104 protein-coding genes and 2 pseudogenes (1 of these 106 only partly in view) are annotated in these 112159 nt (G+C 70.8%); 47 read left to right on the top strand and 59 right to left on the bottom strand.

All coding sequences use genetic code 11. The annotated features are described in order from the left end of the window. Nucleotides 1-131: the 3' end of an enoyl-CoA hydratase/isomerase family protein gene (locus ACWCRD_RS08660; RefSeq protein WP_450965191.1), read on the top strand. 718 nt of this gene lie to the left of the window's left edge; the window shows 131 of its 849 coding nt (coding positions 719-849); its start codon lies beyond the left edge, outside the window; its stop codon occupies nt 129-131. A gap of 40 nt (nt 132-171) precedes the next feature. Next, nucleotides 172-783: a flavin reductase family protein gene (locus tag ACWCRD_RS08655; RefSeq protein WP_450965190.1), complete on the top strand. Its 612-nt coding sequence runs from the start codon at nt 172-174 to the stop codon at nt 781-783. A gap of 193 nt (nt 784-976) precedes the next feature. Here ACWCRD_RS08655 and ACWCRD_RS08650 read toward each other — a convergent pair whose 3' ends face one another. Further along, nucleotides 977-2290, bottom strand: a complete 1314-nt coding sequence (locus tag ACWCRD_RS08650) for an MFS transporter (protein ID WP_450965189.1) — start codon at nt 2288-2290, stop codon at nt 977-979. A gap of 71 nt (nt 2291-2361) precedes the next feature. Between ACWCRD_RS08650 and ACWCRD_RS08645 the strand changes: the two genes are divergently transcribed. Then, a complete protein-coding gene (locus tag ACWCRD_RS08645; RefSeq protein WP_450965188.1) occupies nt 2362-3438 on the top strand; it encodes a GlxA family transcriptional regulator in 1077 nt (358 codons plus the stop codon). Here ACWCRD_RS08645 and ACWCRD_RS08640 read toward each other — a convergent pair. From ACWCRD_RS08640 to ACWCRD_RS08630, 3 genes are all read right to left on the bottom strand, one after another. Further along, nucleotides 3435-4484: a Zn-dependent alcohol dehydrogenase gene (locus ACWCRD_RS08640; protein ID WP_450965187.1), complete on the bottom strand. Its 1050-nt coding sequence runs from the start codon at nt 4482-4484 to the stop codon at nt 3435-3437. The two genes, ACWCRD_RS08645 and ACWCRD_RS08640, sit on opposite strands and share 4 nt — an antisense overlap. Next, complete coding sequence (locus ACWCRD_RS08635; RefSeq protein WP_450965186.1) at nt 4484-5632, bottom strand: acyl-CoA dehydrogenase family protein; 1149 nt, start codon at nt 5630-5632, stop codon at nt 4484-4486. Before ACWCRD_RS08635 ends, ACWCRD_RS08640 begins: the two co-directional genes overlap by 1 nt. Before the next feature lie 107 nt (nt 5633-5739). Then, nucleotides 5740-6651 carry an SDR family NAD(P)-dependent oxidoreductase gene (locus tag ACWCRD_RS08630; RefSeq protein ID WP_450965185.1) on the bottom strand — a complete coding sequence of 304 codons (912 nt, stop codon included), beginning with the start codon at nt 6649-6651 and terminating at the stop codon, nt 5740-5742. Between the two features lie 84 nt (nt 6652-6735). Here ACWCRD_RS08630 and ACWCRD_RS08625 point away from each other — a divergent pair, with 84 nt between their 5' ends. After that, nucleotides 6736-7662, top strand: coding sequence for a cyclase family protein (locus ACWCRD_RS08625; protein ID WP_450965184.1), 927 nt, complete (start codon nt 6736-6738; stop codon nt 7660-7662). A 401-nt stretch (nt 7663-8063) separates the two neighbouring features. On the opposite strand, the gene ACWCRD_RS08620 is transcribed toward ACWCRD_RS08625, so the two are convergent. The 4 genes from ACWCRD_RS08620 to ACWCRD_RS08605 form a co-directional block, all read right to left on the bottom strand. Continuing rightward, a complete protein-coding gene (locus tag ACWCRD_RS08620) occupies nt 8064-8525 on the bottom strand; it encodes an ATP-binding protein (RefSeq protein WP_450965417.1) in 462 nt (153 codons plus the stop codon). Between the two features lie 487 nt (nt 8526-9012). Further along, nucleotides 9013-9918, bottom strand: coding sequence for an acyl-CoA dehydrogenase family protein (locus ACWCRD_RS08615; RefSeq protein WP_450965183.1), 906 nt, complete (start codon nt 9916-9918; stop codon nt 9013-9015). A gap of 3 nt (nt 9919-9921) precedes the next feature. Next, nucleotides 9922-11055: an acyl-CoA dehydrogenase family protein gene (locus ACWCRD_RS08610; protein WP_450965182.1), complete on the bottom strand. Its 1134-nt coding sequence runs from the start codon at nt 11053-11055 to the stop codon at nt 9922-9924. Beyond that, complete coding sequence (locus tag ACWCRD_RS08605) at nt 11055-12248, bottom strand: amidohydrolase family protein (protein WP_450965181.1); 1194 nt, start codon at nt 12246-12248, stop codon at nt 11055-11057. Before ACWCRD_RS08605 ends, ACWCRD_RS08610 begins: the two co-directional genes overlap by 1 nt. A 1047-nt stretch (nt 12249-13295) precedes the next feature. Here ACWCRD_RS08605 and ACWCRD_RS08600 point away from each other — a divergent pair. Further along, nucleotides 13296-14831 carry a class I adenylate-forming enzyme family protein gene (locus ACWCRD_RS08600; RefSeq protein WP_450965180.1) on the top strand — a complete coding sequence of 512 codons (1536 nt, stop codon included), beginning with the start codon at nt 13296-13298 and terminating at the stop codon, nt 14829-14831. Here ACWCRD_RS08600 and ACWCRD_RS08595 read toward each other — a convergent pair. Together ACWCRD_RS08595 and ACWCRD_RS08590 are read right to left on the bottom strand one after the other, a co-directional pair. Further along, nucleotides 14815-15327: an EF-hand domain-containing protein gene (locus tag ACWCRD_RS08595; protein ID WP_450965179.1), complete on the bottom strand. Its 513-nt coding sequence runs from the start codon at nt 15325-15327 to the stop codon at nt 14815-14817. The two genes, ACWCRD_RS08600 and ACWCRD_RS08595, sit on opposite strands and share 17 nt — an antisense overlap. A 169-nt stretch (nt 15328-15496) precedes the next feature. Continuing rightward, the gene (locus tag ACWCRD_RS08590; RefSeq protein ID WP_450830754.1) at nt 15497-15877 is read right to left on the bottom strand and encodes an STAS domain-containing protein; all 381 of its coding nucleotides are present in this window, start codon (nt 15875-15877) and stop codon (nt 15497-15499) included. Between the two features lie 305 nt (nt 15878-16182). Between ACWCRD_RS08590 and ACWCRD_RS08585 the strand changes: the two genes are divergently transcribed. Further along, nucleotides 16183-16764 carry a sigma-70 family RNA polymerase sigma factor gene (locus ACWCRD_RS08585; protein WP_450965178.1) on the top strand — a complete coding sequence of 194 codons (582 nt, stop codon included), beginning with the start codon at nt 16183-16185 and terminating at the stop codon, nt 16762-16764. Nucleotides 16765-16919: 155 nt separating this feature from the next. After that, complete coding sequence (locus ACWCRD_RS08580; protein ID WP_450965416.1) at nt 16920-18191, top strand: maleylpyruvate isomerase N-terminal domain-containing protein; 1272 nt, start codon at nt 16920-16922, stop codon at nt 18189-18191. A gap of 165 nt (nt 18192-18356) precedes the next feature. Here the strand turns inward: ACWCRD_RS08580 and purU are convergent, their stop codons facing one another. Then, complete coding sequence (gene purU, locus ACWCRD_RS08575) at nt 18357-19250, bottom strand: formyltetrahydrofolate deformylase (protein WP_450965177.1); 894 nt, start codon at nt 19248-19250, stop codon at nt 18357-18359. A gap of 46 nt (nt 19251-19296) precedes the next feature. Then, nucleotides 19297-19797: an SCO4402 family protein gene (locus ACWCRD_RS08570; RefSeq protein ID WP_390697149.1), complete on the bottom strand. Its 501-nt coding sequence runs from the start codon at nt 19795-19797 to the stop codon at nt 19297-19299. Nucleotides 19798-19914: 117 nt separating this feature from the next. On the opposite strand from ACWCRD_RS08570, the gene ACWCRD_RS08565 reads away from it, so the two are divergent. Beyond that, complete coding sequence (locus tag ACWCRD_RS08565; protein ID WP_450965176.1) at nt 19915-21222, top strand: ABC transporter substrate-binding protein; 1308 nt, start codon at nt 19915-19917, stop codon at nt 21220-21222. A gap of 27 nt (nt 21223-21249) precedes the next feature. Here the strand turns inward: ACWCRD_RS08565 and ACWCRD_RS08560 are convergent, their stop codons facing one another. Then, entirely contained in the window at nt 21250-22908 is a 1659-nt protein-coding gene (locus ACWCRD_RS08560; RefSeq protein WP_450965175.1) for a hypothetical protein, read from the bottom strand. A 190-nt stretch (nt 22909-23098) separates the two neighbouring features. Next, entirely contained in the window at nt 23099-24484 is a 1386-nt protein-coding gene (locus ACWCRD_RS08555; RefSeq protein ID WP_450965174.1) for a transcriptional regulator, read from the bottom strand. Nucleotides 24485-24749: 265 nt separating this feature from the next. On the opposite strand from ACWCRD_RS08555, the gene ACWCRD_RS08550 reads away from it, so the two are divergent. The 3 genes from ACWCRD_RS08550 to ACWCRD_RS08540 all read left to right on the top strand — a co-directional run bounded on the left by ACWCRD_RS08550 (nt 24750) and on the right by ACWCRD_RS08540 (nt 27852). Beyond that, the gene (locus ACWCRD_RS08550; protein ID WP_344399693.1) at nt 24750-25403 is read left to right on the top strand and encodes a bifunctional DNA primase/polymerase; all 654 of its coding nucleotides are present in this window, start codon (nt 24750-24752) and stop codon (nt 25401-25403) included. A gap of 83 nt (nt 25404-25486) precedes the next feature. Next, on the top strand, nt 25487-26260 hold the full coding sequence (locus ACWCRD_RS08545) for an ABC transporter ATP-binding protein (protein ID WP_450965173.1): 774 nt from the start codon (nt 25487-25489) through the stop codon (nt 26258-26260). Continuing rightward, nucleotides 26257-27852 carry a transporter gene (locus ACWCRD_RS08540; protein ID WP_450965172.1) on the top strand — a complete coding sequence of 532 codons (1596 nt, stop codon included), beginning with the start codon at nt 26257-26259 and terminating at the stop codon, nt 27850-27852. Before ACWCRD_RS08545 ends, ACWCRD_RS08540 begins: the two co-directional genes overlap by 4 nt. A 143-nt stretch (nt 27853-27995) precedes the next feature. On the opposite strand, the gene ACWCRD_RS08535 is transcribed toward ACWCRD_RS08540, so the two are convergent. Then, nucleotides 27996-28868 (bottom strand): alpha/beta fold hydrolase, encoded by an 873-nt coding sequence (locus ACWCRD_RS08535; RefSeq protein WP_450965171.1) that lies wholly within the window; start codon nt 28866-28868, stop codon nt 27996-27998. 587 nt (nt 28869-29455) lie between these two features. Further along, nucleotides 29456-30148, bottom strand: coding sequence for a metal-dependent transcriptional regulator (locus ACWCRD_RS08530; protein ID WP_030941023.1), 693 nt, complete (start codon nt 30146-30148; stop codon nt 29456-29458). A gap of 226 nt (nt 30149-30374) precedes the next feature. Between ACWCRD_RS08530 and ACWCRD_RS08525 the strand changes: the two genes are divergently transcribed. Then, nucleotides 30375-31130 carry an SIS domain-containing protein gene (locus tag ACWCRD_RS08525; protein ID WP_450965170.1) on the top strand — a complete coding sequence of 252 codons (756 nt, stop codon included), beginning with the start codon at nt 30375-30377 and terminating at the stop codon, nt 31128-31130. A gap of 18 nt (nt 31131-31148) precedes the next feature. Here the strand turns inward: ACWCRD_RS08525 and ACWCRD_RS08520 are convergent, their stop codons facing one another. From ACWCRD_RS08520 to pdxH, 4 genes and pseudogenes are all read right to left on the bottom strand, one after another. Further along, the gene (locus tag ACWCRD_RS08520) at nt 31149-32552 is read right to left on the bottom strand and encodes a PAS domain-containing protein (protein WP_450965169.1); all 1404 of its coding nucleotides are present in this window, start codon (nt 32550-32552) and stop codon (nt 31149-31151) included. Between the two features lie 134 nt (nt 32553-32686). After that, nucleotides 32687-33517, bottom strand: coding sequence for a GNAT family N-acetyltransferase (locus tag ACWCRD_RS08515; protein WP_450965168.1), 831 nt, complete (start codon nt 33515-33517; stop codon nt 32687-32689). A gap of 51 nt (nt 33518-33568) precedes the next feature. Next, a pseudogene (locus tag ACWCRD_RS08510) lies at nt 33569-33655 on the bottom strand (RNA-guided endonuclease TnpB family protein); the annotation flags it as partial. A 450-nt stretch (nt 33656-34105) separates the two neighbouring features. Next, a complete protein-coding gene (pdxH, locus tag ACWCRD_RS08505) occupies nt 34106-34774 on the bottom strand; it encodes a pyridoxamine 5'-phosphate oxidase (protein WP_450965167.1) in 669 nt (222 codons plus the stop codon). A 294-nt stretch (nt 34775-35068) separates the two neighbouring features. Here pdxH and ACWCRD_RS08500 point away from each other — a divergent pair, with 294 nt between their 5' ends. Beyond that, nucleotides 35069-36169 carry a citrate synthase 2 gene (locus ACWCRD_RS08500; RefSeq protein ID WP_450965166.1) on the top strand — a complete coding sequence of 367 codons (1101 nt, stop codon included), beginning with the start codon at nt 35069-35071 and terminating at the stop codon, nt 36167-36169. A 53-nt stretch (nt 36170-36222) separates the two neighbouring features. Here ACWCRD_RS08500 and ACWCRD_RS08495 read toward each other — a convergent pair whose 3' ends face one another. Genes ACWCRD_RS08495 through ACWCRD_RS08460 form a run of 8 tightly spaced genes read right to left on the bottom strand, consistent with a single transcriptional unit; the run spans nt 36223 to nt 46320 of the window. Further along, complete coding sequence (locus tag ACWCRD_RS08495) at nt 36223-36843, bottom strand: TetR/AcrR family transcriptional regulator (RefSeq protein ID WP_450965165.1); 621 nt, start codon at nt 36841-36843, stop codon at nt 36223-36225. Then, nucleotides 36831-37565, bottom strand: a complete 735-nt coding sequence (locus ACWCRD_RS08490) for an enoyl-CoA hydratase family protein (protein ID WP_450965164.1) — start codon at nt 37563-37565, stop codon at nt 36831-36833. Before ACWCRD_RS08490 ends, ACWCRD_RS08495 begins: the two co-directional genes overlap by 13 nt. After that, nucleotides 37562-39139, bottom strand: a complete 1578-nt coding sequence (locus ACWCRD_RS08485; RefSeq protein ID WP_450965163.1) for a 4-coumarate--CoA ligase family protein — start codon at nt 39137-39139, stop codon at nt 37562-37564. The genes ACWCRD_RS08490 and ACWCRD_RS08485 overlap by 4 nt, the downstream gene beginning before the upstream one ends. A gap of 40 nt (nt 39140-39179) precedes the next feature. Beyond that, the gene (locus ACWCRD_RS08480) at nt 39180-40316 is read right to left on the bottom strand and encodes an acyl-CoA dehydrogenase family protein (RefSeq protein ID WP_450965162.1); all 1137 of its coding nucleotides are present in this window, start codon (nt 40314-40316) and stop codon (nt 39180-39182) included. Nucleotides 40317-40374: 58 nt separating this feature from the next. Continuing rightward, on the bottom strand, nt 40375-42225 hold the full coding sequence (locus ACWCRD_RS08475) for an ATP-binding protein (protein ID WP_450965161.1): 1851 nt from the start codon (nt 42223-42225) through the stop codon (nt 40375-40377). A 5-nt stretch (nt 42226-42230) separates the two neighbouring features. Further along, nucleotides 42231-43829, bottom strand: coding sequence for an acyl-CoA carboxylase subunit beta (locus ACWCRD_RS08470; RefSeq protein ID WP_450965160.1), 1599 nt, complete (start codon nt 43827-43829; stop codon nt 42231-42233). Beyond that, nucleotides 43826-45529, bottom strand: a complete 1704-nt coding sequence (locus tag ACWCRD_RS08465; protein WP_450965159.1) for an acyclic terpene utilization AtuA family protein — start codon at nt 45527-45529, stop codon at nt 43826-43828. Before ACWCRD_RS08465 ends, ACWCRD_RS08470 begins: the two co-directional genes overlap by 4 nt. Continuing rightward, on the bottom strand, nt 45526-46320 hold the full coding sequence (locus tag ACWCRD_RS08460) for a TIGR03084 family metal-binding protein (RefSeq protein ID WP_450965158.1): 795 nt from the start codon (nt 46318-46320) through the stop codon (nt 45526-45528). The genes ACWCRD_RS08465 and ACWCRD_RS08460 overlap by 4 nt, the downstream gene beginning before the upstream one ends. Before the next feature lie 124 nt (nt 46321-46444). Between ACWCRD_RS08460 and ACWCRD_RS08455 the strand changes: the two genes are divergently transcribed. Together ACWCRD_RS08455 and ACWCRD_RS08450 are read left to right on the top strand one after the other, a co-directional pair. Next, nucleotides 46445-46843: a DUF6234 family protein gene (locus ACWCRD_RS08455; RefSeq protein WP_450965157.1), complete on the top strand. Its 399-nt coding sequence runs from the start codon at nt 46445-46447 to the stop codon at nt 46841-46843. A gap of 44 nt (nt 46844-46887) precedes the next feature. Then, nucleotides 46888-47637, top strand: a complete 750-nt coding sequence (locus tag ACWCRD_RS08450) for a class I SAM-dependent DNA methyltransferase (protein ID WP_450965156.1) — start codon at nt 46888-46890, stop codon at nt 47635-47637. A gap of 19 nt (nt 47638-47656) precedes the next feature. On the opposite strand, the gene ACWCRD_RS08445 is transcribed toward ACWCRD_RS08450, so the two are convergent. From ACWCRD_RS08445 to ACWCRD_RS08430, 4 genes and pseudogenes are all read right to left on the bottom strand, one after another. Next, nucleotides 47657-48580 carry an EamA family transporter gene (locus ACWCRD_RS08445; RefSeq protein ID WP_450965155.1) on the bottom strand — a complete coding sequence of 308 codons (924 nt, stop codon included), beginning with the start codon at nt 48578-48580 and terminating at the stop codon, nt 47657-47659. A gap of 131 nt (nt 48581-48711) precedes the next feature. Continuing rightward, a pseudogene (locus ACWCRD_RS08440) lies at nt 48712-50701 on the bottom strand (ABC transporter ATP-binding protein). Between the two features lie 94 nt (nt 50702-50795). Continuing rightward, nucleotides 50796-50930, bottom strand: a complete 135-nt coding sequence (locus tag ACWCRD_RS08435) for a hypothetical protein (RefSeq protein WP_450965154.1) — start codon at nt 50928-50930, stop codon at nt 50796-50798. A gap of 199 nt (nt 50931-51129) precedes the next feature. Beyond that, complete coding sequence (locus ACWCRD_RS08430; RefSeq protein ID WP_450965153.1) at nt 51130-54009, bottom strand: FAD-binding and (Fe-S)-binding domain-containing protein; 2880 nt, start codon at nt 54007-54009, stop codon at nt 51130-51132. 198 nt (nt 54010-54207) lie between these two features. On the opposite strand from ACWCRD_RS08430, the gene serC reads away from it, so the two are divergent. Then, nucleotides 54208-55326 (top strand): phosphoserine transaminase, encoded by a 1119-nt coding sequence (gene serC, locus ACWCRD_RS08425; RefSeq protein WP_450965152.1) that lies wholly within the window; start codon nt 54208-54210, stop codon nt 55324-55326. Between the two features lie 75 nt (nt 55327-55401). Here the strand turns inward: serC and ACWCRD_RS08420 are convergent, their stop codons facing one another. The 3 genes from ACWCRD_RS08420 to ACWCRD_RS08410 all read right to left on the bottom strand — a co-directional run bounded on the left by ACWCRD_RS08420 (nt 55402) and on the right by ACWCRD_RS08410 (nt 59775). Further along, a complete protein-coding gene (locus ACWCRD_RS08420) occupies nt 55402-57000 on the bottom strand; it encodes an alpha/beta hydrolase (protein ID WP_450965151.1) in 1599 nt (532 codons plus the stop codon). Between the two features lie 166 nt (nt 57001-57166). Continuing rightward, nucleotides 57167-58684: a cellulase family glycosylhydrolase gene (locus tag ACWCRD_RS08415; RefSeq protein ID WP_450965150.1), complete on the bottom strand. Its 1518-nt coding sequence runs from the start codon at nt 58682-58684 to the stop codon at nt 57167-57169. Nucleotides 58685-58797: 113 nt separating this feature from the next. Next, nucleotides 58798-59775, bottom strand: coding sequence for a WD40 repeat domain-containing protein (locus tag ACWCRD_RS08410; RefSeq protein WP_450965149.1), 978 nt, complete (start codon nt 59773-59775; stop codon nt 58798-58800). Between the two features lie 141 nt (nt 59776-59916). Here ACWCRD_RS08410 and ACWCRD_RS08405 point away from each other — a divergent pair, with 141 nt between their 5' ends. The 3 genes from ACWCRD_RS08405 to ACWCRD_RS08395 all read left to right on the top strand — a co-directional run bounded on the left by ACWCRD_RS08405 (nt 59917) and on the right by ACWCRD_RS08395 (nt 61987). Next, on the top strand, nt 59917-60591 hold the full coding sequence (locus ACWCRD_RS08405) for an SGNH/GDSL hydrolase family protein (protein ID WP_450965148.1): 675 nt from the start codon (nt 59917-59919) through the stop codon (nt 60589-60591). Nucleotides 60592-60707: 116 nt separating this feature from the next. After that, nucleotides 60708-61295, top strand: a complete 588-nt coding sequence (locus ACWCRD_RS08400) for a Uma2 family endonuclease (protein ID WP_450965147.1) — start codon at nt 60708-60710, stop codon at nt 61293-61295. A gap of 80 nt (nt 61296-61375) precedes the next feature. Next, nucleotides 61376-61987, top strand: coding sequence for a DinB family protein (locus ACWCRD_RS08395; RefSeq protein WP_450965146.1), 612 nt, complete (start codon nt 61376-61378; stop codon nt 61985-61987). Between the two features lie 7 nt (nt 61988-61994). Here ACWCRD_RS08395 and ACWCRD_RS08390 read toward each other — a convergent pair whose 3' ends face one another. Both ACWCRD_RS08390 and ACWCRD_RS08385 read right to left on the bottom strand, forming a co-directional pair. Beyond that, nucleotides 61995-62867 (bottom strand): DUF2637 domain-containing protein, encoded by an 873-nt coding sequence (locus ACWCRD_RS08390; RefSeq protein WP_450965145.1) that lies wholly within the window; start codon nt 62865-62867, stop codon nt 61995-61997. A 15-nt stretch (nt 62868-62882) separates the two neighbouring features. Then, complete coding sequence (locus tag ACWCRD_RS08385; protein WP_450965144.1) at nt 62883-63164, bottom strand: hypothetical protein; 282 nt, start codon at nt 63162-63164, stop codon at nt 62883-62885. Nucleotides 63165-63382: 218 nt separating this feature from the next. On the opposite strand from ACWCRD_RS08385, the gene ACWCRD_RS08380 reads away from it, so the two are divergent. Both ACWCRD_RS08380 and ACWCRD_RS08375 read left to right on the top strand, forming a co-directional pair. Further along, the gene (locus ACWCRD_RS08380) at nt 63383-64063 is read left to right on the top strand and encodes a maltokinase N-terminal cap-like domain-containing protein (RefSeq protein WP_450965143.1); all 681 of its coding nucleotides are present in this window, start codon (nt 63383-63385) and stop codon (nt 64061-64063) included. Beyond that, entirely contained in the window at nt 64060-64161 is a 102-nt protein-coding gene (locus ACWCRD_RS08375; protein ID WP_450965142.1) for a DUF397 domain-containing protein, read from the top strand. Before ACWCRD_RS08380 ends, ACWCRD_RS08375 begins: the two co-directional genes overlap by 4 nt. Here the strand turns inward: ACWCRD_RS08375 and ACWCRD_RS08370 are convergent. After that, on the bottom strand, nt 64158-65096 hold the full coding sequence (locus ACWCRD_RS08370) for a nuclear transport factor 2 family protein (protein WP_450965141.1): 939 nt from the start codon (nt 65094-65096) through the stop codon (nt 64158-64160). The two genes, ACWCRD_RS08375 and ACWCRD_RS08370, sit on opposite strands and share 4 nt — an antisense overlap. Before the next feature lie 141 nt (nt 65097-65237). On the opposite strand from ACWCRD_RS08370, the gene ACWCRD_RS08365 reads away from it, so the two are divergent. Next, on the top strand, nt 65238-66230 hold the full coding sequence (locus ACWCRD_RS08365; RefSeq protein ID WP_450965140.1) for an aldo/keto reductase: 993 nt from the start codon (nt 65238-65240) through the stop codon (nt 66228-66230). Between the two features lie 215 nt (nt 66231-66445). Here ACWCRD_RS08365 and thpR read toward each other — a convergent pair whose 3' ends face one another. Then, nucleotides 66446-67018: an RNA 2',3'-cyclic phosphodiesterase gene (thpR, locus tag ACWCRD_RS08360; protein WP_450965139.1), complete on the bottom strand. Its 573-nt coding sequence runs from the start codon at nt 67016-67018 to the stop codon at nt 66446-66448. Nucleotides 67019-67128: 110 nt separating this feature from the next. Here thpR and ACWCRD_RS08355 point away from each other — a divergent pair, with 110 nt between their 5' ends. Then, the gene (locus ACWCRD_RS08355; RefSeq protein WP_450965138.1) at nt 67129-67716 is read left to right on the top strand and encodes a Uma2 family endonuclease; all 588 of its coding nucleotides are present in this window, start codon (nt 67129-67131) and stop codon (nt 67714-67716) included. 14 nt (nt 67717-67730) lie between these two features. Here ACWCRD_RS08355 and ACWCRD_RS08350 read toward each other — a convergent pair whose 3' ends face one another. Together ACWCRD_RS08350 and ACWCRD_RS08345 are read right to left on the bottom strand one after the other, a co-directional pair. Then, nucleotides 67731-69089 carry an MFS transporter gene (locus ACWCRD_RS08350; protein WP_450965137.1) on the bottom strand — a complete coding sequence of 453 codons (1359 nt, stop codon included), beginning with the start codon at nt 69087-69089 and terminating at the stop codon, nt 67731-67733. Nucleotides 69090-69113: 24 nt separating this feature from the next. Further along, nucleotides 69114-69551, bottom strand: a complete 438-nt coding sequence (locus ACWCRD_RS08345) for a MarR family winged helix-turn-helix transcriptional regulator (RefSeq protein ID WP_351478131.1) — start codon at nt 69549-69551, stop codon at nt 69114-69116. 154 nt (nt 69552-69705) lie between these two features. Between ACWCRD_RS08345 and ACWCRD_RS08340 the strand changes: the two genes are divergently transcribed. After that, nucleotides 69706-69888, top strand: a complete 183-nt coding sequence (locus tag ACWCRD_RS08340; RefSeq protein WP_115907461.1) for a ribbon-helix-helix protein, CopG family — start codon at nt 69706-69708, stop codon at nt 69886-69888. A 10-nt stretch (nt 69889-69898) separates the two neighbouring features. Here ACWCRD_RS08340 and ACWCRD_RS08335 read toward each other — a convergent pair whose 3' ends face one another. Continuing rightward, nucleotides 69899-71350: an NCS2 family permease gene (locus ACWCRD_RS08335; RefSeq protein WP_450965136.1), complete on the bottom strand. Its 1452-nt coding sequence runs from the start codon at nt 71348-71350 to the stop codon at nt 69899-69901. Between the two features lie 117 nt (nt 71351-71467). Here ACWCRD_RS08335 and ACWCRD_RS08330 point away from each other — a divergent pair, with 117 nt between their 5' ends. Together ACWCRD_RS08330 and ACWCRD_RS08325 are read left to right on the top strand one after the other, a co-directional pair. After that, nucleotides 71468-71752 carry a DUF2530 domain-containing protein gene (locus tag ACWCRD_RS08330; RefSeq protein ID WP_450965135.1) on the top strand — a complete coding sequence of 95 codons (285 nt, stop codon included), beginning with the start codon at nt 71468-71470 and terminating at the stop codon, nt 71750-71752. A 243-nt stretch (nt 71753-71995) separates the two neighbouring features. Then, nucleotides 71996-74389 (top strand): HAD-IC family P-type ATPase, encoded by a 2394-nt coding sequence (locus tag ACWCRD_RS08325; RefSeq protein WP_450965134.1) that lies wholly within the window; start codon nt 71996-71998, stop codon nt 74387-74389. A 6-nt stretch (nt 74390-74395) separates the two neighbouring features. Here ACWCRD_RS08325 and ACWCRD_RS08320 read toward each other — a convergent pair whose 3' ends face one another. The 3 genes from ACWCRD_RS08320 to ACWCRD_RS08310 all read right to left on the bottom strand — a co-directional run bounded on the left by ACWCRD_RS08320 (nt 74396) and on the right by ACWCRD_RS08310 (nt 79835). Next, complete coding sequence (locus tag ACWCRD_RS08320; RefSeq protein WP_450965133.1) at nt 74396-75277, bottom strand: hypothetical protein; 882 nt, start codon at nt 75275-75277, stop codon at nt 74396-74398. Nucleotides 75278-75435: 158 nt separating this feature from the next. Continuing rightward, complete coding sequence (locus ACWCRD_RS08315; protein ID WP_450965132.1) at nt 75436-78585, bottom strand: sacsin N-terminal ATP-binding-like domain-containing protein; 3150 nt, start codon at nt 78583-78585, stop codon at nt 75436-75438. 323 nt (nt 78586-78908) lie between these two features. Further along, a complete protein-coding gene (locus ACWCRD_RS08310) occupies nt 78909-79835 on the bottom strand; it encodes a DUF3027 domain-containing protein (RefSeq protein WP_450965131.1) in 927 nt (308 codons plus the stop codon). Between the two features lie 344 nt (nt 79836-80179). On the opposite strand from ACWCRD_RS08310, the gene ACWCRD_RS08305 reads away from it, so the two are divergent. From ACWCRD_RS08305 to ACWCRD_RS08290, 4 genes are all read left to right on the top strand, one after another. After that, a complete protein-coding gene (locus ACWCRD_RS08305) occupies nt 80180-81604 on the top strand; it encodes an MFS transporter (RefSeq protein ID WP_450965130.1) in 1425 nt (474 codons plus the stop codon). A gap of 61 nt (nt 81605-81665) precedes the next feature. After that, nucleotides 81666-82157, top strand: a complete 492-nt coding sequence (locus tag ACWCRD_RS08300) for a DUF2771 domain-containing protein (protein ID WP_450965129.1) — start codon at nt 81666-81668, stop codon at nt 82155-82157. A gap of 29 nt (nt 82158-82186) precedes the next feature. Further along, nucleotides 82187-82855 (top strand): futalosine hydrolase, encoded by a 669-nt coding sequence (locus tag ACWCRD_RS08295; RefSeq protein ID WP_450965128.1) that lies wholly within the window; start codon nt 82187-82189, stop codon nt 82853-82855. Next, entirely contained in the window at nt 82845-83708 is an 864-nt protein-coding gene (locus tag ACWCRD_RS08290) for a 1,4-dihydroxy-6-naphthoate synthase (RefSeq protein WP_450965127.1), read from the top strand. The genes ACWCRD_RS08295 and ACWCRD_RS08290 overlap by 11 nt, the downstream gene beginning before the upstream one ends. A 22-nt stretch (nt 83709-83730) precedes the next feature. Here the strand turns inward: ACWCRD_RS08290 and ACWCRD_RS08285 are convergent, their stop codons facing one another. Beyond that, nucleotides 83731-84114, bottom strand: a complete 384-nt coding sequence (locus ACWCRD_RS08285; RefSeq protein WP_450965126.1) for a cold-shock protein — start codon at nt 84112-84114, stop codon at nt 83731-83733. 164 nt (nt 84115-84278) lie between these two features. Here ACWCRD_RS08285 and ACWCRD_RS08280 point away from each other — a divergent pair, with 164 nt between their 5' ends. Then, the gene (locus ACWCRD_RS08280; RefSeq protein WP_266956643.1) at nt 84279-84527 is read left to right on the top strand and encodes a hypothetical protein; all 249 of its coding nucleotides are present in this window, start codon (nt 84279-84281) and stop codon (nt 84525-84527) included. 123 nt (nt 84528-84650) lie between these two features. On the opposite strand, the gene ACWCRD_RS08275 is transcribed toward ACWCRD_RS08280, so the two are convergent. From ACWCRD_RS08275 to ACWCRD_RS08260, 4 genes are all read right to left on the bottom strand, one after another. Beyond that, on the bottom strand, nt 84651-85706 hold the full coding sequence (locus tag ACWCRD_RS08275) for an SGNH/GDSL hydrolase family protein (protein ID WP_450965415.1): 1056 nt from the start codon (nt 85704-85706) through the stop codon (nt 84651-84653). A 363-nt stretch (nt 85707-86069) separates the two neighbouring features. Beyond that, a complete protein-coding gene (locus ACWCRD_RS08270) occupies nt 86070-86702 on the bottom strand; it encodes an HAD family hydrolase (protein ID WP_450965125.1) in 633 nt (210 codons plus the stop codon). A gap of 129 nt (nt 86703-86831) precedes the next feature. After that, nucleotides 86832-87806 (bottom strand): hypothetical protein, encoded by a 975-nt coding sequence (locus ACWCRD_RS08265; protein WP_450965124.1) that lies wholly within the window; start codon nt 87804-87806, stop codon nt 86832-86834. 96 nt (nt 87807-87902) lie between these two features. After that, nucleotides 87903-89507: a PstS family phosphate ABC transporter substrate-binding protein gene (locus ACWCRD_RS08260; protein WP_450965123.1), complete on the bottom strand. Its 1605-nt coding sequence runs from the start codon at nt 89505-89507 to the stop codon at nt 87903-87905. A 336-nt stretch (nt 89508-89843) separates the two neighbouring features. Between ACWCRD_RS08260 and ACWCRD_RS08255 the strand changes: the two genes are divergently transcribed. Then, complete coding sequence (locus ACWCRD_RS08255) at nt 89844-92375, top strand: helicase-associated domain-containing protein (RefSeq protein WP_450965122.1); 2532 nt, start codon at nt 89844-89846, stop codon at nt 92373-92375. 136 nt (nt 92376-92511) lie between these two features. Continuing rightward, a complete protein-coding gene (locus ACWCRD_RS08250) occupies nt 92512-94155 on the top strand; it encodes a DNA repair helicase XPB (RefSeq protein WP_450965121.1) in 1644 nt (547 codons plus the stop codon). Nucleotides 94156-94200: 45 nt separating this feature from the next. On the opposite strand, the gene ACWCRD_RS08245 is transcribed toward ACWCRD_RS08250, so the two are convergent. After that, entirely contained in the window at nt 94201-94386 is a 186-nt protein-coding gene (locus ACWCRD_RS08245; protein WP_181922421.1) for a hypothetical protein, read from the bottom strand. 313 nt (nt 94387-94699) lie between these two features. On the opposite strand from ACWCRD_RS08245, the gene ACWCRD_RS08240 reads away from it, so the two are divergent. Then, nucleotides 94700-96781, top strand: a complete 2082-nt coding sequence (locus ACWCRD_RS08240) for a HelD family protein (protein WP_450965120.1) — start codon at nt 94700-94702, stop codon at nt 96779-96781. Nucleotides 96782-96879: 98 nt separating this feature from the next. On the opposite strand, the gene ACWCRD_RS08235 is transcribed toward ACWCRD_RS08240, so the two are convergent. Beyond that, complete coding sequence (locus tag ACWCRD_RS08235) at nt 96880-97101, bottom strand: hypothetical protein (protein WP_450965119.1); 222 nt, start codon at nt 97099-97101, stop codon at nt 96880-96882. Between ACWCRD_RS08235 and ACWCRD_RS08230 the strand changes: the two genes are divergently transcribed. After that, nucleotides 97100-97612, top strand: a complete 513-nt coding sequence (locus ACWCRD_RS08230; RefSeq protein WP_450965118.1) for an LppU/SCO3897 family protein — start codon at nt 97100-97102, stop codon at nt 97610-97612. The two genes, ACWCRD_RS08235 and ACWCRD_RS08230, sit on opposite strands and share 2 nt — an antisense overlap. On the opposite strand, the gene ACWCRD_RS08225 is transcribed toward ACWCRD_RS08230, so the two are convergent. Further along, nucleotides 97609-98301 carry a copper homeostasis protein CutC gene (locus ACWCRD_RS08225; RefSeq protein ID WP_450965117.1) on the bottom strand — a complete coding sequence of 231 codons (693 nt, stop codon included), beginning with the start codon at nt 98299-98301 and terminating at the stop codon, nt 97609-97611. The two genes, ACWCRD_RS08230 and ACWCRD_RS08225, sit on opposite strands and share 4 nt — an antisense overlap. Before the next feature lie 240 nt (nt 98302-98541). Then, nucleotides 98542-99213: a maleylpyruvate isomerase family mycothiol-dependent enzyme gene (locus ACWCRD_RS08220; protein WP_450965116.1), complete on the bottom strand. Its 672-nt coding sequence runs from the start codon at nt 99211-99213 to the stop codon at nt 98542-98544. A 281-nt stretch (nt 99214-99494) separates the two neighbouring features. Here ACWCRD_RS08220 and ACWCRD_RS08215 point away from each other — a divergent pair, with 281 nt between their 5' ends. Together ACWCRD_RS08215 and ACWCRD_RS08210 are read left to right on the top strand one after the other, a co-directional pair. Continuing rightward, nucleotides 99495-100172 (top strand): HD domain-containing protein, encoded by a 678-nt coding sequence (locus tag ACWCRD_RS08215; RefSeq protein ID WP_450965115.1) that lies wholly within the window; start codon nt 99495-99497, stop codon nt 100170-100172. A gap of 10 nt (nt 100173-100182) precedes the next feature. Beyond that, on the top strand, nt 100183-101250 hold the full coding sequence (locus ACWCRD_RS08210) for a GNAT family N-acetyltransferase (RefSeq protein ID WP_450965114.1): 1068 nt from the start codon (nt 100183-100185) through the stop codon (nt 101248-101250). Here ACWCRD_RS08210 and ACWCRD_RS08205 read toward each other — a convergent pair. Beyond that, nucleotides 101232-101510: a DUF4031 domain-containing protein gene (locus tag ACWCRD_RS08205; RefSeq protein WP_450965113.1), complete on the bottom strand. Its 279-nt coding sequence runs from the start codon at nt 101508-101510 to the stop codon at nt 101232-101234. The genes ACWCRD_RS08210 and ACWCRD_RS08205 overlap by 19 nt on opposite strands. After that, on the bottom strand, nt 101507-101890 hold the full coding sequence (locus ACWCRD_RS08200) for a hypothetical protein (RefSeq protein ID WP_344399627.1): 384 nt from the start codon (nt 101888-101890) through the stop codon (nt 101507-101509). The genes ACWCRD_RS08205 and ACWCRD_RS08200 overlap by 4 nt, the downstream gene beginning before the upstream one ends. A gap of 55 nt (nt 101891-101945) precedes the next feature. On the opposite strand from ACWCRD_RS08200, the gene ACWCRD_RS08195 reads away from it, so the two are divergent. The 4 genes from ACWCRD_RS08195 (at nt 101946) to ACWCRD_RS08180 (ending at nt 104705) form a co-directional block, all read left to right on the top strand. Further along, the gene (locus ACWCRD_RS08195) at nt 101946-102869 is read left to right on the top strand and encodes a MurR/RpiR family transcriptional regulator (protein WP_450965112.1); all 924 of its coding nucleotides are present in this window, start codon (nt 101946-101948) and stop codon (nt 102867-102869) included. 84 nt (nt 102870-102953) lie between these two features. After that, nucleotides 102954-103889, top strand: a complete 936-nt coding sequence (gene murQ, locus ACWCRD_RS08190; protein WP_450965111.1) for an N-acetylmuramic acid 6-phosphate etherase — start codon at nt 102954-102956, stop codon at nt 103887-103889. Nucleotides 103890-103995: 106 nt separating this feature from the next. Next, nucleotides 103996-104373 carry a type II toxin-antitoxin system RelE/ParE family toxin gene (locus ACWCRD_RS08185; protein ID WP_450965110.1) on the top strand — a complete coding sequence of 126 codons (378 nt, stop codon included), beginning with the start codon at nt 103996-103998 and terminating at the stop codon, nt 104371-104373. Next, nucleotides 104370-104705 carry a helix-turn-helix domain-containing protein gene (locus ACWCRD_RS08180; RefSeq protein ID WP_450965109.1) on the top strand — a complete coding sequence of 112 codons (336 nt, stop codon included), beginning with the start codon at nt 104370-104372 and terminating at the stop codon, nt 104703-104705. Before ACWCRD_RS08185 ends, ACWCRD_RS08180 begins: the two co-directional genes overlap by 4 nt. A gap of 27 nt (nt 104706-104732) precedes the next feature. Here the strand turns inward: ACWCRD_RS08180 and ACWCRD_RS08175 are convergent, their stop codons facing one another. Continuing rightward, the gene (locus ACWCRD_RS08175) at nt 104733-105125 is read right to left on the bottom strand and encodes a hypothetical protein (RefSeq protein ID WP_450965108.1); all 393 of its coding nucleotides are present in this window, start codon (nt 105123-105125) and stop codon (nt 104733-104735) included. Between the two features lie 115 nt (nt 105126-105240). On the opposite strand from ACWCRD_RS08175, the gene ACWCRD_RS08170 reads away from it, so the two are divergent. Both ACWCRD_RS08170 and ACWCRD_RS08165 read left to right on the top strand, forming a co-directional pair. Then, nucleotides 105241-106080 (top strand): helix-turn-helix domain-containing protein, encoded by an 840-nt coding sequence (locus tag ACWCRD_RS08170; RefSeq protein WP_450965107.1) that lies wholly within the window; start codon nt 105241-105243, stop codon nt 106078-106080. Beyond that, nucleotides 106064-106327 (top strand): DUF397 domain-containing protein, encoded by a 264-nt coding sequence (locus ACWCRD_RS08165; RefSeq protein WP_450965106.1) that lies wholly within the window; start codon nt 106064-106066, stop codon nt 106325-106327. Before ACWCRD_RS08170 ends, ACWCRD_RS08165 begins: the two co-directional genes overlap by 17 nt. Here the strand turns inward: ACWCRD_RS08165 and ACWCRD_RS08160 are convergent. Then, nucleotides 106324-106830, bottom strand: a complete 507-nt coding sequence (locus ACWCRD_RS08160) for a DUF1269 domain-containing protein (RefSeq protein ID WP_450965105.1) — start codon at nt 106828-106830, stop codon at nt 106324-106326. The genes ACWCRD_RS08165 and ACWCRD_RS08160 overlap by 4 nt on opposite strands. A gap of 227 nt (nt 106831-107057) precedes the next feature. On the opposite strand from ACWCRD_RS08160, the gene ACWCRD_RS08155 reads away from it, so the two are divergent. The 4 genes from ACWCRD_RS08155 (at nt 107058) to ACWCRD_RS08140 (ending at nt 110447) form a co-directional block, all read left to right on the top strand. Then, entirely contained in the window at nt 107058-108032 is a 975-nt protein-coding gene (locus tag ACWCRD_RS08155; RefSeq protein ID WP_450965104.1) for an ankyrin repeat domain-containing protein, read from the top strand. 222 nt (nt 108033-108254) lie between these two features. Then, entirely contained in the window at nt 108255-109133 is an 879-nt protein-coding gene (locus ACWCRD_RS08150) for a hypothetical protein (RefSeq protein ID WP_450965103.1), read from the top strand. 59 nt (nt 109134-109192) lie between these two features. Further along, nucleotides 109193-109873, top strand: a complete 681-nt coding sequence (locus tag ACWCRD_RS08145) for a Uma2 family endonuclease (RefSeq protein ID WP_450965102.1) — start codon at nt 109193-109195, stop codon at nt 109871-109873. A 4-nt stretch (nt 109874-109877) separates the two neighbouring features. Next, nucleotides 109878-110447: a hypothetical protein gene (locus ACWCRD_RS08140; RefSeq protein WP_450965101.1), complete on the top strand. Its 570-nt coding sequence runs from the start codon at nt 109878-109880 to the stop codon at nt 110445-110447. 6 nt (nt 110448-110453) lie between these two features. On the opposite strand, the gene ACWCRD_RS08135 is transcribed toward ACWCRD_RS08140, so the two are convergent. Next, the gene (locus tag ACWCRD_RS08135) at nt 110454-111974 is read right to left on the bottom strand and encodes a carboxylesterase/lipase family protein (protein ID WP_450965100.1); all 1521 of its coding nucleotides are present in this window, start codon (nt 111972-111974) and stop codon (nt 110454-110456) included. Nucleotides 111975-112159: the final 185 nt, after the last annotated feature.

The raw sequence follows: 112159 nt of genomic DNA, 5'->3' as shown, positions 1-112159 counted from the left end.
TGGACGCCGGCCGAGCGACCGCCTTCGCCGCCGAGGCGGCCGCCCAGGAGATCAACATGACGACCGAGGACGCCCAGGAAGGCGTACGGAGCTTCGTGGAGCGCAGAAGCCCCGAGTTCAAGGGCCGCTGACCTTCCCATCTGACGAACCGTCAGCTTCAATGGAGGGGTGATGGGACACGCAGGGGCGGCCGCCGCCGCCGTCCGCTACCTCAGGTCGGCCGGCACCCCGGCCCCCGTAGAAGCGCTGCCGCGCCCGGAGCTGCGGTGCGTCGGCGAGGACGAGCGCGCACCGGTCGACCAGGCCGAGTTCCGGCGGGTGCTGGGCAGCTTCGCGACGGGTGTCACCGTCGTCACCGCACCCGCCGCCGACGGCGAGTCCACTCCGGCCGGCTTCGCCTGCCAGTCCTTCTCGTCCCTCTCCCTCGACCCGCCGCTGGTCGCCTTCATGGTCGGCCGCACGTCGACCACCTGGCCGCGTATCGCCCGCGCGGGCGTCTTCTGCGTCAACGTCCTCGGCGCCCACCAGGGCGAGCTGTGCCGGGGCTTCGCGGTGAGCGGCGCGGACAAGTTCGCGGGGATCGTGTACGACGCGGCACCGGTCTCCGGTTCACCGCGCCTGACCGGCACGCTCGCGTGGATCGACTGCACGATCCACGCGGTGCACACGGGGGGCGACCATCTGATCGTGGTGGGGCGGGTGGACGCCCTCGGCGCGGGTGAGACCCCCGACGGACCGCTGGTCTTTCATCGGGGGCGGTTCGGCCGATTGGGCGGCGGCTGACGCTCGACGGAGCTAGGCGGGGGGTGCGGGGTTTCGGAGGAGGGCGGCAGGGGGTCGACCACGAAGGTCCCCAGGCCGTACGACGCTGCCGTGGGTACCCAGGGCTCGTCCTGGGCACCCGGTATGGGGACGACGTCCTCACAGCAGCGGCAGCCCTGGAGGCGTTGGACGGCGCACAGGCTCAGCTCGCCACTCAGACCGCCGCCACCGCGGGAGCGGCCGGCCTGCGCCGGATCACCAGCGCCATCAGCGCCGCCACCGCGCACAGTGCGCCGGAGGCGTACCAGACCATGTCGTACGAGCCGAAGACGTCACGCGCGACGCCCCCGAGGAAGGCCACGAGTGCGGCGCCGACCTGGTGGGAGGCGAGGACCCAGCCGAAGACGATCGCGCTGTCCTCGCCGTACTGCTCGCGGCACAGGGCGACGGTCGGCGGGACGGTGGCGACCCAGTCGAGGCCGTAGAAGACGATGAAGAACAGCATCGGAGGGTGGACCGACGGGGCCAGGAGCATCGGCAGGAAGAGCAGGCTGATGCCGCGCAGGGCGTAGTAGACCGCCAGCAGCCGGCGCGGTTCGAAGCGGTCGGTGAACCAGCCGGAGGCGATCGTGCCGGCCACGTCGAAGACGCCGATGACCGCGAGCAGGGAGGCCGCCGCCGTGACGGGCATGCCGTGGTCGTGGGCGGCGGGCACGAAGTGGGTCTGGATCAGGCCGTTGGTGGAGGCGCCGCAGATCGCGAAGGTGCCGGCCAGCAGCCAGAAGGTGCCGGTGCGGGACGCCGAGAACAGGACGTTCACTGCCCGGCGGGCGGCCCCCACCGCGGGCTCCGGCTTCGGCACGAACTCCTTGCCGCCGTACGGCTTGAGGCCCACGTCCGCCGGGTGGTCGCGCAGCAGCAGCCAGACGAAGGGGACGACCGCCAGGGCGGCGAGGGCCACCGTGACGGCCGCCGGACGCCAGTTGTGGTGCTGGACGATCCAGGACAGCAGCGGCAGGAAGATCAGCTGGCCGGAGGCCGAGGCGGCGGTGAGGATGCCCGTGACCAGGCCGCGGCGCTCGGTGAACCAGCGGTTGGTCACGGTCGCGGCGAAGGCGAGCGCCATCGACCCGGAGCCCAGACCGACCAGCAGCCCCCAGCACAGCAGGAGCTGCCAGGCGGCCGTCATCCACACCGTCAGGCCCGAGCCGACCGCGATCACGGTCAGGGCCACGGCCACGACCTTGCGGATGCCGAAGCGGTCCATCAGCGCCGCCGCGAACGGGGCGGTGAGTCCGTACAGCGCGAGGTTCACGGAGACCGCGGCACCGATGGTGCCGCGTGACCAGCCGAACTCCTGGTGCAGCGGGTCGATGAGCAGGCCGGGAAGCGAACGGAAGGCGGCCGCGCCGATGATCGTCACGAAGGTGACGGCGGCGACGAACCACGCCCGGTGGATGCGGGTGCGAGGGGAACGGCCGGACTCGGGGGCCGTTCCGACTGCTGCGGGTTCGGTTGTCTGGGTCACGACATAGAGCATCCAGGCCGGAACCGAGCGCATCCACTGGCCCGAAGGACAGCGTTCGCTAGGATCGGGCCATGAGCAGTGAGCCGGCAGACCCGGAGTTCCGCCCGCACCGCGTGGTCGTCCTCGCCCTGGACGGCCTGCTCCCCTTCGAGCTGGGTATCCCGCACCGCATCTTCGGCCGCCCCAAGGACGCCCGGGGACGGCATCTGTACGAGGTCGTGACCTGCTCGATCCGGCCACCGGGCCCGGTGGAGACCGACGCCGACTTCGCCATCCAGATCGAGAACGGCCCGGAGGCCCTGGCCACCGCCGACACGGTCATCGTCCCGGCGTCGTACGAACTCGGCCCGGTCTTCGAGGAGGGCGTCCTGACCGAGGAGCTGGCCGCGGCTCTCGCCCACATCCGGCCCGGCACCCGGCTCGCCTCCATCTGCACCGGTGTGTTCGTGCTCGCCGCGGCCGGCTACCTCGACGGCCGCCCCGCGACCACCCACTGGGCGGAGACCGACCAGCTGCAGCGCCTCTTCCCGAAGATCGACGTCGACCCGAACGTGCTGTTCATCGACGACGGCGACATCCTGACCTCGGCCGGCGTCGCGGCCGGCCTCGACCTGTGCCTGCACATGGTGCGCCGCGACCACGGCACCGCCGTCGCCAACGAGATCGCCCGCCGCACCGTCGTACCACCCCACCGTGACGGCGGCCAGGCACAGTACATCCAACGTCCCTTGCCCGAACCGCAGTTGGCGACCACGACGGGTGCCCGCGCCTGGGCCCTGGGCCGCCTGCACGAGCCGATCCAGCTCCGCGACATGGCCGCGCAGGAGTCCATGTCGGTACGCACCTTCACCCGCCGTTTCCGCGAGGAGGCCGGCGTCAGCCCCGGCCAGTGGCTCACCCAGCAACGCGTGGAGCGGGCACGGCACCTCCTGGAGTCGACCGACCTGTCCGTCGACCAGGTGGCCCAGGAGGCGGGCTTCGGTACGGCACAGTCGATGCGACAGCACCTGCAGACGGTCCTCGGCGTCACGCCCACCGCGTATCGCCGTACCTTCCGCGCCGGGGCGCTGACCGGCAAGAAGGCGAGCAGCCAAAACCCGGAGGTGAGCAGCCGGAACCAGAAGGTGAGCATGAAGGTGAGCAGCTAGAAGGTGAGCACCCCTCTGGCCACCCGCCCCGCCTCCGCGTCCGCCTTCGCCTTCTCGAAGTCCTCGATCGGGTAGGTCCCGGTCACCAGCTCGTCCAGCAGCAGCCGTCCTTCGCGGTACAGGTCGGCGTAGAGCGCGATGTCCCGCTGCGGGCGCGAAGAGCCGTACCGGCAGCCCAGGATGGACTTGTCGAGGTACATGGAGGAGACGAGGAAGGAGGCCTCCGCGGTCGCCGCGGGCACGCCCAGCAGCACGGCCTGGCCATGCCGGTCGAGCAGGTCGATCGCCTGCCGGATCAGTTCCACCCGCCCGACGCACTCGAAGGCGTGGTCGGCCCCCGTGGGCAGGATCTCCTTCACGCCGTCCGTCGACGTCAGGAAGTGCGTCGCCCCGAACTGCCGGGCCACCGCCTCCTTCGCCGGGTTCGCGTCGACGGCGACGATCCGCAGGGCGCCCGCGATCCGCGCGCCCTGGATGACGTTGAGCCCGATGCCGCCGGTGCCGATGACCAGCACGCTGTCCCCCCGGTCGACCCTCGCCCGGTTGAGCACGGCGCCCACCCCGGTCAGCACCCCGCACCCGATCAGTGCGGCGGCCGGCAGGGGAATGTCCTGGGGAATCCGGACCGCCTGCACCGCCTTCACCACAGTGCGTTCCGCGAACGCCGAGTTGGAGGCGAACTGGTAGACCGGCCGCCCGCCCTGCAGGAACGGCTGCCCGGGACGTCCGATCGCCTGCCGGCACATCGTCGGCCGCCCCCGGTCGCACTCCGCGCACGTACCGCAGTTGGCCAGCGTGGACAGTGCGACATGATCACCCACCCCCACATGCGTGACCCCGGCGCCGACGGCCTCCACCACCCCCGCCCCCTCATGCCCGAGCACCACGGGAACGGGGAAAGGTATGGTCCCGTCCACCACAGACAGATCGCTGTGGCACAACCCGGCTGCCGAGATGGCTACCTGCACCTCCCCCGGCCCCGGCTCCCGCACCTCCAGGTCGTCCACGACCTCGAGCCGCTTGCCGTCGAACACCACACCGCGCATCAGAAGACCCCCTTGGGCTCCCTGGGCAGGCCGAGCACACGCTCGGCGATGATCGTGCGCTGGACCTGGTCCGAACCGCCGTAGATCGTGTCGGCCCGGGAGAACAGGAACAGCTGCTGCAACGAGTCCAGTTCGTACGGCGCCGTCGGCGACCAGTCCACCGGCCCGACCCCCGCCGCGGCCCCGCGCACCTGCATCGCCAGCTCCCCGAGCCGCTGATGCCAGCCGCCCCACAACAACTTGGCCACGCTGGAAGCCCCGGCATCTCCAAAACCCCCCAGCGTCCGCAGCGCGTTCCACCGCATGGCCCGCAGCCCGGCCCACTGCCGCACCAGCCGTTCCCGTACGACGGGATCGGCGACCGCGCCCGTCTCGACGGCAGCCGCCACCACCCGCCCCAGCTCCCCCGCGAACCCGATCTGCTGGGCCAGCGTGGAAACCCCCCGCTCGAACCCCAGCAGACTCATCGCGACCTTCCACCCGCCCCCTTCACCCCCTACGACGTGCTCCACGCGCGCGCGTGCCCCGTCGAAGAAGACCTCGTTGAAGTCGCTGGTCCCGGTCAGCTGCCGGATGGGCCGCACCTCGATCAGCCCCGGCTGGTCCATGGGAACGAGGAGAAAGGTCAGCCCATGGTGCCGCCGGGACCCGGGTTCGGTCCGTGCCAGCACGAAGCACCAGTCGGCCTCGTGCGCCAGCGAGGTCCAGATCTTCTGCCCGCTGATCCGATACCCCGCCCCGTCCCGCACGGCAGCGGTCCGAACCCCCGCCAGATCGGACCCGGCACCGGGCTCGCTGTACCCCTGACACCAGAGCTCGTCACCAGCGGCAACCGGGGGAAGGAAGCGGGCCTTCTGCTCTTCCGTTCCATGGGCGAGGAGGGTGGGCGCCAGGAGCTTCTCCCCTATGTGCCCCGACCGCGCAGGCGCCCCCGACCGCGCATACTCCTCGGCCCAGACGACTTGCTGGGTGAGCGAGGCGCTCCGATTGCCATATCCCCCTTCGGACCACCCGAGCCCTATCCACCCCGCCTTACCGAGGGTGCGTTCCCAGGCACGACGATCCTGCGCAGGTTCGGCATGCTCGGAGAGCCACGCCTGGGCTTCCGTCCGAAACGCCTCATCGTCTGCGGTGAATGCAAAGTCCACGGGTCTCCTCTCAGCGCCGTTCAGGGTCACTTCCCCAGGGGCGCGGGGAACTGCGCGACAAGCCACCAACAACCCGCACCCGCCAAACCACGAGCTCCCCCGAGCTCTCAGGCGTTCGGCCTGTCGCCCCGCGCAGCGGCTTTCTCCATCGCAGCCAACCGCTCAAGCATCGGCATCGGGTCCACCCCCACCGCTCCCGGCAAAACCTCCGCAACCCGCTCAGGCGTCCAAGAACCCTCGGCATACGCCGAGCGAAGCTCCCGCGGCTGAGCCCAGACCGCCAGCTTCGGCCCCGCGATCGTGTACACCTGCCCGGTGATCCCCTGCTCCTTCGCCCGGTCGGACAGCAGGTACACCACCAGGGCGGCCACATCCTCCGGCTCCCCGATCTCCGTCAGCTCCATGGGAACGTTCGCCGACATCCGCGTACGCGCAACGGGCGCCACCGCATTGGCACTCACCCCGTACTTGTGCAGACCCAGCGCAGCGCTCCGGACCAGCGAGATGATCCCGCCCTTGGCCGCGCTGTAGTTCGCCTGCGAGACCGAGCCCTGGTGGTTGCCGCTGGTGAACCCGATCAGGGTGCCCGCCCGCTGCCCCCGCATCACCGCCGAGGCCGCCCGGAACACGGTGAACGTGCCCTTCAGATGGGTGGCCACGACCGGGTCCCACTCCTCCTCGGACATGTTGAACAGCATCCGCTCACGCAGGATCCCGGCGACGCACACCACCCCGTCGAGCCGCCCGTACGACGAGACCGCGACGTCGACCACCCGCTGCCCGCCGGCCATCGTGGACACGTCGTCGGCCACCGCGACGGCGTCCCCGCCCGCCGCCTCGATCTCCTTGACGACGCCCTCGGCGACCGCGCTGGTGGGCGAGGCCCCGTCGACGGCGACCCCGTAGTCGTTGACGACGACCTTCGCCCCCTCGGCCGCCGCGGCCAGCGCCACCGCACGGCCGATGCCCCGTCCGGCACCCGTCACGGCGACGACCTTGCCTGCCAAGAAGTTCCCCACGTCCGGCCCCTTCCCGCGATTTCTGACGGACCGTTAGATTTTATGACCCGTCAGATACCTGGAGACAAGCCCCGGGGAGAGCCGATGTCGATGCCCGCGGAGTTCGCCGAGATCGCCAAGCGCGTGAACAACTGGGGCCGTTGGGGCGCCGACGACGAGATCGGCACCCTCAACCTGATCACCGACGAGGTCGTCCGCGAGGCCGCCGCGACCGTCCGCACGGGCCGCCGCATTCCCCTCGCGCTGCCCCTGCAGCAGGACGGCGTGCAGACCGGGATGATCCCGGGGCGGGTCAATCCGCTGCACGCGATGGTGCAGATCAACCAGGAGCTGTTCGGCCCGGGGTCGGTGGCGTGCAGCGACGACGCCGTGACCATGGGGCTGCAGGCCGCCACTCACTGGGACGCGCTGCCCCATGTCTCGCACTCCGGCCGGCTCTACAACGGCCGCCCGGCCGGCACCGTCACCGCGCACGGCGGCGCCGAGTTCAGCGGCATCGACAAGGCGCGGCACGTCGTCTCGCGCGGGGTGCTGCTGGATGTGGCACGCGCGCGTGGCGTCGACCGGCTGGAGGGCGGGCACGCGGTCACCCCCGAAGACCTGGAGGCCGCCGAGGAAATGGCCGGTACGCGCGTGCGTGCCGGCGATGTCGTGCTCGTACGGACCGGACAGATCCAGGTCTGTCTCGCCGGGGACAGGCACGCGTACGGCTACCCCTCGCCGGGTCTGTCGATCCGCACCCCGGAGTGGTTCCACACGCGTGATGTCGCCGCCGTCGCGAACGACACCCTCACGTTCGAGATCTTCCCGCCCGAGATCGAGGACCTGTGGCTGCCCGTACACGCGCTCGACCTGGTGGAGATGGGCATGCTGCAGGGACAGAACTGGAATCTCGAAGAGTTGTCCACAGCCTGTGGAGAAGTTGGCAGATACGCGTTCCTGCTGTCGGCGATGCCCGAGCCCTTCGTCGGCGCGACAGGGACTCCGGTGGCACCCGTCGCCGTCCTGTGAGGTTCGTCGACCGGCGGCGCGGTGCTCCCGCCCCGAGCACGGCACCACGCGCCGCCGACCGACTCGGCGCACCCTCCCCACTCTCGACTTCGCTCGAGCGGGAGGACCCCCATCGGCTCCTCCTGGCCCTGAGGGAGCCGACGCCGAATCACGATCCGCACTCGTCGAGGGCTCCCGTCACCGAAGCCCTCGTCGTCCCCTCACGGCGAATCGCTGACCACAAGCGTGATCAAACGGACACGATGCGTCAACACCCGTACGGGGATTTATTACTTAAGCCCAATTTGTCGTGGGCGCGCACAGAAGCACATCCCGGCGCATCGCCTCAGCCGGCCAGGGCGTGAGAGCGGTTTCTGCGACCGTGCCCCCGAGGTGACGGATCCTCCGCACCCGTGCGCCGGTCACACCGCCTCGAACGCCAGCCCCTCGTACGCCGTTGCGCCGCCCACACAGGCCTGTGCGGTCTGCCGGGTCTGTGCACAGCGGTCGAGTTCGCACCAGATGCGCTTGCCCGCACCCTCGGGGCTCCAGCCCCAGCGGTCGGCGAGACCGTCGACGAGGGCGAGGCCGCGGCCGCCGGTCGCGTCACCGTCGGCGCACCGGGGCACGGGGGCCCGGTCGCTGGTGTCGGCCACCTCGAGGCGGACGGTGGCCGATTCGGCGGCCACACCGGGCAGGGAGAGCCGCAGCACGGCCGGACAGCCGGTGTGCACCACGGCGTTGGTGACCAGTTCGGAGACGAGCAGGATCAGCGTCTCGGCGAGCGGCTCGTCGGCCTCTATCCCGGACCCGACGAGGCGGGAACGCGCCCACCTCCGGGCTCGCCCCACCTCAGCGGGGTCGGGCCGGACTTCCAGCTGCACCTGAAGCACCTGCACCGCTCACACCATCCGAACCGGCGGACACATGACCTCGCGCCACGCGCGCGCCGCAACGAGGGCCACGATCGTAGCCATTTTCTGCATGACCAGAACAATGGCCAGTGCAGAGCCCAGAGCAAGGGTCACGGAACGTGAATCCCTTAAGAGACAGCATGGTTGACGTACAGTCACGCCAACAAGCGCTTCGGGCATATTCCAGCGCGAAGGAGTACCCGTGCGGCATACTGTGCGACGCTCATTGCGGGGACTCGAACAGGCCAGTTCCGGCATCACCCCGGGGGCAACACCGGTACGGCTCATGCTCGCAGCCTCTCGCATCCCACAGAAGGTACCGGAGCGGGACGCCGACTCCGGGACGTGACGGGTCACGCGTAGGACACAACCCGATATCAACGCTCCGTAATTCCGGTATGCCACAATCCGCGACATCCGCGAGCGCGGCTTCCGTGACATCCCAGGCCGGCGCCGTTCAGGCCACCAGATCAGCCGCGAGCAACTCCTCACTCTCCGTGACACCGCCACCACGCTGCGCCCGCACCCATGCCCGCTTCAGATGCAGATGCACCTCGGAGTCCCAGGTGAAGCCCATGCCGCCGTGCACCTGGAGGCAGTCGCGGGCACCGCGCACCGCGGCCTCCTCGGCAAGCAGCCGGGCCGCGGCGATGTCACTGCGGTCGGCGGTGACGGCGGCCGCGTAGATCGCGGCGCGTGCCAGTTCGGTGCGCACCAGCATCTGCGCACACAGATGCTTGACCGCCTGGAAGGCCCCGATCGGCTGCCCGAACTGCTCACGGGTCCGGGCGTGTTGCACGGCCAGCTCGCACACGCGCGTGGCCGTACCGAGCTGCTCCGCGGCGGTGAGGAGGTCTGCGACGGGGTCCGATGGTGCCGGTGCGGGCACCCGGTGCAGAGGCGTCAACGGGTCCACCGACCGCAGCGGTACGGCCCCCTCGGCGCCGGACCGCACGACGTCGGCCTCGTCCAGCCACTCCACGAGCCGCCCATCGGCGGCGGCCACGACAACTTCCCCCGTGGCGGCTCCGGGCACCTCCCCGGCCGCGAGATGCGTGGCCACGAGCGGCCCGGGCACCAACGCCCGCCCGGCTTCCTCGAACGCCAACACGGCCTCTGACAGCCCGAGTCCGGCCCCTCCGTCCACTTCGGGCAGTCGTAGAGAAAAAAAGCCCAGCTCTCCGAGAGTGCGCCACAGAACCCGGTCGAGACGGGGCTGGTAAGCACCGGGGCCTGCACCGCCGTTTAGGGGCGCGGGAAACTGCGCGACCAGCCCCCACCGACCCGCAGACGACCCACGACCGATCACACCCCGCACGGCGTCCCGCAAAGCCCGCTGCTCCACGGTCAATTGAAACCGCACCGCTCACCGCCCCTTCGGCAACCCGAGGATCCGCTCGGCAACGATGTTCTGCTGAATCTGCGAGGTACCGGCCGCGATGGTGTACGAAAGCGACGACAGCCGGTCGAGCACCCAGGGCCGGTCCAAGTCCAGGGAGTCCGCCCCCAGGACCTCGGCGGCAACGTCGTACAACTCCTGCCGCGCATGCGAATACCGCAGTTTGAAAACCGAACCCCCAACCCCCGGCACACCGCCGGAGGCCTCCGCCTCGCTCACGTTCCACTGGATCAGCCGCCACAGCCCCCGGAACTCCGCATTCAGCCTCCCGAGACGCCGCCGGAGCACGGGGTCGTCCCAGCGGCCGTTGGCCCTGGCCTCCGCGGCGAGTTCGCCCAGCACCCGCCGACAGGCGACCACCTCGCCCACGAACGCCGTACCGCGCTCGAAGGACAGCGTCACCATGGTCACGCGCCAGCCGTCGTTCTCGTCCCCGACCCGGTTGGCGACCGGCACCCGTACGTCGTCGAGGAACACCTCCGCGAACTCCGCCGACCCGGCAAGGGTCCGCAACGGCCGTACGGTGACGCCCGGCAAGGACATGGGCATGGCCAGCCAGGTGATCCCGCGATGCTTCGGCGCCGTCGGGTCCGTGCGGACCAACAGCTCGCACCAGTCGGCCACTTCGGCGTGCGAGGTCCAGATCTTGGACCCACTCACCACGTACTCGTCGCCGTCCCTACGCGCGCGCGTGCGCAGTGCCGCGAGGTCGGAGCCGGCGTCCGGTTCGCTGAAGCCCTGGCACCAGGCCTCCTCGCCGCGCAGGATCGGCGGCAGCCAGCGCGCCCGCTGCTCGTCGGTCCCCTCGGCGGCGACGGTCGGCCCGGCGTGCAGCAGCCCGACGAAGTTCGCGCCCACATAGGGGGCGCCCGCCTTCTCGGTCTCCTCCAGGAAGATCAGGCGAACGCTCGGTGTGCCGTCCCAGTGGACGTCGGCGTATCCGGCGTCGTACAGCATCCGCTGCCACCCGAGGTCGTACGCCCTGCGCCCGGGCCAGTCCTCCGGGGAGGGCTTCGCGGGCAGCGTCGGCAGCACCTTGCCGAGCCACTCCCGCAGCCGCGCCCGGAACTCCTCCTCCTCGGCCGTGTACGACAGGTCCATCAGCGGTCGAGGTCCAGGTCCAGCATGCGGATCGCGTTGCCGCGCATCAGCTTGTAGACCGTCTCGTCGTCGAGGCCCTTCACATGGTCGAGGGCGACCTCCTTGGTGTGCGGGAAGGTCGAGTCGACGTGCGGGTAGTCGGTCTCGAAGGTGGCGTTGTCCCGGCCCACCACGTCCAGTGAGGCGACCCCGTGCTTGTCGCGGAAGAAGCAGCAGAACATCTGCCGGTAGTAGTACGTCGACGGGGGCTCCGGGACCAGGTCCCGCACCCCGCCCCAGGCGCGGTGCTCCTCCCACACGTCGTCGGCACGCTCCAGGGCGTACGGGATCCAGCCCATCTGGCCCTCGGAGTAGGCGAGTTTGAGGGTCGGGAACTTCACCAGCACCCCGCTGAACAGGTAGTCCATCATCGAGGCCATGGCGTTGTTGAAGCTCAGCGAGGCCTGGACGGCGGGGGGCGCGTCAGGGGAGGCCGCGGGCATCTGGGAGCTGCTGCCGATGTGCATGTTGACGACCGTCCCGGTCTCCTGGCAGACCGCGAAGAACGGGTCCCAGTACCCGGAGTGGATGGAAGGCAGGCCCAGGTAGGTGGGGATCTCGGAGAACGTCACCGCCCTCACCCCGCGCGCGGCGTTGCGCCGGATCTCCGCGACCGCGAGTTCCACGTCCCACAGCGGGATCAGGCAGAGCGGGATGAGCCGGCCGCCGCTGTCACCGCACCACTCCTCGACCATCCAGTCGTTGTAGGCGCGCACACAGGCGAGCGCGACCTCCTTGTCGTGCGCCTCGGCGAAGGTCTGCCCGCAGAAGCGCGGGAAGGAGGGGAAGCAGAGGCTGGCCTCGACGTGGTTCAGGTCCATGTCCTCCAGCCGGGCCTTGGGGTCCCAGCAGCCGCGCCGCATCTCCTCCCGGGTGATGCCCTCCAGGGTCATCTCGTCGCGGTCGAAGCCGACGGCCGCGATGTTCCGCTTGTAGGGGAACTTCAGGTCCTCGTAGATCCACCAGTCGGTCGGCTGGCCCTCCGGGTCCATCGTGATCCGGTACTTCCCGCCGATGTAGGCGAGCTCGCCGATCCCCGCGGTGAGTGCCTGCGGTCCCCGGTCGCGGTACTTCTCCGGCAGCCAGGTGTCGAAGAGGTGGGCGGGCTCGATCACATGGTCGTCGACGCTGATGATGCGGGGCAGTTCGGTCATGATCCCCTCCGCCTGATGCACAGATCTGATGGTCCGTCAGGTACTGCTCTATGCGGAGGTTCACACATTTCCTTTGGGATCGGAAGTGATGCGTCATCCATCGGCGCCCTGTCACGCGCCCCATGCCGACCTCGGCGACGTACGTAAGCGCGAGGATCGAATATGTGACCTTTTCTTCGGGATGTCGTTGATCGGATGACAGCGTCACGAGCGGGAGGGGAGCAGGTGAGCCGGAGGCTGCAACTTGCCGTGGACGAGAGCGCCCGCACCGCCTGCGCTCAGGCTCTGCTGCGCGGGGGCATGGTGGAGAAGACGGGCGAGGTGCTGCCCGTAACCAAGCTGAGGGAGCGAGTGGGCTGGGCCGCCGATCTGGTCTGCGACATGGTGGCCGATTTACTCGCCGAGCATTGGAACGCCGCCGATGTAGGCGCCCTGGCCCGCGGAGAGGACACAACAGGCCGCAGTCTGCCGTCGAAGGCCTGGATGGCGCAGCGCCGACTCGGCTGGACGGTCACCCCACCCGAGGGCATCCGCATCAACGACCGCATCCTGCGGATGGCCCAGGAGGCCGCGGGACGCACACTGCGCTCGGCGAAGTGGCGCGCCGACCTCACCGCCGGAGTGCTCGCCACCTGGCCCACCATTCCCTCCAGGCGACGCCGGACCCCCTCCCCCACCGAACCGTCAGGTCCGGCGGGACAGTGTCCGGAGGGACACGCTCACACGGGCCGGACTCGACTGCCCCGCGCAGCTCACCGGAACCAGGGCGTCACGACGATCAGCGGACCCACCACCGGCCGTCATCGGCCGCGAGGAGCAGTGCTGGGCGCGGGCTTCCACCTGCACGCCCATGCCGCCCCTCCACGATGGGCAGAACCCGTGCCGGACACCTGTCTGACGCAGGATCACTCAGCTGATCAGAGACGCCAGTCCCGCACCCCTGGACCGACAAGGCGCCGAGCCCTACGCTCTGCGCACTATCTGACTGCCCGTCAGCTCTGCACCAGCCCTGCATCAGCTCCGTGTCAGCTCCACGAGGGGGCCGCCGTGAACGACACCGCCCACGCACTGAGCGCATCCCGCACCCTCTGGGACCTGGTCGCCCGCCGCGCCGACCTCACCCCCGACCGGCCGGTCCTCCTCCAGGACGACCGCTCGCTGAGTTTCGGCGAGCTACGCGCGCGTGCCGAGCGCGTCGCGGCCGGTCTGTACGACATGGGCGTACGTCCCGGCACGGTGGTCGCCTGGCAGCTGCCCACCCGGATCGAGACCGCCCTGCTGTCCTTCGCGCTGGCCCGCCTGGGTGCCGTACAGACTCCGGTCATCCCGTTCTACCGGGACCGCGAGGTCGGCTTCGCGCTGCGGGAGTCGAGGGCCGAGTTCTTCGCCGTACCCGGTGAGTGGCGGGGCTTCGACCACACCGCGATGGCGCGGCGGCTCGGCGCGAAGGGGGTCTTCGAGGCGTACGACGAACTGCCGGACGGAGATCCGGGGGTGCTGCCCCCGCCGCCCTCCGAGGGCACCTCCGTGCGCTGGATCTACTGGACCTCGGGGACGACCTCCGACCCGAAGGGGGTGCTGCACACGGACCGTTCGCTGATAGCGGGCGGCTCCTGTCTCGCGCACGCGCTGCGGCTCTCGGCGGACGACGTGGGCTCGATGGCCTTCCCGTACGCCCATATCGCCGGGCCGGACTACACGGTGATGCTGCTGCTGTACGGCTTCCCGGCGGTGATGTTCGAGCAGTTCGCGCTTCCGGGCGCGCTGGAGGCGTACCGCAGGCACGGCGTGACGATGGCGGGCGGGTCGACGGCGTTCTACTCGATGTTCCTGGCCGAGCAGCGCAAGCAGCCCGGCCGGAAGGTCATTCCCTCGCTACGGCTGCTCGCGGGCGGCGGGGCGCCGAAGCCGCCGGAGGTGTACCACTCCGTCGTACGGGAGATGGGGGTGCAGCTCACCCACGGGTACGGCATGACCGAGGTGCCGATGATCACCATGGGGGCGCCGGACGACACCGCGGAGAACCTGGCGACGACGGAGGGGCGGCCGCCGGAGGGGATGGAGATACGGATCGTGGACGGGGAGGTGCGGCTGCGCGGGGAGGCCGTGTGCCAGGGCTATCTGGATCCGGCGCAGACGGCTGAGGCCTTCGACGGGGAGGGGTTTCTGCGCACCGGTGACCTGGGGTTCGTGACGGACAGCGGGCATCTCGTCCTCACCGGGCGGCTCAAGGACGTGATCATCCGCAAGGGCGAGAACATCTCGGCGAAGGAGATCGAGGACCTGCTGGCCGCCCACCCGGCGGTCGGGGACGTCGCGGTGATCGGGCTGCCGGACGCCGAGCGCGGGGAGCGGGTGTGCGCGGTGATCGAACAGCCGGACGGCGCCGGGGAGTTGACCCTGGAAACGGTGACCTCGTATCTGCGCGCGGAAGGGCTGTCGGTGCACAAGCTGCCGGAGCAGCTGGAGGTGGTGGACGCCCTGCCGCGCAACGAGACCCTGCGGAAAGTGCTCAAGTACCAGTTGCGGGACCGCTACGGGCGGGGCGTCGACCAGCGGCAGGGCCCTACTCGGGGACGGTGAAGTAGCGGGCGAACGCCGGGACGATCTCCGCCTCACCGACCTTGCCGTCGCCGTCGGTGTCGAGCTCGGCAGCGACGGTGTGGACGAGGCTCTCCTCCACCCCCAGGATCCGAAGCACGCGCGCGGTGTCCTCGACGGTGGCGGCCCCGTCGCCGTCGGTGTCGGCGAGGTCGAGGGCCGCGTGCAGGAAGGGGCGGGCGATCTCGGCGAACCGCTCGGGGTTGTCGCGCAGGCGCTTGACCGCGCCGTTCACGAACTCCTCGCGGTCGATGCGCTGGTCGCCGTCCCGGTCCGCTATGCCGGCCATGCCCTGCCAGAACGCCTCGGCTCCGCCGTACAGCGCCTGGCCCTTGTCGGAGCGGGCCGCGACGGCGAACTCGGCGAGCAGCGCCTTGGCCGCTCTGCTGAAGTCCTCGCGGTCGATGAAGCCGTTGCCGTCCTGGTCGAAGGTGGCGAACCGGGCGGCGATCCTGCGCTCGTACTCGCTGCTGACCATGTCTTTCGGGCCGCCTTACGTCATCTCGGGTGCATCTCGTCGGAGCGTACGACGCGGGAGACCGTGCGGGCGCGGGAAAGCGGCGCTTGTGCCAAGACCGGGGGAATTTCGGGACAACTGTGTGGCACATGGAGCTGAGCTACGCCCCCATGCACAGCTTCGGCCCAGGTCAGGCCGAAAGCGGATCGGCCTCTTCCGCGACCGCCGACGCCACGTCGGCGTACACGTCGAACAGTCGGCGCACGCCCAGGGCGCCCAGCACGCGGTTGACGTGTGAGCCCTCGACCGCGCCCTGCGCCGGGAGTATCAGGCGCAGGGTGCCCTGGCAGGAGCGGATGAGGCGGCGGGCGGCGATGAGCACGCCGACGCCGCTGGAGTCGCAGAAGAAGACCTCGGAGAGGTCGAGGACGAGGCCGTGCCGGCCGTCGGCCACCACGTCGTGGACCCGCTGACGCAGCACCGGCGACGTCACCAGGTCCAGCTCGCCCGACACACGGAGCACGGTCCACTCGCCCTGCTCGCCACCGGTCACATAGAACGCCACCACCATGCCCTTCGCTCGCCGGAGTCCCCGCAAAACGGAAGCCGTTCCTACGCTTCCTTGCAGCGCGGCTGCCCAGCGGCCGTTCCCTGAAACACGACGCAAGAAACGGGAACCGATCGGAAGAGGCTTGTTTTAATCGACTTCGATCCTGTTCGATCAGGTCTGATCAGAGGTCGAGCGGGTAGGCAGGCACAGAACGCAGGCTGCGCACATTGCGACAAAACGACGTGCATTGTCGTAGGTGCCGACTACATTCGAGGAGACGATGGACGCAGGCCGGGCCGACGAACGGGCAGGGGTGAGGGGGCCGCATGACGAAGAAGGACGCACCGCCCCGCTGGGACCGCAAGATGCAGCAGCGACTTGCACGCGGTGAGGCGGCCGCCCTCGGCGAGCTCTACGACCGGTTCGCCTCCCTGGTGCACGGCCTGGCCCACCGCGTCCTCGGGGACGAGCGCGCCGCCGACGGCATCACGCGTGACGTCTTCGCACACGTCTGGGAACACCCCGAGGCCTACGACCCCAAGCAGGGCCCGCTGCGTTCCTGGGTCGCCACGCTGACCCACCGCCTCGCCGTGCAGCGGCTGCGCACCACCGAGACCGCCGCCCTGGCCCAGGGCTCCGGCGGCTCCGCCGAGGACCTGGAGCGCAAGGTGCGCCGCGCCTCGGTCGCCGCCCGCGCCGACTACATCGTCACGTCCATGCCCGCCCCGCTGCGCGCCGCCCTGGACCTGGCCTACTTCCAGCGCCGCGACTACCGCCAGACCGCCGCCGACCTCGGCGTCACCGAGGACGAGGCCCGCCGCCGGCTCCGCCTGGGCCTGCAGCTCCTGTCCACCGCCCATGACGCCGGCGCACCCGGGGCACCGCCCGGTTACGGGGGTGCCGTGTGAACGACGCAGGCAGCGCGGACCGCTTCGACCTCGGCGGATTCGACGGCGAGGACGACCCCGACGGCAGGAACGGCCCCGCGGGAAAGGGCGACTTCGAGGACAAGAGCGACAAACACGACGAGCAGGACGAGACCGAGGAGCAGGAGGGGTACGGCATCCCGGGCGGACCCGAGAACGACAACGGCAACGACATCCCTCAGGGCCCCGACCAGTCTCCCCGCATACCGATGCCCCGCGCCTCCGTCGAGGACGGCGGACGGCCGCTGCCCGCCCTGGAGGACCTGGGCGAGACGGCGCGGCGGCCCGCCCCGCTGGTCCTGGAGCACCGCGTCCTGAAGTCGCTCCTCGGCGCCTGGGCGCTGGCCGCCTGCTCGGCGGAAGAGACGGCGGCCGTCGAGGAGCACCTGGGCGAGTGCGGCTCCTGCGCCGACGAGGCGCTGCGGCTGCGCGAGGCGGTCGGCCTGCTGCACCAGCCGGAGAGCCTCGACCTGGACCCGGGCCTGCGCACCCGCGTCCTGGACGGCTGCCTCGACCGGCGCCCGCCCCGCATCCCGGTGCCCGGGTGGGCGGCTCCGTACGACGCGGAGGCCGCCCGGCTCGACGCCCTGCTGCAGGACATCGGGGACGCCGAGTGGCACAGGCCCGTGCGGCTGCGCTGGTTCGAGGCCGAGGGCCCGATGACCCGTCGTACGACGGTCGCCGGGGTCATCGCCCACCTGCTGTCGGTCGACGGGCTGGTCGCGGCCGCCCTCGGCATGGACGACCCGCTCGGCGACGTCGCCGAGGCGGGCTCCACGCCCCGGGCCCGCACCGAGGCGTACTGGCGCACCTCGCACTTCCCGCCCAACCGTTCCGTACGGGCCCCCTGGCGCGAGCAGACCCATGACCTCGTCCGCACGGCGTCCTTCATCAGCGACTCGGGACCGGCCCGGCCGGTCGTCTCCTACGGCGACTTCGAGCTGCCGCTGCGGGACGCGATGCTGGACCGGGCCTTCGAGTGCTGGGTGCACGCCGAGGACATCGCCGAGGCCGTCGACTACCCGTACGAGCCGCCCGCCCCACGCCATATGAACCGCATGATCGACCTCGCGGCGCGTGTCCTGCCGGACGTACTGGCGACCCGCCGCCGGGCCGGCCTGGCCTCGCCTCCCCACCACCGGCACCTGGTCCCGGCGGGCGAGCCGGGCCGCAGCCTGCGGCTGGAGATCGAAGGGATGGGCGGCGGCGAGTGGCTGATCCCCCTCGACTCCCCCGCGGCGGTCGGCTCCGCCGAGCACGAGGTGGCCCACGTGGCCCTGGACGGCGCAGAGTTCTGCCGCCTGGCAGCCGGCCATGTGCCTCCGGCGGAGGCGGCGGTGGGGCAGGTCGGTGACCGGGAGGCGATCAGGGATGTGCTGTTCGCTGCAGCTGCCTTGAGCCGGATGTAGGGGTGGGTTGCGGTTCGTTGGCGTCCGCGGGGCGGTGGGGGTTGATCGCGCAGTTCCCCGCGCCCCTAAAGGGGCGCGGGGCTGTATCGATATGCGGCTCCGCCGCGCGGGCGCGAGAAACCACGACGCGCCCGCACTCGCCCGACGGCAGAAGCCCCCGAGCTGCTAGGCGAACACAACCGTCCGGCGCCCGTTGAGCAGAATGCGGCGCTCGGCATGCCACTTCACGGCCCGCGCCAGCGCCTGGCACTCCACGTCACGCCCGATCGCGACGAGCTGGTCCGGCGTGACGTCATGCCCCACCCGCTCGACCTCCTGCTCGATGATCGGCCCCTCATCAAGATCCGCGGTGACGTAGTGCGCCGTCGCACCGATCAGCTTCACACCCCTGGCATGAGCCTGGTGATACGGCTTCGCCCCCTTGAAGCTCGGCAGGAAGGAATGGTGGATATTGATGATCCGCCCGCTGAGCTGCTTGCACAGATCGTCGGAGAGGACCTGCATATAGCGGGCGAGCACCACCAGCTCGACCCCCTCCTCACGGACGATCTCCAGCAGCCGCGCCTCGGCCTCCGCCTTGGTGTCCTTCGTCACCGGAATGTGGTGGAAAGGAACGTTGTACGAGCCGACCAGCTCGGCGAACTCCGTGTGGTTGGACACCACCGCCGCGATCTCCACCGGCAGCGCCCCGATCCGCGCCCGGAACAGCAGGTCGTTCAGGCAGTGCCCGAACTTGCTGACCATGAGGACGATGCGCATCTTCTCGTCGGCCCGGTTGATCTGCCAGTCCATGTGGAAGGAGTCACCGATCGCCGCGAAGCTCGCCCGCAGCTTGTCCACCGTCACCGGCTCCTCGGCGGAGAAGTGGACGCGCATGAAGAACAGACCCGTGTCGTGGTCGCCGAACTGCTGGCTGTCCTCGATGTTGCAGCCGGTCATGAAGAGATAGCTCGACACGGCGTGCACGATGCCCCGCTTGTCGGGGCAGGAGAGCGTGAGGACGTACTGGTCGTCGAGCGCCGCGGTTTGGGTGGCGGCTCGGGTGGACTGCTCGTTCATGCAGGACAGGGTCCCATAAATGGCCCCCGGCCCGGACCGGAGTCCGCTACGCGGACCTCGTCATGATCCGCAACACCTCGAGCGTGCGCGGCGGCGCGTCCGGGTCCTCGCCGTCGGCCATCGCCATCCGCACATGCGCGTCGCGGGCCGCCCTGACGGCTTCCGGCCAGGCCTGGTTCTCGACGTATGCGGAGACCGGCGCGTCGGGCCCGACCTGGTGCATGATCCGCAGCACCCGCAGCACGGCGGTGTCGACGAGGGCCGCCTCCTGGGAGTCCCGGAATATGGTGCCGACGTACTTCTCGGCGGACCAGTTGTCCAGCCAGGTGTCCTCGACGAGGCGGTACACGGCGTCGGTCACGTCCCCGTATCCGTCGACGCCGGCCAGCCAGACGTTCTGCTGGAACGCCGGGTCGGAGAGCATGTGCAGCGCGGAGCGCACATTGCTGCGCCAGCGCCACCACGGCATGTCGTTCAGTGGCATGCCGCCCATGGTGGAGGAGCGACGGCCGCGACGGGAAGAGTTCTCCGAACCTTGCACGGTCATCGATCGTACGTTCTCCCGCTCGAGCGCCCCACCGCCCCCCGTAATTCACCTTGGCGTCACCGGTCGATAACCGAAGGTCACCCCCGGGTTGGCGATGTGGCGGAAGCGTGTGTGCCCATGACCGGCAGGCGACGCAATCGCAGCACCTTCCTCCCCACACGCACCCGGCATCTCAGAGCCACCGCCGTCTCGGCGGGGGCGCTGGTCGCCTGTGCCTCGCTCGCCGCCGGTTGCGGGGTCATCCCCGGTACCACGGGGGGTTCCGGGGATGCCCCGATCACCGTCATGACCTGGGCCCCTTCGGACACCAGCGCGACCAACAAGCCCGGCATGCCGGCCTTCGCGCAGGCCTACGCGCGCTGGATCAACGCCCGGGGCGGCATCAACGGCCGCAAGCTGAAGGTCCTGACCTGCAACGAGCACAACGACAGCGTGGCCGCCGCGAAGTGCGCCCGCCTCGCCGTCAAGGAGAACGTCGTCGCGGTCGTCGGCTCCTACAGCCAGTACGGCGACTCCTACCTCCCCGAGCTGGAGGGCGCCGGCATCCCCTACATCGGTGGCTACGGCGTCACCACCGCCGAGTTCACCAGCCCCATGTCCTACCCGGTCAACGGCGGCCAGCCCGCGCTGCTGGCCGGCCTCGGCAAGGAACTCGCCGGCGGCTGCGGCCCGGTGGCGCTCGTACGGCCCGACAGCATCGCGGGCGACGAGCTGCCCGCCATGCTCGACTCCGGCCTGAAGGCGGGCGGGCACCGCCCCGCGATCGACCAGCGGGCCGCGGACGACACCACCGAGTACTCGGGGCCCTCGCGGCAGGCGCTGACGGCCACGACCGGCAGCCGGGCGAAGAGCGGGTGCGTGATCCCCGCGCTCGGCGACCGCACCGACACCTTCATGGACTCCTTCCGGCGCGACCGCGAGGACTTCCCGGCGGTGAGGACCGCCGCCACGCTCGACAGCGTCGACCAGACGGTGATCAACGAGTCCGGCGGACAGTCGGGGCCGTACGAGGGGTCCTACGTCACCGGCTGGTACCCGGTGTCGAGCGACCCGCGCTGGGACGCCATGAAGAAGGTGATCCAGGAGCAGGCCTTCGGCGACAACCGGATCGACGCCTCGGACACCGGGGTGCAGACGACCTGGATCGCGTACACGGTGTTCAGGTCCGTCGTCGCGTCGCTGGGCAGCGGCGACGTGTCCGCCGACACGGTGCGCAAGGCCCTGGACGACGGGCTGAAGGTCGACACGGGCGGACTGACACCGACGCTGCAGTGGTCCTCCGAGGGCCCACTGGCCAGCATCGGCTTCTCCCGCATGGTCAACGCCGATGTGACGCTCCAGGTCGTACGCCAGGGTCAACTCGTGGCGGCGGACAAGAGGTTCGTGGACGTGACGAAGACGCTGCAGAGCGCGGACGTGAACTGAGGCTCACGTCCGCGCTTTCACGTCACGTCACAGCTGGGTCGGCTGGCGCTGGGTCAGGCCGTACGTCTTCGCGATGGCGTTCCACAGCTGGGCCGCCTTGACCTTCTGCTGGCTGGCGGTGCCGCTCGCGCGGTTGCCGGCCGCGGTCTGGCCGGTGGGGCGGGCCTGGCCCTTCTTGCAGCCCTTCTTGCCGCCGACCTGGTCGGCCCAGGCCGCGTAGTGGTTGTCGGCCGCCGCGGACGCCTGCCAGGCCCTGGTGAGCGCGGCGGTCAGCGCGGCGTGGTCCGGGAGCCTGTCGACCGACAGACCGGACAGCCGGGTGACCAGTTCGGCGCGCTGCTTGGCCGCGTCGCGCAGGTCGGAGGCGGCCTGGCCGAGGTCCTTGCACCCCTTCACGCTGTCCACCGCCCGGATCACCGAGGCCCGGCTGCCACCGCTGTCGGCGAGCAGCTTGTCCAGGGCTACGGCCTGCTGCTTCGCGGGATCGCCGGCCGACGAGGGGGAGCCGTCGGTCGCCGGGGCCGTGGCGGAGACGGTCTGGTTCTTGTCCTTGCTGCCGCCGTCCCCGCCCCCGCCGTTGAGCAGCGCGCCGGCGCCGACGCCGACCACGACGATGCCGACACCGATCGCGGCGATGAGCGGCACCCGCGACCTGCTCCGTCCGCCGCCGTCACTGTCGCCGGGCGGCGGGTACGCGCCCTGCGGGGCCTGCGGGGGCGGCTGCTGGAAACGCGGCATCTGCTGCGTGGCCTGGGCGGGGCTCTCGGCACCGGGCCCGCTGCGGAACAGGTTGTCGAACTCGGCAGGCGGCTGCCGGTCCCCGCCCTGCGGCATGCCGTACGGCGCCTGCCCGGTCACGGGCGGTATGTACTGGGTGGCCTGCGAGTCGGGCCCGGCCGCATGCGGCGCATGCCCGAGGAACTGCGTCGCCTCGGAGACCGATCCGCCCCCACCCGCATCGGGCGGCAGCGCCCCCGGCGCAACGGGCGGAATGTACTGCGTCGCCCCTTCGGCATGGGAAGCAGCGGCGACGGGCGGTATGTACTGGGTGGCGCCCTCATCCACCGCGGGCGGCAGCGGAGCACCACCGGGGGCGGCGGGAGGCAGCGGCGCGGCGCCCGAAACCGGGGCACCATACGCGCCCGGCGCGGCGGGCGGCAGGGGTGCGCTCGCCGGGGGCTGCGGCGTCGCGGGCTGACCGCCGTACGACGGGGCCGGGGTGCTCTCGGGGGGCAGCGGCCCGGACGCGTGCGCACCCCACTGGTCCGGGGGCGGGGACTGCTGCTGGTCGGGTGCCCCCCACGCCGGGGCCGGCGGTGTCGGCCAGCCCTGGCCCGGCGCCGGGGCCGGGCTCTGCTGCTGGTCGGGGCCCCACGGCGTGCCCCAGGCCTGACCGCCGGGCGGGGCCGGGGCCTGCGGAGCGCCGTACGGGCCGCTCTGCCGGCCGCCGTACGGGCCTGACTGCTGACCGCCGTAGGAGCCCGCCTGCGGGCCGTTGTGCGAGCCTGCCTGCTGCCCGGCGGAGTCACCGGGAGGCGGTCCGCCGTAGGGGCCGGGCTGCGGGCCGGTCGGAGCCTGGGCGCCCAGCATGCCCGGCAGCAGGGGCTCGCCTCCGTCGGAGGGCAGCACGATGCCTTCGCGCGCTTCGCGCGGCGAGGGCTCCTCGCCCTGTCCACTCTGCGTCACCGGGACTCCTACGAATGGGGGACCTTCGGAATCGTCGGCTCACGCTACCGGGTCCCCCGAGCCGGGTGCCACGCAGCTCAGGGCGCAACCTCCTTCCCTGTGACAGCAGTAACAAAACCGCTCTACATACCGCTGTATCTGTCACCCACTCCGGCCGGCCCCGCACGGCCACCGGCCGTTGTCCACACGTTCACGCAGCCGCCTGCAGGTCGAGGCGGGCTCCGAACTCCCGCACCACCGGCTCGTCCCGGTACGGGTCCAGCCGCTGCTGGAAGTCCTCCAGGTACTCGGCACCCCGGTTGGAGCGCAGGGACTCCAGGAGCTCCACGGCCTTCAGCCCCGTGTTGCAGGCCTGCTCGATCTCACGCTGCTGCACCTGCGCGGTGGCCAGCAGCACATACCCGATGGCCCGCCTGCGCGCCTTGGTCTCGGGCAGCCCGGCCAGCGACTCCTGCGCGCGCCGCGCCGCCGCCTCGGCCTGCCCGAGGTCCCGGTGGCAGTGAGCCAACTCGTCGGCGAGATACGCCTCGTCGAAGTGCGCGATCCACGCCGGGTCGTCCCCGGAGGCGGAATCGGCGGACTCCAGCGCCGTGACCGCCCGCCCGGACGCCACCTGGGCCGCCCGCGCATCGCCCATCAACGCATGCCCGCGCGCCTCCGCCGCATAGAACATCGCCTCCGCGCGCGGTGTCACGCGCCCACGCGCCCCCTCCTGCGCCGCCCGCGCCAACTGCGCGATCTCACGCGGGTTTCCGAGCTGCGCCGCGAGGTGGCTCATGGAGGCGGCGAGGACATACCCGCCGTAGCCGCGGTCCCCGGCGGCCTGCGCGAGCCGCAGCGCCTGGATGTAGTACCGCTGGGCCAGACCCGGCTGCCCGGTGTCGACGGCCATGTAGCCCGCGAGCTCGGTCAACCGGGCCACCGCGGCGAACAGATCACGGCCGACGGCCTCCCGGTACGACCCCGCCAGCAGCCCCGAGACGACGCTGTTGAGGTAGTGCACGACCACCGGGCGCACATGCCCGCTGCCGTACTGATGGTCCAGATCCACCAGCGCCTGTGTCATCGCGCGCACGGCCGCCACGTCGGACTGCCCCACCCGCGGTCCCGCCGAGCGCGAGACCTGTGAGTCGGGCGAGGAGATCAGCCAGTCCCGGCTCGGCTCGACCAGCGCGGACGCGGCGACGGACGAACCGGACAGGAAGTCCCGGCGCCCCACGTCACTGCGCCACAGCTCGCAGACCTGCTCGATGGCCCCCAGTACCGTCGGCGAGAACTGGAGACCCACGCCCGAGGCGAGGTTCTTGCCGTTGGCCATGCCGATCTCGTCGATCGTGACCGTACGGCCGAGCTTGCGGCCCAGTGCCTCCGCGATGATCGCCGGGGCGCGCCCCCGCGGCTGCTGCCCGCGCAGCCAGCGGGCCACGGACGTCTTGTCGTAGCGCAGGTCGAGGCCGTGCTCGGCGCCGCACATGTTGACCCGGCGGGCGAGCCCGGCGTTCGAGCACCCCGCCTCCTGGATGAGCGCCTGCAACCGTTCGTTCGGCTGTCGTGCGACGAGAGGCCTTGCGGCCATGGCGTACCCCCTGGGAACAACCCCTGAAGCGAAAAGATCCGGCCGTGAAGATCAATGCCCCGCCGACAGACGTAAAATGCGAGGCTTGCGCGGATTGCCGGGGTAAAGGCGGAACCCGACCCCACCGGTGGCTACCCAGCTCACGCCGAGGTTCCTCCCGCGCGCCCCCACACGTGCATCCATGCGCCCCAGATACGGAATCAATGCTCCTCCCCCGCGCGCGCTACCCCCGTAACTCCAGGTAGGTACGGGAGTTGAGTTCACCGTGGAAGAGACGATCGCCGGCCCCGAAGCCGCTCAGATTCCGAAGCAGCGTGGGGAATCGCTGCAGGAGACCGCCGTCCGCTACGCCGAGGAGCGCCACTGGGACGTCTTTCCCGGCACCTGGCTGGAAGCCGTCGACGGGGTGTGGCACTGCTCCTGCGGCGACCCCGCGTGCGCCGCGCGCGGCGCGCATCCGGCGGACGACGACTGGGAGGCGCTGGCGACGGGCAGTGCGACCGTCGCCCGCCGGATGTGGCAGAAGCATCCGACGGCGTCGATCCTGCTGCCGACGGGGCGTACGTTCGACGCGATCGAGGTCGCCGAGACCGCGGGCTTCCTCGCGCTGGCGCGCATGGAGCGCATGGAGTTGACGCTCGGTCCCGTGACGTTGACGCCGGATCGTCGGATGCACTTCTTCGTGCTGCCCGGGGCGGCGGTGAAGATGCCCGAACTGGTGCGGAAGTTGGGCTGGTCGCCCTCGTCCTTGGATCTCGTTGCGCTCGGGGAGGGGGCGTACGTGGCTGCGCCGCCTACGCGGTACGGGTCTCGTGGTGCCGTGCAGTGGGCCTGTCGGCCCACGCCCGCCAATCGGTGGCTGCCGGATGCGGAGGAATTGATCTCTCCGCTCGCCTATGCGTGTGGGCGGGATCGGTAGGTCGGCGGGTGCGGGTTGTGTGTGGTTGCTCGCGCCGTTCCTCGCGCCCCTTCAGGGCGGCTGTAGCACCGTAGGGTTGATCCATGACGTCAGCCGCCGTGCGTGTACAAGGGCTCTGGAAGCGGTTCGGGCAGCAGGTTGCCGTTGCCGGGATCGATCTGGAGTTGCCCGCCGGGAAGTTCATCGGGCTCGTGGGGCCCAACGGAGCGGGGAAGACCACGACCCTCTCCATGGTGACCGGGTTGCTGCGGCCCGATCAGGGGAGTGTCGAGGTCGTCGGGCACGACGTGTGGCGGGATCCGGTGGCGGTGAAGGCGCGGATCGGGGTGCTGCCGGAGGGGCTGAGGCTCTTCGAACGGCTGTCGGGGCGTGAACTGCTCGCGTACAGCGGCCGGTTGCGCGGGCTGCCCGGGGCCGAGGTCGACAAGCGGGCCACACAGCTGCTCGACGTACTCGACCTGGCCGGCGCCCAGCACAAGCTCGTCGTCGACTACTCGACCGGCATGCGCAAGAAGATCGGCCTCGCGGCCGCTCTCCTCCACAACCCCGAAGTGCTCTTCCTCGACGAGCCGTTCGAGGGCGTCGACCCCGTGTCCGCCCAGACCATCCGCGGGGTCCTGGAGCGGTACACGGCGTCGGGCGCCACCGTCGTCTTCTCCTCCCATGTCATGGAGCTCGTCCAGTCGCTGTGCGACTGGGTGGCCGTGATGGCTGCCGGCCGTATCCGCGCGCACGGCACGCTCGCCGAAGTGCGCGGGGAGGCGGCTTCGCTGCAGCAGGCGTTCCTCGAACTCGTCGGCGCGGGCGGCCGCGACACGGGATCGAACCTGGACTGGCTGGGCGGCGGCGCACGATGACGGGCGAAGCCAACCTCACTCCGGTCTTCGTACGGCTGAAGCTGTCGCTGCTGCGCAACGGGCTCAGGCAGTCCGGCGGACGGCGGGCCGCCTATGTCGTCTCGGCCGTCGTCGTGGTGCTGTTCGGGGCGCTGCAACTGCTCGGGCTGATCGCGCTGCGCGGCAACACGCACGCCCTGTCCGTGGTCGCGCTCGGGACGGCCGTGCTGGCGCTGGGCTGGGCGGTGATGCCGCTGTTCTTCCCGAGCGGCGACGAGACGCTCGACCCGACGCGCCTGGTGATGCTGCCGCTGCGGCCCCGGCCGCTGGTGCGGGCGCTGCTCGCGGCCTCGCTGGTGGGCATCGGGCCGCTGTTCACGCTGCTTCTGCTGGCCGGTTCGGTGATCGCGGTCGCGCACGGCGGTGCCGCGTACGCCGTCGGTGTCCTCGCCGTCGTCCTCGGGCTGCTGGTGTGCGTTGCCCTGGCGCGGGCCGTCGCCGCCGCCAACATCCGCCTGCTGACCAGCCGCAAGGGCCGCGACCTGGCGGTGCTGAGCGGCCTGGTCATCGCGATCGGGGCGCAGCTGGTCAACTTCGGGGCGCAGCACCTGGGTTCCTCCGGGCTCTCACAACTCGACCCGGTGGCTGACGTCCTGAAGTGGGTGCCACCCGCGTCGGCCATCGGCGCGGTGCACTCGGTGAGCAACGGCTCCTACGGTGTCGCCGCCCTCCAACTGGCCCTGAGCGCGGCCGCGTTGATACTGCTGCTCGCCGTCTGGTCACGCCATCTGACCCGGCTGATGACCTCGCCCGACGGCTCCACCCTCCAGGCCGCCGAGCCCGCCGCCCGCGAACGGACCACCGGTGGCCTCGCCCGCCTCCTGCCCTCCGGCCGCACCGGCACGGTCATGGAGCGCAGCCTGCGCTACATCTGGCGCGACCCCAAGACCAAGGCGGCCTGGGTGACCTCGCTCGCCATCGGCCTGATCGTGCCCGTCTTCAATGCCCTTCAGGGCACCGGCTCGATCTACTTCGCGTGCTTCGCCGCGGGGATGCTCGGCATCCAGATGTACAACCAGTTCGGGCAGGACACCTCCGCGTTCTGGATGGTCGCCACGACCATCTCCTCCACGCACGACGCCTATGTCGAGCTGCGCGGGCGGGCGCTCGCCCTGCTGGTGATCACCCTGCCGTACGCCACCCTCGTGACCGTCCTGACCACCGCGATGCTCGGCGACTGGCCCCGCCTGCCCGAGGTCCTCGGCCTGTCCTTCGCGCTGCTCGGCGCCATGCTGGCGACCGGCGCATGGACGTCCGCCCGTTTCCCGTACTCCATCCCCCAGGAGGGCTACAAGAACGTGGTCCCCGGCCAGGCCGGCCTCGCCTGGATCTCCATCTTCGGCGGCATGGTCTCCGCGGCCCTGCTGTCCGCCCCCGTCATCGTCGCCACGATCTGGGCAAACGTGGCCAAGGACGGCGACCAGTGGGGCTGGCTGCTGCTGCCGGTCGGCACGGCATACGGGGCAGGCATCACCCTGGCAGGCCTACGCCTGGCGGCCCCGCGAACGGCGGCGCGCCTCCCGGAGATCCTCACGGCGGTGAGCAAAGGCTGACGGATCTTTCTGACACAGGGGCCTGGAGCGCCCCCAAAGGGGCGCGGGGAACTGCGCGATCAACCACAACGAACCCGCACCCGCCAAACAACCAGCACCCCCGAGCCAATAGGCGCCCCGCCCAGCCTCACGCAGTGAACACCTCACGCAGTGAACACCGCGTCGAGAAACGGCTCGACGGCCGCCCGCCAAGCCGCCGGCTGGTCATAGTGCACAAGATGCCCCGCATCAGCCACCTCCGCATACTCACCGAGAGGCAGTACCCGAACCATCTCCTGGGCCTCGGCCCGCCCCAACTCCCCGTCGACCCCGCGCACGACAAGTGCCGGACACCGCACCTGCGCAAGCTCCTCCCAGTGCGCGTCATACACCCAGGTCTCCCGGGAGCGCAGCATCTGCTCGTGGTCGAAGACGGGCCGCCAGCCGTCGGACGACTCGTGCATCACCTCGGCGTAGAACTCCCCGCGCGCCGGATTCGGCCGCTCCACCCACGGATCGTCCTCGCCGAACCACTTGCGTACGTCGGCGAGCGTGGCGAAGGGGACGGGCCAGGCCTTGAACCAGTCGGCCCACTCCCGCTGCGAGGCGACACCCAGTGCGGAGGCCCGCATGTCGCAGATGATCAAACCCCGCACCAGTTCGGGACGCTTGGCGGCGAGCTGCCAGGCCGTCAGCGCGCCCATGGCGTGGCCGATGAGGACCGCCGGGGCGAGGCCCAGCTGTTCCAGCGCGGCCTCGGCATCCTCGACGTACGCCTCACGGGTGAAGGAGGCCTGTGGGGGCTTGTCGCTCTGGCCGTGGCCGCGCTGGTCGAGTGCGACGGCGCGGTGCCGCCCGGAGAGCCAGCGGGCGGTGGACGCCCAGTGCGAGGCGCGGCCCATCAGGCCGTGCAGTAACAGCACGCCGGGGGTGTCCTCGGGCGCGGGTTGCGCCGGGTCGGCCTTGGGAGGGTCCCCGAACTCCCAGGCCGCGAGGCGTACGCCGCCCGCACCCGTCACGTCGATGCGTCGCGCCATGGTCCTGGCACCCCCCTAGCTCCTCTCGGACCGCTCACTCCCGTTCGAGCAGTCGGTCCTGTGAACCGTGTCCTGCCGTGCCGTGCAGCTGCCTGTTCGTGTGAGCCCAGTTTGTTGTGCGCTCGGTTCTCGTGCGCTCAGTGCTGGTGCGCTCACTCCTGAAGCGCACATTCCGCCTGACCTGTCACTGAAGGCTATCGAATGGGTATTCGAAAGTAGGGTCCCTGCGGGCAACACCCCTCGTACGAGTGACCTCGCCCGAGGAATGATCGCCGCCGCCGAGGGGAGATCTTCAGCGGGAGGCGGACCGCTCGGGGAAAACGGTCCGAAGGGGATGACCCTGAGAGCTCGGGGCTCCGGGTCAGCACAGGGGAGGACAGGCCCCGGCGCCACACGGCGCCGGGGCCCTCCACACGTCTGCGGCACATCCTCCCGACCCCCTCAGGTCATATGCCTCACGCGACAGCCTCGCACGCGAAACGTCCGAGCGCTGCGATTTCGACGCACCGGATCCCGGCAGCCGAAGAGATCGACGACAAGCCCGCAGGACACCCCAAACCCCCCTGGAACAAGCGAAGTTGACGGCGTCAGCGCTTGGCGACGAACACATGGGAGGCGACATCCGCCTCCAGCTCGGCCGCCTCACCACCACTGCCCACCAGCACACCGCCCGCCGACTCCGTCACACTCACCACCGAACCGGGCTGCACACCCGCCCGCCGCAGCGTGTACATCAGCTGCGCATCCGTCTGGATCGGCTCACCGATACGGCGCACCACGACCGTCTTGCCGTCGGCGCCCGGGTCGAGGTCCGCCAGCGACACCATGCCCTCGTCCAGGAACGGGTCCGCGCCGTCCTTCTCGCCCAGCTCCTCCAGACCCGGGATCGGGTTGCCGTACGGCGACTCGGTCGGGTGCCGCAGCAGCTCCAGCACGCGCCGCTCCACGGCCTCACTCATCACGTGCTCCCAGCGACACGCCTCCGCGTGCACCTGCTCCCACTCCAGGCCGATCACGTCGACCAGCAGACACTCGGCGAGCCGGTGCTTGCGCATCACGCGGGTGGCGAGGCGACGGCCCTCGTCCGTCAGCTCCAGATGGCGGTCCGTCGCGACGGACACGAGACCGTCCCGCTCCATCCGAGCCACCGTCTGGCTGACGGTCGGCCCGCTCTGGTCCAGCCGCTCGGCGATCCGGGCGCGCATGGGGACCACACCTTCCTCCTCCAGCTCGAGGATGGTGCGGAGATACATCTCCGTGGTGTCGATCAGTCCGGACATACGTGCCCCTCGATGAGATCTGCCGGAAGCACGACAGCTTCCCGGCGTGTGCGCTGGCCCTGGATTCAATTCTGACGCATACCACTGACAACCGTGCCTCGCCGCTGAAACCACGGCGTTACGACCGGGCACTCACCCACCGTATTGACACGGCACTGGTCCAGACCGCACGGTGATCCGCGACACATCCGCGCCCGGACCCCCACACCGCCCCGGAAGGACCCGCATGAGCGACGGCAAACTGGCCGACCAGTTCTTCGACGCCGCGATCGACCTCCTGCAACGGGTCCGGGACGAGGAGGCACAGTCCATCACGGCGGCCGGCACCCTCCTCGCCGACACCGTCACGGACGGCGGCCGCCTCTTCGCCTTCGGCGCCGGTCACTCCTCCCTCGCCGCCCAGGACGTCGTCTACCGCGCGGGCGGACTCGCCCTGATGAACCTGCTCGCCGTACCGGGCGTCGTCGGCGTCGACGTGATGCCGGCCACCCTGGGCTCCGCCCTGGAGCGCGTCGACGGCCTCGCGACCGCCGTCCTCGACTCCTCGCCGCTCCGCGCCGGGGACGCCCTCGTGATCATCTCCCTCTCCGGCCGCAACGCCCTCCCCGTCGAAATGGCCCTGCACGCCCGCACGCTCGGCGTGAAGGTCATCGGCGTGACCTCAGTGGCGTACGCGACCGAGACCCGGTCCCGGCACAGCTCCGGCACCTATCTGCGCGACCACTGCGACCTCGTCCTCGACTCCAAGATCCCCATCGGCGACGCCACCCTCACCCTCGACACCATCCCGGCCCCCTTCGCGCCGGCCTCCACGGTCGTCACCAGCGCAATCCTCCAGGCCGTCATGGCCACGGCAGCAGGCACCCTGGCCGAACGCGGCATCGAACCACCCCTACTGCGCTCAGGAAACGTGGACGGCGGCCACGCATGGAACGCACGGGTGATGCAGGAGTACGGGGACCGGATCTTCTACCAGCAATAGGAGTCCCCGCGGCCTGGACTACCGCCCCACAACCCCCGCCAGATCCAACGCCGCAGCAATCCGCACGGCCACATCCTCCGCGTACACCGCATCCACCCGCTCGAACTGACTCCGCCCACTCCCCCGCAGAAACGTCACGACCCCCAACGTCCGCCCCCGGCTCCGCAGCACCGCACACAACGCATGCACCGCATCCCCCGGCCACTGCCGAGCCAGCGCCCACTCCCGCGCCTGCTCCGCCGGCACCGCCCCCACGCTCGCCCGCACGGACCCCGCCCGCTCCACGCACTGCAGCGCCGGATGCCCCTGCCCGTACCGCACCGGCAACCCCGCCTGCCCGGTCAGCAGACTCGGCCCCGGCGCCCCCGACGGCGTAGTGGCGACCCGCACCAGCCGTACGGGACCCTCCGCCGCCCCGTCGACCACCGCACCGCCCGCCACCCGGTCGATCAGCGCATGATCCGCGAACCCGGCCAGCGCAAAGTCCAGATGAACGGTCGCCGCCTCACCCGGGTCCTCGCACTCCGCTGCCGCCCGAGCCGCCCGATGCAGCTGATTGGTCCGGAACCGCAGCAGCGCCGCCTCCTGCTCGCCCTGCTTGCCCTCCGTCACGTCCTGGAAGAGCCAGGCGACACCCAACGGCACCGGCTCCTCCGCGAGCGGCGACGCCAGCCGCACGAAGCCACACCGCCAGCACCGCCGCTGATCGCCGTCCGGCGTCCGCACACTCACCCAGATCTCGGCCGGCGCCGGCGGCGCACCCTCCGCCAGCACATGCGTGAGCGCGCTCTCCAGCTCCTCCACACCCTGGGCGAGCAACTCCCCCAACGGCCGTCCCAGCGCCGACGTACGCCCGATCCCCAGCGCCCGCGCCGCGTGCGCATTCACCACCGCGGGCCGCAGATCGGCATCGACCAGCACGACACCCCAGCTCGCGTCCTCGAACAACGCCTCGCTCAACGCGATCGACCGCTCCAGATCGATCTGCGTATGCACCTCACTGAAGGCGCAGTACACACCCGCGGGCTTACCGTCGGGCCCACGCACCGCCGCGGACTGCGTCCGCACCAGCACCCGCCCGCCGTCCTTCGTCAGCAGCGCGAACTCGTGCACCTGCCGCCCCGGGGCCTCCATGGCGGACATCAGCCGCCCCTCGACCTCCTCGGCATCCGCAGGGCGCACCGCCCAGCCCGCGAACCCGTGCCGGCCCACCGCCTCGGCCGCGGTCCACCCCAGGATCCGCTCGGCCTCACGATTCCAATGCGTGACGACCCCGCCCGCGTCGAAGGCACACAGCGCCGCATCCATCCCATCGAGCAGCGCGGCCAGCAGATCGGAGCCGTCAGGACCCACCGGGCCGGCCCGCTCGGGCTCATCAGGCCCCAGCTCGTCGGTGGTCCCACTACGCCGGGAAGCACTCACCTGGACCCCCTGCCAAGCTGCGTCCGCACGTACGGCGCGTCGGTTCGCTCACTCGCAATCATCTAACTGGAACGTGACGCAGCACACACCGAGTTCCCCAAGATTGGAGGAATCGTTGTAACACCCGCCGATCCCTATGATCCGGCCATCACCAGCCGAAGATCAATCCACAGATCACTCTCACCGTCCAACACATACCGCTCGGTCTCCACAAACCCGCACTTCTCGGCAAACCGCAGGCCGTCCTCGTTCGCCGCCAGCACGCACGTCTCGACCACCCCGGCACCCAGCACACGCGCGTGCGCCAGCGCCTTCTCGTAGATCGCCCGCCCGAACCCCCGCCCCCGGAACTCGGGCAGCACGCGCGCGATCACCGTGGCCACACCCTCATCGCCCTCCGGCGGCCGCACGGTCGAACAGCCGACGAGAACATCCCCCAGGTACGCGTTCTCCAGCCGGTAACGCCCGAGCCGCTCCCGCGCCTCGTCCAGGGACATGGCAGCGGGCGGCACTATCTGGTTGTGGACGAACCGCCACTCCTCCAGCGCGGCCTCTCCGTGTACCGCCTCGATCCGCAGCACCGGGCGCCGCGCGTACACCTCGATCTCGATCCGCATCCGAGGATCCGCCAGCCCGACGACCATCATGGTGGCCGCCGGCCGCACCTCCCCGAACGCCCGCCGCAGCACGGGCCAGCACGGCTCGAAGTCCTCCCGCTCCGGCAGCAGATACCGCACCCGCACGACATCGCCCAGCCCGCACCCCGCCTCCGCGAGCGCCGCCCCGATGTTCCGTATGCACTGCTGGGCCTGCTCGACGACGTCGTCAGAGATCGTCATGGTCGAGTAGTCGAACCCGGTGGTCCCGGACACATGCACCCAGTCCCCGTCGACCACGGCCCGTGCGTAACCGATCTGCTCCTCGAAGGTCGATCCACTGAGGATCGCGCGTCGCTTCGTCGTCATGGTCGAAAAGCTAGTTGAATCCTCCCCCTCGAAACGAGGGGGATTCCTGGCTCAGGCTGCCTCCGGGAGCGGCGCTCCCGGAGGTCTTACGCCGTCGGCGCCAGCCGGGTTGAGACCAGCCCGGACAAGCATCACGGGAAGTGGGCCGGGACCTGGACCGGACGGATTTCCGTCCGAGCCAGAGGGCAGCACAGCCTCACGACGCCTGCCGGAAGGTTCAATGTCTCCCACTGGAACCTGCGACTCCTGCAGCGAGGCGACGGGTACGGCTACACCGTCCGGCCGGAAGCAGCGCCGCCAATATCTCCAAAAATCGCTTGAGCGCCGCCAACAGGCTGCTTAGTGTGGCGCCCACGTGAGAAGGGAGGTGGTCGGTTAAATGAGTGAAAACCGGACGCGCGAGGTGGCTGCGGGCTAGCGGCCCGCCACCACACCCAGTGCGATGCCGGACCAGCGTGTGCGAGCAACACGCAGCCGGCCCAATCCAACGCAGTCACCCGACCCGCGAGCTCGCCGGTACGTCCGGCCGGCTCCCCCGCCGTAAGGCAGGGGGACCCGAGCTCGCGGGTCGTCTGCGTTCCGGCGCTCTCAGGGACTGAGCCGCTCCACCCGCCACCCCCCGTCCGCCTCCGCCACATACCGCAACCGGTCGTGCAGCCGGTTCTCGCGGCCCTGCCAGAACTCCACCGCCTGCGGGGCGACCCGGAAACCACCCCAGTGCAAAGGCACCGGCACCTGCTCGCCCTCCGGGTAGCGGGCGGCCAGTTCGGCATACGAGGCATCCAGGTCGGCGCGGGTGGAGATCACGCTCGACTGGGCGCTGGCCCAGGCGCCGAGCTGCGAGCCGTGCGGACGGGTGCGGAAGTAGGCGGCGGTCTCGTCCCGGCCGGTGCGGCGGGCGATGCCCGTGACGATGACCTGGCGGGCCATCGGATGCCAGGGGAACAGGAGCGAGACGTACGGGTTCTCGGCGAGGTCGCGGGCCTTGCGGGAGTCGTAGTTGGTGTAGAAGACGAAACCCTGCTCGTCGAAGTGCTTCAGCAGCACCGTGCGGGAGCTGGGACGGCCTTCGGCGTTCGCCGTGGAGACGACCATGGCGTTCGGCTCGAAGAGGTGGGCCTCCGTCGCGGCCTGCTGGAACCAGCGCGCGAACTGCGCCACCGGAGTGGCGGCCAGATCGGACTCGGCGAGGCCCTCGGCCCGGTACTGCTTGCGCATCGAGGCGGGATCGAGGGGGACGGCGTCTCGGTCGGTCACCCGATCATCCTGCCGTATGCGCAGGTGACGTTCGCCATGGCGTCCGTCATGATTTCGGCATGGACGGCCGTCGCCGACCAGGAGCACCGTGGCACTGAGTGCCGCGAAGCCTCCCCAAAAGTGGCACTCGGAGATATCGTGCTGGTGCGTTCTGGTTGAGCGACCAGCCGCGTGGGGCATCACCAGGGTGGCCACCCAGGACCACGAGTCGCACGATACGACCGGGGATCCAGCGGCCGAGCCGCCGTTCTTCTGCCCTGCACATCTGTCGTACACATCACGAGGAGCCGCCTGATGTCCGACTTCGTACCCGGACTCGAGGGAGTCGTCGCGTTCGAGACGGAGATCGCCGAACCGGACAAGGAGGGCGGCGCCCTCCGGTACCGGGGCGTCGACATCGAGGACCTGGTCGGTCACGTCTCCTTCGGGAACGTCTGGGGGCTCCTCGTCGACGGCGCCTTCAACCCCGGCCTGCCGCCCGCCGAGCCGTTCCCGATCCCCGTGCACTCCGGCGACATCCGGGTGGACGTCCAGTCGGCACTGGCCATGCTGGCACCCGTCTGGGGCCTCAAACCCCTCCTCGACATCGACGCCGAGCAGGCTCGCGCTGACCTCGCCCGAGCAGCCGTCATGGCTCTCTCCTACGTCGCCCAGTCGGCTCGCGGCCAGGGCCGGCCCATGGTTCCGCAGCGGGAGATCGACAAGGCCCACTCGATCACCGAGCGCTTCATGATCCGTTGGCGCGGCGAGCCCGACCCCAAGCACGTCGCCGCCGTCGACGCCTACTGGACCTCCGCCGCCGAGCACGGAATGAACGCCTCCACGTTCACGGCCCGCGTCATCGCCTCCACCGGAGCGGATGTCGCCGCGGCGCTCTCCGGCGCCGTAGGAGCGATGTCCGGCCCGCTGCACGGCGGCGCGCCCTCGCGGGTCCTCGGCATGATCGAGGAGATCGAGCGGACCGGGGACGCGGAGGCGTACGTCAAGCAGGCCCTCGACAGGGGCGAGCGACTGATGGGCTTCGGACACCGCGTGTACCGCGCCGAGGACCCACGCGCGCGCGTGCTGCGCCGTACGGCCCGCGAGCTGGGCGCCCCGCGGTTCGAGGTCGCCGAGGCGCTGGAGAAGGCGGCACTGGCGGAGCTGCACGCGCGACGCCCGGATCGCGTCCTCGCCACGAACGTCGAGTTCTGGGCGGCGATCGTTCTCGACTTCGCGGAGGTGCCGTCCCATATGTTCACGTCGATGTTCACGTGCGCCCGTACGGCGGGGTGGTCGGCGCACATTCTGGAGCAGAAGCAGACGGGGCGGCTTGTGCGGCCGTCCGCGCGGTATGTGGGGCCGGGTGTGCGGCGTCCTTCGGAGATTGAGGGGTACGACGGCATCGCCCTCTGAGGGGGGCGGTCAGGTACGCGGTCGCCTGCGGGCCGAGGTGTGGGCCCTGGTATTCAGTCCAGCGCCTCGTCGAGCAGCGCTGCCCACTGCGTAACAACCCGTTCCCGGCGTCCGGTGTCGTCCGTGAGGAGGTTGGCGAGGCCGAGGCCGCGGGCCATGTCGAGGAGGCCCTGGACGGTTTCGCGGACGCCGGGGCGGGATTCGTCGGCGGCGAGGAGGTCCACGGCGATGCGGTGGGTCTCGCGGCCGACGTGCGCCTCGAGTTCCGTCACGCGTGGGCGCAGCTGCTCCTCGTTCGAGGCGGCGACCCACAGATGCAGCGCCGCCCGGAAGAGCGGACCGGTGTAGAGGTCGACGAGGGCCGACACGACCGCCCGGCGGTCTCCGGCCGCTCCCTGCGGGAACAGGGCGCGGAGCGCCGTCGAGCGTTCCTCGGCCACGTATTCGACTGCTGCCGTGAAGAGGTCCTCGCGGGTGGGGAAGTGGTGCTGGGCGGCGCCGCGGGAGACGCCGGCGCGTTCGGCTACGACGGAGACCGTGGAGCCTGCCCAGCCGTGTTCGGCGAGGCAGGCCACGGCGGCTTCCAGGAGGCGCTGCCGGGTGGCTCGGCTGCGGTCCTGTTTGGGTACGCGTTCGGCGCGGTCGACGCTGTTGTCGGTGGTCACAGCACCCATGTGGGATCCCGTCGTTCCAGGAAGGCCGTCATCCCCTCGCGGGCCTGCGGGGAGGCGAACAGCCGGGCCGAGAGCGCGGTGAGGTCGGCCGCGTCCCGGTCGAATGCTTCGAGCACCTTAGCTGTGAGCAGCGCTTTCGTCTCGGCCAGGCCCTGTGGGGCGGCTCGGCGCAGTCCGTCCAGGATGGGTTCCAGTACGGCGTCCACGTCGTCGCCGGTGGCGGTCAGCAGGCCGATGCGGGCCGCCTCGGGGGCCTCGAAGCGTTCGCCGGTGAGGTAGTAGCGGGCGAGGGCCCGTGGGTCGGTGCGGGGCAGCAGCGTCAGGGAGATGACCGCGGGGGCCACTCCGATGCGTACCTCCGTGAAGGCGAAGGTGGACTGTGTCGAGGCGGCGGCGATGTCGCAGGCGGCCAGCAGGCCCAGGCCGCCTGCGCGCACATGGCCTGTCACGCGGGCCAGGACCGGTTTGCGCAGTTCGACGATCTGCCTCAGCAGTCCGACGAGTGCGTCGGGGGCCGGCGGGTCGCGGAGGTCGGCGCCCGCGCAGAACGTGTTGCCGGTGTGGGTGAGGACGACCGCGCGTACGTCGGTGTCCTTGGCGCAGTCCGTCAGTGCGTCGGCCAGTTCCCCGGCGAGTGCCGCGGAGAGTGCGTTGCGGTTGGCCGGGGAGTCGAGGCTGAGGGTTTCGATGCCACGCGCGCGTGCACGTCCGATCAACGTCATGTGCGCTCCTGCAGTTCCCGGAGTTCGCGGCGGAGGATCTTGCCGGAGGCGGCCCGCGGGATGCCGCCGATGAAGGTGACCCGGCGGACGCGTTTGTAGGGGGCGACGCGTTCGGCGACGTACATCATGACCTCCGTTTCGGTGAGGTCGGTGGCGGTGGGCCGGCGGACGACGTAGGCGTGCGGGACTTCGTTGTTGTCGTCGTTGTAGACGCCGATGACGGCCGCGTCGGTGATGCCCGGGTGGGTGAGGAGGAGGGCTTCGAGTTCGGCGGGGGCCACCTGGAAGCCCTTGTACTTGATGAGTTCCTTGACGCGGTCGACGACGAACAGCCAGCCGTCGTTGTCGACGTGCCCGACGTCTCCGGTGTGCAGCCAGCCGTCCGGGTCGATCATTGCGGCGGTGGCGTCGGGGCGGCCGAGGTAGCCCTTCATGATCTGGGGGCCGCGGATGAGGATCTCGCCGGACTCGCCGGTGCCGAGGTCCTTGTCGGGGTCGTCGAGGGAGACGATGCGCATCTCGGTGCCCGCGATGAGTTTGCCGACGGTGCCGGGGGGTGCGTCGTGCATGGCGTCGAGGGGGACGACGTGGGTGCCGGGTGACAGTTCCGTCATGCCGTAGGCCTGGCCGACGGGTGGCAGGCCGAGCCGCTGGGAGCAGGCGGCGGCGAGCCGGGCGTCCAGGGGGGCGGCGGCGCTGATGACGTGCTTCAGGGACGAGAGGTCGTACTGGGCGACCAGGGGGTGTTTGGCGAGGGCCAGGACGATGGGCGGGGCCACGAACAGGCTGGTGATGCGGTGGTTCTGGATGGCCGCGAGGAAGGTTTCGAGTTCGAAGCGCGGGAGGACGACGACCGTGGCGCCCTGCCTGAGGGGTGCGTTCATGAGGGCCGTCAGGCCGTAGATGTGGAAGAACGGCAGGACGGCGAGGATGCGTTCGCCGGGGCCGGACGGCATGACGGGTTCGAGCTGGGCGAGGTTGGTGGCGATCTGGCGGTGCGTGAGCATGACGCCCTTGGGGATGCCGGTGGTGCCCGAGGAGTACGGCAGTGCGGCGACGTCCGCCGCCGGGTCGATGGCGACGTCCGGCTCGGGCGTTGCGGAGGCCAGCATGTCGATCAGCGACCGGTGTCCGGGGGCGCTGTCGCAGACGAAGATCTCCTCGACGCCGCCGGCGAGTTCGGCGGCCCTGCGTGCCGTTTCCAGCAGGGGTGACACGGTGACGATCCAGCGGGCCGCCGAGTCCTTCAGCTGTTTCGCGAACTCCTCGGCGGTGGCCAGGGGGTGCACGGTGGTGACGGAGGCGCCCGCGCGCGTGGCCGCGTAGAAGGCGGTCGGGAAGGCGACGGTGTTGGGGCTGTGCAGGGCGAGCACGTCTCCCTTGCGTACGCCGGCCTCGGCGAGGCCGGCCGCGATGCGCCGGTGGAAGCGGTCCAGTTGCTCGTACGTGAGGGTGGTGCCGTCGGTTCCGTCGATCAGGGCGGGCGCGTCACCGTACTCGGCGGCCCGGCCCAGCACTGCTTCGTGGATGGGGAGTTCTACGGGCGGGACGTCTGCGTACTCGCTGCGGAACACGGTTCCTCCAAGGCGGCCACGACGGTCTGCAGGACTTGGGCTAGTACGACTTGGGAAGGCCCAGAGTCTGGTGGGAGACGTAGTTGAGAATCATCTCCCGGCTCACCGGAGCAATACGAGCCACGCGTGCGGCAGTTATCAACGAGGCGAGTCCGAATTCGCGGGTGAGGCCGTTTCCGCCGAGGGTGTGCACGGCCTGGTCGACGGCTCTGACGCAGGCCTCTCCGGCCGCGTATTTCGCCATGTTGGCGGCCTCGCCTGCGCCGACGTCGTCTCCGGCGTCGTACAGGTGGGCCGCTTTCTGCATCATCAGGCGGGCGAGTTCGAGGTCGATGTGTGCCTGGGCGAGGGGGTGGGCGATGGCCTGGTGGGCGCCGATGGGGGCTTTCCAGACGGTGCGGTCGCGGGCGTAGGTGATCGCCTGGGCGAGTGCGTAGCGGCCCATGCCGATGGCGAAGGCGGCGGTCATGATGCGTTCGGGGTTGAGGCCGGCGAAGAGCTGGAGGAGCCCTGCGTCCTCGTCGCCCACGAGGGCGTCGGCCGGGAGGCGTACGTCGTCCAGGGTCAGCTCGAACTGCTTCTCCGCGGCCTGGAGTTCCATGTCGATCTGGCGGCGCGTGAAGCCGGGCGCGTCCCGGGGGACGATGAAGAGGCAGGGCTTGAGGGTGCCGGTGCGGGCGTCTTCCGTTCGGCCGACGATGAGGGTGGCGTCGGCGATGTCGACGCCGGAGATGAAGACCTTGCGGCCGGTGAGGAGCCAGTCGCCGGTGTCGGGGTCGCGGCGGGCCGTGGTGGTGATGCGGTGGCTGTTGGAGCCGGCGTCCGGTTCCGTGATGCCGAAGGCCATCGTGCGGGTGCCGTCCGCCAGGGCGGGGAGCCAGGTGCGTTTCTGGTCCTCGGTGCCGAAGCGGGCGATCACTGTGCCGCAGATCGCCGGGGATACGACCATCATGAGGAGGGGGCAGCCTGCGGCTCCCAACTCCTCCAGGACGATGGAGAGTTCGGCTATGCCGCCGCCTCCGCCGCCGTGTGCCTCCGGCAGGTTGACGCCGAGGTAGCCCAGCTTGGCTGCCTCGGTCCAGAGTGCCTCTCGGTCGAAATTGCGGCCGTGGCGTTTGCCGAGGGCGGCGACCGCCGATCGGAGGGTTTTGTGTTCTTCGGACTCGATGAGGGCCATCTGGCTTCCTTCGGGGTGCGGGTTGTGTGTGGCTGGTCGCGCAGTTCCCCGCGCCCCTTTAGGGCGGCTCCACTACTGCCAGCAATGAGCCGACCGTCACCTGTTGGCCAGGTACCACATGCAAAGCGCTCAGCGTTCCTGTGACCGGGGCTGTGATCTTGTGTTGCATCTTCATCGCCTCCAGCCAGAGGAGGGGTTCGCCGGCTCGGACGGCTGCTCCTGCCGTCAGGCCCTCGGTCACTTTGACGACCGTGCCGGGCATGGGGGCCAGCAGGGAGCCCGGGGCGTGCTGGGTCGTCGGGTCGGGGAAGCGGGGGAGGGCGGTCAGGCGGGTGGCGTTCACGTGGACCTCGTCGCCGTACCGTGTCACCTCGAACTTGCGCTGTACGCCGTCCGCTTCGAGTACGACGAGATCGGGCGCCACGTGCACGACCCGTACCCCGTCCGCCTCCAGGCCCGCCCGCGTGTGGCGGTAGCGGACCTCGTGTTCCTCGCCCGCCATGGCGTACCGCTTGGTCTGCGGCTGGGAGGGGAGGTTGCGGAAGCCGCCGAAGCGGGAGCGGTGGGATCGGGCGTCGGCGAGGGCGGCGGCCAGGGGCGCGTAGGGGTCGGGGGCCGGCGTGGTCAGTTCGGGGAGGTGGTGGTCGTAGAAGGCCGTGTCCATGGTGGCCGAGGTGAACTGCTGGTGGCGCAGGGAGCGGACGAGGAGGTCACGGTTGGTTTTGGGGCCGTGGATCGTGGTGCGCTCCAGGGCTCCAGCCAGTGCGCGGACGGCCTCCGCGCGGGTGGGGGCGTGGGCGACGGCCTTGGCGAGCAGGGGGTCGTAGTGGACGCCGATGTCGTCTCCGTCGCCGTAGCCGGTGTCCAGGCGGATGCCTTCGGGGGCGGTCAGGCGGTGCAGGGTGCCGGTCTGCGGGGTCCAGTCGTTCGCCGGGTCCTCGGCGTAGAGGCGGGCCTCGATCGCGTGGCCACGCGCGCGTGGGGGGTCCTTTTCCAGGCGGTGGCCTTCGGCGACGCGGATCTGCAGAGCCACCAGGTCGATGCCGTGGACCGCCTCCGTGACGGGGTGTTCGACCTGGAGGCGGGTGTTCATCTCCAGGAAGTGCGCGCGGCCGTCGGCGACCAGGAACTCGACGGTGCCGGCGCCCTCGTAGGCGACGGCGCACACGGCCTGTGTCGACAGCGCGTACAGGTCCTCGACGAGGCTCTCCGGGAGGCCGGGTGCGGGGGCCTCCTCGATGACCTTCTGGTGGCGGCGCTGGAGGGAGCAGTCGCGGGTGCCGAGGGTCCAGATCGTGCCGTGCTTGTCCGCGAGGACCTGGACCTCCACGTGGCGGCCGTGCTCCAGGTACGGCTCGACGAAGACCTCGCCGTCGCCGAAGGCGCTCGCGGCCTCGGCCCGTGCGCCCTCCAGGGCGGCGTCGAGGTCCTCCAGGCGGCGCACGATGCGCATCCCGCGTCCTCCACCGCCCGCGGCCGCCTTGACCAGGACGGGCAGGTCGGCCTCGGTGATCCGCCCTCGTTCCAGGGACGCGATGCCCATGAGGTCCTTGGCGCGTGTCTTGGACGCCATCGCCTCGATGGCCTCGGGGGGCGGTCCGATCCAGGTCAGGCCGGCGTCGATGACGGCGCGTGCGAAGTCGGCGTTCTCGGAGAGGAAGCCGTAGCCGGGGTGGACGGCGTCCGCGCCGGAGGCGACGGCCGCCTTCACGATCAGGTCGCCGCGCAGATACGTCTCCGCGGGCGCCGCGCCGGGCAGCCGTACCGCCGTGTCGGCCACGCGCGCGTGGAGCGCGTTCTCGTCGGCGTCGGAATGCACCGCGACCGTCCGGATTCCCAACTCACGGCAGGTGCGGAAGACACGGCAGGCGATCTCGCCGCGGTTCGCCACCAGGACAGAACTGATCATGAGCCTCACATCCGGAAGACGCCGAAGCCGCCGCGCGCACCCTCGTACGGCGCGGTGTGGATGGCGGACAGACACAGGCCCAGGACCGTGCGGGTGTCGCGGGGGTCGATGACGCCGTCGTCGTAGAGCCGCCCGGACAGGAACATCGGCAGCGACTCGGACTCGATCTGCTGTTCCACCATGGCGCGCAGGGCGGCGTCCCCGTCCTCGTCGTACGGCCGGCCCTTCGCGGCCGCCGACTGCCGGGCGACGATGGACAGGACGCCGGCGAGCTGCTGCGGGCCCATGACGGCCGACTTGGCGCTGGGCCAGGCGAACAGGAAGCGGGGGTCGTAGGCGCGGCCGCACATGCCGTAGTGACCGGCGCCGTAGGAGGCGCCCATCAGGACCGACAGATGGGGCACCTTCGAATTGGAGACCGCGTTGATCATCATCGCGCCGTGCTTGATGATGCCGCCCTGCTCGTACTCCTTGCCGACCATGTAGCCGGTGGTGTTGTGCAGGAAGAGGAGCGGGATGTCGCGCTGGTTGGCCAGCTGGATGAACTGGGCGGCCTTCTGGGACTCCTCGCTGAAGAGCACCCCTTGGGCGTTCGCCAGCACCCCCACGGGACAGCCGTGGAGCGTGGCCCAGCCGGTCGTCAGGCTGGTCCCGTACAGCGGTTTGAACTCGTCGAAGTCGGAGGCGTCGACGATCCGGGCGATGACCTCGCGAGGGTCGAAGGGGATCTTCAGGTCCCCCGGGACGATGCCCAGCAGCTCGTCCTCGTCGTACTTGGGGGGTTCGGCCGGTCCCGGATCGTCGTACGCCTTGCGGTGGTTGAGGCGGGCGACCACGCGGCGGGCCTGGCGCAGCGCGTCCGGCTCGTCGACGGCGAAGTAGTCGGCGAGGCCCGACACGCGCGCGTGCATCTCGGCGCCGCCCAGCGACTCGTCGTCGCTCTCCTCGCCGGTCGCCATCTTGACCAGGGGCGGGCCGCCGAGGAAGACCTTGGCACGCTCCTTGACCATGATCACGTGGTCGGACATGCCGGGGATGTACGCGCCTCCGGCGGTCGAGTTCCCGAAGACGACGGCGACGGTGGGGATCCCGGCCGCCGACAGCCTCGTCAGGTCCCGGAAGATGGCGCCCCCGGGGATGAAGATCTCCTTCTGGGAGGGCAGATCGGCGCCGCCCGACTCCACCAGGCTGATGCAGGGAAGGCGGTTGGCGATCGCGATGTCATTCGCCCGCAGGGCCTTCTTCAGCGACCAGGGGTTGCTCGCGCCGCCGCGCACGGTCGGGTCATTGGCGGTGATCAGGCACTCCACGCCCTCCACCACGCCGATGCCGGTGACGAGCGAGGCGCCCACCGCGTACTCGCTCCCCCAGGCGGCGAGCGGCGACAGTTCCAGGAAGGGTGTGTCCGGGTCGAGGAGCAGTTCGATGCGCTCGCGGGCGAGCAGCTTGCCGCGCCCCCGATGCCGTTCGACGTACTTCTCGCCGCCGCCCGCGAGGGCCTTGGCATGCTCTGCGTCGAGGTCGGCGAGCTTGGCGAGCATGGCCTCGCGGGCCGCCCGGTAGTCCGGCCCGTTGGTGTCCAGGGTGGTCGGCAGAACGGTCACAGGAGGGCCTCCGGGATGTCCAGGTGGCGGGAGCGCAGCCATTCGCCGAGGGCCTTGGCCTGCGGGTCGAAACGGTGCTGGGCGGCGACGCCCGCGCCGAGGATGCCCTCGACGACGAAGTTGAGAGCGCGGAGGTTCGGGAGGAGGTGGCGGGTGACGGGCAGGTCGCGGCTCTCCGGGAGCAGCTCGCGGAAACGGTCCGCCGTCAGCTCGTGGACGAGCCACCGCCAGGCCTCGTCCGTCCGCACCCACACGCCCACGTTGGCGTTCCCGCCCTTGTCCCCGCTGCGGGCGCCCGCGACGAGGCCGAGCGGGGCGCGCCGGCTGGGACCGTCCGGAAGCGGTTCGGGCAACTCGGGGCTCGGCAGGTTTTCGAGTACGAGGGTGTCGTGTGCCGGGGCTATAGGAACCCGGCGTCCGTCGTGGAGGACCGCCACATGGTCGACGGCACCATGGGCGACGTAGACATCCTCGAAGACCCCATAAGGCGTGCCCTTTCCGGGTGGCGCCAGCACATGGAAGCCGGGGTAGCTGGCCAGTGCCAGTTCTACGGCGGCTCCGCTCAGCGCCCGCCCGACGAGCCGCTCGTCCGGGTCCCGTACGACGAGCCGGAGCAGCGCGCTCGCCGTCTCCTCGGTCGGGGCGTCGGGGCGGTCGGTGCGGACGAGGTCCCAACGGACCTCTGCAGGCTGGGACTTGGCCTCCGCGAAGGCGGCCTCCATCTGTTGCCGCACGAGCGCGGCCTTGGCTTCGATGTCGAGGCCGGTGAGGACGAAGGCGACCTCGTTACGGAAGCCGCCGAGGCGGTTGAGGCCGACCTTGAGGGTGGGCGGCGGGGCCTCGCCGCGCACGCCCTCGATGCGGACGCGGTCGGGGCCGTCCTGGGTGAGGCGGATCGTGTCCAGGCGGGCCGTCACGTCCGGTCCCGCGTACCGGGCGCCGGCCGTCTCGTACAGCAGCTGGGCGGTGGCCGTGCCGACGTCGACGAAACCGCCGGTGCCGGGGTGTTTGGTGATGACGCAGCTGCCGTCCTCGTGGATCTCGGCGAGGGGGAAGCCGGGGCGCCGGAGGTCACCCGGGCGTTCGTTGAAGCGCTCCTTGAAGAAGGCGTAGTTGCCCCCGGTGGCCTGCGCCCCGCACTCCAGCACATGCCCGGCGACGACGGCTCCCGCGAGCCGGTCGTAGTCCGTCCGGGCCCACCCGAAGTGCGCGGCGGCGGGCCCGGTGACCAGTGCCGCGTCCGTCACGCGCCCGGTGACGACCACGTCCGCGCCCTCCCGGAGGCAGGCCGCGATGCCGAAGCCGCCGAGGTAGGCGTGGGCGGCGAGGCGGTCCGAATACCTGGCCTTGAGGTCGTCGCCCTCGACGTGGGCGACGCGGACGGGAATGCCGAGCCGGTCGGCCGACCGCCGTACGGCGGCGGCGAGTCCGGCGGGGTTGAGACCACCGGCATTCGTGACGATCTTGACGGAGCGTTCGTGGGCGAGGCCGAGGCACTCCTCCAGTTGACGCAGGAAGGTACGGGCGTATCCGGCGCCGGGATCCTTCAGCCGGTCCCGTCCGAGGATCAGCATGGTCAGCTCGGCGAGATAGTCGCCGGTCAGCACGTCCAGCTCGCCGCCGGTGAGCATCTCGCGCATGGCGTCGAAACGGTCGCCGTAGAAGCCGGAGGCGTTGCCGATGCGCAGGATCGCCGTCATACGGTGCCGTCCTTCGGCGGGCGTCCGTCACCCGGTGGGCCCGCGAAGGCCTGGGCGATGTCCAGCCAGCGGTCGGCGTCGGAGCCCTCTGCGTGCAGGGCGAGGTCGGTGCGGTGGGCGCGCTGGGTGACCAGGAGGCAGAAGTCGAGGGCGGGGCCGGTGACGCGGTCCGCGGCTTCCTCCGGACCGTAGACCCACAACTCGCCGGAAGGCGCCGTCAGTTCGACCCGGAACTCCTCGAACGGCGGAGTCAGCCCGTGCACGCCGAAGGCGAAGTCCCGGGTGCGGACGCCGAGGCGGACGATGTGCCGGAGCCGGTCGGTGAGGGTGCGTGCCACGCCCAGCGCGTCCGCCACGTCCCCGCCGTGCGCCCAGGTCTCCATGAGGCGGGCGGTGGCCATGGAGGCGACGGACATCGGGGGGCCGTACCAGGGGAAACGCGCCCCTGTCGGCGCCGCACGCAGGGCGTCCGCCAGGGCCTTGCGCCCGGCCCGCCAGTCCGCGAGCAACTGCTCGGGCGGCTTCCCTGCCCCCTCCTCCGCACCGTTGTCCACGAAGTTCCCGGGCGCGGCCAGCGCCTTCTCGACCTCGCGGGCGAAGGCGTCCTGGTCGGTCACGGCCAGCACGGAGGAGTGGTCGGTCCAGGCGAGATGCGCGATCTGGTGGGCGACGGTCCAGCCGGGTGCCGGGGTCGCGAGCGCCCACTGCTCCGGGCTCAACTCGGCCACGAGCAGGTCGAGTTCCTCGCTCTCCGCGCAGAGATCGTCGATCACGGGCGTCGGGTCAGCCATGGGGCGAGCATGGCAGCGCCACCAGAAACAAGCAAGCATGCTTGCATTAATTTGTTTTCCACAGGCCTCGCGACTGAGTACGGGTGCTCATGCACGCCGCCGCCCGGCGCGACACGCTGCACCCATGACCGACACCCTCGTACGTCCGGGCCGCCGACGCCCCTGGTCGCGCAGAACGCGGCCGGGCGTGGATCTCGCCTTCGCGATCCCCCTGTTCCTGCTGGAGGCGGGGTGGCTCGCGCTGGACTGGATATACGGCTACGGCCTGGCGGTTTGGGCGGCGCAGGGCGACCGGGCGCGGATCGACGCGGCCGGGCTCGCGCACATGGAGCGGTTACGGGAACTGCTGATCGTCGTACTCGTCCTGGCGGTCGTCGCGGGAGTCTTCCGTGCCCGCTGGACCGTGGTCGCACACCTGTTGGTGGCCCTCCTGGCCGGCGGAGCGCTGACGGCCGCGCAGCGGGAGTGGAACCACGACCACTCCCCGCCGCCCGGCTGTGTCCGCTACAGCGCGAACTGCTGAAAATCGAGGCGCGCCGCCCGCCGCCCGAGCAGTACGGTCCTCCGGTGATCGATGAGGACGGTTACTTCGGGGAATCCGTGGCTGCGGGGTACGACGAGTCGACGGCGGAGATGTTCGCGGCGGACCGGCTGGATCCGGCGGTCGACCTGCTGGCGGAGCTCGCCGGGAGCGGGAACGGGCGCGCCCTCGAACTCGGCATCGGGACGGGACGAGTCGCGCTGCCGCTCGCGCGGCGCGGTGTGGAGGTGCACGGCATCGACACGTCCCGGGCGATGGTCGAGCGGATGCGGGCCAAGCCCGGGGGTGACGCGATCGGCGTCACGATCGGGGACTTCGCGACGACCAAGGCGGAGGGCCGGTTCTCGCTGGCGTACCTCGTCTTCAACACGATCAACAACCTGACCTCGCAGGACGCCCAGGTCGACTGCTTCCGCAATGTCGCCGAGCATCTGGAACCCGGCGGCCGCTTCGTCATCGAGGTGGGCGTCCCCGATCTGCGCCGGCTGCCGCCCGGGCAGAACGCCGTGCCGTTCCGGGTGGAAGACGGACGGCTCGGCTTCGATCTGTACGACGTCGCCACCCAGTCGATGAGCTCGCATCATGTGCGGATCGACGACGAGGGCCACGGTTCGTATCTCGCCGTCCCCTTCCGCTACGTCTGGCCTTCGGAACTCGACCTCATAGCCCGGCTGGCGGGGATGCGGCTGCGCGACCGCTGGGACGGCTGGACCCGCGAACCCTTCACCAGCGACAGCCGGCAGCACGTGTCGGTCTGGGAGAAGCCCGCCGACTGACCGCGTCCGGCGCAGACCGTCAGGCCTCCGGCACCGGCGCCTTCGCCCGCCCCACCTGCGTCCGCACCGCCCCCATGCTCGCCCCGATGACCAGGGCGATCGCGGCGGCCTGCCAGGCGGAGAGGGACTGGCCCAGGATGAGGAAGCCCGCCGTTGCCGCGAGGGCCGGTTCCAGGCTCATCATGATCGCGAAGGTGGACGCGGGGAGGCGGCGCAGGGCCAGGAGCTCCAGGGTGTACGGGAGCACCGAGGACATGATGGCCACCGCCGAGCCCAGCGCGATCGTCGTCGGGTCGGTGAGCTTCGCGCCCGATTCGGCGATCCCCAGCGGCAGCATGAGCAGCGCCCCGACCGCCATGGCCAGCGCCAGCCCGTCCGCCTGCGGGAACCGTCGGCCCGTACGCGCACTGAACACGATGTACGCCGCCCACATGGCGCCCGCGCCCAGCGCGAAGGCGACGCCGACCGGGTCGAGGCCGTCGAAGCCTCCGCCGCCGAGCAGGAAGACGCCGGTGAGGGCGAGTCCGGCCCAGACGAGGTTGACCGCGCGGCGCGAGGCCAGGACCGACAGGGCGAGCGGGCCGAGGACCTCCAGGGTGACCGCCGGGCCGAGCGGGATGCGGTCGACCGCCTGGTAGAAGAGGCCGTTCATCGCGCCCAGGGTGACACCGAAGACGATCACCGTGCCCCAGTCGGTGCGCGAGTGGCCGCGCAGCCGGGGCCGGCAGACCAGCAGCAGCACCACGGCCGCGGCGAGGAGGCGGAGGGTGACCACCCCGAACGCGCCCGCCCGCGGCATCAGATCCACCGCCAGCGCGGCGCCGAACTGCACCGAGACGCCCCCGGCCAGGACCAGGCCGACCGGGCCGAGGGAGCCTCGTCGGTGGGGGGCCGTCGGGGGGTGCACCGCTGACGGAGAGGTGGTGGTGCTGGGGCTGGTCACGGGCGGTCCAGGTGCTCGGCTCGGGGGTTCACGACTTGTTCATCGCGATGTACTGCCAGGTCCAGGGTAGTGGACTCAGTCAGGCGTGTGAACCCGTTTTGCAGCTGTCCTGAATGGTGGACACGGCAGCCTCACATACCGGGCCAGGGCTCCTCCTGCTGCGGTACGTACTGGTCGTAGGCGTACGACGGCGCCTGCCAAGCCCCGTATGCCCCGTACCCGTCGTACCCCTCGCACACCTGGTCCCCGTACACGGGCTCGACCACGGCCGCCGGCGCCTCGGCGAACCCTTCCGTGAACAGCGGCATCCGCAGCTCCCCCGTGTCGGTCACCGCGTTGTTCTGCGAGCGGTGCAGCCGTGCGTACGCGCCGCCGCGCGCGAGCAGTTCCTCGTGCCGGCCGGTCTCCACGATGCGGCCACGGTCGACGACCAGGATGCGGTCGGCGTCGGGGGCGAGGTTGAGGTCGTGGGTGATCATGATGGTGGTCCGGCCGGCCATCAGGCGGCGCAGGGGCCTGACGACCCGGCGGGCGGCCATGGCGTCGAGGCCGGTGGTCGGTTCGTCGAGGACCAGTACGGGGGCGTCGCGCAGGATGGCGCGGGCGATGGCGAGGCGCTGGAGCTGACCGCCGGACAAGCGGGCCGAGTGGGGGTCGACCTTGGTGTCGTAGCCCTCGGGGAGACTCATGACGAACTCGTGGGCGTCGGCCGCCCGCGCCGCCTCCTCGATCGCCTGGTCGCTGGCGCCGGGACGGCCGCAGGCGATGTTGGCGCGGACGGTGTCGTGCAGGACGAGGGTCTCCTGCGGGAGCAGGGTGACGTATGCGCGCAGTCGGGCCAGCGGGAAGTCGCGCAGCGGGACGCCGTCGAGGAGGAGGTCGCCGGCATCGGGGTCGTAGAAGCGCAGCAGCAGTTTGGAGACCGTCGACTTGCCGGCGCCGCTCGGACCGGTGACGATGACCAGCTCGCCGGGGCTGACGGTGAACGACAGGTCCTGGAGGGCGACGGCGTCGGCCCCCGGGTAGCTGAAGGTGACGGCCCGGACCTCGACCGCGCCGTCGGGGCGGCCGGTCTCGGTGCCCCGGCGCGGGTCGGTGACCGACGGCTCGACGTCCAGGATCTCGATCAGCCGTTCCGCGCCCGCCGTGGCGGCCGTGACGGTGAGGCCGAGCTGGGCCAGGCCCCGCACCGGCGGATAGAGATAGCCGAGGAAGGCAGCGAAGGCGAGGAGCTGGCCGAGGGTCATCCGGCCGGTGGAGATCTCCCAGGCGCCGATCCCGATCACGGCGAGCACGCACACCGTCTCGATGACCTGGACGAGCTGCTCGTAGGCCTCGTTGAGGCGGGTGGAGCGGACGGAGGCGCGGAACCAGGCGCTCGCCTCCTCGTGCAGCCGACGCCGTTCCGCGTCCCGCCGGTCGTACGCCTGGGTCAGCACGATGTTGCCGAGGGACTCCTCGACCACGGAGGTGATGGCGCCGTCCGCGACCCGGCCCTCCCGCGACACGTCCTTGATGGAACCCGAGAAACGCCGGGCCGCCAGCCAGAACAGAGGAGCCAGGCCGAAGGTGGCGGCCGCCAGGTCCCAGCGCAGCCAGAAGGCGGCGACCGCGTAGAACAGCGCGGAGAAGACGGCGGAGGCGGCGCCGACGAGCCCGGAGACGACCAGCGTCTCGATCGCCTCGACGTCACTGGTCAGCCGGGACAGCAGATCGCCCTGGCGGTGACGCTGGAAGAAGTGCGGGGGCAACTGCTGTACGTGGTCGAAGACATGCTCGCGCAGTCTCATCACGAACCGTTCGGTGGCCCAGGCGGCGAGGGAGTTGCCGGCGTATGCCACGACCGCTCCGCCGACGGCCACGCCCAGCCACTTCACGGCCGGGGCCCAGAAAGCGGCCAGCGACCCCTTCTGCAGGGCGTTGTCGGTGAGGTCGCTGAAGACCAGGATGGCCTCGGTCTCGGCGAGAGCGGCGAGCACCGTGCACACCCAGACCGCGAGCAGCCATTTCCTGAGCCCCTTGGTCAGCGGCCAGAAGCGGCGGAAGGCGGTGCGGGCCGGAATGGATGGGAGTATCGCCCTCGTATTCGAGATCCTCGTCCCCATCCTCTTCCATATCCATTTCACACACCCTCCGCAATTCCTGGATTCAACGACCCTTGAATTCCGCGAAAAACGAGGACCGACGGCATGCCGTCGGTCCTCTCACAGCTCACTCAGTTGTCGTCGCCGGGGATCGGCTTCGGCACCGGCGGCTTGGGGTGCTTCTTCCTGGGCTTCGGCGGGGGCGGCGGGGGGAGCTGCTTGTTCTTGGGCTTCGGGGGCAGCGGGGCGAGCTTCTTGAGGCTCATTCCAACTCCTGGTGTTTCGCAGTTCAGTGATTTCGGGAATTCCGCGTCCGGTTCCCGACATCGATGAACCTACACGCCCGGCAACTCAAGAAACGGCAAAGTTGGCGAGGTAACGGCAAACAGGAGCTGTGAATACCTGGCTAAATCCTGAGTGATCCCCGCCGAACCTGAGAGTTCTGTTATGAACCTGAGAGCCGGCTTATGAATCCTGGGAGGCCCCTTTGAGAAGTCCCTCTTCCAGTCCCTCCGCCAGTACCTCTGCGAGGTGCCGCCCCCGTACGCCCGCGAGCTGTTCCAGCTGTGTCCGGCACGAGAAGCCGTCCGCCAGAATCACCGCACCCTCGGGGGCCTGCCGCACCCCCGGCAGCAGCTGTTCCTCCGCGCAGGCCGCCGACACCTCGTAATGGCCCTTCTCGAAGCCGAAGTTGCCCGCCAGACCGCAGCAGCCGCCCGCCAACTCCCCAGTCAGCCCCGCGGCTTCGCGCAGACGGCGGTCCGCACCGTCACCGAGGACGGCATGCTGGTGGCAGTGGGTCTGGCCGGTGACCGGGCGGTCGAGGACGGGCGGCGCCCAGTCGGGGGCGTACCGCTCCAGCGCCTCCGCGAAGGTCATGACCGAGGCGGCGAGGCGGGCGGCGCGCGGGTCGTCGTGCAGCAGCTCCGGCAGGTCCGTGCGCAGGGCCGCGGCGCAGCTCGGCTCCAGGACGACGAAGGGCGGGAAGTTCTTGCCCAGCCGGGGGTCCAGGAACGGGTCCAGCAGGTCGAGGGTGCGGCGCAACACCTTGCGGGCACGGTCGAGTTGACCGGTCGAGATGTACGTCAGCCCGCAGCAGACGGCGGGGTGGCGGCGGGTCGGCCACAGGACCGGCGTCAGTCCGGTCGCCTCCAGGACCCGCACGGCCGCCTTCCCCACCTCCGGCGAGAGGTGCTCCGTGAAGGTGTCCGGCCACAGCAGGACAGGCCTGCCGAGGGGCTCCTCGTACTCCAGTCCCAGCTCGCGGATCATCCGCCGCTCCCGCGCCCTGGCGCGGCGCCCGAACCACCGGGTGAACGTCTCGGTCGCCACCCGCGGAATCCGCCGCTCGGGCGCGATCCCGCCCACCCGCTTGGCGAGCGCCGCGGGCGGCCCCATGGAGGCGAGGAAGTTGACCAGCCGGGCGGTGCGGGTGCGGTCCACCAGCCGCAGCCACACCGGCAGCCGTCCCATGCTGTAGTGCGCGGCCGGGCGGCGCCGCCCCGCGTAGTGGTGGTGCAGGAACTCCGCCTTGTACGTGGCCATGTCGACCTCGACGGGGCAGTCGGACCGGCACCCCTTGCAGGACAGGCACAGGTCGAGCGCGTCCCGTACCTCCGCCGACCGCCAGCCGTCGGTGACGACCTCGCCGGCCAGCATCTCGTGCAGCAGCCGGGCACGCCCGCGCGTGGAGTGCTCCTCCTCGCCGGTCGCCCGGAAGGACGGGCACATGACGGACGCGCCGGACGCGGAGGTCGTACGGCACTTGGCGACGCCCACGCACCGCCGTACCGCCGCGGAGAAGTCGCCGCCGTCGGCCGGGTACCCGAAGGCCACGTCGACGGGCTCGCGCGGCAGCACGGAGAAGCGGAGGTTCGCGTCGAGCGGGGCCGGACGGACCAGCATGCCGGGGTTGAGGAGGTCGTCCGGGTCCCAGACGCCCTTCACCCGCCCGAAGAGGGCGACCATGTCCTCGCCGTACATCTTCGGAAGCAGTTCCGCCCGCGCCTGCCCGTCCCCGTGCTCCCCGGACAGCGATCCGCCGTGCGCCACGACCACGTCCGCGAGCTCCTCCGAGAAGCGCCGGAACCGGCCGATGCCCGCCTCGCTCAGCAGGTCGAAGTCGATACGGACGTGGATGCAGCCGTCCCCGAAGTGCCCGTACGGGGTGCCGCGCAGCCCGTGGGAGGTCAGCAGCCGCCTGAAGTCCCGCAGGTAGGCGCCGAGCCGCGCGGGCGGCACCGCGCAGTCCTCCCACCCGGGCCAGGCCTCGCTCCCGTCCGGCATGCGCGTCGCCGTGCCACTGGCGTCCTCCCGGATCCGCCACAGCGCCCGCTGCCCGCCCGGGTCGGTGACGACGAGCGAGTCGACGACGTCGGCGGCCCGCACGACCGCCTCCGCACGCGCGCGTGCCTGCGCCTCCGTGTCCCCGCCGGTCTCCACGAACAGCCAGGCCCCGCCCCGCGGCAGCGCGGCCGTGGACGGCACCAGATCGGCCGCCATGCCCTCCACGGTCAGCGGCCCGTACGGCAGCAACCCGGCCGCGGCCTCGGCGGCGGCGCTCTCGTCGGCGTACGCCAGCACGGCCAGCGCACGCGCGCGTGGCGCCTCGACAAGTCGTACGACGGCCTCGGTCAGCACCGCCAGCGTGCCCTCGCTCCCGCAGAAGGAGCGGGCGACATCGGCCCCCTTCTCCGGCAGCAGCGCGTCCACCGCATACCCGGAGATCCGCCGGGGCAGCTCCGGAAACCCGGTCCGCAGCCGCGCCAGCTCCCCCTCGGCCAGTGCCCGCAACCCGTCCGGCGCCCCGGCCCACCCCTGCCCGAGCCGCAACCGCTCCCCGCGCCCGGTGACCACGTCCAGCTCCCGCACACTGTCCGCCGTGGTCCCCCACGCCACCGAGTGCGAGCCGCACGAGTTGTTCCCGATCATCCCGCCGAGCGTGCAGCGACTGTGCGTGGACGGATCGGGCCCGAACCGGAGCCCGTACGGCGCGGCGGCCTCCTGCAGCCGGTCCAGGACGAGCCCCGGCTGGACGACGGCGGTACGGGTCTCGGCGTCCAGGGACACGATCCGGTCCATATGCCGGGTGAAGTCCAGCACGACACCGGCACCGGTGGCCTGGCCGGCGATCGAGGTGCCACCACCACGCGGCACGACGGGCACCCCGTGCGCCCGGCAGACCTCCAGCACGGCGGCCACGTCGTCGGCGTCCCTCGGGGCCACCACCCCCAGCGGAACCCTCCGATAATTGGACGCGTCCATCGTGACCAGCGCCCGGGACGTGGCATCGAACCCGACCTCGCCCCGGACGGCCCCTCGCAGCTCCGCCTCAAGTTTCGACATGCGTCCACTCAACCAGCCCGTCGTGGGGGTCCCCCCGCTCGAGCGAAGCCGAGAGTGGGGGAGTTCGAGGACGAGGCCCCGCAAGGGCCGAAGCGGGGGTCCGGGGGCTGCAAGCCCCCAGGGACGGCCACCGAGACACGTGTCTCACCGGGCGGACGACGTTTCACCCAGGTTTCCCGAAACGGCTAACCTCACCCCGTGGCTGAGATCCAGATTCCCGCTGACATCAAGCCCGCCGACGGACGTTTCGGCGCGGGCCCCTCCAAGGTGCGGACGGAAGCGCTGGACGCGCTGGCCGCGACCGGTACCTCCCTCCTCGGCACCTCCCACCGCCAGGCCCCGGTCAAGAACCTGGTCGGCAAGGTGCGCGAGGGCATCAGTGAGCTGTTCTCCCTGCCCGACGGCTACGAGGTCATCCTCGGCAACGGCGGCTCGACGGCCTTCTGGGACATCGCGACCCACGGCCTGATCGAGAACAAGTCGCAGCACCTCAACTTCGGCGAGTTCAGCTCGAAGTTCGCGAAGGCCGCCAAGCTGGCCCCGTGGCTGGCCGAGCCGACCGTCATCGCGAGCGACCCGGGCACGCACCCGGAGGCCGAGGCCGAGGCCGGCGTCGACGTCTACGCCTTCACCCACAACGAGACCTCCACCGGTGTCGCCATGCCGATCAAGCGCGTGGCCGGCGCCGACGAGGGCGCGCTGGTCCTCGTCGACGCCACCTCCGGCGCCGGCGGCCTCCCGGTGGACGTGTCCGAGACGGACGTCTACTACTTCGCCCCGCAGAAGTCCTTCGCCTCCGACGGCGGCCTGTGGATCGGCATCTTCTCCCCGGCCGCGATCGAGCGCGCCGAGCGCATCCACGCGTCCGGCCGCCACGTCCCGGAGTTCTTCAGCCTCCCCACGGCGATCGACAACTCCCGCAAGAACCAGACGTACAACACCCCGGCCCTCGCCACCCTCTTCCTGCTGAACCAGCAGCTGGAGTGGCTCAACGGCCAGGGCGGCCTGGACTGGTCGGTCCGCCGCACGGCGACCTCCGCCCGCACGCTCTACGGCTGGGCCGAGGACATCAAGTACGCCAACCCGTTCGTCACCGACCCGGCCAAGCGCTCGGCGGTCATCGGCACGATCGACTTCACCGACGAGGTCGACGCGGCCGCCGTCGCCAAGGTGCTGCGCGCCAACGGCATCGTCGACACCGAGCCGTACCGCAAGCTCGGCCGCAACCAGCTGCGGGTCGCGATGTTCCCGGCGATCGACCCGGCGGACGTCGAGGCCCTGACGAAGTGCATCGACTACGTGATCGAGAAGCTGTAACGGCTTCCACCACGACCTGAAGGGGCGCCCGGTACCAGTACCGGGCGCCCCTTCGCGTTTGCGCTCAACTCACCTTCAGCCGCGGATGCCGATCAGACCGTGCAGGGTGCTGCCGCGCGGCGCGGTGGCCGGCTGCTGCGAGGACAGCGCGGACTCCGCCGTGCTCGCCGGCTTCGGGTCGGGGGTCTTCTGGCACACCGCGTCGGCCGTGCCGTGGCCGCGCGGCACCGTGCCGTCGGTGAGGTACGTCGCCAGGTACTTGTCCAGGCAGGCGTTGCCGCTCAGCGAGATGCCGTGGTTGCCGCCGCCCTGTTCGACCACCAGGCTGGAGTTCTTGAGCAGGCGGTGGACGGTGACACCGCCCACGTACGGGGTGGCCGCGTCGTTCGTCGCCTGGAACAGCAGCACCGGCGGCAGCTGGGAGTTGGCGACGTTCACCGGCTTCAGCGACTTGGTGGGCCAGAACGCGCACGGCGCGTTGTACCAGGCGTTGTTCCAGGTGTTGAACGGCGCCTTGGCGTACACCGCCCAGTTGTCCTTCTCCCACTGCTTCCAGTCACGCGGCCAGGACACGTCCCGGCACTGCACGGCGGCGTAGACGCTGTATCCGTTGTCACCGGAGCCGTAGACCGCGGCGAGCGACTGGTACACCTTGACCAGCGGGTCGGGGTTGTGGTCGTTGACGTAGGCGGCGAACGCCTGGGCGAGCTGGGGCCAGTAGCCGTTGTAGTAGCCGCCGGGCAGGAAGGTGTCCTCCAGCTCGGCGGAGCCCACCTTGCCGCCCGCGGGCTTCTTGGCGAGCTCCGCCTGCATCGCGTACCACTTGGCCTCGATCGCTGCCGGGTCGGTGCCGAGCTTGTACGTGGAGTCGTACTTGGCGATCCACGCCATCAGGGCCTTGTGGCGGGCGTTGAAGGCGTAGTCCTGGCCGATGTTGTCGTCGTACCAGACCCCGTCGGGGTTCACGACCGAGTCCAGGACCAGACGGCGCACCCGGTGCGGGAAGAGCTTGGCGTAGACCTGGCCCAGGTAGGTGCCGTACGAGTAGCCGAAGTAGTTGATCTTCTTGGCGCCGAGGGACTTGCGGATCGAGTCCATGTCCTTCACGGCGCTGACCGTGTTGATGTACGGCAGGATGTCCGCGTACTTCCTGCCGCAGGCGGCGGCGAAGGACTTCGCGCGCTCCAGGTTGGCCTTCTCGATCGCCGGCGTGCTGGGGACGCTGACCGGGCGGACGGGGTTGAAGTAGCCGGGCTTGCAGTCCAGGGCGGGCTTGCTCTTGCCGACGCCCCGCGGGTCGAATCCGATGACGTCGTACTGGGCCGCGACCGCCTTGGGCAGGGCGGAGGCGACGAAGGGGGCGAGCGTGAGGCCGCTGCCGCCGGGGCCGCCCGGGTTGACCAGCAGCGGGCCCTGGAACTTCCGCGCGGTGTGCGGGACCCGAGTCAGGGCCAGGGTTATCTTCCGCCCCTGCGGCCTGGCGTAGTCGAGCGGTACCTGCACGGTCCCGCACTGGAGGGTCGGGGTGGCGTCCGTGGCGCACTTCTTCCAGGTGACGTTCGCCGTCTGGACGGCGTCCGCCGAGGACGGCGTGCCGGCCTCGGCGGGAGCGGCCGTGAGCGTCCCGGCCAGAACGACGGCGGCGCCGCACAGCACAGCTGCGCTTGTCTTCATGAACTTCTCTCAGAGCGTGGGGAGTTGGGGCGGGACCGCAATGTTCGTGATCCCGGCCGGATTTTTTCGAAGAAGAGCGAACGCGGGAAACACATGACGCGAAGATTTGGTATTCCTGTGACCCGGAGGCGCCCGGCACACACCGGGCGCCCTCGTCACACGGCCCTCACGCAGCCGTACAGCTCACATGCGGCACCGCCCCGCCGCCCGGCGCACCCCCGAACCCGAAGCTCACCGAACCGCCTGCCGGAACACCACCGTTGTGCGCGGCGTTCACCGCGGTCACGGTCGCGCCGCTCTGGGTGTACGAGGCGTTCCACATGTTCGTGACCTGCTGTGATCCGCCCCAGGTCCAGGTCACCTTCCAGGAACCGATCGCGCTCGTCCCGGTGTTGGTCACCTTCACCTCGGCGTTGAAGCCGCTGCCCCAGTCGCTGCTGACGGTGTAGGAGGCCGAGCACGCGGCCGTGCTCCCGCCACCGCCACCCCCACCGCCTCCTCCGCCCGTGCCGGTGCCGGGAAACAGCGGTGCCTTGATGCTCGCCAGATAGCCGTCCTTCACCGTGTCGACGGTCGTCCAGTCGTCCTTCAGGATGCCGCCCGTGTCACCGGAGTTGGGGTTCCAGGACCAGAACGTCCAGTGGAAGGAGTCGGCCCCGTACGTCGACGTCGGCCGCAGATAGCTCACCAGCGCCGCCAGCCATTTCTGGTCGACGGTCGAGGACAGCGTCGTACCGAACTCGCCGACCCACACGGGCGCGATGTTCTGCTTGAAGAGGTAACCCCAGTACTTGTCCCAGACGCCCGGCATGTTGGCGGGGAACGCCGGATCGCTGAACCAGGGCTGCTGGGCCACGCTGGTCGCGTAGTCGTGGGCGGAGTACACGACCCGGTCGGCCACGTCGAGCCGGACCGGGTACTGGGCGACGCCCATCAGGTTGCCGCCCCACCACCCCGACACGCCGCCGTACGTCTGCACGCCCTCGACGAAGATCAGCAGGTCGGGGTTGACGGAGAGCACCGCGTTGCCGGCCCGCTCGGCGGCCAGCCGCCAGTCGGTCGCCGTGTCGCCGCAGCCCCAGCAGGCCGGGTCGTGGGGCTCGTTGTGCAGGTCGATGCCGATGACGGTGTCCTGGCCCTGGTAACGGGCCGCGAGCGCCTTCAGATCGGCGATCCAGGTGGACTCGGGGACGGCCGCCGTGTACCAGAGCGCCGACTGTCCGCCCGAGTCCGGCCGGTGCCGGTCGAGGATGACCTTGAGGCCGTCCTGACCGGCGTACGCCACGAGCTTGTCCATGACCTGGAGGGAGCTGAGACCCTGCAGATCGGCGTTCTTGCCGCTGCTGAAGTCGATGCTGTTGGGGACGGTGGACGGCTTGAAGATGTCGTCGCTGTAGGGCAGCCGGATGGTGTTGTAGCCCAGTGACTTCATCTGGTCGATCATGGACTTGTAGTCGCGGGACCAGAGGCCGTGGACGACGTGGTTGGCGGTCTCGAAGCCGAACCAGTTGATCCCGGCGATCCTGACCGGCTGCCCGGCCGCGTCCAGGATCTGGCGGCCGCTCGTGTGCCAGTAGCCGGCGCCGGGGACGGCGGCCGCGTGTGCGGTGTGCGCACCGCCGCCCAGTGGCAACAGAAGCGCCGCGGCAACGGCGCACAGCGCTCTTCGCAAGCTGCGGAACATGTCGCTGCTTCCTCTCGGGAGGCGCGGGCCCGGAACAGAATGGGAGCGCTCCCATCACCCGGCACCTCCATGGAAGCCACGTCACATGAACACGTCAAGCTCTACGACGTCGGTCAGCGGCGCAGCAGCCGCCGGATCCCGAAGACCACCGCCGCCGCGACGGCGACGGCGAGTGCCCCGACCTTGAGGTTGCCGCCCACACCGCCGCCGCTGCCGCCCGAGGCACTCGAACTCCCGCTCCCGGAGGGCGACTTCGAGCCACCGCCCGGAACGTCCTGCGCCTGCACGGCGCTGTCGGCGCCCTCGCTGCCGTACATGAGCTTCGTGCCGTCGACGGTGTAGGTGATGGACTCGCCCTGCCCCTGCAGCGGAACGTTCAGGCGCCCCTTGCGTTTGATCCTGCCGCCGTTCCAGTCGTAGTAGATCCCGCCGAAGTAGCCGCGCACGGCGAGCTGCTTGCCGTCCGGGGAGATGGCGGCGTCGGTGGCCCAGAGGTCGACGGTGGCGACGGGCTTGAAGTAGTTGGTGCCGGAGGCGGAGAGCCTGGCCGGCCCCTCGTACAGGTGCCCGCCGTTCTCGTTCTTGTCGATGATGTAGGCCCGCCCGGTCTTCGGGTCGACGACGAGCGACTCGGCGTTGCGCGCCCCGTCCGAGTACTTCACCACGTACTGCGTGGCCCGCACGGTCTGGTCGACCAGTCTCTTCGGCTCGGGCAGCCGGTAGATCCACACGTACGGCCACTTGCCGCCGAGGTTGTCGCCGATGTCGCCGACGTAGATCTGGTTGCCGGGGCCGATGGAGACGGCCTCGGTGTCGCGGGGGGCGCCGATGCCGCTGAGGGTGACGCGGGCGACCGTCTTCCCGGTGCTGCTGTCGACGGCGTAGATGTACGGGCCGTCACCGCTGTCGTTGTGGGTCCAGTAGATGCCGGGGTGCAGACGGGAGGCGGCCAGTCCGCTGGACTCGGCGATGCGCGAGTCCTTGATGGTGAACCCCTGGTCGCCCTTGCCGTCGCCGTCTGCGGCGGATACGGGCGCGGCGAAGGCGCCCACGAGAAGGACCCCGGCGAGGAGAGCGAACGGTCGGCGCATGTCCCAAGCCTGCCATCCCCGCCCCGTGTTCACGGACGGGTGACGCCGAGGGGTGACGGCCAGGGGCGCGTGGCAGGCCTCACACCCCACCCGTCCCATTGGTCCCTCCCTGATCCCTCCCCGATCGTCCATCATGAGCGGATGCTTAGGTTCATGCCGGTCGGCGACTCCATGACGATCGGAAGCGCGGGCGAGCACACATGGCGTTACCGGATGTGGGAGCACCTGCGCGAGACGTACGACGGCCCGTTCGCCCTGGTGGGCCCGCGCGAGACGCTGTACGACAAGGCGGCGGACGCGCCGGTGTCGTACGAGTACGCCGACCCCGACTTCCCGCGCGCCCATCTGGCGGGGTGGGGCGAGGGCTGGCAGCACATGGCTCCGCTGATCGAAGAGGCGGTGCGCTCCTGCCGCGCGGACGTCCTGCTGGTCTCCCTCGGCCTGATCGACCTGGGCTTCTACACGAACGCGGAGCAGACGGCGGAGAACGTGCACCGCTTCGTGGCGGCGGCCCGCTCGGCCAACCCGCGCGTCCGCCTGGTCGTCCTGCCGGTGATCCCGAACGTGCGCGCCACCGCGGACGCCCCCTTCGCCGCGCAGGTGACCCGCTTCAACGAACTCCTGGCCAAGGCGGTCGCCGACCTGGACGAGCCCCGCTCCCCGCTCCTGCTGGCCTCGCCACCGCCGTCGTACGACATCCATCACGACACGTACGACGGCACGCATCCGAACGCGAGCGGTGAGCGCAAGATCGCGGGCGCGTTCGCGGACGCGATGTATCAGGCGTGGGATCTCGGGGAGCCCTACGAGGGCTGACCCTCGACGCCGTCGGAACCGGGCATGTGTTCGTCTCCCCGTGTCCTGGTCACCGTGCGTATCGTTGTACTGCGCGGCTGCACTTGTCCGTGGAGCAGCCGGGGAGGAGCGCCACGATGACCGTCCTTGAAGACAGGATCGAGATGGCCGAATACAGCGGCGAGGTGACTCTGGACAGCCTGTTCGAGTCGCTTGAGCGGGCCACCCCCGAGGGCTACAAGGTCGAGATCGTCGAGGGGACCGTCTTCATGGCGCCGCAACGGGATATCCACTGGAAGATCATCCGCAGGATCGTCCGAGCTCTCGAGGATGAATTCGGCATGGACGTCAACGTCCTGTCGGACGTTCGCATCGATTTCCCGGGCAGTCTGAACGGTTACGCCCCGGATGTGGCAAAGATCCGGGAGGGCGCCAAGAAGGACTCCAAAGGCCTGTGGTCCCACCGGGACGTCGAGTTCGTCGCCGAGGTCATCTCGAAGGGCACGGCCCCGAACGACTACGGCCCCAAGAGGACCGCCTACGCCGCCGCCGAGATCCCCGTCTACCTCATCGCCGACCCCTACCAGGGCAAGTGCCACCTCTACACCCAACCGAAGGACGGCGAGTACGTCGTCGAACTGTCCGTTGCTTTCGGCGGCGACGTCGACATGACCACCACCCTCGTCGGCCTCACCCTCAAGACCGAAGAGTTCCCGCGCGACTGAACCCGGCGGCTCACGCAGGCGATGGAAAGCCGCTGGGAAAAGCCGGTGAGCAAAGATCGCGCCGGCGGCAGACTGCCCCCATGACCTCTCCCTCCCCCATCCCTGATGCCAAGGCCGACCTGCACTTCTATCTGCAGTCCGCCCGCGATGCCCTGCTGTGGAAGCTCGAAGGGCTCTCGGAGTACGACATCCGCCGTCCGCGGACGCCGACCGGCACCAACCTCCTGGGCCTGGTGAAGCACGCGACCGGCGTGGAGCTGGGCTACCTCGGCGACACCTTCGGGCGGCCGTTGTCCGGCGGCCCGCTGCCCTGGATGGCGACGGGCGGTGAACCCAACGCGGACATGTGGGCCACCGCCGACGAGTCCCGCAAGTACATCGTGGACCTCTACCGCAGCGTGTGGGCGCACGCGGACGCGACGATCGACGCGCTGCCGCTGGACACCGTCGGCAGGGTGCCGTGGTGGCCCGAGGGCAGGGACCAGGTGACGTTGCATCACGCCGTGGTGCGCGTGATCGCCGACATGCACCGGCACGCCGGGCACGCCGACATCCTCCGCGAACTCACGGACGGCGCGGTGGGGATGAACCAGGGCAACGACAGCATGCCGTCGGACGACGCGGCCTGGTGGGAGAGCCACCGGGACCGGGTGGAGCGTGCGGCGCGGGAGGCCGACCGGAAGCCGGCCTGATCCCCGGTCAGCTTCGGGACGCGGTGCCGCCACCGCTGGGGCGCGGCTTCGACGTGGTCGAACCGCTCTTGGAGGCGGGGGATTTCGCGGTCGCGGGCGTCTGGCGATGACGGTGGCGGGAGATGTTTCTGCGTGGCGGCCGGGTCAGCGTGATCTGACGGACCAGCTGCTGGAAGCAGGCCAGGGAGGCGAGCGTCGGCAGGGCCGCCGCGGCGACACCGGTGAAACTCCTGTCGGCCTCGGCCACGCAGAGTGACATCGCAAGGAAGGAGAAGAGCAGAACGACGAACCAGGAGTGCACGGCCCTGCGTTGGTGAAGGGCGCTGCGCAGAATGGAGAGCGAGGCCACCATCCAGGGGCCGTAGACCAGAAGCGGCCACCAGGTCAGTATTCCGCCCTGCGTTGCCGACGCCACGTGCCGCAGAGGTGCATAGGCCACCATGCCGCCGAAGACGCTCACCATCGAAACGATCACGGCGGCTAGCGCGGCGATCAGAAAGCTGACGGTCTGCAGCCAGGTGAAGCGGAAGCGCAGCCGGAACCGCACTTTCCGGTGCCGGACGGTACGGCGCCGGATGGGTGGCAACTCGGCGGTGATCCTCGCCAGGTTGTCCATCGACTCGCCCGTGAAGTCGAGGTCGGACGGCGGTGGCGGCTCGCGACGAGGCGGCGGCGACACGGTGCCCGCCTGCTCCGCCGTCACGGCGTTCTGCAGGAGGGACGTGAGTTCCTCGACCGGGTCCCAGCCCTCCACCAGGGGGCCCGTGGCGTACATGTCCTCTGCAGGGCCCCGGTGGCGGCCGGTGGCCAGCCCGGTGGGGTAGTCACCGGGATACCGTTCGTGCGGGGTGAAGGAAAAATCCAGGTATTCGTCGTTCATAGAGGTCCGCCCCCGTCATGTAACCGCGTGGCAGCCGGACCGTCCCTGATCGTTCCACCGCCGCCCGAGTTCCTCCTGAGCCGTGTCCAGGATTCCCAGGAACTCGCTGAAGATGGTCCCGGTGACCTGCAGTTCGATGCGCGCACCGTCCCCGTGCAAGGTGCCGCACGCATCGGCCGCCGAGTACGCCGCGGCGGGCGTGAAGGTGTAGCGCCCCACTGCCACCGCACGGGCGGGTGGCAGATCCTCCGCGGTCGCTCCGGAACGGTACGGGTTAAGGAACCTTGCTTTCGCCATATTCCGCTAACGCCGCGTCCCCTCCTCCGGATGCGCGGCAAACGAGTGAGGCCAATTCGACGAAAACATCGACTAGAGCGTTTGTCATCCGAGCCGATCGCACCGTCCTCAATACGTTAAGAGTCCAGCAGTTTGTCTTTTGAATTCTTCTCGCACAGGAAAGATCATTTATTGGGGCGCACCACGGCGCCGCGAGCCGGCTGACAGAATCTGGTCGCATGGCGCTCATCCACAACACCACCCTCAAGCCGACCAAGGTGGAACTGCTCACCACCTGGCTGCCCACCCGCCCCTGGTACCAAGGCGGCCCGGCCACACCGGAGTTGACCAAGGCCGGCGGCTTCCGGCTGGACGACCCGGAGGGCGGGGTCGGCATGGAGTTCATGGTCGCCACCGACGTGTCCGGCCCGGCCCCGGTCGCCTATCTGGTGCCGCTGACCTACCGCGGCGCCCCGCTCGACGGCGCCGAGCACGCCCTCGTCGGCACCATGGAGCACGGCGTGCTGGGCAAGCGCTGGGCCTACGACGGCTGCCACGACCCGGTACTCCTCACCGAGCTCCTGGCCCTGATCGAGGGCCGGGTCCAGGCCATGGCCCAGAGCATCACGGACACCCCCGACCACGAGGTCACCCGCGCCTACGCGGCCGCGTCCCCCGCCATCGAGGGCCCGCTCTCCACGGCGACGGACACCACCGAGTCCACCGAACTCCACGCCGCCGACGGCACGTTGCTCCGCGTGCACCGCGTCCTGCGACCGGCACCGCTCCCTCCGGAGGGAGTGCTCGGCCACGTCACCGGCGCCTGGCAGGCAGCGGACGACACCCGCACCCGGGCTGCGTTCGTCACGCTGCACGCCCCTTCCGGAGCTGAAGGCCGACGCCCTATCCCACAGCTATGAGTTCGGCCCCTCACCACATCCGCGACTCCAAGAACCCCGAAGCCCGAACCCTTCAGCTGACCCCCACCACCTGGTCGACGTTCTTGAAGTCCCTCTAGAACATCCCGTTGCCGTTCGCCGAAGTCGCCGGCACGTCCTGGATCACGTCCCAGTGCTCGACGATCTTCCCGCCCCGCACCCGGAACAGATCCACGATCGCCTGTCCCCGCTCCCCCGGCGCGTTCACGTAGTGGCTGTGGACGGCGACCAGGTCACCCTCGGCGATGACCCGCTTCGGCGTGACCGTCAGCTGCGGGAACTGCTTGAAGTACGCGCCCAGACCCGACCTCACGCCCTCCACCCCATCCGCGATGTCCGGGTTGTGCTGGTCGTACTCGGGCCCCCAGTACCGGTCGATCGCCGACAGGTCCTTCTTCACCAGGAGTTGGTCGAAGGCGGCCGTCACCAGCTTCTTGTTGTACGCCGTGAGGCAGCCCGGCCCCGGCTGCTCCGTCCGCGGCCGACTCACCGTGGAGAACATGTCGTTGCCGTTGACGGACTTCTCCGGCACGGCCTGCCCCACGTCCCAGTGCTCGGCGATCTTCCCGCCCTGGAAGCGGAAGATGTCGAACACCGCGGAGCCCCGCGTACCGGGCGTCAGGACGACGTTGGAGTGGACCAGGACGAGGTCACCCTCGGAGATCACCCGCTTGATGTCGTACTCGGCGTGGGGGAACTGCTTGTGCACCGAGACGGCGAGGTTCTTGAGCATCTCCGCACCGTCCGGCGCGAGCGGGTTGTGCTGGATGTAGTCCGGCCGTACGAAACGGTCCACGACCGCGGTGTCCCCGCGCTCGAACACGCCCTTGAGGACACCGGCGGCCACGGCCTTCTGGTAGCCGAGGCGGGCGGAATCGCCGTAACCGGAGTGACCGGAGTGAGCGGCCGAGGCGGGGTGCGGCGCAGCTACGGCAGGTACCGCGGCGGTACCCAGCGCGGCGGCGGAGGCGGCGAAGGCGACGAGCGCCCTGCGGACGGAGCTGGTGGGGGGCATGCGGCTCTCCGGGAATAGATATTGAAACTTCAAGTTGACGCTTCCCGCAGGAAAGCACTAACCATCAGTTAGCGTCAAGGTCTCCCGGACTCCCCAAGCTCCCTTGCCTAGAGCGCACTCCACGCCGTTGGCTGGGTGGTCATGAAGTACACGCAGCTCGGACGCACGGGACTCAAGGTCAGCCGACTGGTCCTCGGCACCATGAACTTCGGACCGCAGACCGACGAGGCCGACAGCCACGCGATCATGGACGCGGCGCTGGACGCCGGCATCAATTTCTTCGACACCGCCAACGTGTACGGCTGGGGCGAGAACAAGGGCCGTACGGAAGAGATCATCGGCAACTGGTTCGCCAAGAGCGCGGCCCACCGCGACAAGGTCGTCCTCGCCACCAAGGTGTACGGCAACATGGCCGCCGACGGCGAGGCCTGGCCCAACCACGACAAGCTCTCCGCGCTGAACATCCGGCGCGCGGTCGACGCCAGCCTGAAGCGGCTGCAGACCGACCACATCGACGTCTACCAGTTCCACCACGTCGACCGCCGCACCCCCTTCGAGGAGATCTGGCAGGCGATCGACGTCCTGGTCCAGCAGGGCAAGATCCTCTACGTCGGCTCCTCGAACTTCCCCGGCTACAAGATCGCCCAGGCCAACGAGATCGCCGCCCGCCGCGGCGGCACCATCGGCCTGGTCAGCGAGCAGTGCCTCTACAACCTGGCCGAGCGCCGCGCCGAGATGGAGGTCATCCCGGCCGCACAGGAGTACGGCCTCGGGGTCATCCCCTGGTCACCGCTGCACGGCGGCCTGCTCGGCGGCGTGATCAAGAAGGAGGTCGAGGGCGGGCGCCGCGCGAGCGGCCGGGCCGCGGACGCCCTCGCCAACACCACCATCCGCGCGCAGATCCAGGCGTACGAGGACCTGCTCGACAAGCACGGCGTGGAACCGGGCGAGGCGGCCCTGGCCTGGCTCCTGACCCGCCCGGGCGTCACCGGCCCGATCGTGGGCCCGCGCACGGCGGAACAGCTGGAGTCGGCGATCAGGGCGGCGGAGCTGGAACTGAGCGACGAGCTCCTGACCGGCCTGGACGAGGTCTTCCCGGGCCCGGGCCCGTCCCCGGAGGCCTTCGCTTGGTAACGCCGCGAACAGGGGCGCCCCTATAGGGGCGGCGGGGCTGCATTCGATATGCGGCTCCGCCGCGTGGGCGCGACCAGCCGCATACGGCCCGCACCCGGCGACGAACGCGCAGTTCCCCGCTACCTGACCGCCGCTGCGACGACAACGACCACAAGCAGAAGAACTAGCGCACCGGCCATGATCCGGTTTCGGGTTTTCGGGTCCACGCATCGAGCCTAACCGGCACCCCCGAGCGCCCAACGGGCGACCGCCTCATAACGCGGCTGCTCCCCCGGCACCCCGGAACTCGGCAGCTTGCTCCGCACCAGCACCAGCTCCCCCACCGTCCACGTACGGCTCGTGAACTCCCCGAGAGCGGCGACATACGGTCGTACGTCCGTCGCGTCCCGGCTCCGAGCCACCGTCAGATGCGCCTTGTACCGCCGGTGCTGCCCCATCGCCACCCCCGCCTTCCGCGCCGCGGCCTCCGCGCGGTCGGCGAGCAGCCCCAGGGCCGGCAGTTCACCCTCCGCCCCCACCCACAGCGCCCGTCCGTGCCCGAACTGGCCACCGCCCCGCAGGGCCAGCCCGAAGGGCGGGGTCCGCCGTGCCGTCCGCTCCAGCCGGGCCGACAGCTCCGGTACGAGGCCGTCGTCGACCTCTCCGTAGAAGGCGAGCGTGAAGTGCCACCCTTCCCGCGCCGTCCAGCGAAGCGCCCCCGCGTCCGGCAGCTTCTCCAACTCGGCCACCTCGGCGGCGAGTTCATCGACGACGCCCTCGGGGGGCAGCACGGCGGCGAAGAGTCTCATGAAGCCAGTCTGCACACCGCGCCGCCGGCCGGGCGTGTCCCGGTCACCGTGCGTATCGTTGTACTGCGCGGCTGTCCGTGACCGAGCGGCAGCCGAGGAGGAGCGCCACGATGACCGTCCTTGACGACAGGATCGAGATGGCCGAGGAGTGCGACGAGCTGACGCTGGACGTCCTGTTCGAGTGCCTTGAGAAGATGCCCATCCCCGAGGGTACGAAGATCGAGATCGTCGGGGGGAACATCTTCATGTCACCGCAGCGGCAGAACCACTGGGAGATCATCTTCGGTATCGCGAAGCAGCTGGACGCCAAGTACTCGCAGAAGCGGTTGGCATCGGACGTGCGGATCGACTTCCCCGGGCATCTGAACGGCTTCGCCTGCGACCTGGCGGGCATGGCCGAACGGTCGGTCAAGGACAGCAAGGGCCGCTGGCGCTATCAGGACGTCGAATTCGTGGCCGAGGTCATCTCCAAGGACACGGCAGGCAACGACTACGGCCCGAAGAAGGACACCTACGCCGCAGCCGAAGTGCCGGTGTACCTGATCGTGGACCCGTACACCGGCGAGTGGCACCTGCACACCCTGCCGAAGGACGGCAAGTACCACAGCGACGTCAGCTTCTCCTTCGGGGAAGACATCGACCTGACCGGCACCCCGGTCGGCCTGGTCCTCAAGACCGACGAGTTTCCCCGCGACTGACCCCGCCGCCCTTCCTACGCCGCGGCCGCCAACTCCTCCTGCCGCTCCCGCGGCACGAACCGCACGACCGGACGGCCGTGGTTCCAGCCGACCGACAGCCGCAGGCCGCCGACCCTGGCCAGGATCAGGCCGATGGTGACGGCCGCCGCCGCGGAGATCGCGCCGCCCACGGCCAGGCCCGCCCGGACACCGTACGAGTCCGTGACCCAGCCCGCGATGGGTGCGCCGATCGGGGATCCGCCGAGGAAGACCATCATGTAGAGGGCCATGACCCGGCCGCGCATGGCGGGGTCGGTGGCCATCTGGATGCTGGTGTTGGCGGTGACGTTGATCGTCATGCCGAACATGCCGATCGGGGCCATCAGCAGGGCGAACAGCCAGAGGGAGGGCGCGGTCGCGGCCACCAGTTCCAGGGCGCCGAAGGCCGCCGCCGCCCCGATCATCACCCGCATCCGGGCCGTGCCCCGCCGTGCCGCCAGGAGCGCGCCCGCCAGGGAGCCGACCGCCATCACGGTGTTGAAGGCGCTGTAGGAGCCGGCGCCCGCGTGGAAGACGTCGTCCGCGAAGGCCGAGAGGTAGACCGGGAAGTTGAAGCCGAAGGTGCCGATGAACCCGACCAGGACGATCGTCCAGATCAGGTCGGGGCGCCCGGCGACATAGTGGAGCCCCTCCCGCAGCTGGCCCTTTCCGCGCGGTGCCCGCTCGACGACGTGCAGCTCGCGCGCCCGCATCAGCAGCAGGCCGGCGAGCGGGGCGACGAAGGACAGGCCGTTGAAGAGGAACGCCCAGCCGGTGCCCACGCCGGTGATCATCAGGCCGGCCACGGCGGGGCCGACCAGGCGGGCGGACTGGAAGTTGGCGGAGTTGAGGCTGACCGCGTTCTGCAGCTGGTCCGGGCCGACCATCTCGGAGACGAAGGACTGCCGGGCCGGGTTGTCGACGACCGTCGCGAGACCCACGGCGAAGGCGGCGAGGTAGACGTGCCAGACCTGCACATGGCCGGAGAGGGTGAGCGCGGCGAGCGCGATACCGGTGACGGCCATCGAGGTCTGCGTGACGAGCAGCGTGCGGCGCCTGGGCAGCCGGTCGACGAGGACTCCGCCGTAGAGGCCGAGGAACAGCATCGGCAGGAACTGCAGGGCCGTCGTGACGCCGACGGCCGTGGCGGAGCCGGTGAGGCTCAGGACCAGCCAGTCCTGGGCGATGCGCTGCATCCAGGTGCCTATGTTGGAGACGACCTGGCCCAGAAAGAACAGGCGGTAGTTCCTGACCTTCAGCGAGCTGAACATCGAGGACTTGCGGGAGAGCGGGGGTGGAGCGGGGGTGGTAGGTGCCGGTGCGGGGGCGGAAGCTGCTCCGGGTCCCGTACTCAAAAGGGTTCGCCTCCTCGGTATGGCTTACAGATGTGCGAGCTTCTCCAGCACGGGGGCGGCGGCGCGGAGTTTCGCCCACTCGTCCTCGTCGAGGCCGCCGACCAGGTTGGCGAGGAACGCGTTCCGCTTGGCGCGGCTCTCCGCGAGCATGGCCTCGGCCTGTTCGGTCTTGGTGACGACCTTCTGGCGCCGGTCCTCGGGGTGCGGCTCCAGCCGGACCAGGCCCTTGGCCTCGAGCAGCGCGACGATGCGGGTCATCGAGGGCGGCTGCACGTGCTCCTTGCGGGCGAGTTCGCCGGGTGTGGCGCTTCCGCAGTTGGAGAGGGTGCCCAGCACCGACATCTCGGTGGGGCTGAGCGACTCGTCGACCCGCTGGTGCTTGAGTCGACGGGACAGCCGCATGACAGCTGATCGCAGGGAGTTCACGGCGGCAGCGTCGTCGCCATGGCTGAGGTCCGACATGTTCTTTAGCGTAACTCATTACTCTCGCTAAAGACCAGGTGCGACGCGCCGAATGCCCGTGACACGCGCCACTGAATCGGAACATCACTCATATGGGTGATCGTGACGCGGAACGGGACACACCGCGCCGAAGGGTGCCGCGACCCTCGTAGCCATGGGGACCAGTGTGCTCAGCCTGCGGATAGACGGAGAGCTGCTCGAACGGCTCCGGCACCACGCCGCCAAAAGAGGAATGAGCGTCCAGGACTATGTCGTCCGGACGCTCATTCGGGATGACTTCGACGAGCGCTTCCAGTCCGCCGTGGAGGAGACCGAGAGGTTCTACGGCGTCACGTGACGCCCTTCGGTCACGTCAGACCCAGCGCGGGCATCAGGTAGTAGAAGCCGAACACCGCCGCGACGACGTACATCGCCACCGGGACCTCCCGGCCCCGGCCGGCCGCGAGACGCAGCACCGCGAAGGTGATGAAGCCCATGCCGATGCCATTGGTGATGGAGTAGGTGAACGGCATCATCACCATCGTCACGAAGGCGGGGATGGCGATCGTGTAGTCGGCCCAGTCGATCTCCTTGACCGAGCCGGCCAGGATCAGGAAGCCCACCGCGAGCAGGGCCGGGGTGGCCGCCTGGGACGGCACCATCGTGGCGACCGGGGTCAGGAACAGGGCGACGGCGAACAGACCGCCGGTGACGACGTTCGCGAAGCCCGTACGGGCGCCTTCGCCGACGCCCGCCGTGGACTCCACGAACGCGGTGGTGGCCGAGGAGGAGCTGGCGCCGCCGGTCGCGACCGCGAGGCCGTCGATGAACAGGACCTTGTTGATGCCCGGCATATAGCCCTGGGCGTCGGTCAGCTTGGCCTCGTCGCTGACGCCCATGATCGTGCCCATCGCGTCGAAGAAGCACGACAGCAGCACGGTGAAGACGAAGAGGATGCCGGTCAGCACACCGACGTGGGAGAAGCCGCCGAACAGGCTGACCTTTCCGATCAGACCGAAGTCCGGGGTGGCGACCGGGTTGCCGGGCCACTTGGGCGTCGTGAGGCCCCAGGTCGGGATCTTCGCGACGGCGTCGATGATCAGCGCGAGGACCGTCATCGTCACGATCGAGATCAGGATCGCGCCGGAGACCTTGCGCACGATGAGCGCGAGGGTGAGCAGCGCGCCCAGGATGAAGACCAGGACGGGCCAGCCGTTGAGATGTCCGGTGCTGCCGAGCTGGAGCGGGACGGTGGTCTGGGCGACGTCCGGGATCCGGGAGACGAAGCCCGAGTCGACCAGGCCGATCAGCATGATGAACAGGCCGATGCCGATGGAGATCGCCTTGCGCAGGCTGTAGGGCACGGCGTTCATGACGCGCTCGCGCAGTCCGGTGGCCACCAGCAGCATCACGATGAAGCCGGCCAGGACCACCATGCCCATGGCGTCCGGCCAGGCCATCCGGGGAGCGAGCTGGAGCGCGACGACCGAGTTCACACCGAGCCCGGCGGCGAGCGCGATCGGCACGTTGCCGACGACGCCCATGAGGAGGGTCGTGAACGCCGCCGTCACGGCCGTCGCCGTGACCAGCTGGCCGTTGTCGAGCTGGTGCCCGTACATGTCCTTCGCGCTGCCCAGGATGATCGGGTTCAGCACGATGATGTAGGCCATCGCGAAGAAGGTGGCGAAGCCGCCGCGGATCTCGCGCGGCAGGGTGCTGCCCCGCTCGGAGATCTTGAAGTAGCGGTCGAGAGCGCCGGGGACGGGCGCCTTCCCCGACTGTTCGGGGGTGGGGACCTTGGCGGGGGCCGAGGTGGACATTGGATGTTCCTACGAGTAGAAGCAGACAGCGCCGAGCGCAAACGGTTTCAGTATGAACATATGAGTCCGGTGACGCTATCTCCGCGCGTAGAGCGGACCGCCTCGTAAGCTGTGCGCATGGCGAAGTGGACCCCCCAGCACGAGGCGCCGGAGCCCCTTGAGGGCCCCGTGGTCGCCACCATCACCGGCGGCACGATCCTCTGGTTCGTCCTCTTCCTGGTGCAGCTTCCCTTCTACGGCTGGTTCGAGGACCACGGCCATCTGTGGTGGCTGTGGACGTGCCTGACCGGGGGCGTGCTCGGGCTGTACGGCGTGTGGTTCGTGAGGAAGCGGGACGCGGCGATCAAGCGGGCGGCCGCAACGGGGGCTGCGCCGGCGGAACGGGCGACGTCGGCCGAGTAGCACCCGGCGGTGGGGTGGGCGCTGCTGGGGGCTGCGCCCCCAGACCCCGCTTTTCGGCCTGAACGGCCTCGTCCTCAAACGCCGGACGGGCTGAAACAGGCCGACCCTCACCGAGACGTGCCGCCCCGGCTGCAACCACCGCACGAAGTCGCTACTACCACCGCACGAGATTGCTCCTCCCCAGGTCGGATCTTCCGGGCGCTCGGCGGGTGAAGGGGTGAATCCACACGTACCGTCGAATGCATGACGCACATCGACGCGGGCGCGGAGCTCGACCCTGTGCACCCCGTTCCTGTTCCGGTGTCGGCGCGGGGGCTGACCGCGGCCGAGGTGGCCGAGCGGGTGGGGCGGGGGCAGGTCAACGACGTTCCGGTGCGCAGCAGCCGGTCGATGGGCGAGATCGTCCGGGCGAACGTCTTCACCCGGTTCAACGCGATCATCGGTGTGCTCTGGCTGGTCATGCTGTTCGTCGCGCCGTTCCAGGACAGCCTGTTCGGGTACGTGATCATCGCCAACACCGGCATCGGTGTCATCCAGGAGTGGCGGGCGAAGAAGACCCTGGACTCGCTCGCGGTGATCGGGGAGTCGCGGCCCACCGTGCGGCGGGACGGGGTGGCCGCCGCGATCAGCACCTCGCAGATCGTGCTGGACGACCTGATCGAGATCGGGCCGGGGGACAAGGCCGTGGTCGACGGGGTGTGCGTCGAGGCCGACGGGCTGGAGATCGACGAGTCGCTGCTCACCGGCGAGGCCGACCCCGTGGTCAAGAAGCCCGGGGACCAGGTGATGTCGGGCAGCTTCGTGGTGGCCGGCGGCGGCGCCTTCAAGGCCACCAAGGTGGGCCGCGAGGCCTACGCCGCCCAGCTCGCCGAGGAGGCCTCCCGCTTCACCCTGGTCCACTCCGAGCTGCGCACCGGCATCTCGACGATCCTCAAGTACGTGACGTGGATGATGATCCCGACCGCGATCGGCCTGGTCATCAGCCAGCTGGTGGTCAAACAGCACGGCTTCAAGGACTCGGTCGCACGGACGGTCGGCGGTATCGTCCCGATGGTCCCGGAGGGGCTGGTGCTGCTGACGTCGGTCGCCTTCGCGATAGGTGTCATACGACTTGGCCGAAAACGGTGCCTGGTGCAGGAACTCCCCGCCATCGAGGGCCTCGCCCGCATCGACACCGTCTGCCTCGACAAGACCGGCACCCTCACCGAGGGCGGCATGGACGTCACCGAGCTCAGGCCGCTGCAGGGCGCCGACGAGTCGTACGTACGCAAGGTCCTCGGCGCCCTCGGCGAGTCCGACCCGCGGCCGAACGCCTCCCTGCAGGCGATCATCGACGCCTACCCGGACGTCGAGGACTGGCGCTGCACCGAATCCCTGCCCTTCTCCTCCGCCCGCAAGTACAGCGGCGCCACCTTCAGCGAGGGCAACGGCGAGTCCAGTACGTGGCTGCTGGGGGCGCCCGACGTGCTGCTGGGCGCCGGCGATCCGGCCCTGAAGGAGACCGGGCGGCTCAACGAGCAGGGCCTACGGGTGCTGCTGCTCGCCCGGGCCGGCCGCGACCTGGACGATCCCGAGCCCGCGAACGGGGCCAGGCCCACCGCCCTCGTCGTCCTCGAACAGCGCCTGCGCCCCGACGCGGCGGACACCCTGCGCTACTTCGCCGACCAGGACGTCCGCGCCAAGGTGATCTCCGGCGACAACGCCGTGTCGGTCGGCGCGGTGGCCGCCAAGCTGGGCCTGACCGGCACGACCGTGGACGCCCGCCACCTGCCCTCCGAGCAGGAGGAGATGGCGAAGTCGCTCGACAAGGGCACGGTGTTCGGTCGGGTCACCCCGCAGCAGAAGCGGGACATGGTGGGCGCCCTGCAGTCCCGCGGTCACACGGTCGCGATGACCGGCGACGGCGTGAACGACGTACTGGCTCTGAAGGACGCCGACATCGGCGTGTCCATGGGCTCCGGTTCGGAGGCCACCCGGGCGGTCGCGCAGATCGTGCTGCTGAACAACAGCTTCGCCACGCTGCCGTCGGTGGTCGCGGAGGGCCGGAGGGTCATCGGCAACATCACCCGGGTCGCGACCCTGTTCCTGGTGAAGACGGTCTACTCGGTGCTGCTGGCGGTGCTGGTGGTGTGCTGGCAGGTGGAATATCCCTTCCTGCCACGGCACTTGACGCTTCTGTCCACCCTGACGATCGGCATCCCGGCCTTCTTCCTCGCCCTGGCCCCCAACAAGGAACGGGCGAAACCCCACTTCGTACGGCGGGTGATGCGGTACTCGATACCGGGCGGGGTGGTGGCCGCGGTGGCGACCTTCGTGATGTATCTGATCGCCCGTCATTACTACACCGGACCGGGTCAGTTGGACGCGGAGACCAGCGCCGCCACACTGACCCTGTTCCTGATCTCCATGTGGATCCTGGCGATCATCGCCCGTCCCTACACCTGGTGGCGGATCGCCCTGGTGGCCTCGATGGGCGTGGCGTTCCTCTTCGTACTGATCGTGCCGCAGCTCCAGCACTTCTTCGCGCTGAAGCTGGTCGGCGAGACGATGCCATGGGTCGCGGTCGGCATCGCGGCGGTGGCGGCGGTCGCCCTGGAGTTGCTGTGGAAGTGGGTCGACCGCCGTTTCCGGGCCTAGGCCTGCTTACTGCACGTCGACGAAGTCGCCCGTGGCGTTGACCGCCGGGGTGGTCGTGGTGCCCGCGAAGGCGTAGCGGTAGTAGCCGTCGACCGTGGCCGTGGTCGTCGTCTTCAGGTCACCGGTGGTGCTCGTCTTGATGGTCTTCAGCGTGGTGTAGGTGCTGGAGCCCTTCTTGCGGAACTGCAGCTTCACCGGCTGGGTGCTGTAGCCGTGGTACTTGTTGTCCTCCCAGTTGGCACGGGAGAGCTTGCCGACCACGGTGATGGTCTTGCCCTTCCTCACCGGCTCCGGGGCGGCGTTGACCGTCAGCCTGGAGTTGCGCTGGACGAGGGTGCTGCCGAGGTCGCCCTGCAGGGAGTGGTCCCCGGTGCTGTACTGCAGCGCGATCGCGCCGGCCGACCACTTGCCCGCGTCCGAGTTGAGCAGGTCACCGGCGGTGCCGCCCTCGTTGATCGGGAAGATGTCGATGTCGCCCTTGCAGCTGGCGGTGGTGGCCGAGGTGGCCGTGCAGGTGGCGGGCAGTTCGCCGCCGAGCACGTTCTGGGCGCTGTTGATCGAGCTGCCCTTGTAGATGATGGGGCCGCTGTCGAAGTCGCTGGAGTTGATTTTGTAGTTCGCCCCGTGGGTCAGCGTGTAGGTGACCGTCGTGGAGACGTGGTTCGTGGTGCCGACCTTGACCGCCTTTGCGATCTTGAGGTTGGAGAAGGTGACACCCAGGTCCGCGGCGGCGGCGCTGCTGCTGAAGGCGGTCTTGCCGTGCGCGGCGAGAATCTTCGCGGCCTCCGTCTTGTACGACGGGGCGTCGGCGGCGTGCGCGGCCGGCAGGGCGAAGGCGGAAAGGGCCAGGGCGCCGGAGACGGCGGCCACAGTGGCACGTATGCGCATGTGTTCCCCAAGTGGAGAAAGTGATCGTGGAGCCTGTTGGCTCAGGGGGTCAGATCCGTGACGGTTGTGGAAAGTTGTACGGCCGAAGAGGATTTTTTGAGGGGATTGCAAATCCCATGCCAAGATCGGAAACCGGCCGCCCCGACGGGTCGTGCCCGTCAGTCGAACCAGCGGTCCCGCGCCAACTCCTCCGTCCGGGACGGATCCTCCAGCAGAGCCGCCACCTCGAAGCGCCGCGGCCACTGACCCGCTGCCCAGGCGAGGCCGGCGGCGACGCCCTCCAGGGTGGCCGCGTGCAGGGTCCCGTCCGCCGTCAGGCGCCAGTCCAACTCCACGCCGTCGACGACGAGTTCCTCGTGCTCGACGTACGTGGCCGGGGTACCGGCGCCCAGCAGGACCCGTACCGCGTCCGGTACGTCGTGTTCGGTGCCATCGGAGGTGACTTCTCCCGTCACGGATTCGCTCAGGCGCCGCACCTGGAACAGTTCGGCCAGTTCGGCGGCCCGGGCCGGGCGTACCGGCAGGAGGGGCACGCCCTCGGTGAAGGGCAGCAGGTCAGGGGAGTCGACGACCACGGCGTCGGCGGCGTCCACGACCTCGACGCGGCCGTCCACCACGGCCCGTAGCTCGTCCGGCAGGGTCACCTGCTCAGGGTCCAGGTCGGCCAACGCCCCGTAGAGGGCGTGCAGTTGGGCTCCCGTGACCTCACGCTCGGGGTCCGCGAGGCGGTCCAGGAGTTCGGCGGCGCCGCCCGGCTCGTCGAGCAGGGCCGACACCGACGTCCGTACGCCGAGCGCCCGCAGCACCTGCTCGTCGTCGAAGCCGGTCGCGTCGGCCTCGTCGTACAGGCCCCGCAGGAGGGGGTCGCCGCCGGACGCCAGCAGGCCTGCCGGGCGGCGGCCGTCGAGGACCGGGTGGCCGCGCAGCCACCAGGCCGTGTAGGGCCGTACGACCTCGTGCGTGCCGTCGGGGAGCAGGATCCGTACCGGCTGGGTGAGGGCGTCGCGCAGGGGCGGCTGGGCGAGCAGCGCGAGGGCCTGCGGCCACTTGTCGTCGTCGACCAGGTCGAGGTCGCGTACGGCGACGAGTTCGGTGGCGACCGGCGGTACGGGTGTGTCCGGGAAGCGGTCGAGGACGTCCTCGCTCCAGACGTCCACGGCGTCCAGGAGCCCCGCGTCGTCGGGCTCGGCGTAGTCGCCTTCGCGCGGCTCCAGCTCGTCGGGGTCCAGCACCACGTCCGTGGCCCGTACGAGCGCGAAGTTGGCGAGGACACCGCAGGCGGCCAGTGGTTGTTCGCCCCACTTGTCGGCCAGCTCGGCGTCGACGGTGGCGAGTTCGTCGGCCCGCATGACCTGGTGGAAGGGGCTGCCGGGGAGGACGAGTTCACCGGCGGGGGCGAGTTCGCCGTCCTCGTCGGGGAGGGCGAGGGCGCCGAGCCACGGTTCGTCGCCCGGCTCCAGACCGGCGTCCCGTACGAGCGCGAGAACGGTGTCGGCCAGTTCCTCGGCGTCGGGCGTCTCCTGCTCCCAGTCGAGGCCGCCGTCGTCGTCGAGGGAGGCGGCCACGGCGGCCCGTACCTGCGGGGTGGTGAGGACGGCGCGTGGGGTCGCCGGGAGGGCGCCGAGCTTCTCCAGGAGGGGGTGGGCCGCGTCCGGGTGGGCGACCTTCAGGCCGAGCCGGGCGAGCACCTCCGGGTCGATGCGAGCGGCGTCGGCGGTGGGCAGCAGCACTTGGCGGGGGCCGATGGCGGTACGGCCGTCGGCGAGCGGCACGGGCAGCCCGGAGAGACGGTCCGGGTCGACGCCGGCCAGGCTGTCGTAGAGCCGCCGCCACCAGCCGGGCTCCTTCTCGAGACCGGCGAGGCGGTCGATCGCGTCGGTGAGCGGGACGCGGGCGACGCCCAGGGTCCGCAGTTCCACGCGCCGTTCGAGCCCGGCGGGCAGCAGGGTCGGGAGCACCTCGGCGAGGACCCGCACCGTGTCGTGGCCCGCGCCCTCGACGATCTCGGCGTCGCGGGGGCGCAGGGACTCGGGGAGGCCAAAGTCGTGCTCGTGGTCGTGGCCCTGGTCCTTGCCGGGTTCGGCGGCGGGCGGGAGGAACTCGGTCCGCGGGAGCCGTTCGAGGATCGCCTGGCGCAGGGCGCCGTCCAGCTCGCCCTTGCCCAGGGGGCCGGGGACGAGGTCGATGATTCCCCCGGTCACCGGGCGCCAGTCGGCGAGGAGTTCGGCGTACGCGTCCGCCGCGCGCTGCACGAGGAAGTCGGTGAGGGGGCCGGGTGCCGCGTGCCGGCGGGTGGTGTCGAGGGGGAAGGAGGCGATGAGCAGGGCGGGGACGCCGAGGGGCTCGTCGCTGGGGGTGGGGGCGTGGACGACGGCGCTGGTGCGGGGGCGGGCGGGGGAGCTGTCGGTGGCGTTGACGGGGACGGCCCAGGTGAGGGACCAGTGCGGGCGGAGGCGTTCCTCCACGGGGCGGTCGGCGAGGAGGTCCGGGGTGAGGGGGCCGTGGGCGGAGGACGTACGCCAGTGGGTGGTGCCGCCCAGGGAGTCGTCGACGACGGTGAAGGAGCCGTTGGGGCGGCGGCTGAGGGTGCGGGGGCTGTCGCCGTTGATCTCGACGACGACCTCTTCGAGGCCGGGGAGGGCGAGGAGCAGGGCGTCGTCGACGGCGCCCAGGAGGCGTTCGGCGAGGTCGGTGGCGGCGGCGTCGCGCAGCGGGAGGATGACGGCGGTGTCGTAGGGGTCCGGGGCGGTGCCCTCGGCGGCGAAGGGGAGCCGCAGGAGCGGGACGTGGCCGTCCCGGCGGCGGATCTCGTCGCCCAGGCCGGGGCTGTGCCGTGCCGTGTCGGCGGCGAGTTCCCGGGCCTCGGCGAGGGACCAGCGGACGCCGCCGTGGCGGCCGACCAGGGCGGGTTCGTCGGTGACGGCGAGTACGGCGGCGAAGCCGACGCCGAAGCGGCCGACCGCGGTGTCGTGGGCGTCGCGTTTGGCGGAGGCGCGGAGGGTGGAGAGCGACTCGACGCCTGTTGCGTCCAGGGGGGCGCCGGTGTTGGCGGCGACGAGGACGCCGTCGCGGAGGGTGAGGCGGAGGCGGCCGGGGACGGCTGCGCGGGCTGCGGCGTCGGCGGCGTTCTGGGCGAGCTCCACGACGAGGCGGTCGCGGTAGCCGCCGAGGACGAGGTCCTCCTCGGCGTTGGCGTCCTCGCGGAAGCGGGCGGGGCTGGTGGCCCAGGCGTCGAGTACGCCTCGCCTGAGGCGGGCGGTTCCGAAGGGGTCCGCGCCCTCGGGTGCAGGCCGCACGAACTTGCTCACGTTGGCTCTCCTCATCGGCCCTCATCGGCGTGAGCTCGAAGGTACCGCGAGTTGTTCTCCGCCCCCGCCGCCCCTACCCGTCCCGTCCCCAGGGGCGCTGCCCCTTCGACCCCGCCGGGGCTCCGCCCCGGACTTCGATCGGCCTGAACGGCCTCGTCCTCAAACGCCGGACGGGCTGGATCGTGCGGGGCGGGCTGATTTTCGCCGGGCGGGGTTTGGTTTTTCAGCCCGTCCGGCGTTTGAGGACGAGGCCCCTTCAGGGCCGACGGGGGTCTGGGGGCGGAGCCCCCAGGGTCGACGCGTACCTCCATGCACCCGCAGATCTACGAGTGCCCCAGGTCCGCTGCTTCCCCGTCGGAGACGACCGGCACGGACCCGGAGTCCGCCGCCGGCCGCAGGGGGAACGGGTCCACGCGGGTCTCGTCGATCACCGGAGGTGCCGGCTGCGGGGGCTTCGGCATGACCGCGGCCTCCGAGTGGCCGCCGCAGCCGTAGGCCAAAGACACCACTCGGCCGTCGGCCGGGGAGAACTCGTTGGCGCAGACGCCGAAGGCCTGCCCCAGTGAACCGCCGATCGGCTGCAGGAAGCCGCAGCTCACGCAGGACGCCGGTGCCGCCTGTGCCATCGGCGTCTTGGCGCCGTACGACTCCTCCCAGCGGTCCGCGGCGACATGCAGGCCGTAGCGGGACAGGACCCGGGCGCGGCGCATGCCGAGCTCCTCGGCGACCGAGGCGATGGAGCCGCGGGTCGGGACGACGGGAAGGTTCGCGGGGGTGCCCACGGTGACCTCGGCGTCCTCCGCCTCCACCAGCTCCGCCATCTCCTCGGAGACGGCCGAGCTGGGCACGGGCTCCTCCTCGCCGGAGTAGCCGGGCTCCAGGCGCAGGTCCTCGGCGTCGGTCGGGAGCAGATCGCCGGGGCCCATGTCGCCGGGCCGCAGGCGCTCGCTCCACGGCACCCACTCCGGGGCCAGCAGCGCGTCCGGGCCGGGCAGCAGGACGACCTCGTCCAGGGTGACGAACTTGGCGCGGGAGGCGCGGGCGACCGTCACGGCCCAGCGCCAGCCGCGGTACCCGAGTTCCTTGCACTCGAAGAAGTGCGTGACAACGCGGTCGCCCTCGGACTCCAGCCCCACATGCTCGCCGACCACGCCTGGTGCGGCGGCCTCCTCGGCGGCGGCGCGGGCGAGGTCGACGGCCTCGGCGCACAGGCGGTCGGGGGTGCGGCTTCGCGTGGTCGCTGCGCTCACAGGTATCGCTTCTCTCCTACGCCGTCACTCGGGTGCGCCGGCCTGAAGGCGGTGGGTGCGGACGGAGCGGACCGGGGGACCGCGTCGACGTCCGCGCCCGATCGCACTCGGGCGCACCTCATGCATCCATTCTGCGGGATGTCCGAGAGGCGCGCGGCCGAGAACGTTCGCCACGACGCGCTACGCACGCTACCTTCTCCCGACCGCTCGGCCTACACCGACGGGAGGTTTCCCCCCGCCCGCCCGGCAACTATCTGGCATGCACCTGGAAAAAGCCGAGGAACTACGCGCCCATACGCGCGGTAACCGCACTACACACAGGTTTCTCGGGGCACTATGACGGAGTGGCAGCCGCAAGGACGCCCCAAGGAGCCACCAGGGTCGGTGGGATAAGGGGCAGCAGTCGTGGTGGCGGTTCGGGCCGGTTCGTCGGGTCCGTCCGCGCGATCGGCCGTGCGCTGCACTTCCCGGTGACCGGAACGGCCCGCGGGATCAGGAAGGCCACGCATGCGCACGGCGCCGGTGAGTCGGGCCTCGGCAAGCTGATCGAACTGCACGCGGTGAACGGCGCCGGTGACGTCATGGTCACCGTCGCCCTCGCCTCCACCGTCTTCTTCTCCGTGCCGACCGACGAGGCACGGGGGCGGGTCGCGCTCTACCTCGCCATCACCATGGCGCCCTTCACCGTCCTCGCCCCCGTCATCGGCCCGCTCCTGGACCGGCTGCCGCACGGCCGCCGCGCCGCGATGGCGGGCTCGATGCTCGCCCGCGCGCTGCTGGCACTGATCATCGCCGGGGCCGTCGCCGGCGGCAGCCTGGAGCTGTATCCGGCCGCGCTGGGCGTGCTGGTCGCGTCGAAGGCGTACGGCGTGGTCAGAAGCGCGGTCGTGCCCCGGCTGCTGCCGCCCAAGTTCTCCCTGGTGAAGGCGAACTCCCGGGTGACGCTCGGCGGTCTTCTCGCCACCGGTGTCGCGGCGCCGATCGGGGCGGGGCTGCATGCCATCGGTCCGCGCTGGCCGCTGTACGGCGCCTTCGTGATCTACATCTGGGGCATGTTCCTGTCCTTCTCCCTGGCGCCGAAGGTGGACTCGGCCAAGGGTGAGGACACGGCGCTGCTGGCGGCGGACGAGGCGCATCTGCACGGGCCGCACATCAAACCGGTCAAGAAGCCGGGCCTGAGGACCGTCGGCATCGCGGTCACCCACGCGCTCGGCGCCAACGCGGCCCTGCGCTGGCTGTCCGGGTTCCTGACCTTCTTCCTCGCCTTCCTGCTGCGTGAGCATCCGCTGACCGGGGAGAGCGCGGCGGTGTCGCTGGGACTGGTGGCCGTCTCGGCGGGCGCGGGCAACGCGCTCGGTACGGCGGTCGGGGCGTGGCTGCGGCAGCGGGCGCCGGAGCTCATCGTCGTGACGGTGCTGCCGATCGTGCTCGGCGTGGCGGTCACGGCGGCGATCTTCTTCGGCGCGTTCCTGGTGGCGTGTCTCGCCGCGTTCGCCGGGTTCTCGCAGGCCCTGGCCAAGCTGGCGCTGGACGCGCTGATCCAGCGGGACGTGCCCGAGACGGTGCGCCCGTCGGCGTTCGCTCGCTCCGAGACCATGCTGCAGATGGCCTGGGTGCTGGGCGGCGCGATCGGCATCGTGATGCCGCTGAACGGCGCTGCGGGGCTGTCCCTGGCCGCCGCGGTGATCGCCCTCGGGTGGGCCACCACGGTCCGCGGGCTGCTCGGCTCGGCCCGGCACGGGGGCGCGTCGAAGCCTCGCGTGGCGTAACACACAGGCACGCCGCCCCCCAGGTAAAGAGAGCGTCGGACACGCCCTATAGCCTTCGCCCATGACCTCGATGCAATCCGATGCTGTGCGACGCCGCCGCGCCGTCGCCGCCGCCGGCGCCGTTTCCGCCGGACTGCTCGTCCTGTCGGCGTGCGACAAGCCGACGCCGCGTTCCACGATCACGGTCGGCCGCTCCTCGGTCAGCGAGGAGGCCACCTGCGGCGGTGAGGGCAAGACCCTGCAGACCGCGGACCTCGCGAAGTGCCTGAAGGACAAGGACATCCAGTCCATCAAGGTCGACCCCGACGACACCGTCCGCATCGGTGTCGACCCCAAGATCGCCGACAAGCGGTGGACGATCCTGATGAACGGTCAGCCCCTGACCGAGGACAGCAACAAGACGTACCGCACCATTCCGGGCAGCGTGTTCTTCAACGCCCAGTACGGCGCCCAGGGCAACTCCACCCTGGTCACCATCAAGGCGGGCGACGGCAAGAAGAGCGGCAGCACCGTCACCGGTCTGTGGTCCTTCAAGCTCAAGAAGAACGACTGACCCCGCCTGCCGAGCCCGCCGGGTCCTTCGTGTCTTCCGTACGTGTCCTCGTGGCCACCGCGGTCCCCGCAGAACGGGACGCGGTGGCCCGGGCGTTCACGGGCGAGGACCACCTGGTGATCGCCGCCGGTGTGGGCCCGGCGCTCGCCGCGGCCTCCACCGCGACCGCCCTCACCACCGCCGCCCTGAGCGGCACCCCCTACCACCTCGTGGTCTCCGCCGGGATCGCCGGCGGTTTCCAGCCCGAGGCCCCTGTCGGCTCCCTCGTGATCGCCGACGAGATCACCGCGGCCGACCTGGGCGCCGAGACCCCCGAAGGCTTCGTCCCGGTGACGGAGCTCGGCTTCGGGACCGTCACCCACCGTCCGCCGAAAGCACTCGTACGAGACCTCGCGGCCGCGACCGGGGCGCCCACCGGCACCGTACTCACCGTCTCCACCGTGACCGGCACCGCCGAGCGCGCCGCCGCCCTGCGCGCCCGCCACCCCCGCGCCCTCGCCGAGGCCATGGAGGGCTTCGGGGTGGCCGAGGCGGCCGCCGCGCACGGCGTGCCGGCGCTGGAGATACGCGCGGTCTCCAACCCGGTCGGCCCGCGTGACCGCGCCGCCTGGCGCATCGGCGACGCCCTCACGGCCCTGACGGAGGCCTTCGGGAAGCTTGCGCCCGTACTGGAGAGTTGGAACCGGCATGACCACTGAGCCCGTACACCCCGCACCGCCCCTGCAGATCGCGTACTCGCCCTGCCCGAACGACACCTTCGTCTTCGACGCCCTCGCCCACGGCCGCGTCCCCGGCGCCCCCGCGCTGGATGTGACCTTCGCGGACATCGACATCACCAACGGCATGGCCGAGCGGGGCGAGTTCGACGTCCTGAAGGTGTCGTACGCCGTGCTGCCGTACGTCCTCGACGAGTACGCGCTGCTGCCGTGCGGGGGTGCGCTGGGGCGGGGCTGCGGGCCGCTGGTGCTCACGCGTGGGCCCGGGGATCTGACGGGCCGCACCGTCGCCGTGCCGAGCGAGAAGTCGACGGCGTATCTGCTGTTCCGGCTCTGGGCGGCCGACACGGTGCCCGGCGGGGTCGGCGAGATCGTGGTCATGCCGTTCCACGAGATCATGCCCGCCGTGCGGGACGGGAAGGCCGACGCGGGGCTCGTCATCCACGAGGCGCGCTTCACGTACCAGAACTACGGCCTGCACAAGCTCGCCGACATGGGCGAGCACTGGGAGGACACCACCGGGCTGCCGATCCCGCTGGGCGCGATCATCGCGAAGCGGTCGCTGGGGGCGGAGGTGCTGACGGGGCTCGCCGAGTCGATCCGCTCGTCCGTACGCGCCGCCTGGGACGAGCCCGAGGTCTCCCGCCCGTACGTCATGGAGCACGCCCAGGAGATGGACCCGACCGTCGCCGACCAGCACATCGGCCTGTACGTCAACGAGTTCACCCACGACCTGGGCGTGGACGGCTATGCGGCCGTGCGGGGACTGCTCACGCGCGCCGCGGCCGAGGGGCTGGTGCCGCCCCTCGGCCCGGATGCGCTCGAATTCCCGTAGCGGATACGGAAATTGTTCAGGGTTATACGTCCAGCTGGTCGGCGACCGCGCGCAGCAGGCCCGCGATCTTCTTGCCGGAAGCCCTGTCGGGGTAGCGGCCCTTCTCGAGCATCGGGGTGATGTTCTCCAGGAGCGTCGTCAGATCCTGGACGATGGAGGCCAGTTCGTCCGGCTTCTTGCGGGTGGCGGCCGCGACCGACGGGGTCGGGTCCAGGACGCTGACGGAAAGCGCCTGGTCGCCGCGCTGGCCGGCGACCACACCGAACTCCACTCGCTGGCCCGGCTTGAGCGTCTCGACTCCGGCGGGGAGGACCGAGGAATGGACGAAGACGTCGCCGCCGTCGTCACGGGAGAGAAAGCCGAAGCCCTTCTCGCTGTTGAACCACTTGACCTTGCCGGTAGGCACGTCTGTCCTCGTCCTCGTACTCGTCGGAAAACTGCTTCGGAAACGGCTCTTGATAGCACTCGGGCGGGTCGTCGCGGACCCGCCGGTACCAAGGCTAATGGTCTTCAGGCCGGTGACAAGACGTCGCCGGGTTGTTCCTTCGCGCAGGGAACTACCCTGGTCCGGTGCGTGACAAAACCCAAACGAATTCCGCCGAGCCCGGTGACCGACTGATCCGTGCCGGTGCCATCGTGTTCTTCCTCGGTGCGCTGGCCACACTCGTCACTGTGGCTCCGCTGTTCCTCCACGCGAGGCCATTTCCGACGTACATGTTCGGACTGAGCATGCTCATGGGGGTCGGCTTCCTTATCGCCGGCGCCGGAGTGCTGCGGTCGATCGCGGCGGGCCGCCGTCAGGCGCGCGCCGGGCGGTAGCCTGCCGGCCGGCTCACAGAAGGAGGTGCGGCCGACGCTCCGCGTCGGTGAGCACCAAGCCGAGCAGGCCGCCCTCGACACCGCGGACGGCCTGCTGCTGGAGTTCGCTGCGCTGACTGCCTGTCAGACCTCGTCGCCCGTACGACGCCTGCGCGCGAAGTAGACCGCGCCGGCGCCGACGGCCACGACCGCGAGACCGGCACCCGCGAGGACGGGGGTGTTGTTCGACGCGCCGGTCTCGGCGAGGTCTCCGTTCGTGGTCGGGTGGTTCGCCCCGGTGTTCTTGCCGGGCACGGGCGTGGCCGAGCCGCTGGAGGTCGGGGCCGGGGTCGCGCCCGTACCAGGTGCGTCGCCGGTGGCGAGCACGGCCGCGAAGGCGCCTGCGATCACCTTGTGGCCGTCGGCGTTGGGGTGGGGGTCCGTCTTCGTGCACGCCCACGTCAGCTGACAGATCTTGGCCACATTCGCCGGCACCTCACCCGCGCCGGGCACGTTCACCTGGGTGGTGAAGTCGTCCGAGGAGAAGGCCCCGGCCACGTCCGCCACCTTGAAGCCGGTGGACTTGTACACCTGGGCGATCCCCGCGTTGGCGGCCCCGACCAGGGATGCCGACTCCCTGGCGGCCTGCTGTCCCGCGGCGCCCTGCAGCCAGGCCGCCAGGAACGGGTTGTGATACGTCGAGCCCACGAACTGGGTGTTGTTCGTGCCCGCCTTGCGGAGCGCGCCCGCGATCTGGGCGAGGTTCTTCACCATGGTCTGGCTCGCGCTCTTCAGGCACGCCCCGTCGAGGGTGCCGGCCGGGCGGCTCACGCAGCGCAGAAGGACGTCGTCCGCGCCCACGCTGAGCGTCACGTAGGCGACCTTGCCGTGATGCTGGGCCATGGCCTGCAGGGCGGCGCTCAGCTGGGACTTGGCGTGCGGGTAGTCGCACTTTCCGCCCTTGATGAGCGACTCCGTCGTCTCACCGGTGCAGCCGAGGCGTATGTGCTTCAGTCCGGGGTCGCGCTGCTTGAGCTGCGCGTAGAGCTGGTCGGTGTAGGCGAGGCCGGTGTCCTTGTCGACGTCCGGCTGGTAGCCGGAGGCCAGGGAGTCGCCGAGCGAGATGTAGTACGTGGTGTCCTTGCCGTTGGTCGCCTCGTCGGCGGCGGCCAGTCCGGGCATGCTCAACACAACGGTCAGAGCGGAGATGGCCAGCCCGGGGCCGAAACGCTGAAGGGATCTCATCACTTATGTGCGCTTTCCAGTTGCTGGGGGGTGTGGGCGCCGGAAGACATGGCATGAGATGTGGGGACGTAGCAAACTCAGCCGCTGTGGTTTCCGGCACCCGAAGAACGCCTTCGTGAAGGTATAGATGGGATCACTGCTGCCATGAGAGCGGGATCCACCCGACTTCACTTCCGAGGCGTGGGCGTCAATCTAGCGGGGTGGCCGGCGCATTGGGTAGGGGATGCCTACAAATTGACGATCACTACGACACGTGTAACCGTCAGAATGGTCCCATCAATCAGCACTTGATGACGGGACCCGTTGGTAGCCTGTCGCTCAGTGATCAACTGGGCGGTGGTCCGCCAGCCAGCCGGGGAACTCCGTGAGGTCCGCGAGGACGACGTCCGCCCCGGCCGTGCTCAGTTCCTCCGCGCTGCACGGCCCGGTCGCCACGGCCACCGACAGCGCGTCCGCCTTGCGCGCGCCGCGTACGTCGCCGGTGTGGTCGCCGACGTAGATCCCGGCACCGTGCTCGCGCAGCGCCTCCGCCTTCTGCTCGGCCCACAGGTCGCCGACGACCTCGTCGGGGTGGATGCCCAGGTGTTCCAGGTGCAGCTTGGCGTTCGGCTCGTACTTGGCCGTGACGACGATGGCGCGTCCGCCGGCCGCCTGTACGGCGGCGATGGCCTCGCGGGCGCCGGGCAGGGCGGGGGTCGCGGCGATGGCGATCGCTGGGTACATCGAGCGGTACAGGTCGGCCATCTCTGCGACCTGCTCCTGCGGGAACCAGTTGATGAGCTCCTCGGCGAGGGGTGGTCCCAGGCGGGTGATGGCCAGGTCGGCGTCGATGTATGTCCCGGTCCGCTCGGACAGAGCGAGGTAGCAGGCGTGGATGCCTGGGCGGGAGTCGATGAGGGTCATGTCCAGGTCGAAGCCGACGGTAGGGGGGAGCGGGGTTGTGTAGGCCATACGGGTCATTGTGCCTACTAGCTCGGTCCTACCTCGTTGTGTGGCGGCTGCGGGTGGTGGGGGCTTGTCGCGCAGTTCCCCGCGCCCCCTGGGGCGCTTGTGTGAGCGCCGAGCGATGAGCAGCGCCGCTCAGAGGCGCTTCTGTGAGCGCCAGGTGATGAAGAGAGCCGACAGCACGGCTGCGCCCCGCACCACCCACGGCCAGGTCTGGGCGAGCGCCTCGTTCATGTGGCCCTGGGGTATGGGGGTGCCCCAGCGGCCGGTGTTCCTGCCCCAGAGCCAGATGAGGCCGGCGGTGACGGCGAGGCCGGGCATGCCGATGACCGCCCACTTGGACTCGTTGCGGGTGAGGCGGCGGGAGGCGTAGGCGATGAGCCAGCCGAGCAGCAGGGCGAACCAGTTGCCGAGGATCGCGCCGACGACGAGCAGGCCGGCGGCGATCAGGAGGAGCGGGTTGCTCCAGCCGCCGACGGGGAGCGCCAGGCGGCGACGGGGAGCGAGGGCCTCGGGGGCGGTCTCCTCCTCGGCCTCCGGTACCGCCTGCTCCACGACCGGTGGCGGCTCCTTCTCGAGTTCCTTCGGGCGCGGCGGCCTGAGCAGGTCCGGGATCTCCACGCCGCCGGTGAAGCCGGGGACGCTTTCGCCGAAGGGGGTGCTGTCGACCCGCCACCAGTCGGGCTGGGTCGCGCTGTTGCCGAGTTCCTCGGCGCTCGCCATGTGCGGCGGGGAGGGGGCGGGCGTCTCGGGCCGGGCCGACTGGGCGGGGCGCGGGCGCGGTACGGCCCGGCGCAGGCTCTTCGGCAGGCGCCTGCTGTCGTCGGGTTCGTCGTCGCGCTGTAGCGGCACGTGGGTGGGGGTCGACGCGGGCGCCGAGGCGGTGCCTGACGCCGCGGCGACGACCTCGTCGGGGGTGCCGAGCCGGGAGAGGATGCGGCGGACCGCGGCGGGACTGTCGACGGTGGCCTTCGCCCGGCGGCGGTCGATCTCGCCCCGCAGCTCCGAGACCAGGCGCATGCGTGCGGCGGACGGCAGTTGCCGCTGCTGCGCCACGTCGCCGACGCGGCTCAGGTACTCGTAGACGACCTTGTCGCTCTCGATACCCACGAATTCCCCTTTGGGGTGGGTGCGTTGGATTTCCCGAGGTGCTCCCGAGGTGCTCCCGAGGTGCTCCCGTGGGGACGACGGTAGCGCAGGCCGGGGTCACGTCGGTCGGCACACCAGCGGGTATCGGGTCTCCGAGCAGGGGCGGTTGCCGTACTGGCGCAGGACGTCCTTGCCGCCCTGGTCGGTGAGGTAGCGCAGGAAGGCGGCGGCGATGGAGTCGGCAGGCGGTTCGCCGTAGGTGTAGGCGTACTCGGTCTGCCAGTACGGGTAGGTGCCGTTCTCGACGCCGTCGAGGGTGGGCGGCATGTCGTCGATGCGGAGCTTGACGAGGCGGCCGGAGGCCACGCTGCTGACCTCGCTGTAGCCGAGGGCGCCCGGGATGGTGGCCGTGCGGTCCAGCAGGTTGTCGGTGCTGTCGGCCTCGCAGACGCCGGGCTTGTCGCGGTCCAGGGCGGTGCAGTCGTTCACGTCGGCCTCCGGGACGGGCCGGCCCTGGAGGACGCGCTGTTCGAGGGCGTTGCGGGTGCCGGAGTTGCGGTAGCGGTCGACGAGGTGGATGGGGAGGTCGGCGCCGCCCACCTCGGACCATCTGGTGATCTTCTTCGCGTAGATGTCGCGGACCTGCCGCAGGGAGAGGTTGTGGACCTTGGCGTCCTCATTGACGACGAGTGTGAACAGTGTGTACGCGACCGGGCGCGGCAGGATCTGGGGGTGGGTGCCCTCCGCCGGGCCGTCGGTGAAGGCGATGTGGTCGCGGAGCCCTTCGTCGCCCGATATCCCGGCGTCCGCGCCGGTCTTCTCCAGGGAGGCGACGCCGTTCCCGCTGCCCTGGAAGGTGCCGCCGTCGACGGGGATCCGCGCGCCCTTGGCCGCGCACAGCTTCACGTACTCGTCGGCGGCCGCCTTCACCGCGGGTGCGAAGGCGGTGGAGCCGCCGAGGTGGAGGGTGCCGCCGACGCAGTCCAGCGGGGCGGGCTCGTCGCGTACGAAGAGGGTCAGGCCCGCCTGGACCACGACGGCCATCGCCAGCAGGACGATGCCGAACCAGGCGGGGCGGGACGCGAAGACATGGCTCTCCGTCCTGGCCACCTTGAACCGGAAGAACCGGAGCACCGGGTCGAACCAGCGGCGCCGGCCACCGACGGCACCGCGGAAGACGGGCTTCGGGAAGGGCTCCCTGCTCTGGTCGTCGGGCCAGCGTTCCAGCACCACCAGGACCTTGTACTCGGCCCGCACCGGGAGCTTCACCTTCGGCAGCCGGATGACGCCCTGCCGTTCGGGCAGGTGGTTGTCGTGGCCGAAGCCCGGGACGGCCTGGTTGTCCCGGATGAAGGAGTCGCGCAGTTCGTCCTGGCTCAGCTCGGTGACCACCAGGGCCGCGACCTGGCGCTCCCGGAAGGTGACGCGTATGCCGCACGGGTCGCTGTCGGGGGTGAGGTAGTCGCCTTCCTCGATCGGCGCGGTGCCGGCGTTCTCGATCCGCAGCAGGACGAAGGAAGGATCCTTCAGGTGATGGCCGTCCTGCTGCATGTCCCGCAGCACTCCGGCGTACGGCGACTGGGTCGCGTCCGCGGCGAGCGTGTCCATCTGCACGCGGTAGCCGAGCCGCTTGCGGCCCACGACGGCGAACTCCCACAGGAACGCCGCAAAGGGAAAGCCGACACTGATGAGAGCAACCCACTTGTCGAAGTCGAGGTTCACCCCGGGCCCCCAGTTCCCCCGTGTTCCGCCGAACGCCCAATCGCCCGCAACCACCGTGCAGTTGACAGGGAGCCCAGGGTGACCAGTGGGTGCCGGGTGGGGCCAGGGTTGCCGCAATCGTCCTGCCGAAGTTCATCCGGTGGTCAACTGTGAAACGTCCCGTTAGCCAAATCAGCCCGTCCGGCGTTTGAGGACGAGGCCCCTCGGGCCGATCGGGGGTCTGGGGGCGGAGCCCCCAGGGACGCGAGCCCCCACTCACCCGCACCTGCTCCGCCAAGCCGCCGGAGGCAACCTGCTCAGCGCAACCGACGGAGGCAACCCGCTACCGTGGGTCGGATGAGCACCCCGGCCGCTCCGCGTTCACTCGCAGAGGCACTGCGCAACAGGGACGACGCCTCCCTGGCGGCACTGCTGCGCGCCCGCCCCGATCTCATCACGCCCGTCCCCACCGACCTCACCCAGCTGGCGACCCGGGCCGGAACCCGCGCGTCGGTCGTGCGGGCGCTGGAGCGGCTGGACCGTTTCGCGCTGCAGACGGCCGAGGCGCTGGCGGTGGCCGCGGATCCGGCCGGATACGAGGAGCTGCTCGGGCTGATGGGCGGTGACGGGGGCGACCCGGCGGTCGCAGCGGCGCTCCCCCGTGCCCTGGGCACCCTGCGTGAGCAGGCCCTGGTGTGGGGCGGCGACGACCGGCTGCGGCTGGTGCGGACGGCCCGTGAGCTGCTCGCCCCGTCACCGCAGCACCCGTCGCCGACGGGACTCGGGCCCACGGTTCAGGAGGCGACGGCGGGTATGTCGCCGGGCCGGATCCAGGAGATCGTCACCGCGGTCGGCCTGCCCTCGACCCACGACTCGGTCTCCGCCGTGGCCTCGCTGACCGCCCTGTTCGGCGACCGCGCCCGGATGGAGGCGCTGCTGGCCGAGGCGTCCCCGGAGTCCCGGGAGGTGCTGGACCGCCTGGTGTGGGGGCCGCCGTACGGGCAGGTCACGGCCGATCCGGCGCCCCGGCTTCGCTGGCTCCTGGACCGCGGGCTGCTGCTGCCGACGGCGCCCGGGACCGTCGTACTCCCCCGGGAGGTGGCCCTGCACCTGCGCGGCGGCCGTGCGCATCGTGCCGTCGAGCCGCTGCCGCCCGCCCTGGAGGTGACGGCCACGCACCGTCCACAGGTTGTGGACACGACGGCGGCCGGGCAGGCGTACACGGCGCTGGCGACCGTGGAGGAGCTGCTGAAGGACTGGGACGAGGGCGGGCCCACGGTGCTGCGGGCCGGCGGTCTCAGCGTGCGCGACCTCAAGCGCACCGCCGTCGCGCTCGACGTGTCCGAGCCCGTCGCCGCCTTCTGGGTCGAGCTCGCCTACGCGGCCGGGCTGCTGGCGTCCGACGGGGAGGCCGACGAGCGGTATGCGGCGACCCCGGCCTACGACGAGTGGCTGGAGCTGCCGGCCGCCGAGCGCTGGGCGCAGCTGGCGCAGGCGTGGCTGACGGCGACGCGGACGGCGGGCGTCGTCGGGGGGCGGGACGCCAAGGAACGCACGTTGTCGGCGCTGGGGCCGGGCCTCGACCGCTCCGCGGCCCCGGAGGTACGGCACAGGGTGCTGAGCCTGCTGGCCGGGCTGCCGCAGGGCGCCTCCCCGTCCGCCGAGTCCGTCCTCGCCCGGCTGCGCTGGGAGCGGCCCCTGCGCGGCCCCCAGCAGAACGACGACCTGCGCGGACGGCTCGCCACCTGGACGCTGTCTGAGGCGGAGATGCTGGGCGTGACGGGCCGGGGCGCGCTGTCGGCGCACGGCAGGGCACTGCTCGGGGCGCCCGCGCCCGCGCCTTCACCCGCGCCGAAGGACGCCGAACCCGCGCAGGAGGGCCCCGGCGACAAGCTCCCCGTCCACCACCTGCCGCTCGTCGTGGAGCCCCTGTCCCCCGCCGAACAGGCCACCGCCTCCGCCGCGGCCGGCCGTCTCCTCGCCCCGCTCCTCCCCGAACCCCTGGACCACGTGCTGCTCCAGGCGGACCTGACGGCGGTCGCCCCCGGCCCGCTGAAGCGCCCGCTGGCCGACATGCTGGACGTACTGGCGGACGTGGAGTCGAAGGGCGGGGCCACGGTCTACCGCTTCACACCGGGTTCGGTACGGCGCGCCCTGGACGCCGGCCGCACGGCCACCGACCTGCATGCCTTCCTGAGCGCCCACTCCCGCACGCCCGTACCGCAGCCGCTGACGTATCTGATCGACGACGTGGCCCGCAAACACGGGCATCTGCGGGTGGGCGCGGCCTCGGCGTACGTCCGCTGCGACGACGACACGATGCTCAACGAGATCATGGCCGACAAGCGCTCCGCCGCCCTGCGGCTGCGCCGCCTCGCGCCCACCGTCCTCGCCACCCAGGCCGACCCGGCGGCCCTCCTGGACGGGCTGCGCGCGATGGGCTTCGCACCGGCCGCCGAGTCGGCGGAGGGCGACGTCCTGATCACCCGCGCCGCCGCCCACCGCACCCCGCCGCGCACCGCACCCGAGCCGGTCCCGGACGGCCCGCCGACCCCCGACACCACGCTCCTGGCGGCGGCGATCCGCGCGATCCGGGCCGGCGACCTGGCCTCCACGACCCCTCGCAAGCAGACCTCGTCGGCCACTCCGAGCGGCGACCTCCCGCGCACCACCTCCGCCGAGACCCTCGCCACCATGCAGGCCGCCGTCCTCACCGGCGAGGCCCTGTGGATCGGCTACGTCAACGCCGAAGGCACCGCCAGCCAGCGCGTCATCGCCCCGATCCGCGTCGAGGGCGGCTTCGTGACGGCCTACGACCACACAGCGGACGAGGTACGGACATATCCCCTGCACCGGGTCACGGGCGTCGCCGAACTCGCGGACGACTGACCACGACCGAACACGACCGCCTGCGATCGGCCACCGCCACCTCACGACCGCCCGTGATCATCGGCGTATGCGGCACACTGGACGTTTGGCCGAGGCGTTTGGCCGAGACGTCCGGCCCACGGAAAGGGTGCCCCGCGTGAATGGTCCACTCATCGTCCAGTCCGACAAGACCCTGCTCCTCGAGGTCGACCACGAGCAGGCCGACGAGTGCCGCCGGGCCATCGCGGCATTCGCGGAGCTGGAGCGGGCGCCCGAGCACATCCACACCTACCGGGTGACGCCGCTGGGGCTGTGGAACGCGCGGGCGGCCGGGCATGACGCCGAGCAGGTCGTGGACGCGCTCGTGCAGTACAGCCGGTATCCCGTGCCGCACGCGCTGCTCGTGGACGTCGCGGACACCATGGACCGGTACGGGCGGCTGACCCTCAGCAAGGACCCCGCGCACGGGCTGGTGCTCACCACCACCGACCGGCCGGTGCTGGAGGAGATCCTGCGCTCGAAGCGGATCGCTCCGCTGGTCGGGGCGCGGATCGACCCGGACACCGTGGCCGTGCATCCGTCCGAGCGCGGGCAGATCAAGCAGACGCTGCTGAAGCTGGGCTGGCCCGCCGAGGACCTCGCGGGGTACGTCGACGGCGAGGCGCACCCGATCGAGCTGAACGAGGACGGCTGGGCGCTGCGCCCGTACCAGAAGCAGGCCGTGGAGAACTTCTGGCACGGCGGGAGCGGCGTCGTCGTGCTGCCGTGCGGGGCCGGCAAGACGCTCGTCGGCGCCGGGTCCATGGCGCAGGCGAAGTCGACGACCCTGATTCTCGTCACCAACACCGTCTCGGCGCGGCAGTGGAAGCACGAGCTGGTGAAGCGCACGAGTCTCACCGAGGACGAGATCGGTGAGTACAGCGGTACGCGCAAGGAGATCCGGCCGGTCACCATCGCCACGTACCAGGTGCTGACCACCAGGCGGAAGGGCATCTACCCGCACCTGGAGCTCTTCGACTCCCGCGACTGGGGGCTGATCGTCTACGACGAGGTGCATCTGCTGCCCGCGCCGGTCTTCAAGTTCACGGCGGATCTGCAGGCACGGCGGCGGCTGGGGCTGACCGCGACCCTCGTACGGGAGGACGGGCGCGAGTCGGACGTGTTCTCGCTGATCGGCCCGAAGCGTTTCGACGCGCCGTGGAAGGAGATCGAGGCGCAGGGCTACATCGCGCCCGCCGACTGCGTGGAGGTCCGGGTCAACCTCACCGACTCCGAGCGGCTCGCCTACGCCACCGCCGAGCAGGAGGAGAAGTACCGCTACTGCGCGACGACGGAGACCAAGCGGAAGGTCACCGAGGCGATCGTCCGCCGTTTCGCCGGCCAGCAGATCCTCGTCATCGGGCAGTACATCGACCAACTCGACGAGCTGGGCGAGCACTTGAACGCTCCCGTCATCAAGGGAGAAACCTCCAACGCCCAGCGCGAGAAGCTCTTCGACGCCTTCCGCGAGGGCGAGATCAGCGTCCTCGTCGTCTCCAAGGTCGCGAACTTCTCCATCGACCTGCCGGAGGCGACGGTCGCCATCCAGGTGTCGGGCACCTTCGGCTCACGCCAGGAGGAGGCCCAGCGGCTCGGACGGGTACTGCGCCCCAAGGCCGACGGCCACCAGGCGCACTTCTACTCGGTCGTCGCCCGCGACACCATCGACCAGGACTTCGCCGCCCACCGCCAGCGCTTCCTGGCGGAACAGGGCTACGCGTACCGGATCGTGGACGCGGACGAACTCCTGGCGGAGGGCTGAGCACAGCAAGTCCCCCGCAGGGAAGGCGCGGGGCCGTCTGTGCCGTCACTTACGGCGAACGCCCGCTTCCTCGCCGTACTCGCCGAGGATGACCACGTCGAAGGCGGCGCCCGCGAACACCTTCAGGGCGCGCAGGGCGTCGCCGAGGCGGTGGCGGTGGCTGCCGAGGACGGGGGTGGCGCCGGGCGGACCCGGCCGGCCGGGGCCTGGGGTGATGGTTGCTGCGCTCATGTATCCATGGTGGATCGGCTGGCATAAAGGGAGCATCGGCCTGCGGACCGAACCTCCTTCGGCGCCGCGTACGACTCCGGTCGTGGCCGTCCCTCCCTGGTATGACGGGGACATCCCCTAGGGGACCCTGAGGGGGAGGGCAGCGGGGTGGGAGGACAGGGGTGGACGGGGGTGGAAAAACCGTTGGCCTCCGTCTCCCCCGTTCACCTAGAATCTCCGCTCTTGCCCGCCTCCCTCCACGGAGCGCCGTCGCCCGGACGGAAACCGGTCGGCACCTCGCAGCCCCAGCCCGCAGCACCTCGGAGGCACCGCCTTGTCCACGCCCGTCGACGACCCCGCCCCTCTCGACGACCCCCTCTCCCGCGAGCGTGCCCACCTCGCCGAGTCCCGTGCCGCCCTGCGCGCGATGCGGGAGGACGTCGAGTCGCTCGACATCAGGGACGTCACCGCGAACTGGGTCAACGCCGAGGTCCTGGCCCGCCAGATCGACGAGCGCATCAAGGCGCTGGCCGACCTCAGCGACACCCCGCTGTTCTTCGGCCGCCTCGACTATCTGCACTCCCCGGGCGCGGACCAGGCCGAGGGCGCGGAGGGTGAAAGGTTCTACATCGGGCGCCGGCACGTGCACGACCACGACGGCGACCCCATGGTCATCGACTGGCGGGCCCCGGTCTCGCAGCCGTTCTACCGGGCGTCGAAGAAGGACCCGCTGGACATCGCGCTGCGCCGCCGCTTCGGGTACACCCGCGGCGACATCACCGCGTACGAGGACGAGCACCTGTCCGACCCGGCCGAGGCGGCCCGCACCAGCAAACTGCTCCAGCAGGAGATCGAGCGCCCGCGCGTGGGCCCGATGCGGGACATCGTGGCTACCATCCAGCCCGAGCAGGACGAGATCGTGAGGTCCGGGCTGGGCGGGACGGTGTGCGTGCAGGGAGGTCCCGGGACCGGGAAGACGGCCGTCGGCCTGCACCGCGTCGCGTATCTGCTCTACGCCCACCGTGAGCGGCTCGCCCGCACCGGCACCCTCGTCATCGGGCCGAACAGGTCCTTCCTGCACTACATCGAGCAGGTCCTGCCCGCGCTCGGCGAGTTGACGGTCCAGCAGGCCACCGTGGACGACCTGGTGGCGGGGGGCATCGAGATCCGGGGCACCGATGACGCGGCGGCCGCGGTCATCAAGGGTGACGCGAGGATGGCGGAGGTGCTGCGGCGGGCCGTCCACTCCCACGTCACCATGCCGACCGAACCGGTCGTCGTCGTGCGCGGCTCCCGCCGCTGGCGGGTGCCCGCATACGAACTGGAGGCCATCGTCCGGGAGTTGCTCGACCGCGGCATCCGCTACGGCGCCGCCCGCGAGGCCCTCCCGCAGCGCATCGCGCACGCCGTGCTGGTGCAGATGGAGCGGTCGGGGGAGGCGCCGGACGACCGGGTGCAGGACGCCGTGGCCCGCAACGCGGCGGTCAAGGCGGCCGTCAAACAGATGTGGCCGCCGGTCGACCCGGCGAAACTGGTGCTGCGCCTGCTCACGGACGCGGACTTCCTCGCCGTGCACGCGGACGGAGTCCTGGACGAGGACGAGCAGAAGACCATTCTCTGGGCGCTGCCCGGATCCGGTAAAAGGGCCGTGCGGAGCGTCAAAGCCGCCAAGTGGTCCGCGGCGGACGCCGTGTTGATCGACGAGGCGACGGATCTCGTGCAGCGCACGCACTCCCTGGGGCATGTGGTCCTGGACGAGGCGCAGGACCTCTCCCCCATGCAGTACCGCGCGGTCGGCCGCCGCTGCACCACCGGCAGCGCGACCGTCCTCGGCGACCTGGCGCAGGGCACCACTCCCTGGGCGACGCCGAGTTGGGACGAGGCGCTCGCCCACCTCGGCAAGTCGGACGGCGTGATCGAGGAGCTGACGGCCGGCTTCCGCGTCCCGACGGACGTCATCACCTACGCCTCCCGACTGCTGCCGCACATCGCCCCCGGCCTCACACCGGTCGCGTCGGTACGCGAGAACCCGGGCTTCTTCGCCCTCCGCCCGATCGCGGACGTCTCCGAAGTGGTCGCCGCCTGCGAGGAGTTGCTCCGCAACGAGGGCTCGACCGGCCTGATCGCGGCCGACGCCCGCGTCCCGGCACTGGCTCAGGCACTGACGGCGGCCGGGATCAGCTACCTGGCCCCCGGTGAGGAGACCACGGCCGAGACCCGCCTCACCCTGGTCCCGGCGTCCCTCGCGAAGGGCCTGGAGTACGACTACGTGGTCCTGGACGAGCCACAGGCGGTGGTGGACGGCGAGCCCGACGAGCGGACCGGCCTGCGCCGCCTGTACGTGGCGCTGACCCGCGCGGTGTCCGGCCTGATCGTGACGCATGCGGCACCGCTGCCGCCGCAGCTGGCCGAGTAGGGTGCTCTTCCGTTCTGTCATGTCCCCTTGGAAGGGCCCCAGTTGACCACGCCGCCGCCCCCGCATCCTGCCTACCAGCCGGTTCCCGCCCCGTACCATCAGGCCCCCGGGCCGTACCCGCCCGCTCCCGCCTGGCCGCAGTACGGCGGTGGGGCCTGGGGACCGGTGGGCGGGCCGGGGGCGGCCTGCCAGGTGTGCGGGGCGACGCCTGCCGCGCCGGTGACCATCCGTGGCCACCAGGGCATGGTGGTGATGATGCGGTTCCTGCGGCGGGAGGGGGTGTTCTGCCGTACCTGCGCGCTGGCGAGCTTCCGGGACATGCAGGCGGACACCATGGTGATGGGCTGGTGGGGACCGCTGTCGGTGCTCATCACGCCCTTCACGCTGCTGGGCAACCTCAGTGCCCTGTCCGGCATCCGGCGCATCCCGGAGCCGGTCACGGCGGGCTTCCGGCCGCCGCTGGACCCGGGCAAGCCGGTGTTCCGGCGACCGGCGGGCATCCTCGCCCTGATCCCGCTGGGCCTGGTCGGCCTCGTGGTGGCCGCGATCCCGGTGCTCCTGATCATCGGCCTGGTGGTCGGGCCGAGTCACGGCAGCGACAGCACCGACAGCGACGTCGACTATCCGACCTTGACGGTCGGCTCGTGCGCCCGTAACGCCACGGACTGGCCCGCACAGGATCTCAGGCCTGAGCCCTGTGACTCCCCCACCGCGGAGCTCCGCGTCCTCGCCCCGACGAAGGGCGAGTGCGCGCCCGGGGACTACCTGGCCTACCTGGAGTACAGCAAGGACGGCCATACGGGTCTGTGCCTGCACCCCCTGAAGCGCTAGTTCCCGTCCAGCACCGCCCGCCACTCGGCGACCGCGGCCGCCGACACGGGCCCGTCCCAGCCCCCGGGCCTGGCGGCCCCGCCGATGTGGAAGGCGTCGATCCCCGCGGCCCGCAGCGGTGGCACATGCTTCAGCCGCAGCCCCCCGCCGACCATGATCCGCGGCTCGTAGCCGGGCTCCCCGCACCGCGCCGCCTCGGCGAGCAGCGTGGGGAGGCCGTCGTCCACCCCGGCGGCCGAACCGGCCGTGAGGTAGGTGTCGTGCCCCGGCAGGCCGTCCAGCTGCTTGCGCAGGGCGTCCCGGTCCGCGGCCCGGTCGATCGCGCGGTGGAAGGTCCAGCGGCAGCCGTCCAGTTCCGCCACGAGCCGCTCCACGGCGTCCAGGTCGACCTGCCCGTCCGCGTCGAGGAACCCGAGCACGAACTGGTCGGCCCCGGCCGCCCGCATCTCCCGGGCCACCCGGACCAGCCGCTCCACGTCCCCCGCCGCGAACCCGTCGCCCGGCCGCAGCATCACGCGCAGGTCGATGTCGACGGCGGCACGGATCCCGGCGAAGGTCTCGACCGGCGGGGTCAGCCCGTCGGCCGCCATGTCGGCGACCAGCTCCAGCCGGTCCGCGCCTCCGGCCTGGGCGGCGACCGCGTCCTCGGCGTCGAGGGCGATCACCTCCAGGACTGCACGCATGCTCATAGGGCCCCTTCCGTCGGTGTTCCCCTGGAGCGACTACAGGTCTAGTCCAATCTCAGGGTACGACGCCGGGGTGGACGACCGCGAGATCGCCCCCACGCGGAGGGGATCAAGCCCCGGCCGGCGAAAATTCAGCCCCTCCGGCGTTTGAGGAGCGGGGGTCCGGGGGCTGGCCCCCGGTACGGGACGGGTAGGGGCGGCGGGGGCGAGATCACCCCCGGCCCCTGCTGCAGCCGCGGTCCGTCAGCCGAACATGTTCAGCTCCGCCGCCTCCGCTCCCACCAGCTCGTACGACGTGCCCTCCGGCACCGAACGGCCCGCGCACAGCCGTACCAGCGTTGCGGAGTGGCCGATGAAGCGCGCCGGGTTCCGCTCCCCGCTCGCCTCCCCCAGCAGCAGCGGCTCGTCCACGTCGTCCAGGTCGGCGTGCAGCGGCAGGCGGCCCCGCTCGCGGGTGATCCGGGCGAGCAGGGCGAGGGCGTCCGGGAGGCCGGGGCCCCCGTAGGCCTCCGGCTCACCCCAGACGTCCCGTACGTCGCCCGCGTGCACCCACTCGCCCAGCGCGACCCGGTCCAGCACACCGCCCGCCTTGGCGATCGCCGGTCCGGCCTCGGTCATCCCGCGCTCCAGCTCGTCCACGACCTGCTGGTTCGTCCAGTCGGCGCGCTCGGCGATGTCCCGGTCGTTGGAGGCGGGCGAGAAGACGCCCTCCTCGAAACGGCTCTCCACCACCCGCAGCAGCGCGGCGGAACAGTGCGCGAGAACGTCCCGGACCGTCCACCCCGGGCACGCGGTGGTCGGAAGGGCGAAGTCCTCGTCCGGGCGGGCGCGGAGGAGGGGGATCAGCGCGTCGCGCTCGACGGCCAGGAGACGTCCGGGCAGTTCGGGGTCGCGTACGTCGTCAGTTGTCGTCATGGGGGCCACGCTAGGCCCTGTCGTCAAATTCCCGTCGTCCGCCCGAAGGGCGGGCCCGGCGGCATGGGGGTCCCCCCGCGCGAGGTTGTTCGAGCGTGGGGGAGCGTGCGATCGCAAGGCGCCGGAGCGCCCTCGTGGCGGAGCCACGTGGGCGGTCGGCAACGCGGCGAGCGGGCGTGCCAGGCGTCGCCGGGCAGGCGGGAATTTGACGACAGGGCCTAGGGGCACCGAGTGATCGACGGGAGAGGCCGCAGCCGCCCAAGAGGCAGGAGAATGAGCGCATGGCCCCTCACGCCCGCCCCGATGTCGACGCCCTGCGCACCCGCTGGACCCGCGCCCTGGAAGGCGCCCGGGCCCCCGCCGCCGGCCCCGACCCGGCCCCGTACGCGGACAACCTCCTCGCCCGCTGGCAGGAACCGCAGCGCCACTACCACACGCTCGCCCACCTCACGGCGGTCCTCGACCACGTCGACGTACTGGAGAAGTACGCGGCCGACCCGGACGTCGTACGCCTCGCCGCCTGGTTCCACGACGCGGTCTACTTCCCCGACCGCTCCGAGAACGAGGAACGCTCGGCCCGCCTCGCCGAGCGCGCCCTCCCCGAGGCGGGCGTCTGCGAGGCGAAGACCGCCGAGGTGGCCCGCCTGGTCCGCCTCACCGTCGGCCACGACCCGGCCGACGACGACCGCGACGGCCAGGTCCTGTGCGACGCGGACCTCGCGATCCTGGCCTCGCCCCCGTCCGCGTACGCCGCGTACACGGCCGCCGTACGCGAGGAGTACCACTTCGTCCCGAGCGACGCCTTCCGCACGGGCCGGGCCACGATCCTGCGCCAACTCCTCGACCTGCCGAGCCTGTTCAGGACGCCGTACGGACAGGAGCAGTGGGAGGCGACGGCTCGCTACAACCTCACCGCGGAGCTGGAATTGCTGTCGCTTCCGACCGGCCCGGCCGCATAGTCTGCGCCCCATGCATGCATGGGGCGGGGACCAGGTGGAAGAGGCCGTGGCGGGCTGCGTGGCAGCGCTGCGGCCGGCGGTGGACCGGGACTGGACGGAGGTGAAGGCGGCCGGGCTGGAGTGGAGCTGCCACGAGACGGCGTTCCACATCGCGGAGGACCTCATCGCGTACGCCGCCAACCTCGCCGGACGCGCCCAGGACACCTATGTCCCCTTCGAGATCAAGCTCGACGAGGGCACCGACAACGCGGGCCTGCTGCACGTGATCGAGACGACCGGCGCCCTGCTCGCCGCGGCCGTCCGCACCGCACCGCGCGAGGCCCGCGCCTTCCACCCGTACCCGTTCCGCAGCGCCAACCGCGAGGGCTTCGCCGCGATGGGCATCGCCGAGGTCCTCGCCCACACGTACGACATCGCGGGCGGCCTGGGCCTGGAGTACGAACCCCCGGCCGCACTGGCCGAGTCCGTCCTCACCCGCATCTTCCCGCACGTCCAGCCGAGTCCCGACCACTGGCGCACCTTCCTCTGGGCCACCGGCCGGGGCGAACTCCCCGGCCGCGCCCGCCTCACCGAGTGGCGCTGGAACAACAACCTCGTCCTCCCCACCGACCGCCTCACCCTCCAGGGCATCACCCCCGCGGCCGCACGCGACCTGGCGGCGGGCGGCGACGGTGGCTTCGACTGGATCGAGGGCGGCCCGTACGACGGCACCCGGGATGCCTCGGGCTTCATGGTGAAGGCGTACGAAGAGGGCACGCACCGCCCCGAGTTCGGCGTCTTCGCCCTCGTCCGCCGCGAGGACGGCCGCGCGGTCGGCGGTATGGGCTTCCACGGCGTCCCCGACGAGGCGGGCCGCGCGGAGATCGGCTACGACCTCACCGAACCGGCCCGCGGCCACGGCTACGCGACCGAGGCCCTGCGCGCCCTGTCGGACTGGGCCCTGGCGAGGGACGACGTCCACACCCTCTTCGCCACGATCGAACGGGACAACGTCCCGTCCCAGTCGGTGGTCACCCGCGCCGGCTTCAGGAAGACGGGCGAGGACGAGGAGGGGCTGGTCTACGAACTGGGGCGCTGAGGCCGCCCCTTCGGCCGCCGCAACCCGGACCGGGTCAGCAGCTGCACCACCTCCCGACTGCTGACCTCGACCGCCCCCGCCGCCACGACATCCGCATACCGGTGCGACGGAATGTCGTAGTGGTCCCGCTCGAAGGCACGGGAGGGCACGCCCAGTTTCTCGGCGAACGTGTGGAGTTCGTCGTAGGAGACGTCGCTGATCAGGTGGGACCACATGCGGCCGTGGCCGGGCCAGGTCGGTGGGTCGATGTATAGCGTCACGAGGACGACGACCCGCCCGTGGCCGAGGCCAGCGTGCCGACCGCGGCGACCTTCACGCCCGCCTTGTGGCAGACCCAGTGCGGGTCGGGGCCGAGTTCCGGCTCGACGTCGAGGGCGTGCGGGTCGCCGCCGCCGCAGACCGGGCACAGCGGCCAGCGGCCGTATTTCTCCAGCAGGGCGTCCTGGACGTCCTGCGCGACCAGCCCGGCGACATACCCGACGCCCTCCGGCCACTGCTCCACCCACCATCGCCGCTGGACGACGGACTCCTCGACCATGGACACCACGTCCGCCGCGGCGACCTCGCCCGCGGCCAGATCGGCGAGTACCAGGGCGCGTGCCGCGTGCAGCGCCTGCTCCAGGGGGCTGATGGGGTGCATGCCCCCATTGTGCGCACTCTTGACCGGGAGACCGAGCCGAAAATATCTTTCATTCGTGACCCAGGACGTGAAGGAAATTTTCGCCGGTTCGGTGGGGCGGGCGAGCGCGCCTCCCGCTCCCGCCGCCCTCGCCGCGAAGGTGCGCACGCTCGCGCCCTCCATGACCCGCTCCATGCAGCGCGTCGCTGAGGCCGTCGCGGGCGACCCGGCCGGCTGCGCGGCCCTCACGGTCACCGGTCTCGCGGAGCTCACCGGCACCAGCGAGGCGACGGTCGTACGGACGGCCCGGATGCTCGGGTATCCGGGATACCGGGATCTGCGGCTCGCCCTCGCCGGCCTGGCGGCGCAGCAGCAGTCCGGGCGGGCGCCCGCCATCACCACCGACATCGCGGTCGACGATCCGATCGCCGACGTCGTGGCGAAACTCGCCTACGACGAGCAGCAGACGCTGGCCGACACGGCAGCAGGGCTGGACACGGTGCAGCTGGGGGCGGCGGTCGCCGCGGCGGCGGTCGCGCGGCGCATCGACGTGTACGGCGTCGGGGCGTCCGGCCTGGTGGCCCAGGACCTCACCCAGAAGCTGCTGCGGATAGGGCTGATAGCCCAGGCGCACAGTGATCCGCACCTGGCCGTGACGAACGCGGTGCAGTTGCGGTCGGGGGACGTCGCCATCGCCATCACGCACTCCGGGTCCACCGGGGACGTCATCGAGCCGTTGCGGGTCGCCTTCGAGCGCGGGGCCACGACGGTGGCGATCACCGGGCGGCCGGACGGGGCGGTCGCCCAGTACGCCGACCATGTGCTGACGACGTCGACCGCGCGGGAGAGCGAGCTGAGGCCCGCGGCCATGTCCTCCCGGACCAGCCAACTCCTCGTCGTGGACTGCCTGTTCGTGGGGGTGGCGCAGAAGACGTACGAGACGGCCGCGCCCGCGCTGGCCGCTTCGTACGAGGCACTGGCGCATCGGCACCGCAGGTAGTCACAGGCAGTGGCAATGAGTCGCAAGTAGTCGCACGTACTCGCAGACACGAGACCGGACCGCACATCCGAAAGAGCCGCCCCCATGACCTCCACCTCCAGCCCCCGTGACCTCCGCGCCGAGTTGGAATCGCTGACCACAGAGGCCTTCCGGCCCGAACTCGCCGACATCGACCGCCTCCCCACCCTCGACATCGCCCGGCTCATGAACGGCGAGGACGCCACCGTCCCGGCAGCCGTGGCCCGGCAGCTTCCGGCGATCGCCGCCGCCATCGACGCCGTCGCCGAGCGGATGGCGCGGGGCGGGCGGCTGCTCTACGCCGGTGCGGGCACGGCCGGCCGGCTCGGCGTGCTGGACGCATCCGAGTGCCCGCCCACCTTCAACACCGACCCCGAGCAGGTCGTGGGCCTGATCGCGGGCGGCCCCGACGCCATGGTCACCTCCGTCGAGGGCGCCGAGGACTCCGCGGAGCTCGCCCGCAACGACCTCGACGCCCTGCGCCTCCTCGCCGCCGACACCGTGGTCGGCGTCTCCGCCTCCGGCCGCACCCCCTACGCGATCGCCGCCGTGCGGCACGCCCGCGAACTGGGCGCGCTGACCATCGGCCTCGCCTGCAACGCGGACAGTGCGCTCGCGGCGGCCGCCGAGCACGGCATCGAGGTCGTGGTAGGCCCGGAGCTGCTCACCGGCTCCACCCGCCTCAAGGCGGGCACGGCGCAGAAGCTCGTCCTCAACATGCTCTCCACGATCACGATGATCCGGCTCGGCAAGACGTACGGGAACCTGATGGTCGACGTACGCGCCTCGAACGAGAAGCTGCGCGCCCGCTCGCGCCGGATCGTCGCCCTCGCCACGGGCGCCTCGGACGACGAGATCGAGCGCGCGCTGGCGGCCACCGACGGCGAGGTGAAGAACGCGATCCTCACCCTCCTGGCCGGCGTGGACGGCCCCACGGCGGCACGTCTGCTTGAGGACTCGGACGGGCATCTGCGGGCGGCGCTGGCGGCTGCGACCCGCTGACCGTCAGGGCTGCCTACAGGCGGCCTGCAGGCCCTGCCTCACTCGTTCCGGTGACCGTCGCCCATCAGAGAGATTATGCTGTTGGCGACATAATACGTTGCGCGGTATGAACGACCTGTACGTGATCGAGTTGGAGCCCGAGGTGCGGTCCTGGCTTGAGCTGCTTCCCGACAACCAGCACCGGAAGGTGGAGGAATACGCCGATCTGCTCGCCACCCTGGGGCCACGGACACCCATGCCATTCGCTCGCCCTCTGGAAGACGGGGTCTACGAACTGCGCCCCACGCTGGCCGGTGTGGCCACGCGGATCACGTACTGGTTCGCACCGGAGCGCCGCATCGTGTTGCTCACCGTCTTCCGCAAGACCCGCATGCACGAGGCGGCACAGGTTGCCCGTGCGGTGGCCACCCGTAAGGTGTGCGCCGACGGACACGGACCGGCTCACAGGACGTACAGCCGCGGCGAGGAAGGAGCCCCGCGATGAACCACACCCACTGGAGGCTGGCCCGCGATAAGAAGCTGGCCGAGGGGGACACGGAGTCCCCGGAGGTCACGGCCGAGCGCGCGGAGATCCGGCTGGCCATGGCCTTCGCCAAGGCCGTGTACGACCGCCGCAAGGAACTGGGGTTGTCCCAGTCCGAGCTCGCCGAGCGCGCCGGGCTCACCCAAGCGAAGATCTCCCGCGTCGAAGGTGCCGACACCGTACCGACTCTGCCCTTGCTGCGACGTCTGGCCCTGGCCCTGGACGCTTCCCTGAACATCGCCTTGGACGACGATCACGAGGAGGTCACGTTCATCGCACATTCAGCTGCCTGACACCGAGCGCCGCGATGTACTCAACCCTCAGCAAGGCAGCCGGCCTTCGTTGTTGGCTCTGCGAACTCTCGCCCGCAACACCGCCTCCGGCGGCGCCGCCCCCACCGCCTCCGGCGGGCACTCCCACTCCCGCCCGCCGCCGACCGGCCGCAACTGCACCCGGCCGCCGACATGCCCCATGACCTCCCCGAGCCGCCCGTCCCGCACATCGGTTGCGTATGCACCGACGGCCGGCCGCTCCCCGCGCAGCACGGACGCCAGCTTCTCCGCCGTACGGACATTGCAGCGGCCGAGGTCGACCAACGCGAACGGCTCCTCGCTCGCGCCGGTCACGGGATCGACGCAGAGGGACGGCAGGGCCACCCCGACGCCCGTGAGGGCCTCCCGCAGGGTTTCGACGACTTCTTCGGTCGACCGCACGTTGCTCGTACCTCCACGCTGAGTTTGCTGTTCGCAACACAGAGTGGCCGCACCGCCCCTAACCTGGCCATACGAAACGTTCCAACAACCCCCTCCGTCCGACAGGGAGTTGCACATGCCGGGACCGAAGGACCTCGATCCGTCGTCATCACCGCGGGCTCTGCTGGGCGCGGAGTTGCGGCACGCACGCGAGAAGGCCGGCTTGAGCCAGGAGGAGCTGGGGCTGCGGCTGTTCGTGAGCGGGTCGTTCATCGGGCAGTTGGAGGCGGGGACTCGGCGGATGCAGCCGGAGTACGCGCGGATGCTGGACGAGGTCTTGGAGACGGGGGGCTTCTTTCTGCGGAACTGCGGGGCGGCGGCGAAGTCGAAGTACCACGAGGACTTCGTGGAGGCAGCGGAGGCCGAGGCTCACTCGACGATGATCAGGCAGTACGCGCCACTCCTGATTCCCGGGCTACTCCAGACACCTGCGTACGCACAGGCCGTGAACCATGCGTACGACCCAATGGCGTCGCAGGAAACCATCGACGCCTGGGTGGAAGGCCGTATGGAGCGAACCCGCCTGCTCGACAACCCAACAAAGCCGGTGTTGTGGACCGTGATTGACGAGGCCTCCTTGCGCCGGGAGACCGGCGGCCGAGAGGTGATGGCGGAATCGATGCGCCATATCGCATCCCTGATCCGGCAGAGGCGGGTCATCGTGCAGGTGCTGCCGTTCGATGCCGGGGCGCACGCGGCGATGGAAGGTGCCCTGAGGCTGATGGAGTTCGAGGACGCGCCTCCGCTGGTCTACTTCGAAGGGCCAGGCACCGGACGCCTGGAGGACGACCCGGCCACGGTTGCCCGACTGAGGTTCAGGCTCGACCTGCTCGTGGCCTCCGCCCTCTCGCAGGACAAGTCCCTGGCCCTCATCGAGGCGTTGGCGCAGGATTACGCCCATGAGGAGCATCCCTGACTACGACCTGGGCACGGCCACCTGGTACAAGTCGAGCTACAGCGGTGGCGGTGGCAACGAGTGCCTGGAAGTAGCCCGCTGGCGGAAGGCGACGTACAGCGGCGGCAGCGGCGGCAACTGCCTCGAAATAGCCGACGGCCACCCCGCCGTCGTCCCCGTCCGCGACTCCAAGAACCCCCTCGGCCCGAAGCTCGTGTTCCGGGCCGAGGCATGGACGGCGTTCGTCGAGGACGTGCGGACTCACTAATAAGCAACCGTTGCCGCCTGGTGGGCGTTCAGGGCGGAGCGGATCTCCTCCTCGTCCGCCTGGCTGAGTGAGGTGTGCAGGACCTCGCCGCCGAACTGGGCTATACGCGGCAGCGCCTTGTCCGCGGTGGCGTCGTAGATCACCGCGATCACCGCGGCGTGCCCGGGTGCCAGGCGCTCGCCGAGGCTCTTGATGAACTGGGTCCGTTCGTCGTCCTCGGCGGTCGCGCCGACCGCTCCGCCCGCGGCCGCGCCGATGGCGGCGCCGAGCAGCGGCTGAAGGAGCAGCAGCCCGATCAGACCTCCCCACAGCGCACCGCCCAGGGCGCCGGAGGCGGCGGGGTGGGGCTTGCCGGGGATCTTCACCTCACCGTCGTGGTCACGGATGAGCAGTACCGCGTCGGCCACATGCACGGTGTGTTCGGTGTGCAGGGCGCGCAGTTCCGTGAGCGCCTGCTCGGCGATGGTCTCACTGGGGTACGCGACGGCGATCATGTCGGTCATCGGAATTCCTCCTGGTGCGACGGGACGCCGACCGACGGCCTTGAAAGTGTTCCCGGCCCTCGATCCACAGCGCCTTGCGATGGCTCCATCATGGAGTTTGTCGACCGTCTGAGTCAAGTGACAAAGTCGAGCTACTGAGAGGAGTTGCCGAGCCGGGTAACCGCCCGTTGTCAGTGGCGCCTGCGAGGGTGTGGGCACGGAGATCGAAGGGCTGGAGGGGGTACGGGATGACGGGCACGGACGGCGGCGGCTGGGCGGGCATGGACTACCGGGGCTGGCAGGACCACGTGGACGTGACCCGGCGCCTCGACGCCGGCGCCGACCCGGAGAGATGGGGCGTGGGAGGGTCGCGGCCCCTGCACCGGGCGGCGCTGTTCGGCTCGCCCGAGGCCGTCGCGGAACTGGCCCGGCGCGTGGCGGACGTGGACGCGCTGGAGGGCGGGACGACGGCACTGTGGGAGGCGGTGGCGGCGGGCCGTGCGGAGAACGCGCGGGCGCTGGTCGCCGCCGGAGCCGACCCGGGATGGGTGGGGCACGGCGGCTGGACGCCGGCGCGGCTGAGTCTCGCCGGACCGGAGCCCGAGCTGTTCGCCGCCCTGCCCGAAGCTCAGCCCGGTCTGACGGCGGCCGAGCGCGCGGTGGCGGCGGAGGCCCGACGGCTCATCGCGGCCCTCGGCGACTTCTACGACGACGGCCTGGGTCTGGCGTGCGTGGGCGGAATCGACGCGGCGGAGGCGATACGCCGCCTGGGGGCGACACCGGCCGACGCCGAACTGGTGGCAGAACTGGTCGCGGACCCGTTCGCGTACGACTTGGACGAGACCCTGAGGATCGTCGGCGTGACGACCGTTCCGGGCGGATGCGTCGTCACCCAGCCGTGGGGGTACGGCCCTTCGATGCCCGGCGTACACACCCGCCTCTCGGCGGGCACCGTCTCCTACGGCCTGTACGCCAACCCGAAGAGCGGCAACCAGGGCAGCATCCACCGCGACGGCGTCTGCGAGGGCTGGGACCTGCACCCGGGCGGCGGCCCGGACGCGGGGGACAGCCCCGAGGAGGTGCTGTTCTCGTACGTGTACAGCAGCCAGGCGGTGGCCTACTCGCTCGCGTACGCCGGTCTGCGCCCGACAGACGCCCGAGGGGTCGTCGGCCCGCCGGACCATTGGGTCGAACTGCCGGACCGCGACTACTGGGCGACCTGACACCCGCACCCGAAGCTCAAGCCCCGCGCCCCGAGCCCTCTTTTCTTGGAATGGGTGGCGGGCCTCAACCCGCCCTCCCACCCCGCGAGTTGACTTGACGCGTTCGGCTTGCCACGCACAGTGACGATCGTCTAGCGTGCCCGCATAACGAACAGCCCCCGCCAGGTGCTACCAACACCTGCGGGGGCTTGACCTACAAGATCGAAGGACAAGTTCGATCCCATGGCTGATGCCAAGCTTAGTGCTGCCTTCCCGCCCGCGCACGCGACCCCGCACCCGATGGCCAATCCGGGTTACGGCAAACGGTCAGCGCCCGACCAACACCCCCGAACCGCCCACGACTTCACCCACCTCCCACCCCGCGAAGCCGCAGTCGCCGCCTACATCGACCGCCTCCCCGACGGCGCCGACATCTCCGTAAAGACCCTGGCCAAGACGCTGCCGTACGGCCAGTGCGCCCTCCGCACGGCCCTCAACAACCTCCAACGGGCAGGCCACTTGCGCCGGGGCCGCGAACACCTGACGGATTCGAAGAGCCCCCGCTGGATCACTCGAACGTGGTTCACCCGAACCGCACGCGACGACGTCTGGTGGGCGGCCTTCACCCGAGGCGACGTACCGCAGGAGCCACCGGAACGAGCCCGCCCCACCCGATCCCGCGCCCACATCCTCCTCGCCGCCCTCGGCCGTACGGCCCCCGCCCTGTCGCTCTCGCAGGCGGAGTGCGCGACGCTCGCTCCGCTGTTGACGGAGTGGTTCGCGCGAGGGGCCACGGACGAGGGTGTGGTCCGTGCCCTGACCTCCGGCCTGCCCACCCCGGTGCACAGCCCGGCAGCCCTCGTCCGCACCCGTCTGACCGGCAAGCTCCCACCCGAGCCCGCACGAGAGCCGCAACGCCCGCCCCTGCGCGTCCTGGAGTGCGCGAAGTGCGGCGCTCCGGGCCGCCCGGAGGCCCTGCCGGGCGGCATCTGCGGCCCCTGCCGGGGCGAACGCGCCCCCGGCCACGACCACACGCCTCTTCCGGCCTCCGCAGTCCACACCCGCGCGGCAGCAATCCGTGCCGCAATGGATCAACGACGACACGAGGGGACACCCGCATGACAGCTCCCACGGTCCGACGTCACCACTCCGGGGCACGATGGGAGGAAGGAGGCGACGCCATGACCCCTGACACCACTGACCGCCCGCAGATGTCCGTCGAGGACTTCGAGGAACTCGTCCGCAGGGCTCCCCGTGAGCTGCGCAACAGGCTGGAGCTCCTCGGCGGGAGGCTCTGCATCCGGCACGGCCCGCTCGACGTCGAGGAATTCGAGGAGCTGGCCGCTGCCGCTCCCGAAACTGTGCGGCTGGAGTACATCAACGGAAAAGTAGAGGTCAAGGCAATGCCGGACGGCAACCACCGCTCGATCTTCATGTGGCTGCTGCGCCAGTGCATGCAACACCGGCCGGACCTGGACCTCGTACCTGAATCGGGAGTCAAGGCCGAGAGCTACCGCAAAGGTCGCGCCCGCACGGACGGCACCCTTGTCCCTGTGGACCACTTCAAAGGAGACGGCGAGTGGTCCGACGCCGATGGCTCCCTCATGGCCGTGGAAATCACCTCTCACGACCGTGGCACAGACCAGCGCGACCGCATCGACAAGCCCATCGGTTACGCCGGGGCCGACATCCCCGTCTACCTCCTCATCGACCGCGACAACAACACCGTCACCGTCTTCAGCGAGCCGAAAGACGGCCGCTACCAGCAGTCCCTCTCCTATCCTTGGGGGGCATCCGTGGAGCTCCCCCACCCCGTGGGTTTCACGCTCAAAACCGAAGCACTCAAGGACTACGCCGACTAACCCCATGAACCACGCCCAGCTGACCGCCCTCGGCCGCGCCCTCCGCCTCCTCGGCGAGCACGGCGAGGCCCTCACCGCCGACACCCCGGACGCCAAACTCCACGAGGTCAAGGCCGACATGAAGCGCGCCCTCGACCTCCTGCAAGAGAGCGTCACCGGCGCCGCGCCCGCCACCCGCTGCCCCGAGCATCCGAACGGCCCGGTCGACGAGAACGCCCACGACCTCTGCCTGCTCTGCGAGACCCGGCGCCGGGCGGCCCGCCGCGCCGAGTTCAGCGGCGGCCCCGTGCCCCAGGCGGCCACCGAGACGGCCCCCTCCCGCTACGGCGTCAGCGCCGACCGCCCGCAGCCGCAGCAGCGCTGGCTGGCGGAGGCGTGGAACGGCCAGACCTGGCACCTGTGCGGGACGCCGAGGCGGGACCGGCGCGAGGCCGAGCTGTACCTCGCCGCTCAGCGCCGCGGGCCCCGCCCCGCGATGGCGTACCGGCTGGTGCACGAGTTCACCGACTACGAGGTGCTGCGCGTCTGGGGCACGCCGGTGAAGGTCGACATCGAGCCGTTGGGCAATCTCTAGCGCCTCCTACTTGAGGAGCGGGAGCGGTGCGAACTCGTACCCCTCCCACAGCCGCCGCGACGTCTCCTCCGGGTAGGGCGCGACCTGTGCCTTCGGCCCGGCATCCAGCACCTGGACCAGGCGCTCTTCCGTCTCGAACGCCGGCCAGCCCGGATCCCCGGTCCGCGCGAACGCCGTCCACGACTCCCGGAAACGGGACGACAGCGCTTCCCCCTCCGCGGTGGCCCCCGTACCCGCGAACAGCAGCTGCCCCAGGTCCGCCTCGAACGTGCCGAACAGCAGCGGAATGTCCAGCCCGTGGCACGCGCCGAGGCCGCCCCCGCCGCCGGGAGCCGCCCAGGTCAGCTCGTACACATGGGCGCGCCCGCCGCCCGCGACCTGCGCCTCGGCCAGATGCAGGGAGGGCATGTTGAACAACCAGTCCGTCTGCACGCGCTCGAACAGCTCACCCGGCGTGGCCTCCGGGAAAGCCGCGCGGTACGCACGCTCCCCGTCCGGCCCCGGCCCGAACGTCCGCAGCGCCCAGCCCGCCTGCTCCTCCCCGATCTTGCCCAGCATCCCGCCGATGGCGAGGAACAGCCGGAACTCGTCCCGGTTGTGCCCGACGAGCAGATCGACGTCCTTCCCCGCGCCCGCCTTCAGCGCCTGCCAGGGCGTGCACGGCAGCACCTCGCCGTCGACCACCGGCGAGAAGGGCGTCGCCGTCGGGGCCACCTGTCCCCACCGGTCCGCGTACGACATCATCCGCGCGCTCAACGCCTCGCCCACCGAGGTCAGTTGACGGGGGTCGACGGTCGCGAGATCGGCCGCCGTCGGCCGCAGTCCCGCCTCCTCCGCGATGGCGGACGCGATGTCACGGGCCAGCTCGCCGGAGAAGTAGGTCCCCGGCACACTCTGCGCGACGGCCCGCCGGAACAGCCCCCGCGCGCTCGGCATGGCCAGCAGCGAGGCCACCGACCCGGCCCCCGCGGACTCACCGAAGACGGTCACCTGCCCAGGATCGCCGCCGAACTCCCCGATGTTGTCCCGCACCCACTCCAAGGCAGCCACCTGGTCGAGCAGCCCCCGATTGGCAGGCGCCCCCTCGATGAGGGCAAACCCTTCGATCCCCACCCGGTAGTTGAGCGTCACGACGACCACGTCACCGTCACGGGCGATGCGCTGGGCGTCATAACCGGGACTGCCGGAGTGCCCGAGCTTGTAGGCCCCGCCGTAGATCCACACCATCACCGGCCGAAGACCGCCCGAACCCGCCTCGGGCGTCCAGACATTGACGGTGAGCCACTCATCGCCTTCAGGAGCCGCCACCACCGCCCTGCGTCCCTGGAAGCCGGACTCCTGCGGGGGCGGCGGCCCGAACTCGTACGCCTCCCGGGTCCCCTCCCAGGCCCGCACCGGCCGCGGCGCCCCGAACCGGTCCTTCCCGACGGGCGGTTCGGCGAACGGAATGCCGCGGAACACCGTCAGCCCGTCCTCCCGGCGCCCACGCACCGCTCCGCCGACGGTACGCACGACAGTGGTCGTCATCATCAACTCCTGGTCTGGATCGCTGCGGGCAGCCACATGATTTCAGCCCGTCCGGCGTTTGAGGACGAGGCCGAAGGCCGATGGGGGTCTGGGGGCGCAGTCGGGAGGTGTCGGCAGACGGCGGCGCAGGTGGCCGAAGGCCCAGCCGTGGATGGGGGGCTTGACGAAGTTGTAAAGGACCTCGG

It is taken from the genome of Streptomyces sp. NPDC002092 (genome assembly GCF_053593775.1).
The sequence above is the reverse complement of the archived record's forward strand: the minus strand, read 5'-3'. Positions and strand labels throughout refer to the sequence as shown.

Coding starts and splice junctions, on each gene's coding strand:
- ACWCRD_RS08145 (WP_450965102.1), top strand. CDS start 109,193: ATGACCCCTGACACCACTGACCGCCCGCAGATGTCCGTCGAGGACTTC.
- ACWCRD_RS08415 (WP_450965150.1), bottom strand. CDS start 58,684: ATGTTCCGCAGCTTGCGAAGAGCGCTGTGCGCCGTTGCCGCGGCGCTT.
- ACWCRD_RS08335 (WP_450965136.1), bottom strand. CDS start 71,350: ATGTCCACCTCGGCCCCCGCCAAGGTCCCCACCCCCGAACAGTCGGGG.
- ACWCRD_RS08455 (WP_450965157.1), top strand. CDS start 46,445: ATGACCGACACCCTCGTACGTCCGGGCCGCCGACGCCCCTGGTCGCGC.
- ACWCRD_RS08525 (WP_450965170.1), top strand. CDS start 30,375: ATGAGCGACGGCAAACTGGCCGACCAGTTCTTCGACGCCGCGATCGAC.
- ACWCRD_RS08340 (WP_115907461.1), top strand. CDS start 69,706: ATGGGGACCAGTGTGCTCAGCCTGCGGATAGACGGAGAGCTGCTCGAA.
- ACWCRD_RS08480 (WP_450965162.1), bottom strand. CDS start 40,316: ATGGCCCTCATCGAGTCCGAAGAACACAAAACCCTCCGATCGGCGGTC.
- ACWCRD_RS08180 (WP_450965109.1), top strand. CDS start 104,370: ATGAACCACACCCACTGGAGGCTGGCCCGCGATAAGAAGCTGGCCGAG.
- ACWCRD_RS08590 (WP_450830754.1), bottom strand. CDS start 15,877: ATGGTGGTGGCGTTCTATGTGACCGGTGGCGAGCAGGGCGAGTGGACC.
- ACWCRD_RS08150 (WP_450965103.1), top strand. CDS start 108,255: ATGGCTGATGCCAAGCTTAGTGCTGCCTTCCCGCCCGCGCACGCGACC.
- ACWCRD_RS08385 (WP_450965144.1), bottom strand. CDS start 63,164: ATGGCGAAAGCAAGGTTCCTTAACCCGTACCGTTCCGGAGCGACCGCG.
- ACWCRD_RS08375 (WP_450965142.1), top strand. CDS start 64,060: ATGAGTTCGGCCCCTCACCACATCCGCGACTCCAAGAACCCCGAAGCC.
- ACWCRD_RS08270 (WP_450965125.1), bottom strand. CDS start 86,702: ATGGCCTACACAACCCCGCTCCCCCCTACCGTCGGCTTCGACCTGGAC.
- ACWCRD_RS08245 (WP_181922421.1), bottom strand. CDS start 94,386: ATGAGCGCAGCAACCATCACCCCAGGCCCCGGCCGGCCGGGTCCGCCC.
- ACWCRD_RS08495 (WP_450965165.1), bottom strand. CDS start 36,843: ATGGGTGCTGTGACCACCGACAACAGCGTCGACCGCGCCGAACGCGTA.
- ACWCRD_RS08530 (WP_030941023.1), bottom strand. CDS start 30,148: ATGTCCGGACTGATCGACACCACGGAGATGTATCTCCGCACCATCCTC.
- ACWCRD_RS08200 (WP_344399627.1), bottom strand. CDS start 101,890: ATGCACCCCATCAGCCCCCTGGAGCAGGCGCTGCACGCGGCACGCGCC.
- ACWCRD_RS08555 (WP_450965174.1), bottom strand. CDS start 24,484: ATGGCCGCAAGGCCTCTCGTCGCACGACAGCCGAACGAACGGTTGCAG.
- ACWCRD_RS08370 (WP_450965141.1), bottom strand. CDS start 65,096: ATGCCCCCCACCAGCTCCGTCCGCAGGGCGCTCGTCGCCTTCGCCGCC.
- ACWCRD_RS08235 (WP_450965119.1), bottom strand. CDS start 97,101: ATGTCCCGGAAGCTCGCCAGCGCGCAGGTACGGCAGAACACCCCCTCC.
- ACWCRD_RS08405 (WP_450965148.1), top strand. CDS start 59,917: ATGCTTAGGTTCATGCCGGTCGGCGACTCCATGACGATCGGAAGCGCG.
- ACWCRD_RS08215 (WP_450965115.1), top strand. CDS start 99,495: ATGGCCCCTCACGCCCGCCCCGATGTCGACGCCCTGCGCACCCGCTGG.
- ACWCRD_RS08365 (WP_450965140.1), top strand. CDS start 65,238: ATGAAGTACACGCAGCTCGGACGCACGGGACTCAAGGTCAGCCGACTG.
- ACWCRD_RS08430 (WP_450965153.1), bottom strand. CDS start 54,009: ATGTCGAAACTTGAGGCGGAGCTGCGAGGGGCCGTCCGGGGCGAGGTC.
- ACWCRD_RS08220 (WP_450965116.1), bottom strand. CDS start 99,213: ATGACGACAACTGACGACGTACGCGACCCCGAACTGCCCGGACGTCTC.
- ACWCRD_RS08140 (WP_450965101.1), top strand. CDS start 109,878: ATGAACCACGCCCAGCTGACCGCCCTCGGCCGCGCCCTCCGCCTCCTC.
- ACWCRD_RS08185 (WP_450965110.1), top strand. CDS start 103,996: ATGAACGACCTGTACGTGATCGAGTTGGAGCCCGAGGTGCGGTCCTGG.
- ACWCRD_RS08570 (WP_390697149.1), bottom strand. CDS start 19,797: ATGACCGTGCAAGGTTCGGAGAACTCTTCCCGTCGCGGCCGTCGCTCC.
- ACWCRD_RS08535 (WP_450965171.1), bottom strand. CDS start 28,868: ATGGCGCGACGCATCGACGTGACGGGTGCGGGCGGCGTACGCCTCGCG.
- ACWCRD_RS08355 (WP_450965138.1), top strand. CDS start 67,129: ATGACCGTCCTTGACGACAGGATCGAGATGGCCGAGGAGTGCGACGAG.
- ACWCRD_RS08610 (WP_450965182.1), bottom strand. CDS start 11,055: ATGGACCTGTCGTACACGGCCGAGGAGGAGGAGTTCCGGGCGCGGCTG.
- ACWCRD_RS08500 (WP_450965166.1), top strand. CDS start 35,069: ATGTCCGACTTCGTACCCGGACTCGAGGGAGTCGTCGCGTTCGAGACG.
- ACWCRD_RS08465 (WP_450965159.1), bottom strand. CDS start 45,529: ATGACGGCGATCCTGCGCATCGGCAACGCCTCCGGCTTCTACGGCGAC.
- thpR (WP_450965139.1), bottom strand. CDS start 67,018: ATGAGACTCTTCGCCGCCGTGCTGCCCCCCGAGGGCGTCGTCGATGAA.
- ACWCRD_RS08515 (WP_450965168.1), bottom strand. CDS start 33,517: ATGACGACGAAGCGACGCGCGATCCTCAGTGGATCGACCTTCGAGGAG.
- ACWCRD_RS08210 (WP_450965114.1), top strand. CDS start 100,183: ATGCATGCATGGGGCGGGGACCAGGTGGAAGAGGCCGTGGCGGGCTGC.
- ACWCRD_RS08565 (WP_450965176.1), top strand. CDS start 19,915: ATGACCGGCAGGCGACGCAATCGCAGCACCTTCCTCCCCACACGCACC.
- ACWCRD_RS08640 (WP_450965187.1), bottom strand. CDS start 4,484: ATGCGCGGTGTGGTGTTCGACGGCAAGCGGCTCGAGGTCGTGGACGAC.
- ACWCRD_RS08605 (WP_450965181.1), bottom strand. CDS start 12,248: ATGACCGAACTGCCCCGCATCATCAGCGTCGACGACCATGTGATCGAG.
- ACWCRD_RS08540 (WP_450965172.1), top strand. CDS start 26,257: ATGACGGGCGAAGCCAACCTCACTCCGGTCTTCGTACGGCTGAAGCTG.
- ACWCRD_RS08330 (WP_450965135.1), top strand. CDS start 71,468: ATGGCGAAGTGGACCCCCCAGCACGAGGCGCCGGAGCCCCTTGAGGGC.
- ACWCRD_RS08475 (WP_450965161.1), bottom strand. CDS start 42,225: ATGATCAGTTCTGTCCTGGTGGCGAACCGCGGCGAGATCGCCTGCCGT.
- ACWCRD_RS08320 (WP_450965133.1), bottom strand. CDS start 75,277: ATGCGCATACGTGCCACTGTGGCCGCCGTCTCCGGCGCCCTGGCCCTT.
- ACWCRD_RS08170 (WP_450965107.1), top strand. CDS start 105,241: ATGCCGGGACCGAAGGACCTCGATCCGTCGTCATCACCGCGGGCTCTG.
- ACWCRD_RS08155 (WP_450965104.1), top strand. CDS start 107,058: ATGACGGGCACGGACGGCGGCGGCTGGGCGGGCATGGACTACCGGGGC.
- ACWCRD_RS08325 (WP_450965134.1), top strand. CDS start 71,996: ATGACGCACATCGACGCGGGCGCGGAGCTCGACCCTGTGCACCCCGTT.
- ACWCRD_RS08290 (WP_450965127.1), top strand. CDS start 82,845: ATGACCACTGAGCCCGTACACCCCGCACCGCCCCTGCAGATCGCGTAC.
- ACWCRD_RS08645 (WP_450965188.1), top strand. CDS start 2,362: ATGAGCAGTGAGCCGGCAGACCCGGAGTTCCGCCCGCACCGCGTGGTC.
- ACWCRD_RS08345 (WP_351478131.1), bottom strand. CDS start 69,551: ATGTCGGACCTCAGCCATGGCGACGACGCTGCCGCCGTGAACTCCCTG.
- ACWCRD_RS08255 (WP_450965122.1), top strand. CDS start 89,844: ATGAGCACCCCGGCCGCTCCGCGTTCACTCGCAGAGGCACTGCGCAAC.
- ACWCRD_RS08225 (WP_450965117.1), bottom strand. CDS start 98,301: ATGAGCATGCGTGCAGTCCTGGAGGTGATCGCCCTCGACGCCGAGGAC.
- ACWCRD_RS08625 (WP_450965184.1), top strand. CDS start 6,736: ATGTCGATGCCCGCGGAGTTCGCCGAGATCGCCAAGCGCGTGAACAAC.
- ACWCRD_RS08490 (WP_450965164.1), bottom strand. CDS start 37,565: ATGACGTTGATCGGACGTGCACGCGCGCGTGGCATCGAAACCCTCAGC.
- ACWCRD_RS08160 (WP_450965105.1), bottom strand. CDS start 106,830: ATGACCGACATGATCGCCGTCGCGTACCCCAGTGAGACCATCGCCGAG.
- ACWCRD_RS08655 (WP_450965190.1), top strand. CDS start 172: ATGGGACACGCAGGGGCGGCCGCCGCCGCCGTCCGCTACCTCAGGTCG.
- ACWCRD_RS08595 (WP_450965179.1), bottom strand. CDS start 15,327: ATGGTCAGCAGCGAGTACGAGCGCAGGATCGCCGCCCGGTTCGCCACC.
- ACWCRD_RS08390 (WP_450965145.1), bottom strand. CDS start 62,867: ATGAACGACGAATACCTGGATTTTTCCTTCACCCCGCACGAACGGTAT.
- ACWCRD_RS08410 (WP_450965149.1), bottom strand. CDS start 59,775: ATGCGCCGACCGTTCGCTCTCCTCGCCGGGGTCCTTCTCGTGGGCGCC.
- ACWCRD_RS08230 (WP_450965118.1), top strand. CDS start 97,100: ATGCAGGCGGACACCATGGTGATGGGCTGGTGGGGACCGCTGTCGGTG.
- murQ (WP_450965111.1), top strand. CDS start 102,954: ATGACCTCCACCTCCAGCCCCCGTGACCTCCGCGCCGAGTTGGAATCG.
- ACWCRD_RS08380 (WP_450965143.1), top strand. CDS start 63,383: ATGGCGCTCATCCACAACACCACCCTCAAGCCGACCAAGGTGGAACTG.
- ACWCRD_RS08135 (WP_450965100.1), bottom strand. CDS start 111,974: ATGACGACCACTGTCGTGCGTACCGTCGGCGGAGCGGTGCGTGGGCGC.
- ACWCRD_RS08400 (WP_450965147.1), top strand. CDS start 60,708: ATGACCGTCCTTGAAGACAGGATCGAGATGGCCGAATACAGCGGCGAG.
- purU (WP_450965177.1), bottom strand. CDS start 19,250: ATGAACGAGCAGTCCACCCGAGCCGCCACCCAAACCGCGGCGCTCGAC.
- ACWCRD_RS08435 (WP_450965154.1), bottom strand. CDS start 50,930: ATGAGCCTCAAGAAGCTCGCCCCGCTGCCCCCGAAGCCCAAGAACAAG.
- ACWCRD_RS08395 (WP_450965146.1), top strand. CDS start 61,376: ATGACCTCTCCCTCCCCCATCCCTGATGCCAAGGCCGACCTGCACTTC.
- ACWCRD_RS08165 (WP_450965106.1), top strand. CDS start 106,064: ATGAGGAGCATCCCTGACTACGACCTGGGCACGGCCACCTGGTACAAG.
- ACWCRD_RS08545 (WP_450965173.1), top strand. CDS start 25,487: ATGACGTCAGCCGCCGTGCGTGTACAAGGGCTCTGGAAGCGGTTCGGG.
- ACWCRD_RS08585 (WP_450965178.1), top strand. CDS start 16,183: ATGACGAAGAAGGACGCACCGCCCCGCTGGGACCGCAAGATGCAGCAG.
- ACWCRD_RS08420 (WP_450965151.1), bottom strand. CDS start 57,000: ATGAAGACAAGCGCAGCTGTGCTGTGCGGCGCCGCCGTCGTTCTGGCC.
- ACWCRD_RS08300 (WP_450965129.1), top strand. CDS start 81,666: ATGACCTCGATGCAATCCGATGCTGTGCGACGCCGCCGCGCCGTCGCC.
- ACWCRD_RS08460 (WP_450965158.1), bottom strand. CDS start 46,320: ATGGCTGACCCGACGCCCGTGATCGACGATCTCTGCGCGGAGAGCGAG.